101 protein-coding genes, 6 tRNA genes, 1 other RNA gene and 2 pseudogenes (2 of these 110 cut by a window edge) are annotated in these 115343 nt (G+C 58.1%); 60 read left to right on the forward strand and 50 right to left on the reverse strand.

All coding sequences use genetic code 11. The features are described from left to right. Both WG934_RS00515 and WG934_RS00520 read left to right on the forward strand, forming a co-directional pair. Window positions 1–859, forward strand: the 3' end of a protein-coding gene (locus WG934_RS00515; RefSeq protein WP_339988238.1) for a DEAD/DEAH box helicase. It extends 2096 nt beyond the left edge of the window; only the last 859 of its 2955 coding nucleotides appear in the window; its start codon lies beyond the left edge, outside the window; its stop codon occupies window positions 857–859. 107 nt (window positions 860–966) lie between these two features. Continuing rightward, window positions 967–2388, forward strand: a complete 1422-nt coding sequence (locus WG934_RS00520; protein ID WP_339988239.1) for an MFS transporter — start codon at window positions 967–969, stop codon at window positions 2386–2388. Here WG934_RS00520 and mgrA read toward each other — a convergent pair whose 3' ends face one another. After that, window positions 2389–3468, reverse strand: coding sequence for an L-glyceraldehyde 3-phosphate reductase (gene mgrA / locus WG934_RS00525; RefSeq protein WP_339988241.1), 1080 nt, complete (start codon window positions 3466–3468; stop codon window positions 2389–2391). A 187-nt stretch (window positions 3469–3655) separates the two neighbouring features. Between mgrA and WG934_RS00530 the strand changes: the two genes are divergently transcribed. From WG934_RS00530 to WG934_RS00545, 4 genes are read left to right on the forward strand one after another with little or no spacing between them, the layout of a single operon-like run. Continuing rightward, window positions 3656–5086 (forward strand): PepSY-associated TM helix domain-containing protein, encoded by a 1431-nt coding sequence (locus WG934_RS00530; RefSeq protein ID WP_339988243.1) that lies wholly within the window; start codon window positions 3656–3658, stop codon window positions 5084–5086. A 58-nt stretch (window positions 5087–5144) separates the two neighbouring features. Beyond that, window positions 5145–5945, forward strand: a complete 801-nt coding sequence (locus tag WG934_RS00535) for an ABC transporter ATP-binding protein (protein ID WP_339988244.1) — start codon at window positions 5145–5147, stop codon at window positions 5943–5945. After that, the gene (locus tag WG934_RS00540) at window positions 5942–6676 is read left to right on the forward strand and encodes an ABC transporter permease (RefSeq protein WP_339988245.1); all 735 of its coding nucleotides are present in this window, start codon (window positions 5942–5944) and stop codon (window positions 6674–6676) included. The genes WG934_RS00535 and WG934_RS00540 overlap by 4 nt, the downstream gene beginning before the upstream one ends. After that, a complete protein-coding gene (locus WG934_RS00545) occupies window positions 6673–7260 on the forward strand; it encodes a TetR/AcrR family transcriptional regulator (protein ID WP_339988246.1) in 588 nt (195 codons plus the stop codon). The genes WG934_RS00540 and WG934_RS00545 overlap by 4 nt, the downstream gene beginning before the upstream one ends. Before the next feature lie 28 nt (window positions 7261–7288). Here WG934_RS00545 and WG934_RS00550 read toward each other — a convergent pair whose 3' ends face one another. The 4 genes from WG934_RS00550 to WG934_RS00565 form a co-directional block, all read right to left on the reverse strand. After that, window positions 7289–8509 (reverse strand): MFS transporter, encoded by a 1221-nt coding sequence (locus tag WG934_RS00550; RefSeq protein ID WP_339988247.1) that lies wholly within the window; start codon window positions 8507–8509, stop codon window positions 7289–7291. A 63-nt stretch (window positions 8510–8572) separates the two neighbouring features. Continuing rightward, window positions 8573–9256 carry a response regulator transcription factor gene (locus tag WG934_RS00555; RefSeq protein ID WP_339988248.1) on the reverse strand — a complete coding sequence of 228 codons (684 nt, stop codon included), beginning with the start codon at window positions 9254–9256 and terminating at the stop codon, window positions 8573–8575. Window positions 9257–9269: 13 nt separating this feature from the next. Next, window positions 9270–10526, reverse strand: a complete 1257-nt coding sequence (locus WG934_RS00560) for a sensor histidine kinase (protein WP_339988249.1) — start codon at window positions 10524–10526, stop codon at window positions 9270–9272. Between the two features lie 409 nt (window positions 10527–10935). Beyond that, window positions 10936–11097: a hypothetical protein gene (locus WG934_RS00565; RefSeq protein WP_339988250.1), complete on the reverse strand. Its 162-nt coding sequence runs from the start codon at window positions 11095–11097 to the stop codon at window positions 10936–10938. A gap of 570 nt (window positions 11098–11667) precedes the next feature. Between WG934_RS00565 and WG934_RS00570 the strand changes: the two genes are divergently transcribed. After that, complete coding sequence (locus WG934_RS00570; protein ID WP_339976504.1) at window positions 11668–12003, forward strand: YciI family protein; 336 nt, start codon at window positions 11668–11670, stop codon at window positions 12001–12003. On the opposite strand, the gene WG934_RS00575 is transcribed toward WG934_RS00570, so the two are convergent. Further along, window positions 12004–12519 (reverse strand): excalibur calcium-binding domain-containing protein, encoded by a 516-nt coding sequence (locus WG934_RS00575; RefSeq protein ID WP_339988251.1) that lies wholly within the window; start codon window positions 12517–12519, stop codon window positions 12004–12006. A gap of 151 nt (window positions 12520–12670) precedes the next feature. Between WG934_RS00575 and WG934_RS00580 the strand changes: the two genes are divergently transcribed. Beyond that, complete coding sequence (locus tag WG934_RS00580; protein WP_339988252.1) at window positions 12671–13345, forward strand: DedA family protein; 675 nt, start codon at window positions 12671–12673, stop codon at window positions 13343–13345. Here the strand turns inward: WG934_RS00580 and WG934_RS00585 are convergent. Beyond that, entirely contained in the window at window positions 13320–14171 is an 852-nt protein-coding gene (locus tag WG934_RS00585) for an SDR family NAD(P)-dependent oxidoreductase (protein WP_339988253.1), read from the reverse strand. The two genes, WG934_RS00580 and WG934_RS00585, sit on opposite strands and share 26 nt — an antisense overlap. 8 nt (window positions 14172–14179) lie before the next feature. Then, window positions 14180–15499, reverse strand: a complete 1320-nt coding sequence (locus WG934_RS00590; RefSeq protein WP_339988254.1) for a saccharopine dehydrogenase family protein — start codon at window positions 15497–15499, stop codon at window positions 14180–14182. Window positions 15500–15637: 138 nt separating this feature from the next. Between WG934_RS00590 and WG934_RS00595 the strand changes: the two genes are divergently transcribed. Beyond that, window positions 15638–16855, forward strand: a complete 1218-nt coding sequence (locus WG934_RS00595; protein ID WP_339988255.1) for an MFS transporter — start codon at window positions 15638–15640, stop codon at window positions 16853–16855. 38 nt (window positions 16856–16893) lie between these two features. Here the strand turns inward: WG934_RS00595 and WG934_RS00600 are convergent, their stop codons facing one another. Together WG934_RS00600 and WG934_RS00605 are read right to left on the reverse strand one after the other, a co-directional pair. Further along, window positions 16894–17349: a Rieske (2Fe-2S) protein gene (locus WG934_RS00600; protein ID WP_339988256.1), complete on the reverse strand. Its 456-nt coding sequence runs from the start codon at window positions 17347–17349 to the stop codon at window positions 16894–16896. Window positions 17350–17415: 66 nt separating this feature from the next. Further along, window positions 17416–18222, reverse strand: coding sequence for a YggS family pyridoxal phosphate-dependent enzyme (locus WG934_RS00605; protein ID WP_339988257.1), 807 nt, complete (start codon window positions 18220–18222; stop codon window positions 17416–17418). A 44-nt stretch (window positions 18223–18266) separates the two neighbouring features. On the opposite strand from WG934_RS00605, the gene WG934_RS00610 reads away from it, so the two are divergent. Further along, a complete protein-coding gene (locus tag WG934_RS00610; protein ID WP_339988258.1) occupies window positions 18267–19475 on the forward strand; it encodes a glycosyltransferase family 87 protein in 1209 nt (402 codons plus the stop codon). Here the strand turns inward: WG934_RS00610 and hrpB are convergent. Next, window positions 19459–22107: an ATP-dependent helicase HrpB gene (gene hrpB / locus WG934_RS00615; protein ID WP_339988259.1), complete on the reverse strand. Its 2649-nt coding sequence runs from the start codon at window positions 22105–22107 to the stop codon at window positions 19459–19461. The genes WG934_RS00610 and hrpB overlap by 17 nt on opposite strands. Window positions 22108–22167: 60 nt before the next feature. Between hrpB and WG934_RS00620 the strand changes: the two genes are divergently transcribed. Together WG934_RS00620 and WG934_RS00625 are read left to right on the forward strand one after the other, a co-directional pair. Continuing rightward, complete coding sequence (locus WG934_RS00620) at window positions 22168–23061, forward strand: cation diffusion facilitator family transporter (protein WP_339976524.1); 894 nt, start codon at window positions 22168–22170, stop codon at window positions 23059–23061. Window positions 23062–23150: 89 nt separating this feature from the next. Continuing rightward, on the forward strand, window positions 23151–24113 hold the full coding sequence (locus WG934_RS00625; protein WP_339976526.1) for an alpha/beta hydrolase family protein: 963 nt from the start codon (window positions 23151–23153) through the stop codon (window positions 24111–24113). On the opposite strand, the gene WG934_RS00630 is transcribed toward WG934_RS00625, so the two are convergent. After that, entirely contained in the window at window positions 24110–24730 is a 621-nt protein-coding gene (locus WG934_RS00630; protein ID WP_339988260.1) for a DNA-3-methyladenine glycosylase I, read from the reverse strand. The two genes, WG934_RS00625 and WG934_RS00630, sit on opposite strands and share 4 nt — an antisense overlap. Window positions 24731–24765: 35 nt before the next feature. Between WG934_RS00630 and WG934_RS00635 the strand changes: the two genes are divergently transcribed. After that, complete coding sequence (locus WG934_RS00635) at window positions 24766–25290, forward strand: methylated-DNA--[protein]-cysteine S-methyltransferase (RefSeq protein WP_339976530.1); 525 nt, start codon at window positions 24766–24768, stop codon at window positions 25288–25290. A gap of 10 nt (window positions 25291–25300) precedes the next feature. Next, entirely contained in the window at window positions 25301–25978 is a 678-nt protein-coding gene (locus WG934_RS00640; RefSeq protein ID WP_339976532.1) for a nitroreductase family protein, read from the forward strand. Window positions 25979–26008: 30 nt separating this feature from the next. Here the strand turns inward: WG934_RS00640 and WG934_RS00645 are convergent, their stop codons facing one another. Next, complete coding sequence (locus tag WG934_RS00645; protein ID WP_339988261.1) at window positions 26009–28048, reverse strand: oxidoreductase; 2040 nt, start codon at window positions 28046–28048, stop codon at window positions 26009–26011. Between the two features lie 134 nt (window positions 28049–28182). Here WG934_RS00645 and WG934_RS00650 point away from each other — a divergent pair, with 134 nt between their 5' ends. Next, on the forward strand, window positions 28183–28953 hold the full coding sequence (locus WG934_RS00650) for an SDR family oxidoreductase (RefSeq protein ID WP_339976536.1): 771 nt from the start codon (window positions 28183–28185) through the stop codon (window positions 28951–28953). A 30-nt stretch (window positions 28954–28983) separates the two neighbouring features. Then, a complete protein-coding gene (locus WG934_RS00655; protein ID WP_339988262.1) occupies window positions 28984–29685 on the forward strand; it encodes an SDR family oxidoreductase in 702 nt (233 codons plus the stop codon). Between the two features lie 96 nt (window positions 29686–29781). On the opposite strand, the gene WG934_RS00660 is transcribed toward WG934_RS00655, so the two are convergent. The 4 genes from WG934_RS00660 to WG934_RS00675 all read right to left on the reverse strand — a co-directional run bounded on the left by WG934_RS00660 (window position 29782) and on the right by WG934_RS00675 (window position 35504). Further along, window positions 29782–31461: an AMP-binding protein gene (locus WG934_RS00660; protein ID WP_339976542.1), complete on the reverse strand. Its 1680-nt coding sequence runs from the start codon at window positions 31459–31461 to the stop codon at window positions 29782–29784. Between the two features lie 392 nt (window positions 31462–31853). Next, on the reverse strand, window positions 31854–33905 hold the full coding sequence (locus WG934_RS00665) for an acyl-CoA dehydrogenase family protein (protein WP_339988263.1): 2052 nt from the start codon (window positions 33903–33905) through the stop codon (window positions 31854–31856). 93 nt (window positions 33906–33998) lie between these two features. After that, window positions 33999–34940, reverse strand: coding sequence for an HNH endonuclease family protein (locus tag WG934_RS00670; protein ID WP_339988264.1), 942 nt, complete (start codon window positions 34938–34940; stop codon window positions 33999–34001). An 81-nt stretch (window positions 34941–35021) separates the two neighbouring features. After that, window positions 35022–35504 carry an HPP family protein gene (locus WG934_RS00675; protein WP_339988265.1) on the reverse strand — a complete coding sequence of 161 codons (483 nt, stop codon included), beginning with the start codon at window positions 35502–35504 and terminating at the stop codon, window positions 35022–35024. A gap of 177 nt (window positions 35505–35681) precedes the next feature. On the opposite strand from WG934_RS00675, the gene WG934_RS00680 reads away from it, so the two are divergent. Continuing rightward, window positions 35682–35981 carry an RNA-binding S4 domain-containing protein gene (locus WG934_RS00680; protein WP_339976550.1) on the forward strand — a complete coding sequence of 100 codons (300 nt, stop codon included), beginning with the start codon at window positions 35682–35684 and terminating at the stop codon, window positions 35979–35981. Further along, on the forward strand, window positions 35982–36872 hold the full coding sequence (locus WG934_RS00685) for a VOC family protein (protein ID WP_339988266.1): 891 nt from the start codon (window positions 35982–35984) through the stop codon (window positions 36870–36872). Between the two features lies 1 nt (window position 36873). Here the strand turns inward: WG934_RS00685 and WG934_RS00690 are convergent, their stop codons facing one another. From WG934_RS00690 to WG934_RS00705, 4 genes are all read right to left on the reverse strand, one after another. Then, window positions 36874–38019: an isocitrate/isopropylmalate family dehydrogenase gene (locus tag WG934_RS00690; protein WP_339988267.1), complete on the reverse strand. Its 1146-nt coding sequence runs from the start codon at window positions 38017–38019 to the stop codon at window positions 36874–36876. A gap of 5 nt (window positions 38020–38024) precedes the next feature. Further along, complete coding sequence (locus WG934_RS00695) at window positions 38025–39200, reverse strand: YihY/virulence factor BrkB family protein (protein ID WP_339988268.1); 1176 nt, start codon at window positions 39198–39200, stop codon at window positions 38025–38027. Between the two features lie 82 nt (window positions 39201–39282). Then, window positions 39283–40959, reverse strand: coding sequence for an FAD-dependent oxidoreductase (locus WG934_RS00700; protein WP_339988269.1), 1677 nt, complete (start codon window positions 40957–40959; stop codon window positions 39283–39285). A 103-nt stretch (window positions 40960–41062) separates the two neighbouring features. After that, window positions 41063–43045: a M13 family metallopeptidase gene (locus WG934_RS00705; protein ID WP_339988270.1), complete on the reverse strand. Its 1983-nt coding sequence runs from the start codon at window positions 43043–43045 to the stop codon at window positions 41063–41065. A 115-nt stretch (window positions 43046–43160) separates the two neighbouring features. Here WG934_RS00705 and WG934_RS00710 point away from each other — a divergent pair, with 115 nt between their 5' ends. After that, window positions 43161–44258 carry a glycoside hydrolase family 25 protein gene (locus tag WG934_RS00710; RefSeq protein WP_339988271.1) on the forward strand — a complete coding sequence of 366 codons (1098 nt, stop codon included), beginning with the start codon at window positions 43161–43163 and terminating at the stop codon, window positions 44256–44258. Between the two features lie 76 nt (window positions 44259–44334). Here WG934_RS00710 and WG934_RS00715 read toward each other — a convergent pair whose 3' ends face one another. The 6 genes from WG934_RS00715 to WG934_RS00740 form a co-directional block, all read right to left on the reverse strand. Then, window positions 44335–45315: a TIGR00730 family Rossman fold protein gene (locus WG934_RS00715; RefSeq protein WP_339976564.1), complete on the reverse strand. Its 981-nt coding sequence runs from the start codon at window positions 45313–45315 to the stop codon at window positions 44335–44337. A 91-nt stretch (window positions 45316–45406) separates the two neighbouring features. Then, window positions 45407–48811 (reverse strand): arabinosyltransferase domain-containing protein, encoded by a 3405-nt coding sequence (locus tag WG934_RS00720; RefSeq protein ID WP_339988272.1) that lies wholly within the window; start codon window positions 48809–48811, stop codon window positions 45407–45409. Window positions 48812–48911: 100 nt separating this feature from the next. Further along, on the reverse strand, window positions 48912–50912 hold the full coding sequence (locus tag WG934_RS00725; protein WP_339988273.1) for a galactan 5-O-arabinofuranosyltransferase: 2001 nt from the start codon (window positions 50910–50912) through the stop codon (window positions 48912–48914). A 101-nt stretch (window positions 50913–51013) separates the two neighbouring features. Then, on the reverse strand, window positions 51014–51775 hold the full coding sequence (locus WG934_RS00730) for a decaprenylphospho-beta-D-erythro-pentofuranosid-2-ulose 2-reductase (protein ID WP_339988274.1): 762 nt from the start codon (window positions 51773–51775) through the stop codon (window positions 51014–51016). A gap of 40 nt (window positions 51776–51815) precedes the next feature. Next, window positions 51816–53285, reverse strand: a complete 1470-nt coding sequence (locus tag WG934_RS00735; protein WP_339988276.1) for an FAD-binding oxidoreductase — start codon at window positions 53283–53285, stop codon at window positions 51816–51818. Window positions 53286–53349: 64 nt separating this feature from the next. After that, the gene (locus WG934_RS00740; protein ID WP_339976574.1) at window positions 53350–53586 is read right to left on the reverse strand and encodes a hypothetical protein; all 237 of its coding nucleotides are present in this window, start codon (window positions 53584–53586) and stop codon (window positions 53350–53352) included. Between the two features lie 45 nt (window positions 53587–53631). Here WG934_RS00740 and WG934_RS00745 point away from each other — a divergent pair, with 45 nt between their 5' ends. The 5 genes from WG934_RS00745 to WG934_RS00765 all read left to right on the forward strand — a co-directional run bounded on the left by WG934_RS00745 (window position 53632) and on the right by WG934_RS00765 (window position 59075). Continuing rightward, entirely contained in the window at window positions 53632–54243 is a 612-nt protein-coding gene (locus WG934_RS00745) for a hypothetical protein (RefSeq protein ID WP_339988277.1), read from the forward strand. Window positions 54244–54333: 90 nt separating this feature from the next. Continuing rightward, a complete protein-coding gene (locus WG934_RS00750) occupies window positions 54334–55260 on the forward strand; it encodes a hypothetical protein (RefSeq protein WP_339976578.1) in 927 nt (308 codons plus the stop codon). Between the two features lie 11 nt (window positions 55261–55271). After that, window positions 55272–55784 (forward strand): GtrA family protein, encoded by a 513-nt coding sequence (locus WG934_RS00755; RefSeq protein WP_339976580.1) that lies wholly within the window; start codon window positions 55272–55274, stop codon window positions 55782–55784. A 67-nt stretch (window positions 55785–55851) separates the two neighbouring features. Next, window positions 55852–57735, forward strand: coding sequence for a glycosyltransferase (locus tag WG934_RS00760; RefSeq protein WP_339988278.1), 1884 nt, complete (start codon window positions 55852–55854; stop codon window positions 57733–57735). 53 nt (window positions 57736–57788) lie between these two features. After that, the gene (locus tag WG934_RS00765) at window positions 57789–59075 is read left to right on the forward strand and encodes a glycosyltransferase 87 family protein (protein WP_339988280.1); all 1287 of its coding nucleotides are present in this window, start codon (window positions 57789–57791) and stop codon (window positions 59073–59075) included. Here WG934_RS00765 and WG934_RS00770 read toward each other — a convergent pair. Genes WG934_RS00770 through wzm form a run of 4 tightly spaced genes read right to left on the reverse strand, consistent with a single transcriptional unit; the run spans window position 59008 to window position 62574 of the window. Continuing rightward, the gene (locus tag WG934_RS00770) at window positions 59008–59880 is read right to left on the reverse strand and encodes a PPK2 family polyphosphate kinase (protein ID WP_339988282.1); all 873 of its coding nucleotides are present in this window, start codon (window positions 59878–59880) and stop codon (window positions 59008–59010) included. The genes WG934_RS00765 and WG934_RS00770 overlap by 68 nt on opposite strands. Window positions 59881–59889: 9 nt before the next feature. Continuing rightward, window positions 59890–60858 (reverse strand): galactofuranosyltransferase GlfT1, encoded by a 969-nt coding sequence (glfT1, locus tag WG934_RS00775; RefSeq protein ID WP_339988284.1) that lies wholly within the window; start codon window positions 60856–60858, stop codon window positions 59890–59892. A gap of 20 nt (window positions 60859–60878) precedes the next feature. Then, window positions 60879–61676 (reverse strand): galactan export ABC transporter ATP-binding subunit Wzt/RfbE, encoded by a 798-nt coding sequence (gene wzt, locus WG934_RS00780; RefSeq protein WP_339988286.1) that lies wholly within the window; start codon window positions 61674–61676, stop codon window positions 60879–60881. Window positions 61677–61722: 46 nt separating this feature from the next. Further along, on the reverse strand, window positions 61723–62574 hold the full coding sequence (gene wzm, locus WG934_RS00785; RefSeq protein WP_339976746.1) for a galactan export ABC transporter permease subunit Wzm/RfbD: 852 nt from the start codon (window positions 62572–62574) through the stop codon (window positions 61723–61725). Between the two features lie 195 nt (window positions 62575–62769). Here wzm and WG934_RS00790 point away from each other — a divergent pair, with 195 nt between their 5' ends. Next, entirely contained in the window at window positions 62770–64059 is a 1290-nt protein-coding gene (locus WG934_RS00790) for an aminotransferase class V-fold PLP-dependent enzyme (RefSeq protein ID WP_339988287.1), read from the forward strand. A gap of 11 nt (window positions 64060–64070) precedes the next feature. Here the strand turns inward: WG934_RS00790 and WG934_RS00795 are convergent, their stop codons facing one another. After that, window positions 64071–65045 (reverse strand): NAD(P)H-quinone oxidoreductase, encoded by a 975-nt coding sequence (locus tag WG934_RS00795; protein ID WP_339988289.1) that lies wholly within the window; start codon window positions 65043–65045, stop codon window positions 64071–64073. 103 nt (window positions 65046–65148) lie between these two features. Here WG934_RS00795 and WG934_RS00800 point away from each other — a divergent pair. Beyond that, window positions 65149–65235: transfer RNA gene (locus tag WG934_RS00800), tRNA-Ser, on the forward strand. Between the two features lie 4 nt (window positions 65236–65239). Here the strand turns inward: WG934_RS00800 and WG934_RS00805 are convergent. Next, entirely contained in the window at window positions 65240–65563 is a 324-nt protein-coding gene (locus WG934_RS00805; RefSeq protein ID WP_339988291.1) for a hypothetical protein, read from the reverse strand. 385 nt (window positions 65564–65948) lie between these two features. Here WG934_RS00805 and WG934_RS00810 point away from each other — a divergent pair, with 385 nt between their 5' ends. Both WG934_RS00810 and WG934_RS00815 read left to right on the forward strand, forming a co-directional pair. Beyond that, entirely contained in the window at window positions 65949–66185 is a 237-nt protein-coding gene (locus WG934_RS00810) for a hypothetical protein (protein WP_339988293.1), read from the forward strand. A 108-nt stretch (window positions 66186–66293) separates the two neighbouring features. Next, entirely contained in the window at window positions 66294–67001 is a 708-nt protein-coding gene (locus WG934_RS00815) for a hypothetical protein (RefSeq protein ID WP_339976600.1), read from the forward strand. Here the strand turns inward: WG934_RS00815 and hisC are convergent. Next, window positions 66998–68137: a histidinol-phosphate transaminase gene (gene hisC / locus WG934_RS00820; protein WP_339976602.1), complete on the reverse strand. Its 1140-nt coding sequence runs from the start codon at window positions 68135–68137 to the stop codon at window positions 66998–67000. The genes WG934_RS00815 and hisC overlap by 4 nt on opposite strands. A 122-nt stretch (window positions 68138–68259) precedes the next feature. On the opposite strand from hisC, the gene WG934_RS00825 reads away from it, so the two are divergent. From WG934_RS00825 to WG934_RS00855, 7 genes are all read left to right on the forward strand, one after another. Continuing rightward, a tRNA-Ser gene (locus WG934_RS00825) sits at window positions 68260–68349 on the forward strand. A 1-nt stretch (window position 68350) separates the two neighbouring features. Continuing rightward, window positions 68351–68426, forward strand: a tRNA-Arg gene (locus WG934_RS00830). 225 nt (window positions 68427–68651) lie between these two features. Next, the gene (locus WG934_RS00835; protein WP_339988295.1) at window positions 68652–70271 is read left to right on the forward strand and encodes an ABC transporter substrate-binding protein; all 1620 of its coding nucleotides are present in this window, start codon (window positions 68652–68654) and stop codon (window positions 70269–70271) included. Window positions 70272–70322: 51 nt separating this feature from the next. Then, window positions 70323–71273 carry an ABC transporter permease gene (locus tag WG934_RS00840; RefSeq protein WP_339988376.1) on the forward strand — a complete coding sequence of 317 codons (951 nt, stop codon included), beginning with the start codon at window positions 70323–70325 and terminating at the stop codon, window positions 71271–71273. Continuing rightward, on the forward strand, window positions 71266–72912 hold the full coding sequence (locus tag WG934_RS00845) for an ABC transporter permease subunit (RefSeq protein ID WP_339988296.1): 1647 nt from the start codon (window positions 71266–71268) through the stop codon (window positions 72910–72912). The genes WG934_RS00840 and WG934_RS00845 overlap by 8 nt, the downstream gene beginning before the upstream one ends. 2 nt (window positions 72913–72914) lie before the next feature. After that, a complete protein-coding gene (locus tag WG934_RS00850) occupies window positions 72915–73544 on the forward strand; it encodes an ABC transporter ATP-binding protein (RefSeq protein WP_339988298.1) in 630 nt (209 codons plus the stop codon). Between the two features lie 76 nt (window positions 73545–73620). Continuing rightward, window positions 73621–73696 (forward strand) — tRNA-Arg (locus WG934_RS00855). A gap of 88 nt (window positions 73697–73784) precedes the next feature. On the opposite strand, the gene WG934_RS00860 is transcribed toward WG934_RS00855, so the two are convergent. After that, window positions 73785–74744, reverse strand: coding sequence for a diaminopimelate dehydrogenase (locus WG934_RS00860; protein WP_339988300.1), 960 nt, complete (start codon window positions 74742–74744; stop codon window positions 73785–73787). Between the two features lie 87 nt (window positions 74745–74831). Then, a complete protein-coding gene (locus WG934_RS00865; protein ID WP_339988302.1) occupies window positions 74832–75836 on the reverse strand; it encodes a prephenate dehydrogenase in 1005 nt (334 codons plus the stop codon). Between the two features lie 39 nt (window positions 75837–75875). Here WG934_RS00865 and WG934_RS00870 point away from each other — a divergent pair, with 39 nt between their 5' ends. The 6 genes and pseudogenes from WG934_RS00870 to WG934_RS00895 all read left to right on the forward strand — a co-directional run bounded on the left by WG934_RS00870 (window position 75876) and on the right by WG934_RS00895 (window position 81869). Beyond that, window positions 75876–76400 (forward strand): tRNA adenosine deaminase-associated protein, encoded by a 525-nt coding sequence (locus WG934_RS00870; protein ID WP_339988304.1) that lies wholly within the window; start codon window positions 75876–75878, stop codon window positions 76398–76400. Then, window positions 76390–76890, forward strand: coding sequence for a tRNA adenosine(34) deaminase TadA (tadA, locus tag WG934_RS00875; protein WP_339988306.1), 501 nt, complete (start codon window positions 76390–76392; stop codon window positions 76888–76890). The genes WG934_RS00870 and tadA overlap by 11 nt, the downstream gene beginning before the upstream one ends. A 151-nt stretch (window positions 76891–77041) precedes the next feature. Further along, on the forward strand, window positions 77042–77230 hold the full coding sequence (locus WG934_RS00880; RefSeq protein ID WP_339988308.1) for a CsbD family protein: 189 nt from the start codon (window positions 77042–77044) through the stop codon (window positions 77228–77230). A 54-nt stretch (window positions 77231–77284) separates the two neighbouring features. Beyond that, a tRNA-Ser gene (locus WG934_RS00885) sits at window positions 77285–77375 on the forward strand. A 159-nt stretch (window positions 77376–77534) separates the two neighbouring features. Further along, window positions 77535–79922: pseudogene (locus tag WG934_RS00890) on the forward strand (MMPL family transporter); the annotation flags it as partial. Between the two features lie 597 nt (window positions 79923–80519). After that, window positions 80520–81869: a tRNA guanosine(34) transglycosylase Tgt gene (locus WG934_RS00895; protein ID WP_339988312.1), complete on the forward strand. Its 1350-nt coding sequence runs from the start codon at window positions 80520–80522 to the stop codon at window positions 81867–81869. Here the strand turns inward: WG934_RS00895 and WG934_RS00900 are convergent. Continuing rightward, window positions 81853–83109, reverse strand: coding sequence for an HNH endonuclease signature motif containing protein (locus WG934_RS00900; protein WP_339988314.1), 1257 nt, complete (start codon window positions 83107–83109; stop codon window positions 81853–81855). The genes WG934_RS00895 and WG934_RS00900 overlap by 17 nt on opposite strands. A gap of 204 nt (window positions 83110–83313) precedes the next feature. Between WG934_RS00900 and WG934_RS00905 the strand changes: the two genes are divergently transcribed. Together WG934_RS00905 and WG934_RS00910 are read left to right on the forward strand one after the other, a co-directional pair. Next, window positions 83314–84336, forward strand: coding sequence for an ABC transporter ATP-binding protein (locus tag WG934_RS00905; RefSeq protein ID WP_339988316.1), 1023 nt, complete (start codon window positions 83314–83316; stop codon window positions 84334–84336). Beyond that, window positions 84329–85096: an ABC transporter permease gene (locus WG934_RS00910; RefSeq protein WP_339988318.1), complete on the forward strand. Its 768-nt coding sequence runs from the start codon at window positions 84329–84331 to the stop codon at window positions 85094–85096. The genes WG934_RS00905 and WG934_RS00910 overlap by 8 nt, the downstream gene beginning before the upstream one ends. 15 nt (window positions 85097–85111) lie before the next feature. On the opposite strand, the gene WG934_RS00915 is transcribed toward WG934_RS00910, so the two are convergent. Beyond that, window positions 85112–85870, reverse strand: coding sequence for a queuosine precursor transporter (locus WG934_RS00915; protein ID WP_445228159.1), 759 nt, complete (start codon window positions 85868–85870; stop codon window positions 85112–85114). Window positions 85871–85948: 78 nt separating this feature from the next. On the opposite strand from WG934_RS00915, the gene WG934_RS00920 reads away from it, so the two are divergent. From WG934_RS00920 to WG934_RS00935, 4 genes are read left to right on the forward strand one after another with little or no spacing between them, the layout of a single operon-like run. Beyond that, complete coding sequence (locus tag WG934_RS00920; RefSeq protein WP_339988320.1) at window positions 85949–86374, forward strand: hypothetical protein; 426 nt, start codon at window positions 85949–85951, stop codon at window positions 86372–86374. After that, window positions 86352–87236, forward strand: coding sequence for a tRNA glutamyl-Q(34) synthetase GluQRS (gene gluQRS / locus WG934_RS00925; RefSeq protein WP_339976631.1), 885 nt, complete (start codon window positions 86352–86354; stop codon window positions 87234–87236). The genes WG934_RS00920 and gluQRS overlap by 23 nt, the downstream gene beginning before the upstream one ends. A 23-nt stretch (window positions 87237–87259) precedes the next feature. Next, window positions 87260–87709: a flavodoxin family protein gene (locus WG934_RS00930; RefSeq protein ID WP_339988322.1), complete on the forward strand. Its 450-nt coding sequence runs from the start codon at window positions 87260–87262 to the stop codon at window positions 87707–87709. 9 nt (window positions 87710–87718) lie between these two features. Further along, on the forward strand, window positions 87719–89266 hold the full coding sequence (locus WG934_RS00935) for an AMP nucleosidase (RefSeq protein WP_339988324.1): 1548 nt from the start codon (window positions 87719–87721) through the stop codon (window positions 89264–89266). Here the strand turns inward: WG934_RS00935 and WG934_RS00940 are convergent. Continuing rightward, entirely contained in the window at window positions 89263–90729 is a 1467-nt protein-coding gene (locus WG934_RS00940) for a SulP family inorganic anion transporter (protein ID WP_339976637.1), read from the reverse strand. The genes WG934_RS00935 and WG934_RS00940 overlap by 4 nt on opposite strands. 78 nt (window positions 90730–90807) lie before the next feature. Between WG934_RS00940 and WG934_RS00945 the strand changes: the two genes are divergently transcribed. The 4 genes from WG934_RS00945 (at window position 90808) to WG934_RS00960 (ending at window position 93938) form a co-directional block, all read left to right on the forward strand. Further along, entirely contained in the window at window positions 90808–91020 is a 213-nt protein-coding gene (locus WG934_RS00945; protein ID WP_339976639.1) for a heavy-metal-associated domain-containing protein, read from the forward strand. A gap of 10 nt (window positions 91021–91030) precedes the next feature. Then, window positions 91031–93265, forward strand: a complete 2235-nt coding sequence (locus WG934_RS00950) for a heavy metal translocating P-type ATPase (RefSeq protein WP_339988325.1) — start codon at window positions 91031–91033, stop codon at window positions 93263–93265. A gap of 168 nt (window positions 93266–93433) precedes the next feature. After that, entirely contained in the window at window positions 93434–93769 is a 336-nt protein-coding gene (locus tag WG934_RS00955; protein WP_339988378.1) for a metal-sensitive transcriptional regulator, read from the forward strand. Window positions 93770–93849: 80 nt separating this feature from the next. Next, window positions 93850–93938: transfer RNA gene (locus WG934_RS00960), tRNA-Ser, on the forward strand. A gap of 53 nt (window positions 93939–93991) precedes the next feature. On the opposite strand, the gene WG934_RS00965 is transcribed toward WG934_RS00960, so the two are convergent. From WG934_RS00965 to WG934_RS00990, 6 genes are all read right to left on the reverse strand, one after another. Then, on the reverse strand, window positions 93992–95047 hold the full coding sequence (locus WG934_RS00965) for a zinc-binding dehydrogenase (RefSeq protein ID WP_339988327.1): 1056 nt from the start codon (window positions 95045–95047) through the stop codon (window positions 93992–93994). 3 nt (window positions 95048–95050) lie between these two features. Beyond that, window positions 95051–95713, reverse strand: coding sequence for an HAD hydrolase-like protein (locus tag WG934_RS00970; protein WP_339988328.1), 663 nt, complete (start codon window positions 95711–95713; stop codon window positions 95051–95053). 30 nt (window positions 95714–95743) lie between these two features. Further along, window positions 95744–97405 carry a phosphonate ABC transporter, permease protein PhnE gene (gene phnE, locus WG934_RS00975; RefSeq protein WP_339988329.1) on the reverse strand — a complete coding sequence of 554 codons (1662 nt, stop codon included), beginning with the start codon at window positions 97403–97405 and terminating at the stop codon, window positions 95744–95746. Continuing rightward, on the reverse strand, window positions 97406–98221 hold the full coding sequence (phnC, locus tag WG934_RS00980; protein ID WP_339976661.1) for a phosphonate ABC transporter ATP-binding protein: 816 nt from the start codon (window positions 98219–98221) through the stop codon (window positions 97406–97408). A gap of 27 nt (window positions 98222–98248) precedes the next feature. Continuing rightward, the gene (locus WG934_RS00985) at window positions 98249–99175 is read right to left on the reverse strand and encodes a phosphate/phosphite/phosphonate ABC transporter substrate-binding protein (protein ID WP_339976663.1); all 927 of its coding nucleotides are present in this window, start codon (window positions 99173–99175) and stop codon (window positions 98249–98251) included. A gap of 148 nt (window positions 99176–99323) precedes the next feature. Next, window positions 99324–100448 carry a TIGR03364 family FAD-dependent oxidoreductase gene (locus WG934_RS00990; RefSeq protein WP_445228163.1) on the reverse strand — a complete coding sequence of 375 codons (1125 nt, stop codon included), beginning with the start codon at window positions 100446–100448 and terminating at the stop codon, window positions 99324–99326. A 160-nt stretch (window positions 100449–100608) separates the two neighbouring features. On the opposite strand from WG934_RS00990, the pseudogene WG934_RS00995 reads away from it, so the two are divergent. The 8 genes and pseudogenes from WG934_RS00995 to recR all read left to right on the forward strand — a co-directional run. After that, window positions 100609–100803, forward strand: a pseudogene (locus WG934_RS00995) (GntR family transcriptional regulator); the annotation flags it as partial. Window positions 100804–100812: 9 nt separating this feature from the next. Then, window positions 100813–101361, forward strand: a complete 549-nt coding sequence (locus tag WG934_RS01000) for a GntR family transcriptional regulator (RefSeq protein WP_339988379.1) — start codon at window positions 100813–100815, stop codon at window positions 101359–101361. Window positions 101362–101472: 111 nt separating this feature from the next. After that, window positions 101473–101567: signal recognition particle sRNA small type (gene ffs / locus WG934_RS01005), an RNA gene on the forward strand. 215 nt (window positions 101568–101782) lie between these two features. Beyond that, window positions 101783–103054 (forward strand): aminotransferase class I/II-fold pyridoxal phosphate-dependent enzyme, encoded by a 1272-nt coding sequence (locus WG934_RS01010; protein ID WP_339976666.1) that lies wholly within the window; start codon window positions 101783–101785, stop codon window positions 103052–103054. Window positions 103055–103073: 19 nt separating this feature from the next. Further along, a complete protein-coding gene (locus WG934_RS01015; RefSeq protein ID WP_339988333.1) occupies window positions 103074–103901 on the forward strand; it encodes a hypothetical protein in 828 nt (275 codons plus the stop codon). A gap of 51 nt (window positions 103902–103952) precedes the next feature. Further along, complete coding sequence (locus WG934_RS01020) at window positions 103953–106457, forward strand: DNA polymerase III subunit gamma and tau (protein ID WP_339988335.1); 2505 nt, start codon at window positions 103953–103955, stop codon at window positions 106455–106457. A 75-nt stretch (window positions 106458–106532) separates the two neighbouring features. Then, window positions 106533–106862: a YbaB/EbfC family nucleoid-associated protein gene (locus WG934_RS01025; RefSeq protein ID WP_339976670.1), complete on the forward strand. Its 330-nt coding sequence runs from the start codon at window positions 106533–106535 to the stop codon at window positions 106860–106862. Window positions 106863–106866: 4 nt separating this feature from the next. Then, a complete protein-coding gene (recR, locus tag WG934_RS01030; protein WP_339988337.1) occupies window positions 106867–107505 on the forward strand; it encodes a recombination mediator RecR in 639 nt (212 codons plus the stop codon). On the opposite strand, the gene WG934_RS01035 is transcribed toward recR, so the two are convergent. From WG934_RS01035 to leuA, 5 genes are all read right to left on the reverse strand, one after another. Continuing rightward, a complete protein-coding gene (locus WG934_RS01035; protein ID WP_339988339.1) occupies window positions 107498–109039 on the reverse strand; it encodes a DUF418 domain-containing protein in 1542 nt (513 codons plus the stop codon). The genes recR and WG934_RS01035 overlap by 8 nt on opposite strands. 155 nt (window positions 109040–109194) lie before the next feature. After that, window positions 109195–109986, reverse strand: a complete 792-nt coding sequence (locus tag WG934_RS01040; protein WP_339988341.1) for a type 1 glutamine amidotransferase — start codon at window positions 109984–109986, stop codon at window positions 109195–109197. Continuing rightward, a complete protein-coding gene (locus WG934_RS01045; protein ID WP_339988343.1) occupies window positions 109986–111395 on the reverse strand; it encodes a MurT ligase domain-containing protein in 1410 nt (469 codons plus the stop codon). The genes WG934_RS01040 and WG934_RS01045 overlap by 1 nt, the downstream gene beginning before the upstream one ends. A 57-nt stretch (window positions 111396–111452) precedes the next feature. Then, on the reverse strand, window positions 111453–112688 hold the full coding sequence (locus WG934_RS01050) for an exonuclease domain-containing protein (RefSeq protein ID WP_339988345.1): 1236 nt from the start codon (window positions 112686–112688) through the stop codon (window positions 111453–111455). A gap of 335 nt (window positions 112689–113023) precedes the next feature. Then, window positions 113024–114841, reverse strand: coding sequence for a 2-isopropylmalate synthase (gene leuA / locus WG934_RS01055; protein WP_339976684.1), 1818 nt, complete (start codon window positions 114839–114841; stop codon window positions 113024–113026). 443 nt (window positions 114842–115284) lie between these two features. Between leuA and WG934_RS01060 the strand changes: the two genes are divergently transcribed. Next, window positions 115285–115343 carry the 5' end (the start) of a hypothetical protein gene (locus WG934_RS01060; protein ID WP_339988347.1) on the forward strand. 1189 nt of this gene lie beyond the right edge of the window, so 59 of the gene's 1248 nt are visible here — the first part of the coding sequence; the start codon lies at window positions 115285–115287; its stop codon lies off the right edge, out of view.

Below are 115343 nucleotides of genomic sequence, written 5' to 3' on the forward strand. Positions count from 1 at the left end.
GCTGAATGGCAAGCGACCTCATGAGCTTCTCGTGTTGAGAGAGCTCCTGAAGAAGGGGAAGCTCTCCCGCGAAGATGTTAGGGAGCTGTTCATCACGCAGCGCACCCGGGCGGACGCCAGCATCGTGGAGTCAGTAGTGCGGGTGCTGCATTTTGATTTCCATACTGGCCCACAGGTGGCGAAATACGGCGGGATTCCATTGATCGAAGTCGACGGTAATTCCATTGTGCTCGCACCGGAGCTGGCTGAGGCGTATGGAGTTGGTGCTGGGGTTGCGGGCGCTAGTGTCGACGGCCATGGTTTCCCTGACACTTTCCGTTCGCATGTCGACGACCTCATCGAATGCGGACTTTTCCAGTCCAAGCACGTCACCTCGTGGGAGGGCGAGCTGGTGGTGGGTAATCGATACTCGCGTCGGGATGTGTGTAGATTGCTGGGCTGGGAAAACAACAACGAAAGTACCGTGTACGGGTACAAGGTTGAGCGTAAGACGAAGAGCTGCCCGATTTTCGTGACGTATCACAAGTCCCGTGACGTTGAAGCGAGCGTTGCGTATCAGGATCGTTTCCTTAGCCCGCAAGTAATGCAGTGGTTCACGAGGAGCCGTCGCACCTTGAAGAGTCAGGAGGTCCGCGACATCCTAGGGAACGCGATTGACCTGCACCTTTTCGTCAAGAAGGACGATGCGGAGGGCACTGACTTTTTCTACATGGGCAAAGCGCGCTCGTCGGACGCCGTACAAGAGAAGATGCCAGGCGACGACGGCAAGCAACTGGATGTTGTGCGGATGCACCTGAACCTCGATGTGCCAGTACCGAGCAGTCTGTTCGAGTATCTGGAGTCGAAGCTAGAGGTTTAGTTGCGTGGGGTTGCTCGATGGTTGCGACCAACGCGCAACCGCCGAGCCTCGACCGCATCTTCACGTTCCCACCAGCGCAAACCCTTCCCGCGTGCCACACTGGTTTCATGGCACAAACTGATCACAATGACCCCGCCACGAGTGGTTTAGTCGCGGGTGGCACTGCTGGAAGCTCCACAACTACCGGCACCGCCACACCCACTGTCGCCTCGACAACACGCGCGACACAACTCTCACCCCAAACCGACAAACGCACCGTCTTCGCGTGGGGCCTCTGGGACTGGGGGTCCGCGGCCTTCAATGCGGTGCTGGTCACGTTCATTTTCTCGGTGTATCTCACAGACTCCGTCGGCAAGAACATCGACTCAGCCATCCTGCCGTCGAGTTGGTACGGTTACGCGATGGGCGCCGCCGGCATCGGTATCGCGCTGATCGCGCCTGTCGTAGGCCAACGCACGGATGCACGTGGCACGCGCAAACGCAGCGTCATTTTGTGGACGCTGATCACTGTTGCGCTGATGGTGTCGCTGTTTGGGATACGTAACGACGACGCCATCTACTTCTGGGTCGGCATCACCATCATGGCCGTGGCGAGCCTGACGTTTGAGTTCGCGGAGGTCAGTTATTTCGCGATGCTCCGCCAAGTCTCCACACCAGACAACATCGGGCGTGTGTCCGGATTCGGCTGGTCAATGGGCTATTTCGGTGGCATTATCCTGCTGCTGCTGTGCTACTTCGGCTTCGTCGCTGGCGACGGTGGCCTGCTCAACCTCAACACCGATGGTGGTTTTAACCTGCGACTCGTCGCGGTATTTGCGGCCGTGTGGTTCATCGTCTCGTCGATTCCGTTGTTCTTCCGTATCCGCGAGATCGAAGCGAATCCAGCGCTGCAGTCGAGTGGCATCGTCGATTCGTATAGGCAGCTCTTCGGCTCCATCGCGGAATTGTGGCGCACTGACCGAAGCGCAGTGTTCTTCCTCATCGCGTCGGCAATCTTCCGCGACGGTCTCGCCGGCGTGTTCACATTCGGCGCGTTGCTCGCAGTGATGGATTACGGAATCTCAGCATCGGATGTCATTCTGTTCGGCGTCGCCGCGAATGTCGTCAGTGCTCTCGGTGCGCTTGGCAGTGGCTTCCTTGACGACGCCTTCGGCCCGAAACCAGTCATCCTCGGCTCACTCATCCTGATGATTCTCGACGCTGCGATTCTGTACTTCGTCGACGGACCAACGAACTTCTGGATCTTCGGCCTGATCCTGTGCCTGTTTGTTGGGCCAGCTCAGTCGGCATCGCGAACGTTCCTCACTCGCATTTCTCCGGAGGGTCGCGAAGGCCAAATGTTTGGCCTGTACGCGACGACCGGCAGGGCAGTGAGCTGGATGGCACCGATTGCGTTTAGTACGTTCGTTGCCATTATCGGGACGAATCGTGCGGGCATTTGGGGCATCATATTGGTGTTGGCTGTGGGCGCAGCAGTGTTGCTGTTTGTCCGCTCGCCGGAACTGGCGAAGAAGCCAACCACCCGCTAGTTACACCGAATCAGTAGCCTTCTGCCACTGGTTGATGCCCTTATCTACCGCCCACTTATCAATCTCAGCGAGCTCGTCATCGTCGAATTCGAGATTCGACAGCGCACCTAGATTGTCGTCCAACTGCGCCACCGAGCTTGCGCCGATCAGGGCAGATGTCACTTCCGGACGACGTAGCACCCAGGCAATCGCCATTTGTGCCAGCGATTGACCTCGATACGCAGCAATTCGGTTGAGTGCGCGAATTGCCCGGAGGGTGTCGTCGTTAAGGAAATTCGCGCGCATCTTGTGCGTGCCCAGGCGGGAATCGGCAGGAATGCCGTCCAGGTAGCGGTTGGTGAGCAAGCCCTGCGCCAGCGCGGAGAACGCGATGACGCCGAGGCCGTTATCGTGGCAGGTCTCCAGAAGGGAGTCCTCAACCCAGCGGTTGAACATGGAATAGCTTGGCTGATGAATTGCCAGCGGCGTACCCAGCTCCCGCGCAATGTCTTGCGCCTGGGCGGTCAGCGCAGGCGAGTACGAGCTGATGCCAACGTACAGGGCGCGACCGGAGCGGACGATGTGGTCGAGGGCGGTGATGGTCTCCTCGATAGGCGTTTCAGGGTCTGGTCGGTGGTGGTAGAAGATGTCCACGTAGTCCAGTCCCATCCTCTTCAGCGACGCATCGCAGCTGGCCACCAGGTATTTCCGCGAACCGCCGAAACCGTACGGGCCGTCCTGCATATTCCAGCCGGCCTTTGTGCTGATGATCATCTCGTCACGGTACGGACGGAAATCCTTCTCCATGACGCGGCCAAAGTTCTCTTCAGCAGAACCTGGGGGAGGGCCGTAGTTGTTGGCCAAGTCAAAGTGCGTGATGCCACGGTCGAAAGCCGCGCGCAGAATCTCGCGTTGCGTGCCAAAGGCCCGGTCATCGCCGAAGTTGTGCCACAGCCCGAGCGTGATAGCTGGGAGCTTCAGTCCCGTATGGCCGGATCGGTTGTATGGCATAGCCGGGGAGAACACTTTGCCATCGGTGCTGTCCGCGTAGCGAGAGTCGCTGGCTTGGTAAACATCTGGAAAGCGTGCCGAAGTACTCATGTTTCCGACTGTAACCCTGCTTGGGCGTGTGCGAAAGGGGCACTTTTCGACGACCGCCTAACAGGCAATACCCATTGCCGGTGGAGTCGACCGGTGAAGCGGGAGGTCACGCTGCAGGCGCTAAAAACTAAGCAAAAAATTACAATTACGTAGGAACTGTAAACGCGCTTCAGCCGACTACTATTCCATGACATCAATCACTTCTGAACCGGGTGGTCCAGGGTCACATACTGACTCTGCTCAGCCTTCGCAGCGAGCCTCTGACTCAGACGCTCAGTTGGGAACGCAGACCACAACCGGCGCACGACAGGGTGGCCCACGCGCTTTCTTGCACAGGCTCCACGTCGTAGCAGGAATCTTCATTGCTCCATTTCTCATCGTCGCGGCAATCACCGGCCTTGCCTACGCTGTCGCACCCACCTTGGAAAAGGTGGTCTATCACGACGAGCTCACGGCGACATCGCATGCGCCTGCGCAGTCCGTCGAAAAGCAGATCGAAGCAGCTCAAGCCGTACATCCAGATCTGAGCGTGCTGCAGGTACAACTATCGGAGGACCCAGAGCGGACGACGCGAGTGGCATTTGCGGATGACACATTGAAGTCGGAGAGTTACCGCCATGCGGTGTTTGTGGATCCCGGTGATCTGAGCATCAAGGGCGACCTGGTCGAATACGGTTCGTCGGGTGCGCTGCCGCTGCGGTCCTGGTTGTCGGAGGGGCATCGCCGCTTGTGGATGGGCGATCCTGGCCGCATCTACTCGGAGCTGGCTGCATCGTGGATGGGCGCGTTGGCGCTCGGCGGGCTGTGGCTATGGTGGGATCGCAGTCGCCGCCGCAAACAGCGAGAATCGGCGAAGCCGGCTTCGCCTCGTATGAAGCAGATGGCCAAGCATGCGACGCTCGGTACGTGGTTGACCGTTGGCCTCCTATTCCTGACGGCGACCGGTCTGACCTGGTCGATGGTTGCGGGCGAGAACATCTCAACATTGCGAGAGCAGATGAGCTGGACCGCTCCGAAAGCAAACACTGAGCTTGCCGACGCCACCACCAGCGCAGCACCGCTGTATGAAGCAGATTCCGTCGCAGAGGTAGCACGCGCCCAGGGGCTTGCAGGCCCAATGAATGTGTACCTGCCTGAAGAGCCGGGTGCTGCATGGCTGGTGAAGGAAGCCCGCACGGAATGGCGAACGGACATGAATGCGGTGTCTGTTGATGGTGCCACCGGCAGAGTCGTTGACTACGTTCCGTTTTCCGATTGGTCTCTTCCTGCCAAGCTCGCTGAGTGGGGCATCAACGCCCACATGGGCATTCTTTTCGGCATTGTGAACCAGTTGGTGCTAGTTGTGCTGGCAGTCGGCATCATTCTCATTGCAATCCGCGGCTATGTCATGTGGTTCCTGCGTGGCAAGCGCGATTCGCTCAAGCCAGGTCGCCTACCTGGGCCTACGCGCTGGCGCGATGTGAAGCCAACCGTGCTGATTATCCTGTTCGTCGCGATTGCTGCGTATGCCGTTGTTGCACCACTGTTTGGCATTTCGCTTGTTGCATTTGTCGTAGTGGATCTGCTCATTCGAGCAATGAAGTCACGTCAGGCCACGTCGCAGCAGGCCACTAGCTAAGCCCCTCCTGTCCATCTTCCACCTTGCGCTCAACGTCTGTTGAGCGCATACTTGTATCATGACCCCTTCAACAAGTGTTGAACCGCTTCACGACGGCATCGTCGCCACAGGTCTGACTGTGGCGAGGGGGAGTCGTCGTAAAGCAAAGGAAGTCCTCCACCAACTAGATTTCACTATCGCGCCGGGCAAGATTACGGGTCTCATCGGCCCATCCGGTTGCGGTAAAACCACGTTGATGCGCACGATCGTCGGCGTTCAGGAGTTTGCGGGCGAGCTAACCGTCCTTGGCGAAACTGCGGGGAGCGCGAATCTTCGCGGTCGGATTGGATATGTGACGCAGGCACCGGCGGTGTACACGGATCTGACTGTGCGTCAGAATCTTGAGTACTTTTCGGCGCTGATGGGTGCTGACCGTAAGGGCGCCGATCGCACAGGCGCCACGCGCAGTGCCACAACGACTCACGCTGAACTGCTCGACAAAGCCGGATTGGCTAACCTTGCGGATCGTCGCATCGATGACCTCTCCGGCGGTCAGAAGGGCAGGGCCTCCCTGGTGTGCGCTCTCGTCGGCGACCCCGAACTGCTTGTCCTGGATGAACCAACGGTCGGCCTCGACCCAGTTACGCGCCTCGACCTTTGGGACTACTTCCGCGAACTCGCCACGGAGGGACGCACTCTGGTGGTGTCCAGTCACGTGATGGATGAAGCTGCCCGTTGCGATGAAGTCCTCCTCATGCGCCGTGGCAACCTGCTGGCGCAGACCACTCCGCAGTCACTGTTAGAGCACGCGGGCACCGACTCTCTCGATGATGCTTTCCTTACGCTTATCCGTCGTCAAGAACAGCAGGAGCAACGATGAACCTGTCGCTTTCCCTCCACACCGCGAAGCGCGTATTTCTGCAGTTGCGCGCGGATCGTCGCACGATGGCGCTGATCCTTGGCGTGCCGACAATGCTTCTCGTCCTTCTCTACTTCGTCTATGACAACAACTCGATGCTGTTCAACCGTGTCGCCGTGATGATGCTCGGGGTGCTGCCGTTGATGCTGATGTTCATCATCACGTCGGTGACCATGCAGCGCGAACGCGCCGGCGGCACACTGGAGCGACTGTGGACTACCCGACTACACCGAGCGGACCTGCTCACTGGCTACGCCATCGCTTTCGGGTTCATGGCCGTGCTGCAGTCGGTGGTGCTAGTGCTCGTCATGGATCTATTCCTCGGCGTCGAGACCGCCTCCACGTCGTGGATCTTTCTGCTCCTGGCCGCCGTGACTGGCGTGACCGGTGTGGCGCTCGGGCTGCTCGGCTCGGCCTTCGCCCGCACCGAATTTCAAGCAGTCCAGCTCATGCCGGTGGTGATCGGCCCACAAATCTTCCTGTGCGGACTGCTCGCCCCACGCGAACAATTGCCAGATGTACTGCGGTGGTTCTCGAATGTTCTACCGTTGTCATATGCCGTTGATGCTGCCAATGGCTTTTCATTGGAGGGAATCACGTCGAGTTCGCTTGGCGACGTCGCGATCGTCGCCATCTTCGCCCTAGCGTTCCTCGCCGTTGCTTCCGCTACTATGCCCAGGACAACTCGATGACTACTTCACCCGAATCTCTGCCAGGCAAGGACTCCCTGCCAGGTCGTGAGCGCATTCTTGACGCTGCGCGAAAGCTCTTCGCCGAGCGTGGCTTCGACAAGACGACGATGCGAGCAATCGCCGAAGCCGCCAACGTGGATGTTGCGTTGATTCCTCATCACTTCGGCAATAAGCGTGGCATCTATATGGTCGCAACGCGCATGCCAATCAACCCGGCTGTGGTTGCGCACGAGGTCAATCAGGTGCCACTCGACCAGTTGGGTACAGCAATTGTGGGACGTCTCGTGGAGCTGTGGCGAACGCCGGCGGGCATGAGCACGCTGGCAAGCTTCCGCTCGATGTTCGATGAAGGCCCGAATGACTTCTTTAAGGTCATCGACGCGGTGGTCTGGAAGCCAGTGCGCACAAGGCTTCGCGACGCCGGATACGACGATGCCGACGAACGCGTGGATCTTGCAATTTCTGCGATCGTCGGCTTGGCGCTTGGCCGTGAAATTCTGAAGTTCCCGACGTTGTCGACGATGGCTGCGGACGACGTCGTGAAGCGAGTTGGGCCGGTTGTGCAGACCTATCTGACGGCGTAGCGCCCCGCCCAGCTTAATTCGGCACGGCCTAGTGCACTGCTTTCGCTGCGGCACGGGCAACTGGAACCATCGAGACAACACAGACGACGGCTCCGAAAAGTAGGCAGGTAATCATGCCAACAATCGGTGCTACCAGTGACAGCACGAATGGCACGAAGAAGCCGATGTAGGTCAGGGCGTAGAACACGCCAATGAGCGCGCCGAGGTCGTCCTTGCCCGCCAGGATTTCGACTTCGCTGAGGCCGGCGACCATCATCACGCCGTACGACGCACCCAACAGCATCGCGGTTAGAAACGCGAGCGGAATCCACTGCAGATAGACAGTGGCGGCACCGCTCAACATGCCAAGGCATGCCGCACCGAGGCCCAGCAACGACAGTGGCATCCATTGTGGCGTGGTGCGTTCCAGGAACTTCGCGGCGGCTGGCTGAATTGCCACGCCTGTGCCAAGTGCAACGACCGCGATTGCGCCGATGAAAACAATTGGTCGGGAAACCTCGACCTGCGTCGGCATGGTGGCAAACGCTACCGATACCGTGCCGAATACCCATGGCGCCCATGCTGCAACAGCCCACAAGAACTTTGAGGTAAACGCCACGCGAGGGACGAGACGGCGCTTCACGACGGCTCCGTCGTCACGCACCACCTCACGAGGTTGCGTTTCCGGAGTCCGCCACATCCATGGCAGAACTAAAGCGACGAGGGTGAGGTGAACAACGTAGGGCAGGACATGCTCCCACGGTAGGAATTCGGCTACGAGGCCTGCGATGAATGGGCCACCACCGAAGCCGGCGGATACGGAGATGGTGGCGCGTCGAGGTCCCGCGACAGGGCGATGAACGGACAGCTGTTTGATCCACGCCGCACCGGACGCCATGGCCATGCCAACGGCGAAGCCAGCGACGAAGCGGCCGAAGAAGAGAATCATCTCAGATCCGGTGACGCCCATCATGAGGATGAGCGACCCGAGCGCCGACATGAGAATCGCTGGTCGCAGAATCGCGCGACGCCCATAGCGATCCGACAGCGGACCGCACACTAAAAGAGCCGGTACAAGGCCTGCAGCGTACACGCCGTACATAAGAGTGACCGAGGAGTTACTCATGTTGTCGTACTGGCGATAGACCTGGAGCATAGGAGCGAAGAGGTTGGCACCGAACCCGATCACGAACATGGTGAACCCGACGCGGAGCCAGGTGTGGGGGCCGATGTGCCCGGCGCGCTCGTCAATTTTTGTGTTAGCCGTCACAAAAGGCGAGTCTAGCTAGTTATTTGTCGTTAATTAACGGTTTTAGTGGAAAGGCTTCCACCGTTAATTCGCGCCTTCGCTGCGCAAGTAGGTAACCACTGCTGCTACACGACGATCCGTGTGCGGGTCCAATGGCAATTTCGAGAAGATCCCGCCAACATGTTTCCGAACTGTTGCTTCAGAGACGAACAGTTTTTCCGCGATCGCGCCGTTGGTCAGTCCTTCGGCCATCAGCGCGAGGACTTCCTTTTCGCGTTCGGTGAGTTCGGCCAGCGGACCATGCGACGCTCCGAGCAGTGCGCGCACGACTTCCGGGTCAATGACCGTCTGGCCACTGGCGACTTGCGCTACCGCATCCAGGAAGTGCTGCACGTGCGCGACGCGATCTTTCAGCAAGTAGCCCAAGTGAGTGCCGTCATGAGCCACGAGGTCATCCAAGTACGCCACCGATACGTATTGGCTGAGGACGATGATCGGCAGACCTGGGTGCGACTTGCGAATCGTCGCAGCCGCGCGCAGCCCTTCGTCAGTATTCGTCGGCGGCATGCGCACGTCGGTGATGACCAGGTCTGGGTTGGTGGCTTTCACTGCGTCGACAAGCGCGACACCATCGCCGACTGCTGCCACAACGTCGTGTCCACCGTGTGTCAGCACAGCTTCGACTCCGGCACGCAGCAGCGGCGAATCCTCTGCTAGTACGATGCGTAGACCGTTACCAGAGTGGGGATTCGCCGCTGGGGTTGTCATTGTTCAGTTCCTTCTACTGCACGAGCGGGCATACCAGCGTCAGAGTCGTTGGTCCGCCTGCTGGTGACTTCACCTCCACTGTGCCATCGATAGCTGCTGCGCGCTGCTTCAATCCTTCGATTCCGTGGCCGGTCAACTCGGTTGCGCCACCGTTGCCGTTATCGGTGATCGTGAGGGTGAAGATGCCGTTGTTCAGCTCGCCGGTTACTTCAGCCTGCGTGGCACCGGAATGCTTGACGACGTTCGACAGAGCCTCACTCGTCACAAAGAACGCGGTTTCCTCGACGTGCTTGCCAAGCCGAGTGGCGGGGATATTGACCTTCACTGGGATGGGTGAGTTCGCGGTGATATCGGCGACTGCTGCAGCGAGGCCACGCTCCGATAGCGCCTGGGGCTGAATATTGCGGATCACATTGCGCAAGTTGACCAGAATCTCGTCGATTTCCTTTTGCGTCGTGTTCGCTAGCTCCTTCGTTTCATCGTTGTTGGCTGTCGCTTCTGCCAGGCCCAGTTGCATGGAGAGGGCGACGAGGCGGTGTTGGGTGCCGTCGTGAAGCGCGCGTTCGATGCGGGTGCGTTCGGCGGTGGCGGCGTCGAGAAGTCCCGAGCGGGTGTGGGTGAGACGTTGCACCTCGGTCGTGAGCTGAGCTTCGGTGGGCTGGAGCAGGGTATCTGCCAGTTCACCGAGTGCGTATGCCCACAGACCTGCGATATACAGGCCGATTGGGATGGATAGTGCGAATAGTATCCAACTGAGCGGTGCATCCATCTGCCACAGGATGGTGCCGTCTTCGTTAGGAATGCCAGCTGTGAAGAGCAGCTGCAGTGCTGGCAGGCCGAACACAAAGATCGGCGATAGCGGGCCGAGGATGAACAACACCAACGCGATGTGCAGGTATTGGCGTAGCGACGGCGGTGTGCCCGTATCGATCATCTTCTGCAGATGCACATCGAGGCGGTCAGCAGCTGGAGGGTTGATGAGGCGTAATCGGCGAATATCCCAACGCAGGACCATTGGCCACAGCTCCTGGCGAATGGTCTTGGAGATGCTGAGCAGCAACAACACGACGATCACCGTGCTGTTGATGACCATGGACACCAAAGTGCCGATCAGGGTGTAGAAAATGCCGACCCATGGCCACTTCGAGAACAGGTACGTCGGGGAGGCAAGTGCTTCGCCGATGTTCGCGGGCTTGTTGTGGTTGCGGGTTGGGCTGGCTGGGGTGGTTGGGTTGGGTGCGGTTGCGGCTGGGCTGGTTGGCGTGGTCATGTCTGACACCACTTTCAAGGACGGAATGCCGGTGGGTTTCGTTTGCGAGGGGAGGCTGCTGGCTGGCTGCCTATCTCTCGCTAACTTCATTCCACCTTGTGCCACCTGCGAATACAGTGGCTGTTAAGACCGATTCTAGGTAGCGTGCGCGCTACCGTGTGGAAAGTGTTTGGGCGCACCGAGCCAGCATTTTGCGCATAACGAATCGCTCGTGAAACTGGGGGAGAACTCGTTCTGCAGGTAAGGCTCCGAGGGGTGCGGATGAATTGCGATTGAAAGAAAACTCTAGAAAACGCAATGAGTTCGTCCGCGGTGGGGAACAGCACACATGAGCCAGGAAACATCGCGAACCGATCTTTGAACTCTGCAAACCCGCTGACGTCCCAGGATCCCCGTTATATGTCCTGAATTAAGAGTCTTGTTCGCGCGGGAACCCAGTGAGTTCCTTCCAAGTGGCGATTCCAAGTTCGTAGATGAGGGCGGTCGAAAGCATTACCCATAGCCAAGTTGGTGCACCACGGTAAGCCATGTATCCGCCGATGATGGTGAAGAAGATGATGCGGTCGATCATTGGAGTACTCCTCTCGAGTAGACAGTTTGGACGAGGTTGACTCCATCTGTGAAGCAGTTGTCAATTTCACATTCTAGTAAGGCTTGGGCTATCAGTTTTGTAGATGCGGCTCACGCGAGGAAAACCAGCTGTACTGTCCTGCAACTTACGTTAAGCGTTGAACGTCCCCGCCTGAGCGGGGAAAACGGCGCTGGCTCCGGGGAAGCAACCGGCGCTGGCGGAACATCCCCGCCTGAGCGGGGGAAAACCCGATGAGGGTGTAGCTCGGGCAGCGCTGAGAAGGAACATCTCCGCTCAGGCGGGGAGAGCGCACCAAAAGTTAACAACCGTAATTCTAGCCGTTGGGGAAGCACGCAGCTGAGGAAAGGTATCGCACCGGCTGCTCGCACCTCGTAGGAAACTCTCTGAATTCCCTATCACGGGAGTACAGTTCAATGCTAAGTTTTAGGCAGGAAAGTCATGCCGTGCCTCACATCGATTGTTCCTAGGCGCACACCTGGAGCGATTGATGTTTGGTCTGCATTGGTCCACGGCGAGTTCATGCACCGTACTACCTAAGGGAGCTATCGCATGCAGTTCATCCTCACCGTTTTCGGTCGACGCGACATCAACCCCTACGACACTGACGAAGACATGCATGCCGCGTTTGCGCGGGTCGGTCAGTTCAACCAGATGTTGCAGGATGAAGGCCACTGGGTTGTTGCTGGCGGAATGGCATCACCGGACGATGCGAAGACTATCGGCCCAGATGGCTGGATTGTCGACGGACCGTACCTCAACGCCGATACCTTCCCAAGCGGGTTTTGGATCATCGAAGCTAAAGATGAAGATGAAGCCATCGATCTCACCCGCCAAGCCGCTGCAGCCTGCGCCAACCACGTTGAACTCCGCGCTGTAGCAGGCTAATTACTCACACGCGACACCGTCACCGTCATTATCAAGAGCCGGGTGAAACCCCGGCTCTCCCTCTTTCAGCGGCGCCTTTCCAGCCTCGCGCACCTCATCGCAGTTGGCATACATTTCCCCGTCAGGCGTGAGCCGCCCACCCGCGACGTCGGCAGGTGCAGGAACCAACGCAACCCCAGCAGCAGCCAAAGCGATGCACACGGGTGCAACAACCACCCAGCGACGATTAACTGGCTCGACCTCAGTGTCGTGATCCAGCCCCTCTAGAATCAGCCGATCCTGCACTGGATCGAGCAACTGGCGATACGCAGCCTGATCCTCGCGCATCTTCGCCATCATCTTCTGGTTGTACGCATCCTTCTTCTCGCAATGCCGCCACCACAGCGCTGGTGCTGCGCATGCGACCGCCACCAGCAAGTACGCCAGAAATACCTGCCACGTGCCAATGTTGAACACCGCAGTAAACAAGCACAACGACGCAAAGACGATGCCAGCCCAGTACAAGAACTTCTTCATAGCCCTAACGCTAGACGACGACGCGGATTAGGCACCAAGCAAAATCTCAGAAAACTCAACTACGTTGGAGGAATCAACTCTGGGAACACCACTCTCAGACAAGCGCCAGGCCCTCACGTTCAACACCGCCAACCACCAGGAGCAGCACTATATGCAGCAGATCGTCGACTGGATTGTGTCTCTCATGGAGACGCTGGGGCCTCCCGGCGTTGGCATTGCCATTCTCGTAGAGACCATCTTTCCGCCGATCCCCAGCGAAGCCGTCCTCCCCATGGCCGGTTTCACTGCGTCACTTGGCGAGTTCAGTGCACTCTCCGCCCTGATCTGGGCAACCTCCGCGTCACTTCTTGGCGCACTATTGCTGTACTACCTGGGCCACAAAGTGGGATTCCATCGCCTCCGCGCATTCGGCGAGAAGATTCCACTCGTCCGAGGCACCGACGTGGACAAAGCCATGCACTTCTTCGACAAATACGGCGAGGCATCCATCTTCCTCGGCCGCGTTATCCCCGGCGTGCGCAGCCTTATCTCCATTCCAGCGGGAATTCAAGGCATGGGTCTGCTGCGCTTTTCCTTCTATACGACGCTCGGCAGCGCAATCTGGAACGCCGTCCTGATCTACTTCGGCGTGTATCTGGGTTCGCAATGGCACAAGGTCACTGAAGTCATCGACGAATACTCGACCTGGGCATACGTAGCTCTGGCTCTTTTTGTCGTGGTACTCATCGGATTGGGGATTTACCGCAACGTACGGGAACGTCGTCAAGCAGACAGCTCAAACAGCGAGCAATCCGACACCACTACAACCCATGAACCTTCCGCATAAGCGCAAGAGTCGCCTGCGTCGGTAGTAGTCGCGTCAGCGGGACGACGACCTGCGCCTTTGAGCCACGCGCCACCAATGGGACGGGGCGGTCAGCCAGGATTTCGGCGAGCACAGTCTCCGCAATTTCGGAAGCGGGGATACCCGTGGCTTCGTTGCCGTCGAGATTGCGCAGCATCGTCTGCACATCCGCAGTGTACGGAGAATCGGCAGCGCCACCGTACTTCGTGCGCCGCTGGGACAAGCCCGTATTAATACTGCCCGGCTCCATCACGGTGACACCGATGCCGAACTTTGCGACTTCGCCTCGCAACGCCAACGCGAAACCACGGATCGCTGCCTTCGACGCGACATACGACGACCGATGGGGAAGCGGCAACCCACCCAACATCGAACCAATGACAACAATGCGCCCGCGCCCGGCCTCGCGCATCGACGGCAATGCCCGTTGCAGCAGCTCAACCTGACCGAGCACATTAACCTGGAACAGACGTTCTAGAGCATCACGAGGCAACTCCTCGAAAGGCCCCGACTGGCTTTCGCCGGCATTAGCGACGATGACGTCAAGGGGGCCGTCGTGAAGTAGCTCCTCCATGACGGTGGCAATTCCTTGTGGGCCATCCGATGCGCCCATGTCGAGCGCCACCATGTCAATGCCGTCGGGATGAGGCGCAGCCGCGCCTTTGCGGGAAGTACCGATGACGTGGAAACCGGCATCGCGAAGTGCTTCCGCACAGGCCCAGCCAATGCCACTAGACGCGCCGGTGACCAGCGCGCGCCCGCGAGGAACCGCAGGAAGTGCCGGGCCATGAGTGAAACGACTGCGCATGACGCTCCTTACCTCATCTTCTTCGCCGAGAACTTCATTCCGCCAGCTTGCAGACGCTCCAAATATGGTTCGCCAAGTCCCGTCGCCGGAGTCAGCACACCGGTGCGCTTCGGCAAACGATCCCGATCGCACACCAGCGCGAGCGCAGCATTGGAAATCATCATTGCAGTGCCGTCATAACCCGGATCCTGCTCCAGTTCGACCTCGCACTTCCAGGTTTCTTGGGTGTCACCGTCGAGGCGTACGTTCGAGTACAACTCGTAGGTGAAACGGCCCTTGGCGCGCTGCTCGGCGGAAGGACCTTCGCCAGGCTTCGGCAGCTTCGCGTCAACGAACTTCGCCAACTGAGGTGTAGCCATCGCGAACTTCATCGCCGACATTCCGTACTTCAAGCGCTGGGCTTTCAACCACGACTTCGGGCCGTCGCCAACACTCATGACCTCACGGTAGCGGAAGCCCGAACCGTATTCATGGGCTGCTGACGAGGTGGTTTCGTCGGCAAGTAGGGAAGCAGTACGACGCACGATGCGGGTGTTGTGCGGCCCCATGAAGAACGGGCCGAGCCAACCATGAATGGACGGATGCACATCCTTGCCCCGAACCACTGCATTATCCGGCTGATTCGAACCGCCTGGACCCGAACCGAAAGAACTGAGCGCATCCGGGTTCGCCGCGATCTTCGCCAATTCAGGATCGGCCTTGGTCTGCGCGACCTGCGTACGGAAAGAATCAATCGTGCCACCCGACATCCCGCCGCGAAGATGCTTCACGATGAGCGTCGTATCCCACAACTCCACCTTTTCATGCCCCTGGCGGATCAGCTCCGTGAACAGGAAATTCACCGCAAAGTCCGAAGGCACGGAGTCGAATCCGCAGGAGTGAATGATACGCGCGCCACTCTGCTTTGCGACGTCGTGGTACTTCTCCACCGACTCATAGGCAAACAGAACCTCACCCGTGAGATCGACATAGTCAGTACCCGCTTCAGCACATGCCTTCACCAGCTCGCGACCGTACTGCGCGTAAGGGCCAACGAGCGTGAGGACAACATTCGTGGACTCCGCAAGCGCCTTCATTTCGGTTGGGCTTGCGGCGTCGGCGACGACGAGTGGCCAGTCCTTAACTCGCGGATGGCGAGAGGAGATATCGTCACGCAGAGACCGCAGCTTCTCCTGACGACGTCCCGCAAGCGCAACCCGCACATCAGCTGGAGCGTGCTCCGCGAGGTACTCAGTGATGAGAGTTCCGACGAAGCCCGTTGCACCAAAAACAACGATGTCGTGGGAGCGTCCGTGATTTCGAGTGCTGCTGCTGGATTGAGATGTCATGCATACAAAACTAGTGAATGTGTTGCACTGGTGCGTCGCTTTGTCCAAAGAGCAAGGTGGAGCTGCCGTTTGGGTTTCGCAGGAGGCCTAAGGTGGTAAGCAATACGTCGTTGTGGAGATAAGGAGGCGCGGTGGCCGGTGGCATCGTCGCAAAGTGAAGGCCTGATTCCAGGTCAACAGGGGTTCAAACAGGCGCTCATCGCCGTGTTGCTGGCGGGTCTCGCGTCCTTTCAGGCTCTGTATGCAACCCAGGCGCTGCTGCCAGTTTTCACCACTGACCTGCAAATTGACCCTGCGACTGCCGCGCTGACGGTTTCTGCGACGACGGGTGGTCTGGCGTGCGCGATTATTCCGCTGTCGGTTTTGTCAGAGAAGTTCGGCCGACGGAATGTGCTGCGGATCAGTGCACTGGTGGCCACAGTTCTGGGTTTGGCAGTATCGTTCGCGCCGGGCATCGGGGCGTTGATTGCGATTCGCCTGCTGCAGGGTATTGCGCTGGCCGGGGTGCCTGCGGTGGCCATGGCCTATCTGTCGGAAGAGATTCACCCCGACTACGTGCCTCGATTCATGGGGCTCTACATTTCAGGCAACACCATCGGTGGCCTGATGGGCCGTATTATCCCGTCGGCCATTCTCGAGTTTGCTGATTGGCGAGTGGCATCGCTAATTTCTGCGAGCGTTGCTTTCGTGTTTGCCGTCGCCACGTGGTTCTTGCTGCCGAAGCAGCGTCGCTTTGTGCCGAAGTCACTGTCGTTAGGTGGCGAGGCAGCTGCCATTGGGCGCCACCTTCGTGATCCCCGAATCCTCTCCCTCTGCGTCCTATCGTTCCTGTTCATGGGCTCGTTTGTGTCGCTCTACAATTATCTGGGCTTCCGACTGGGCGATCGCTTTGGCCTGTCGCCGGCGCTCGCGGGCTTCGTTTTCGTTCTGTACCTCTCAGGCACGTGGAGTTCGGCTCGCGCAGGTGTCTGGGTGAAGACGTACAGTCGTCGCAAGCTCATTTCTATCGCCACGGTCACCGCCTGCATTGGACTTAGCTTGACGACGACCCCCTGGATCCCCATCGTCATCGCAGGTGCCTTGGTGTTTACGGCGTCATTCTTTGTGGCGCATTCGCTGGCATCGTCTGCGGTGGGGTTGGTGGCGAGACGAGATCGCGCCGAAGCCTCATCGCTGTATTTGGCTAGCTACTATGTGGGATCATCGCTGGTCGGCTGGGTGTCGGGCCATATTTTTGGCGCGTGGGGCTGGGGTGCCTTGATTCCGTGGCTCGCGGCGCTGTCATTTATGGCAGGCGCGACTGCCGTGGTGGGGCTGGGGGTTGGCCGTGGTGGGGCAAGTTCGCGTGGCGCGTGATCGCCTGCGTCCTGCCTGCACTTTCGCCCCACCAGTACCTAAGCCTCGCCGACGAGCAAGTCCTGACCCTCGTTGCCCAACTTCGCCGCCCCAGCAGGGTGGCGCGACGGGCCCGAAACGACAGCACCCGTCTCGATGTCGAACTTCGAGTTGTGCTCAGGGCAGATCATGACCCCGTCGACCACCTTGTCGATCTTTCCGCCCTGGTGAGGGCAGTAATTCGACCATGCCTTAAACACGCCTTCCTTAGGCTGAGTCACCACATAGTCGCCGACGACGACTCCGCCACCAACCGGAATATCGGCCGCCGCGACTCGCTGCTGCTCCGTCTTCGACGCACATGCCGCGAGCAACGCGCCCGCTGCCGTCGCTGCTGTGCCCAGCAAGAATCGACGGCGGCTGCATGCGCCGAGCTTGGACGCTGCATTCTCTGCCGCAGCATTCTCTGGTGACAATCCACACGTTTCAGGAGTGTTCATACCCGCAGTATTCATACCCTCTAGGGTAGTCCGTTCGGCGAGCGAAAGTCGCGCCCCTACGTCCTGCCCCTGGGCAACGCCCTACACAGCCGGAGGTCGCGCCCCGAAAATTGCCTGACCCACCCGCACGGTCGTCGCGCCTTCCGCAATCGCGAGTTCATAGTCACCAGACATTCCCATCGACAGCTCATCCAATGTGACACCGTCAGGACACTTTGCGACGAGTTCGTCGCGAAGCACCCGCACCTTTTCAAAGCACCGGCGCACGGACGCTTCGCCGGCGGGGGTGCCGTCGGATTTCATGGCCATGGTCATGAAGCCACGGAGGCGCAGGTTGGGGTAGTCGCCGGCAGGGCCAAACTGTTCGACGAATCCCTCCACAGCATCAAGTGCCACGCCTGCCTTTTGCGGTTCCTCGGACGAGTTCACCTGAATCAACACGTCGAGGCTGCGTTCCGCTGCCGCCAACCGTCGCTGCAACGCAGCCGCGACCTTTGGCCGGTCGAGTGCTTGAAACTCGCTGGCGAACTCCACGAGTTGGCCGGCCTTGTTGGTCTGCAACGGGCCGATCACCACCCACTGGGGTTGGTGCCCGGTGGCAGCCGTCGCAAAATGCTCGGCAAAGTGCGCGGCCTTCGCCGCTGCCTCCTGGACTCGGTTCTCCGCGAGCCACAGGCACTCGTCCCGACCCGCCGACTCAGAGCGAGCCTGCAACGCCTCCCAATCCGCGACCAATGCCTCAGCGGGGACGGTCTTGCTGACTGGCAGAAGACGCACCTCCTCGGGCGAGCGTCCTGCAGCGCGCGCGGCATCGTCGATGTGGGAACGGACTACCTCGTATCGGTCGACCACGTCATGAGCAGCAAGTGAAGCAGGCATATCGGTCATGTCTTAAAGGTTAGCGTGCCGGTAATTGCGGTAAGTTCAGGTCTATGCTGATGGATCGTCTGAACTCACTGTCGGAATCCCAGCGTCGCGGAATAACGGTGTTCTTCTCCATTGTTTCGGCGGCGGTCGTGGTCATTTTGATGGTGCGTGCCGCAACCTACTACATGATGGACGTCGAAGTCTTCCAGGATGCTGGCTGGGCTTTACGACGTGGCCAGGACCTGTACTCTGAACACTTCCCAACGCGGTCGGGTTATCGCTTTATCTACCCACCGTTTGCTGCGTTGCTGTTTTATCCGTTGACATGGGCCGGGCCGACCACACTGCAAATCATCTGGACAGGTGCGACTATCGCCGCCGTGTGGGCGATGCTGTGGATGGTAGCGACACGGCTGAAGTTGGCGAAACCAACCATCGTGGCAACGGCGCTGCTGGGTCTGGCAATGCTGACCAACCCGCTGTGGGCCAACGTCAATTTCGGTCAGATCAATGTGTTCTTGGCGTTGCTTATCGTGTCGGACGTGCTGGGCTTCTTACCGAAGCAGCTCCGTGGCCTGGGTATTGGTATCGCAGCGGGTATCAAGATCACCCCGGCGGCCTATGCACTAATCTTCCTAGTTCGAAAGGACTACCGCGCAGTGTTGCTGAGCGCAATGTGGTTCTTTGTCACCGCGATTATTGGCTTCCTCCTGCGCTTCGACGAATCCATCTACTACTGGACCGACGAGTTCTTCTCCGGCGACCGGGGCGGTGCCCCAACGTATGAAGCCAACCAGGCAATGTCGGGACTGCTTGCCCGTGCGGGCATTACAGATCCAACGCTCAATATGCTGACGATGGGTTTCTTCCTTCTTGGCGCCATTGCTGCTGCCTACTGCGCGTGGGTGCTGGAACGCCGTGGCCAGTCGGTCGCAGCCTTAGCCATGGTCGCTTTGGCGGCAAGCTTCGCCGGCCCATACGCAGTGAGCCACCACTGGTCCATCACCATCGTGTTCCTGCCAATGCTGCTCGTACTGCGGAAGCCATGGCAGCTGATGATCGGCGCACTGTTCTTCATTGCGCAGTGGTGGGCACCGTACAACGTGTTCATTGGCAACCTAGACGGACTGGCTACCAATCCATTCGAATGGGCGTATGGCGGCATGCAGGGAATCATGGGATTCGTGGTCATGGTGGCGTTTGTGTACTACGCGATGACTCGTCGTAAAGCACAAGCCGTGACCACGAAGGACACCGTTACATCCGACGCTTAGTGTGCCGTGTGGCTTGGAAAGTCCACGGATTTTCAGGCCACGGATGTTTCGGATAACGACCACGCATTTCGGAGCGGACGTGAGCGTAAGCGCCGTTCCAGAAGCTTGCGAGATCCTGCGTCACAGCCAGCGGACGACCCGCAGGCGACAATAAATGCATAAGAACCGGAACGCGCCCACCAGCAATGGTGGGCGTTTCGCTTAGGCCGAAACACTCCTGAAGTTTGACCGCGAGGATCGGTGGTGCGGACTCGTCGCTGGTGAGAATGCCACTGTAATCAACCTTGATTCGCGAGCCGGATGGCACCTCGAGGCGCTCGGGGGCGAGCTCATCGAGGTGGGAGGCTTCCGGCCAGGGGAGTATGCCTTGCAGCGAGGTCACCGTGATCGCGCCGGGCGTGGGGGAATCGAGATCGCTGCCAAGTACAGTGGCTGCAGTTTCTGGGGTGGCAAGTCCTGCATCGGTCACATCGGGCCACGGATCGCCAATTTCACGATGCAGCAGTGCAAGGCGAGCACGCAATGCCGTGGCTTCGGCGGACCAGCTCAGGGCATTGATATGTGACGAATCGCTCGCTAACCAGGCGAGAAGCGCCGAGCGACATTGTTCGGGCGTCGGCCGAGCTGGGTGCGCAGCGAGTTCAATCGCGCCAAGACGTTCACGGGTGCGAGCCGTGACTTTGACAGGGGAGCGGTCGGAAACCTGTATGTCGGTGTCCTTCATCGCCATCGACTGTGCTGCGAAGTGGGCAATATCAGCGCTAATGGGCGCAGCTGAGCGAATGACTGCGCCTGCCCGGCCTGCGGCATTGCCACCAGCACGTGACACGTCGGCAACAGCAAGCCACTCGTGGGACTGCAGACCAGCCGATTGCGGTGGCACCGATGCAGCAGTCCCTGACGTGAACAGGTACTCGGTGCCATGTGCACCTCGTCTGCGGGCAATGCGATCCGGCCAGGCCAACGCCGTCACCGTGCCAAGAATGTCAGTAAAGCCTGCCAACGTCGGTGCATTGGGATCAGGTTGGGCGGGCACGTCCTTGATCAGACGCAGCAACCGGTCGGCGTGGGCTCGATCAGCACCGCGATCGCCAGCACCCTGCCCGCCGGCACGGGTCAGGTCGCCGCGTGGGGGATCGTCGACAAGTGCAACGGCTTCTGCAACTTGGCTGCGCTGCGATGGCTCCACTAGCGACGCGGTCAGCAGCAACGCGCGCCCGAGCCGAGGATCGAGCGGAAGCGTCGACAACTGTCGGCCGAACTCGGTGATCTGCCCGCTGGCTCCCGCCTCGCTGGCCTCCACCGCACCAAGCGCCACCAGAGTCTGATTCGCAGCGTCCGCATGATGAACAGGCGGCGCATCTACCAGCCGCAATCCCGCACCGCCGGGCGTTCCCCACGCAGCCAAATCCAGCATGGCCGACGTTAAATCCGAGACCTCAATCTCCGGCGCTGGCCACTCCGGCGCAGCTTGCCACTGCGACTCCGACACACACCGCACCGCAATGCCAGGCCCAAGTCGCGCCGCGCGACCTGCCCTTTGCTCGCCCGAAGATTTCGCACTTGACGACGTCACCAGCCCCGACATGCCCCTCGCCAGATCCAGGCGTGGACCCCTGGACAAGCAGGCGTCCACAACGGCGCGAACTCCGGGGACGGTGAGTGATGACTCGGCAATGGCCGTCGAGACGATAATCCGCTGAGTGCGTTGTTGATGGCTGCGATGCTGAGCCGGACCCGCGCCCTGGCCAGCTGAGCCACGAATGACACGATCTTGCTCCCGCGCTCCCAATTGCCCATGGAGAGTGAAGACCTCTAAGGAAACGTCGTCAAGCCCCGCCCGCACCGCAGTTGCAACGTGCTCGACCTCACGGACACCAGGGACGAAGACGAGCACGTCACCCTGGTTCGGCGCATCATGTGCAGTGTCGATCGCGACGCGCGCCACGTGATCGAGGAACTCCCGAGTCACTCCGCGAGCATCCAAGCGTGGCGACGGCGCCGGCCGATACCGAATATCCAGCTCATGCAGCACTGCGTCCGCTGCCACGATGGGAGCGGGACGGTGAGCGCCAGCGGAGTCATCGCCCAGCAGGTCTGCAAACCTGGGTGCATCGACTGTCGCCGACATTGCCAGCAAGTGCAGGTCGGGACGAAGCTCCCGTAGATCACGCGCCATTGCCAACAACAGATCCGAATCGAGGTTGCGCTCATGCACCTCATCGAGCACCAGCGCAGCCGTATTCTCCAGATCGCCGTCGCGAAGCAGTCGCCGAATCACCACGCCTGGCGTCGCGAACTCCACCCGTGTGCGCCGACTCACCCGTCGATCGCCGCGCACGGTGTAACCCACCAGATCGCCCAGCTGCGTGCCACTCAATTCCGCTAACCGACGTGCCGCAGCACGCACCGCCACCCTTCGCGGAGCCGTGACGACGACTCGACCTGCCTCAGCAACGCCATCGGACGCAGCAACGACACTCGCCACGATCGGCGGAACAAGTGTCGTCTTACCCGTGCCCGGAGGTGCCTGGATGACCGCAAGGCCACCGTCGGTGACGGCAGCGGTGACTTCGTCGGCAACTGTCAGGAAAGGAAGGGACGAACCGATGGTGGGGACGTCGAAAAGCATGAGTTCAGTGTGCCAGGTGCTCGCCGGGCGCTTGTGAATGTGCAGCGTATATTCACAGGTATGCAGGATTTGTCTCGGTATGGATGGCTCTCGGTAATTGCTGCAGTAGCGACCATCGCACTGAAAGTCGGCGGTTGGTTTGTCACCGGTTCTGTCGGTTTGTTGTCGGATGCAGCGGAATCCTTGGTCAATCTTGTGGCAGCGATTGTCGCGGTGATCGTGCTGAAGGTGATTGCGCAACCGGCTGACAAAGACCATGAGTTCGGGCATTCGAAGGCGGAGTATTTCTCAGCTGGCATTGAAGGCGCGATGATTTTCGTCGCAGCCGTATTCATTATCTATTCCTCGGTGGATCGACTTTTGCACCCCCAGCCCATCGAACAGATCGGGCTTGGTTTGGCACTGACTGTGTTGGCATCGGCAATTAACGGTGCGGTGGCGTTGGTCTTGCTTCGCGCAGGTAAGCAGCACGGTTCGTTGACGTTGACTGCCGACGGCAAGCATTTGATGACGGACGTGTGGACCTCGGTTGGCGTGCTCGTTGGCGTGGCGTTGGTATTCCTGACCAAGTGGTGGTGGCTTGACCCGGTGATCGCCCTCGTGGTCGCCGTGAACATCTTGTGGACCGGCCGTGAGCTGATGCTCGAAGCCGGTGGTGGATTGATGGATAAGGCGATGACTGGCGAGGACCGGGACGACGTGGACCGGATCTTGCAATCACACTGCGATCCCGTCAAGCGCATTGATGTGCACGAAATTCGCACCCGAGTTTCTGGCCGTCAGCACTTCATTGAGTTCCATGTTTTAGTGCCGGGCAAATGGTCGGTGGAACACGGCCACGACATCCTGACGGCGATGGAAGATGACTTGAAAGATCGCTTTCCGGGCGTTCACATTGCCTCTCACTTGGAACCGATCGAAGATGAGCGGGCATATAACGACGTAAAGCTGTAGGTAGCAATTCCTGCAATTCCAAGAAACTGTGTCTGGGGTCACATAAGTTATAGGTGTAGCAGTGAAACGTCACCTTGAAGGAAACCGTCATGATTTCCAAGAACAACACCAGGTTCTCAGCCAATAGCCCGCAGTTGCCAGAGCCACGCGAGCGCCAAGATGTCATCATTCCCGCGAAGGATGGCCTCCTTCTTCGTGGCACGATGTTTCGACCACAGACCAATCCGGCCGATGTCCGGGGTGTGGTTACGGTTCATGGTGGCACCGGCGTCCCCGAAGGTTTTTACCACCGCTTTGCGCAGGCCATGGCAGAAAAGCGCTTTGCTGTCGTGTGCTACGACTACCGCGGTTGTGGCCGTTCGGGCATGAAGATGGACGAACGCAGCGACTTCTACCGCATGTCGGACTGGATTACTCGGGATGTACCAGGTGTTATCGAATGGGCGCGAGATGCATTCGAGGGTTTGCCGCACCTAGCTGTTGGCCATGCTGTGGGTGGCCACGGCATTCTCTATGCCGGCGGCGAAGGCACGTACGATGCAACCGCACTGATCAACTGCCGTGGCATGCGGATGAAGAAGGTGCCATCACTAGCAGGCAAGATTCGCGCATTCACGCTGTTTAACATCGTGGGGCCCATCTCCGCGAAGTTGACCGGTCATATCCCGGCGTCGGCGTGGAAGCTGACCCAGGAACCGCCGATTGGTGTTATGCGCCAGTGGGCAAAGTGGGCTCGCCACAATGATTACTTCTTTGGCGATGACGAGTTCGACTTCGAAACCCGCTTCTCCAAGGTCTCGCAGCCAGTGCTGTCGATCCGCGTTCCAGACGACTACTGGACCGAAGAATCATCCGCCGATCTGATCACGGATCGCCTTACCGCGGCAACCGTCGAAAAGCGTCAAGCTCGACCAGCTCGCGGTGAGGGCGTCGGCTACGGCGGCTACTTCCGTAAGGGCCACGACAAGGAGTGGGCTGAGCTTGTGGAGTGGTTCGACCAGAAGATTGGCGCCCGGGTCGTGGGACAGGCCGAAGTTGAGCCACCGCGCTAATCCCACAGCCCCGAACACCCGCGTCGCCATTCGCCCACGAGATGGATATCGACCATCCCGACTGCCGACATCAGCGCGTAGCACGTAGTTGGGCCCACGAATGAGAACCCGTGGCGCTTCAGCTCCTTCGCCATTGCCACCGATTCCGGTGACGTCGTCGGCAGTTCTGCCAACGTGCGCGGCGCAGGTGTCTCATCTGGTTTGAACGACCACAACAGGTCCGACAGTCCCGGACCTTCTTCGCGGAGTTGCAAGACGGCCCGTGCGTTTCGAATTGTCGCCTCGATCTTTCGTCGATTCCGCACAATATCCGCATTACCCAGTAGCTTTACGACGTCCCCCTCATCCATCTCCGCCACCACATCCGGATCGAAATCGTGAAAAGCAGCGCGAAATGCCGGACGCTTCTGCAGGATCGTTGCCCATGACAAACCGGACTGAAAGGCCTCCAAACTGAGGCGCTCGAATAGACCCTGCTCGGTGTAAATGGGTATGCCCCATTCGGTGTCATAGTAGTCACGGAGAAGCTGGTTTGCAGCAGCCCAGGGTGGTCGGGCGAGCCCATCATCGCCGATGACTAAGTCCGCTACTGAGTCCCGCGAATCTGCTGCGTTCATAGGTGCGAGCTTAGTCGCGTCGGTACTCTCGGAACATGGCAACAATTGCGATGGATTCACCGTTTGGCACCCTCGGGATCGCGGCATCGAGCCGTGGGGTGGTGGAAGTTGATTTGGGGGGAGTCGTCGCAAAGCATGGGCCTGAGGAGGACCCGGCGGCGCGCGAGATCCTCGATCAGGCCGTACAGCAATTCTCGGAGTATTTCGCGGGCGAGCGCAAGGAAATCGAGGTACCTATCGACCCCGATGTCGAGGAGATGTTGGCCGGTGACTCATTCCGGGCGCGGGCGCTGACTGCGCTTCGACAGATTCCGTATGGTGAGGTCGTGTCGTATGGAGAGCTCGCCGAGCGCGCCGGTTCACCACGAGCGGCGCGAGCTGCTGGGACGGCGTGTGCGACGAATCCGCTGGCCATCATTGTCCCATGCCACAGGGTTGTCCCTGCTAGTGGTGGCATTGGTAGCTATGGCGGTGGCGAGGATATGAAGCGTGAATTGTTGGCCCTGGAGGGTTCGCTCGCGGAGCTGTGGCGACCACAGGGGCAGCCAGAAACCAGTTAGGGTTAGATCCATGACTGATTCTGCTTTGAACACTCCGCTTTACGACGACGACTTCCGCCAAGCATTTTCTTCAATGGTGCGCTCGCGACGCGCGACTCGTGCTTACCAGGAAGGGCCGCTGCCTGAGGAAGACGTCAAGGAGTTTCTGGAGTTGGTCCTGGAAGCGCCAAGCGCGTTCAACCTGCAGGATCGATCCATTGTGGTGATTCAGGATGAGGCCGTACGTGCCGAAGTTCTTGCAGCTGCCAATAACCAGAAGCAGGTCGCTACGGCACCACTGTTGCTCGCATTTATCGCAGAGCCTTCCGGCTGGAAGAAGACGTTGCCACAGCTCGCCGAGCAGAATGTTACGTCCGGATACTGGACTGCCGATGTCGCGGAAAGCCGCAGCACCACTATTTCTGGTTTCCAGTCGGCGCGTGAAGAAGCCGGTCTGGCACGTGAGTTCGCAATCCGCAATGCAATGATCGCTGCCTCGTTTGCCATGCTTACCGCTCCTGCATTCGGCTGGTCCTCGTCGCCTATGACCGGCTTCAATGAGGCAGCACTGAAGAAGGCTATCGGTGCCGAGAACACCGATACCGTTGTCGCATTGCTGCTGGCAGTGGGTGTGCCAGCCGAGGAGCCACGCCACCCAGGCCGCTTCCCAGCTGACGGGCGCGTGTACCTCGACCGCTACGAAGGTTAAGAGCGCTGCCCCGAGGGGCAGCGCGCTAGCTTAAACCACCAGCGCGACCTCGACTGCCTGGCGAATTGCTCGCTTGGCATCGAGTTCCGCTGCCACATCGGCACCACCGATGACAGAGACGCGCTGGTCGCCCGCATAGTTGCCGAGTGCGTCTAGGTTCGATTCCTGGCCTGTACAGACGATTATGTTGTCCACGGCAATCGTGACGTCCTGTCGTCCCCCGTCTTCACCCGCGATGGTGATGTGCAGGCCGTCGTCGTCGATACGCTCGTAGGTGACACCGGTGTACTGCTTGACGCCGGCCTTCTTGAGCTCCGCGCGGTGTACCCAACCAGTCGTCTTTCCCAACCCCTTGCCGATTCGCGACTGCTTGCGCTGCAAAAGATGTACTTCGCGTAGCGGTGGTTCATCGACTGGCTCCGTGATGCCACCACGTTGCTTGGCAGGATCGGCTACGCCCCACGACTCCTTCCACTTGTCGACGCTCTGATTCAGTTCCCTTGTCAAGAACTCGGATACATCCACGCCAATGCCACCGGCGCCAATGACCGCAACCTTTGCTCCAGCGGTTCGGCGGCCGGAAAGGAGCTCGTCGTAAGGAATAACCGACGTATGATCAATGCCCGCAATATCTGGGATACGAGGTGTGACACCAGTCGCGAGAATGACATGATCGAATCCCTCGTTCAATAGCTGTTCAACACTCATGCGCTGGCCACAGTGGACGGGCACGCCGAGCACCTCTAAGCGACGCTCGAAATAGGTCAAAGTGTTCGAGTATTCTTCCTTGCCTGGAATCTTCGCCGCAAGCAGAAATTGGCCACCAATCTGATCAGCAGCTTCGAAGACCTGTACTGCGTGACCGCGTTCGGCTGCAGCTTCGGCAGCAGCAAGTCCCGCAACACCGGCGCCCACGACGGCGATGCGCTTGGCCTCGTCGGGAGAAACCGGAGTCGACACCAGTTCCGTTTCATGAGCAGCAAATGGGTTGACCAGGCACGTCGAGGTCTTATTCGCGAACGTGTGGTCCAAGCAGGCTTGGTTGCAGGCGATACAGGTGTTGATCTCGTCAGCGCGACCAGACGCTGCTTTCGCAACGAAATCCGGATCGGCGAGGAAAGGACGTGCCATCGAAATCAGATCTGCATTACCCTCTGCGAGGATCTGCTCAGCAGTATGCGGGTTGTTAATGCGGTTTGATGCGGTGACTGGAACGTCGACACGCTCTTTCAAACGACCAGTCAGATCCGCGAACGCAGCCCGTGGCACCGATGTCACGATCGTTGGAATCCGTGCCTCATGCCATCCAATTCCGGTGTTGAAAACGTCGACACCAGCGTCGACAAGGCGCTGCGCCAGCTCCACTGTTTCGTCCCACGTCTGACTCTTGTCGACGAGGTCAAGCAAGGAAATTCGATACTGGAGGAGGAAATCGTCGCCGACTTCCTCGCGGATCTGGCGGACGACTTCAAGGGGGAGTCGCATCCGAGCCTCGGCACTGCCACCCCAATGGTCGTTGCGGTGATTAGTGCGCTCAGCGAGGAACTGATTGAGCAGGTAACCCTCCGAGCCCATGATCTCGATGCCGTCGTAGCCTGCGTGCTTGGCCAGCTTAGCTGCGCGAACATACGCCTTGATAGTGCGCTTCACATCGAAGCCGGACATGCGACGTGCCTTGAAGGGGCTAATCGGGGACTGGCTTGTATCCGCCGAACGGGCAAGCGGGCTGTAGCTATACCGGCCAGCGTGAAGAACTTGAAGCAGGATATGGCTGCCGTGGGAATGCACCGTGTCGGTGACTTGCTTGTGGCGGTCGGCAACACGCTTGGATGCCATCATGGAACCGTTCGGCGTGAGCCACCCTTCGATATTGGGAGCGTAGCCACCAGTGACAATCATGCTGACATCGCCTTCGGCGCGACGGCCAAGGTAGGTGGCCAACTTTGGGATGTCGCTCAACCGGTCTTCAAGACCCGAATGCATTGAACCCATGATGACGCGATTCTTCAGCGTCAGATGACCTATTGACAGGGGCGAGAGCAGGTGAGGAAACTCAGTCGTTGCTGACATAGTCATAAGTATTGCGCTTAGGAAAGCACCTGTCTGCTGAATGAGCGTACTGCCCCGAAAAAGTGTGATGCTGGCTACTGTAGAAGTCAGAAGCAGGCCAAAAACCGACACAGAATCTGCCAAGGAGTTTGACCATGACGGAATCATCCACAACTTCTGCAAATGCCAGCGCCCCGGTTGCCGTCGTTACCGGTGCCTCGTCTGGCATTGGTGCCGCCACCGCGATTGCGCTTGCAAAGGAAGGCTTCGAGGTTGTGCTGGGAGCGCGTCGTGAAGACAAGCTCAATGAAATTGCCGGGCAGATCCGGGCTAACGGTGGGGTAGCGACCGTCGTCAAGCTGGATGTGACTGAACAGGAAGATGTCAATCGCCTGGCAGACGCGGTCGAGCGCGCGGATGTGCTCGTGAACAACGCCGGTGGTGCGTGGGGTATGGAGAGCGTCGAGGGTGCCATCGAAGAGAAGTGGCGCTGGATGTACGAGGTCAACGTGTTGGGTACCCTCCGCGTGACGCAGGCGATGCTGCCGGCGCTGAAGGCAGCGAAGGGGCTGATTGTCACGATCGGTTCGATTGCGGCGCGTCAGGTATACACCGGCGGTGCTGGCTACAATGCGGCGAAGCATGGCGAACGCGCACTCGTTGAAGTGCTGCGCCAGGAGATCGCGCACGACGATGTTCGTGTCACCGAGATCGATCCAGGTCGCGTGCACACCGATTTCTCGCTCGTGCGTTTCGACGGCGACGCCACCAAGGCAGAGGCTGTCTATGACGGGGTGAAGTCGCTGACTGCCGACGACATCGCGGACATCATCGTTTTCGCGGCAACCCGCCCGCCACACGTGAACATTGACTTCCTGCAGGTCACGCCGATTGACCAGGTGGGTGCGAAGCCGAAGTCGAAGTAGGGTTAGGCGGCGAACAGGTACAAAGTGGGTATGGCACTTAACAATCCGGATAACCGACCCATCGCCCTCGTGACTGGAGGAAGTCGCGGCATCGGCCGGGCTATCGCCGAAGACCTCGGTCGTGACCACCACGTGCTCGTGGGGGCTACGACATACGACGGGGCGCACGCAGTAGCGTCGCTGCTGCCGTCGGCAGGTGAGTTTGTTGTAGATCTGACTGATGTCGAGGCTGTTTCCGCGGAACTGAAGCGCACGCTTGGTGACGCTCCGCTGGATGTCATCGTTCATTCCGCTGGCGTTTTCGTCGGTGGGAATGTTGAAGACATTGCCTATGCGGATTGGGTACGAATCCTCGACGTGAACGTGGCTGCAGTGGCTGAACTAACCCGGCAAACGCTGCCAGCACTGCGGGCTGCGAACGGCATAGTTGTCACGATCAACTCGGGCTCTGGCTTCCGCGCTAGCCCTGGATCGGCGGCGTACGCGGCCTCGAAGTTTGCGCTTCGGGCGTTTACTGATGCTCTGCGTGAAGAAGAACGTGGCAATGTTCGCGTGACTTCTGTGCACCCTGGCCGAGTAGATACGGATATGCAGGTCGCCATCCAAGGTGAAGAGGGCTACGACGGATCGAAGTACGTCACGCCATCGTCGATTGCTAAGGCAGTTCGCTTGGCCGTAGATGCCGGCATGGACTGCAGCGTCGACGAAGTTCAGGTGCGACCACGGAAGTAGCAGACCAGACCTTAACCCAGTAGGAAGAATCAGCAAGAATGCAAAAAGCACCTGGGAAATCCCAGGTGCATTCTCGACGTGATAACTAGACCGTGATTAGTGATCGCCCATCATGGCATCGACCATGCGTGGCACGACCTTGCCGACTGCATTGCGTGGCAACTCATCCACGAAGAAGACCTTGTCAGGAACGCAGTGCGTTGCAAGATTCTCGCGTACGTATTCCTGAAGCATCTCCTCGGACAGATCCTCGCCCTGCTTGTTGTTCTCGCGAACAACGTAGAGGTATAGGTCAGCGATGATCTCGTCGTTGTGGACACCACGACAGTAGACATCTGCGATGCCTGGCACTGGCCCAAGAATCTCTTCGATCTCGCGTGGGAAGATGTTCTCGCCACCCTTGATGACCATGTCGTCGGAACGACCACAGATGTACAGGTAGCCGTCCTCATCCATGCGTGCGAGGTCGCCGATCTGGAACAGTCCGTCAACAGTGACGTACTTGTCCTTCTCGTTCAGGTAGCCGATGAACGACAGCTCCTGGACAGTGTGGAGCAGGCCAACCTCGCCACGAGGAACTTCCTTGCCCTCTTCGTCAAGAATCTTGACTCGTGCGCCAAGCGCAGGGCGGCCAGCAGAGTCTGGGCGCTGCGCCAGATCTGGACCCGAAGCGATCGAACAGACGCCAGCCTCAGTAGAACCGTAGAAGTTACACACAACTGGACCGAAGCGGTGGGTCAGAGCTGATACCAGCCACGCTGGGATTGCGTTACCAGAAGAAACAATGAACTTGAATGGGCCGATCTTACGGGATGGATCGTTGTCCAGTTCATCCTTCAGGGAGCGCAGGAAGAATGCTGCGGAAATGATGCCGTTAACGCCGTACTTCTCGCAGTCAGCGATAACCTTCTTGGCATCGTAGTGGCGCATGGTCACAAGGGTTGCACCCGTTGCCATAGCGATAATGACGTTCGCCCAACCCCACGCGTGGAACATGGAAGCAGCCTGGTGGATGACCATATTGCGTTCCCAAGGAATACGGTCGGCGACGCCACCAACAGTCATAGGAGTCTTTGGCTCGTTACGGAGCACGCCCTTAGGAATACCCGTGGTGCCGGACGACATGATGATGATGCGTCCCTGCTCTGGCTTGAACTCGAGTTCGGCGGTGGAGTTCATGCCCTCAGCGATGAGGTCTTCCATGAAGAGGTAGCCCTCTGGCGCCTTCGCACGAGTTTCTGGATCGCTCACAGTGGTGATAACAACCTGCAGATCAGGACGGTTCTCAGGAACTCGGTCCATGAATTCGTCATCGATGAAGAGGTACTCGACGTCGTTCTGCTCGATAATGCCGTCGACCTGCTGTGCGGACGAACCAATGTTCATCAGCATGATTTCTGCGCCGAGGAAGCCCTTAACCGCCATTGGCATGATGATGCCGCGACCATTACGCGCGATGACACCAAACTTAGACTTGCTGCTCAGGCCACGAGCCATGAGTGCCTTTGACAGTGCGACAGTCTGGTTGTGGAGTTCGGTGTAGGTAAGCTCGCCGAAGTCGTCGACAAGCGCGAGGCGATTAGGGTAACGCTCAGCACCCGATGCAATGAGGCCGGACACTGCAAAGCCCCAGCGACGCAGGTTCTTCAGGAACACTGGTGCCTGCTTTGGGGTCATAGACAGGACACCCGAACGAAGCAGAGGAGGCAATGACTGGGCAAAGCCCTTCAATAGGGTCGCGACAGGTACCTGTGGTGGCTTCATTTCAGCGGTCATGTGTGGGATCCTCCAAGTGCGGACAGCAGGGTAAAGCGTTAATCACTCTAAGTAACAGTAGTCACTGTAACAAACAATATGCTCAGAAAATCAAATTGTTTTGGTTGCCTAATTTGCCTGAGCGTTGTGGTTACTCTAGGGAAGAGTGTTCGTAAAGTCGAATAGCAATGTTACGCCAATGTTACAAAATGGATACAATTGGCCTCCATGTGGGCATGTCTGGCGACCGCAAAGCGTGAGTGAACTCTCGCATTTTCCCTGCGTATTCCGAGTCGCAGCAAAGGGGGGCACCACCCACAGGGTGAACGCTATGCACAAAAGCGTCCGAAAAATTGGGGCGGTTCCGTGTCACCCGATTAGTGAAAGCTCACGAAAGTTACATCAATGTGTTTCTAGCGCTGGGTAACACCTGCATCGTTTAACATGGGTACCCCCAAAATTGTGTCCGGAACCGCAAACGCGTCAACGAGTGCGTCAGACCACGGGCCCATCGAGTCCACGAGGTCGTTGATTGACGCGCGCACGGCTTTCGTGCGAGTACCCGACAAAATATTCTGCTCCTGGTACCAACCGCTGTGCGTATTGATGGTCGTCAACGCAAACAGGTCCCTCAGGTGCACAAAGAGGTTCTTGGCCGGTGAATCGTCGTCAAGCTTTTGTTCTGCTTCTACGAGCGCTTCCAGCAAGAGCGAATCGACGCGAGCCCAAGCGCAGGCAATCAAGTGATCCTGCGCGGCATCGACGGCAGCCACCGCATCCTCAGGCTTCATCTTGCGTGCAGGGCGAAGTCGACGGCCGAGCGACTTGAGCAAGTTGGATTCTCGCTCTTCGAAAAGCTTGACCTGGTAGCCGGCATTAAAGAGGTCAATGACCTCCCGATCGCTGACTCGATCCATGATCGACTGCACCGACGTTGCGACGGGAGTCCTGCGGCGGAAAATGTCGGTGACGTTTTCCACGCCGTACTTCAACATGCCCATGGGGTCGAGTTCAGAAAGGCCACGCGCGTATGCGGTGATCAGTTCCTTGCCGACCATCTGAATGAGAACCGTATTGTCACCTTCGAAAGTAGTGAAGACGTCGGAATCGTCTTTAAAGATGGTGAGCAGGTTCTCGGCCATGTAGCCCGCGCCACCGCAGGCCTCACGAGCTTCCTGAATTGCCGCCGTCGCGTGTTCCGTCGCAGCTACCTTCACTGCTGCGGCTTGGGATTCTAATTCGCGTTGCTTCCATTGTTGTTCTGGATCTGGATTCGCAATGTCCCACGTTCCGGCAGCAACGGCTGCTTCCTGGGCGTCGATACGCTCGACGATCTTGTTCTGCAGCAGCTGGAGCGCATACGAGCGGGCAACGAGCGGAAGGAGACGAAGACGATGGGCGCGATGCTCCATCAGGTGCTTTTCCTGCCCGGGTAGCCCTTCGAACTGACGACGCCGCGTCGCATAGCGCGTAGCGATTGCCAATGACGAGCGCGTTGCAGCACCGGCAGCTGCGCCCACGGAAATACGGCCACGGATGAGCGTGCTGAGCATGGTGAAGAAGCGACGATTAAGTGAGTCAATAGAAGAGGAATACTCGCCGTTTTCATTGACATCGCCGAAGCGGTTCAAAAGCGCCTCACGTGGGACACGGACATTGTCGAATAGGAGAGTGCCATTGTCGACACCTGTCAGCCCACCTTTGTAACCGTGATCCCCAATGGTGACGCCGGACGCTGGGGAACCGTCGTCGTTGCGAATTGGCACCAACAAGCAATGCACGCCGTGGGATTCGGATACGGTGCCGTCCGCGTCGGTGGTGTGCAGTTGCGCAAAAACGGCAGCCATATGTCCGTGTCGTGCAGCATTGCCGATGTAGCACTTCTGCGCAGATGGAGTAGGGGAGTTGACGACGAACTCGCCAGTCTCCCGATCGTAGGTGGCAGTGGTTTCGATATTCATGACATCGGAACCGTGACCGCGCTCGGTCATTGCGAAGCAGCCGAGCAATTCGAGGTTGATGATCTTCGGTATCAGTTCTGCGTGGCGCTCAGTGCCGAGGTTGTCGACAGCGCCACCAAACAGACCCCACTGCACGCCGGCCTTCACCATGACGGATAAGTCGGTGTGGCCGATGCATTCCATTGAGGTCAGGGCCTTGCCGGTTTCACCAGTGCCACCCTTAGCTACGGAAAATGCACCTTGGGGAACCCCTGTGTCGCGTAGAACTTCGAGGCGTTCGATGAGTGCGTCACGGGCTTCATCGAGAGGTAGTCCCACCTGAGGTAAAAACAGTTCACTGGAGAGCTTCTCGCGGACGGCATCGCGGTCGGATGCCCACTTCCCGTCAATGGCTGCGCGCAAGGCTGCGGCTGCCGTGGCGATATCTTCACTGGAAGGTTCGTGGGGAAGGGTTTTCGGGCCAATGCCGGCAGGGTGGGAATCGTGTTCGTGGGGTGCGGACAAGGGATCCTCCTCGGTCGTGTTATCCGCATCGTACAGCGACGTAGGTCACAAAAATCCTCTATGTATATAAAAGTTATAAAAATGTTGCGCGAGTTACTGTGGCGTCGCACCCACCTCGCCTGCTGTACCCGCTAGCTCTGCCAAGGCTGGCTCGTCCTCTACGGTGCACGTATCGAGCCAGCGGCCTAAAGCCTCATGCTCCGCAGGTGTCGCCCACAAGCCGTAACGGTGCTTGACCGCAATCTGGCGCGCTACATACTGGCACCTGAAACCGCTATTCGACGGCACCCACGTCGCAGCATCGCCGTCGCCCTTTTGCAGATTCGCGGGTCCATCGGCAGCTAACAGATTCAACGGATCGTTGGCGAAATTCTGTCGAGTGGCCGGATCCCAGTACTGGGCACCCTTCTGCCAGGCATCGCTCATTGCGACGACATGATCAATCTGCACCGCCTGTGAAGATTCCTGTCCTCGCTGAAACTCGATGATTGCGCCGGTGTACGGATCATGTAGAGAACCGCTCAATACAACACAGTCAAAGGTATTCGGCTTCAAAACCACATTGGCAAGATCGCGTCGCAGAATGTCATTGCGGGTATCGCAGCCGTTATGCCCAAATTCGACCGTCACGTCGTCCGACCAGCGTTGCCCGAATGCATCACGAGAATAGCCAGTTTTCGGAGCGCGACCTTTCTGCTCGATCGTCGCGAGCTGTCCGCGCAGCACATCGACACTGCCAGTCTGAGCTGGCGGTCGTTCTGGCTCCGCAGGAGGGAGCACCTCCGGTACCTGCACACTTTCAGTCGCGGACTGGAGAGTTTCCTTCAACGACTCAATCTCGGCCTGGGCACTCGAAGCGGCATCCTTTGCGGACTCCAACGCTTCATTGGCCTGTTTCTGCGACTCCGCCAAATCCGTGCTGACCTGGTCGACATCAACACCACATGCGCCGAGACCGCAAGCAAGCGCCACCACGGCAACAATCCCTGCTGTTCGCGCCATGCCTCGGCACTGCCGTTGTCTCCTGCCAGTCATGCCTTGCACCATAGAACACTTACCGGATTGCTCCGTTCACATGTTCGATACGCGCGTCACGACGACCTCGTCGTAAAGCTTCTACCACCAATAATGTGGATAGTGCAGCTTCCGAACACGGTTTGCGACCAGCGCTAGCACGACAACTAGACCAGACGCGACGAAAACGAGGCCAATGAAGTGAAGATCGTTGTCAGGTGGGGATAGGACGGCAACGATTGCGGTCGCGACAGCGGGGGAATGTGCGCTGCGAAGAGAGAGCATCAGCCCGAAAGTCACGCCTGACGCAACTGCAGCGGACAATGCGTTTGAGCCGAGGGTGTGCATCGCGAGAACGCCGACTGTCGCACCAACGAGATGTCCAATAATGACATTTCGGGGCTGTGCCAACGGCAAGCTCGGCGCACCCACGATCAGGGCAGCGGCAGCACCAATCGATGGAATGAATAGCAATTCGGTGGTCTGTGTTGCCAGAAGAGCAATGAACAACAGAGGCAAAGTTAGCGCTAAGGACGCGGTAATGATGTGGAGGACTGGTGGCCGTGGTGGTGCGTTTGATTTCAAGGTGGCTCTCCCTCCTAAGGTTCGATCCGTAGTACCCATTCGCCGGCATCTAGTCACAACAATTAATTGATTTAACTAAATAAATTTCTAAGCAGTGATGTATGAGTGTAGCCATTCCCCTCGAGTCGTGCGGTACTAAAGCGAAGGGGATCCGCGAACTGTGACAAACTGACAGGCATGGAACCTTCGAATGTTGCAATCCGCGACGAGTTCATCCGGCTAGGGCAATTTCTGAAGCTCGCCAATCTTATTGACACTGGTGGGCTGGCTAAAGAGGTCATCGCAGACGGGCAGGTGACGGTCAATGGCGAGGTCGATACGCGACGTGGCCGCCGGCTGTATCCGGGCGATGTTGTAGAACTTGGTGGAATGTCGGCGCGTGTGGCAACAAGCGAAGAAGTTGTTGATGACGACGACTTCTTTGACGAAGCAACCGCGGACGACGATTTTGATCCTGAAAAGTGGAGGAACCTCTAAATGCCAGCTTTTGCCGCCGAATTCGGTATGCCAGTGCGAGTGGACCTGGTGTCGTCCGCTCCTCGCAAGACAGAGAAGTTCTACCGTGAGCTCTTGAACTGGAATTACACGAATGCTGATCCTGCCTACGGCACGCAAGCAGCTGCGGATATGCAGGGTCGTCGCGTCGCAACGCTGCAGGGGATGCCGGTGTCGGTGCTGCTCGACGCAAATTCTGCAGATTCCACTGATTTCGTGGACAACCAGTGGCGCGTGAACTTCCACGTCGACAACGTCGCGGCTGTCTGCGAAAAGGCAGCTTCGCTGGGCACAGAGGTGCTACAGGAACCGATCGAACTTATCGACGGCTCGTTGATGGCCGTTATCGCCGACCCAGCCGGTGCCCTCGTTGGCTTGCTGCAGCAGCCGGGTGAGCAAACGTTCTTCGCTGCTGGCGAGCCAGGTGCCCCAGTGTGGTTCGAGCTGATCACCGCAAATCACGATGATTTCCAGAAGGCCATGGATTTCTACCATGAGTTGTTCGGTTGGGGCATGACTGTGCACACGGCATCGGAGGAAGGTTCGTACGCTGTCGCTACCGAGGGCGGTGCGCCATTTGCAGGCATTGTTGGCGGCCGTGGCACCGGAACGACAGTCGTTGAAGGCGACGCGTCGTTCGTTGGTTGGCTGGCCTACCTCGGTGTCGAGAACATTGACACCGCCGTCAACAACGCTGAACAGTACGGTGGAAAGGTGCTGGTGCCAGCACAAATGACCGAGTTCGGTCCGCTGGCGACAATTCAGGATCCATGTGGCGCGACCACAATCCTGTGCGAGGTCCCATTGCCTCCAGAAGAGGATCAGGGCGAAGTCGACATTTTCGACAATCTGGATATCAGTCAGTTCCAGTAATTCAGCTCGTTAATTCAGCACGTACCGTGGCCACGAATTCTGCTGTGGTCGCGGTCCCACCTTGGTCCGGGGTGGGATGCGTGGCGAGGGCTCGTCGTAACGCAGAACGCAGCGACTGAGCAGCCATAACGTGCGTGCCCAGATGCTCCGCGCACATCGCCGCAGACAGCAGGAACGCAGAAGGATTCGCAATTCCCTGCCCAGCGATATCTGGGGCTGAACCGTGGATGGGCTCGAACATGGCAAAATTCTCGCCGATGTTCGCCGATGCTGGCAGGCCGAGCCCACCCATGAGACCTGCACCGAGATCACTCAGCACATCGCCGATGAGATTCTCGGCGGCAATGACATCGAAACGCTCGGGCTGCAAAACCATGTACATGGCGACGGCATCGGCATTCTCCATTTCGAACGTGACCTGCGGAAACTCGGCAGCAACCGTGTCCATCGCCGCTTGCACAATCGCACCGGATTCACGCAACACATTCGGCTTCTCCGCTATAGTCACGGTCAATGTCGCGCCGGGTGCACCCTGGTCGTGACGCTGCACGGCAGTCTCCGCGGCCCGCCGCAGTAACCGTTCCCATCCGAACTTTGTGGTCACGCGCAGAGCGACTGCAGTTTCCGCAGGTGTCGATTCCCGCACGGTCACGTCGTCCGAAATCAGTTTGTGCAGTTCAGGATGCTCATCAAGGCGCATATCGTGCGAATACAACCCCTCCGTATTTTCTCGCATGACGACGAACTCCCATGACTCATCAGCCTCAGCCGGCGCGGAGATGGGACGAACATTGGCAAAAAGATCGAGGCGTTGACGCAGCTGGAGCACCGGAGATCGGTAGACAAATCCCTGGTCGCGTAGCTCAGGTGCAAGTTCTGCTTGCGCTGCAGCAGCTGGCTTTGACGTGATTGCTGCCATCAGCGCGGCATCTGCAGAGTCGAGAATGTCCCACGTGGCTGCGGGAACCGGGTCGCCTTCAGCACACCAGCAGCCCCAGCCAATGTCGGCGTGGGTAAACGTCCACGTTGGAAAGAGCTCACGCAAAAGTGGCAGGGTGGCGGAGACAATCTCAGGGCCGATGCCGTCGCCAGGTAAAAGCGCAATGGACGCAGACTGTGGGGACTGTGAGGACTGAAGGGAAGCCATGCTGCCTATTGTGGCGGAGCAACGTGCATGGCGGGGTCGGTTTCGGCTGCATCGGGCTGCATTGCCTCGAACTCAGCGGTATCGATATCTTCATGCTTCATGCGGATCTCGGTGGCTTTGTTGATGAGATTCTGGTGAATCTTCTGTTCCGCAATTGCTGCCCCGACAGCTTTCGGACGAAGTTGGATATGCCGTTCCGCAGGGATCCCCGCACGCAACTGGCGGACTCGTTCGATCTCAGCATCAAGTTTGAAACCGAACAGCAGCATGGCATTGATGACCCACAGTGCGACCATCATTGCGATCACGGCACCCATCGCACCATACGGATTGAAGCTGGCAAAGCGTGCCAAATACACGGTCAGCAACCATCCAGTGATGGCCACGCCGACAATGGCTACCGCAGAACCCGTGCTTAACCAGCGGAAGCGACGTTGCCTCACGTTGGGTGTCGCGTAGTAGAGGGCGTCGATAAGCACCATCAACACGAGCACGATGATGGGCCAGCGAATCCAATCCCAGACTGGGAAGAAGCCATCCAACAAAAACGTGACAGTATCTTGAATATTGAGCGTGTCCGACAGCGGTTCGAGCAGTCCCGTCACCAAACTGCGGTTGATTGCCACCGACAGAATCAGCCCGAAGGAGCCAACCAACATCACCAACGTTGTGGCCAACATGATCGCATGATATTCAATCAGCGAGCGCCCTTCACTCACGCGATACACAGCGTTGGCGGAGCGCGAAAACGCGCGGACGTACGCGGAGGACGAGATCAGCGACATCAAAATACCGATCGTCAACGCTACGAGGCCACTTTTCGCCGAGCCAATGATGATGTTCACAATCCGAGTCACGTATTTGCCGTATTGATCGGGGATATACGTGGCGACGAAGTCGTCGGTAAGCGCAACGATTGATGCGGAGTAGTCCGCCAAGACCAGCGTTGCAATGGAATAGACCGCGAGCAGCGCTGGCGAGGCCGTGAGCACGGTGAAAAATGTGAGTGTCGCCGCGCGGTCTAGGCCATGTTCAAACCAGAACTCGACGAGTGACCGCTTCAGCGCGTACCGCATACCCGCGAAACCGGGGAAGGGCAGCTTCTTCATGCCGCGAGCATTCACGGTGTCTTCGGACTCCGCCGCATTCAGCGTCTCCGGAATGTGGACCGACGGAGCCACAAAAATCCCTCCGAGCAGGTTTACGATAGATCGACCACCGTCATCGTAAAACGCTCAGAGGGTCTGGCCGGTTAGGCGCGAGCTATGCGCGTGCGTACTGACCAAATTCGTAGGTCATGATGCCGCCAGCAAGGTTCGAAGGCTGGAAGCCATATGGGCGGAACGCGGTTGCAGCGACGTGGCTACGGACCCCCGACCAACAAATGAGCAACAGGTTCTTGCCCTTCAGTGGTTCCAGGTTGCCAGCGGCGATCCACTCGCGCAGCTCATCGACTGGAGCGAGGATGGTGCCGTCAATGCCGTGCTCTGCGTACTCTTCCGCGGTCGAGACATCGATGACGACGTTGTTCTCGTCAGCCATGAAATCTTCGAGCTCGTGCCACTGCACCAAGTTCTCGCCGTTGACAGCGTTGTCGTTGACGAAGCCCAGGAAGTTGATTGGGTCCTTCGCCGAGCCGAACTGTGGCGCGTACGCGAGTTCCAGGTTCTGCAGGTCAGAAGCCTTCAACCCTGCGCGCATGGCGGTAGCGATGACGTCGATACGCTTGTCGACGCCTTCTCCACCAACACCCTGGGCACCCAAGATGGCATCGGTGTCGGCATCGACAACGAGCTTCAGGTGCACGGTCTCGGAACCTGGGTAGTAACCCGCGTGGTTACCTGGGTGGATGTGGACGCAACGAACGTTCTTGCCAGCCTGGCGAGCACGGCGTTCATTCCAACCAACGGAACCGGCAGCCATGCCCAGAACACCAACGATTGCGGTGCCGAGGGTCAGCTGAGCTTCCTCGTCACGACCGGTGATGATGTCCGCAACCATGCGACCGTGGCGGTTCGCGGTCTGCGCCAACGGAACCATCGTATCTTCGCCGGAAATGGCATCAACCTTTTCTGCAGCGTCGCCGAGCGCGAAGACGGCTGGGTCGGAGGTGCGCTGCTGGCGATCAACCTTGATGCCACCGCGCTCGCCGACTGCCAGACCTGCGTCCTTGGCCAGGGAGGATTCTGGGCGGACACCGATTGCAGCGACGAGCAATTCGGCATCGACGGTTGCGTCGCCGACTTTATTGTTGTCGCGGTCGAGCAACTCGACCTCCATGACAGAGTCGGTGATGTTCTTGGTGTCAGCATTGAGGATGACCTCGATACCAGCGTCACGCAGGTGCTTCATGACGATGCCCGCCATCTCCTCGTCCAAAGGCGCAAGGATCTGAGGTGCACGTTCCACAATGGTGGTCTTAATACCGCGGTGGTGCAGGTTCTCTGCGAGCTCGAGTCCAATGAAGCCACCACCGATGATCGCAGCAGACTGTGGCGACTGCTTTGCGACGGCCTCCGCAATGCGGTCCACATCCTCAACAGTGCGCAAGGTCAGTGCGCGGTCGATGCCTGGGATTGGTGGCATGAATGGGGTTGCACCAGGGGAGAGGACCAGGAAGTCGTAGCCCTGGGTCTTCTCTTCGCCAGTGGTCAGGTTCTTGACGGTCACGGTCTTGGCATCGCGATCAATGCTGGTCACGCGGTGCGATACGAAGACATCCAGGTTGAGCCGTGCCTTCAGTGCAGCTGGGGTCTGCAGCAACAGGGAGTCACGCTCTGGGATAATGCCGCCGACATAATAAGGAAGACCGCAGTTAGCGAACGATACGTTTTCGCTAGCTTCATAGACGATAATGTCCGTGTTTTCGTCACGACGACGGAGACGTGCAGCAGTAGACATGCCGCCGGCAACGCCGCCGACGATAACAGTGGTGGTCATAAGAAGAGTGTCCTCCTGTGGACTTGGTGCACTTCGGATTTTCCTCCCACAACTTTATACCCCTGGCGGTATATTCCGTAGGGGGTAAATGTGGGGGAATCCGCTACCAAATGTGAACGCGTTCCGACGGCTCCCGCCACATGCCATCGCCAGGCTTAGTTCCGAAGGCCTCGTGGAACTCGTCGATATCGGTGACGATGACATTGCAACGGAATTCTGCAGGTGAGTGGGGGTCAATAGCCAAGTACTGGCGACTGAGCTCTGGGCGAATAGCTGTGCGCCACACCAGAGCCCAGGACAGGAACATGCCTCGGTACGACTCTGGTGTGTCTTCGATTCCGGCTTCGGCACCGTGGTCGGCGATCCAACGCCGGTAAGCAACAACTGCGATGCCGAGTCCACCGAGGTCGCCGATGTTCTCGCCCAGGGTGAACTTGCCGTTGACCCCAGCGTCCTCTTCGCCGAGCTTCTTCAAGCCGGTTGGCACGAGGCCATCGAACTGGTGAACAAGCTGTGCGGTGAGTTTCTCGAAAGCCTTTCGGTCTTCGTCAGTCCACCACTGGTTGAGGTTGCCGTGGCCGTCGTACTGTGAGCCCTGGTCGTCGAAACCGTGGCCAATCTCGTGGCCGATCACCGCGCCAATGGCACCAAAGTTGGTGGCCATATCCGCTTCTGGGTCGAAGAATGGAGGCTTCAGGATTGCGGCTGGGAACGTGATGTCATTGACCACCGGGTTGTAGAAGGCATTCACCGTTTGTGGAGTCGCAAACCATTCGTCGCGATCAGCCGGCTTACCCAACTTGGCAAGCTCGTACTCATGGCTAAACCTGCTAGTCGCACGCACATTGCCCATGAGGTCAGTTGCTTGCAGATCGCGGCCGACCTGCAGCGCGGAGTAATCGCGCCACGAATTTGGGTAGCCAATTTTCGCCTTGAAGAGGCTCAGCTTTTCCAGTGCACGCTCACGGGTCGCTGGGGTCATCCACGGCAGATTGGTGATGCGTTCCCGGTATGCCTGCAGCAGATAATCCACGAGCTCCAGCATTTGTGCCTTGTATTCAGGTGGGAAGTGCTGAGCGACGTATTCCTTGCCAACTTCGAAGCCAACGGCACCCTCAACGAAGCCCACGCCACGCTTCCATCGGTCGCGTTGCTCCTCCGCGCCGGACAGAGAGCGCCCATAAAAATCGAAGTTTTCCTTCGAAAACACCTCGGGCAAATATGGTGCCCGGCCATGCAGGATGCGCCACAGTGCCCATAGCTGCAGATCCGAAAGGTCAGCGTTGGCCCACACGGTGCCGAAGTCCTCGAGGTAGCTTGGCATCATCACGACGCACTTCTCTACCTCCACGCCCGTGGCTCGCAGCCATTGCGCCCACGGGAATGTCGTTGGCAAATCTGCCGTCGCAGTCAAGTTGTACGTCTTCAGCGCATCGCGTTTCGCCACGACATCCCAATGTCCAGCTGCAATCTTCTTCTCCAACTCGATAATGCGTGCCGCTGCATCCTCGGCGTTGGCATTGGTAGCTGTGAGTAACTGCTTTACGACGTCGTCGACATGTTCGGTTTCTGCAGCCGTAACCAGGAGAGTCAGCATGCGTCCGACATGCTCCTGGTATTTCTGCAGAGTTTCGGCGTGGCTGGGCTCGCGGTAATAGGCCTCGTCCGGCAGTCCCAGCCCAGATTGCAGCAGGTACAACATAGATTCGTTGGACTTGGAGTCCTTCTCGATCCAATAGCCAGCTGCGGCGAGAATGCCGACGCGATCCAGGCGGGCTAAAGCAAGAGCGAGATCCTCCTTGGTGTCAACCGCGATCTCGGCGAAATCGGTGCTCAGGGCAGAAACTCCGGCCTTCTCGATCGCCTCCGTATTCATAAACGAGCTGTACAGCGTGCCAATTCGTGAATCCTCCGGCGCACTTTCGATGATGGTGCGGACATCCTTCTCGGCATCATCTCGGAGGGTGTGGAAAGCACCGTCAATTGCTCGATCTGCGGGAATGGTGTGCGAGTCGATCCATTCGCCATTGACGTGCAGAAACAAATCGTCGGTGGGGGCTGGATAGGTGCGAGCGTCGTTAGTCATGGCTCCAGTGTAGGGATAGGTCCGGATTGATCGGGCGACACCAAAAAGGCTGAAACTAGTGTGACTGATGTTAAAGATGTGACGAATGTGATGTTGTTGTGTAAAGTTCGAAACCATGAAGTTCCGACAGAGCCGACGCACCGCGGGCACCATCGCAGCCCTCGCAGCAGCCCTTCCTCTTACCTTCACCACTCTCACCGTTGTTCCGGCATACGCGCTGGACTCCTCGGCACCAACCGGAGTGGATGTATCGAAGTGGCAGCGTCCTGGCGGATCATCCATCGATTGGAAGCGCGTCGCAGCCAGTGGCGAGAAATTCGCCTTCATTAAGGCAACCGACGGTGTCGAAGGTGAAAGCCCATACTTCCGCGCCGATACCGAAGCGGCAGCTAAGGCTGGTTTGATCATCGGCAGCTACCACAAGGCGCACCCTAATTTGCCAGCAGAAATGCAGGCAGATGCCTACGCTCGCGCTCTGGCAGCGCAGCCTGATGATGCGAAAAAGCTTCCCCCAGTGCTCGACATCGAACTGGACAACGGCCTCACCCCGAACCAGCTGGTGACGTGGACCAAGGAGTTCCTGAACCGCGTTGAAGAAAAGACCGGGCAGCAGCCAATGGTCTACACCTACCGTTGGTTCTGGCAGAACAAGATGGCGAACTCCTCGGACTTCACCAACTACCCACTGTGGCTTGCTGCATACCAGGACACTCCGCCAACGGACATTCCAGGTGGTTGGTCTGACCTGACTTTCTGGCAGTACTCCGAGACTGGTCGCGTACCAGGCATTGGTGTAGTCGTGGACCGTAACCGCTTCAACGGATCAGCCTCTGACCTCGAAGCATTCGCTACCACTGGTGGCGTCACCGAAGGTGAGTCTGTACCGGCACCAGTGATTCCAGAAATCCCTGCACTTCCTGAGATCCCTAACGTCACCGTTCCAGATAGCTCGCTTGAAGAGCCAAATGAGCAGGCATCATCTGAGCTTATCGACGTCATCCTCGACCAGCTTTCCGGCGACGTTAATGCAGGCGAATTCATGAAGGTCGCCGACAGCATCGGCATGAACGCCAATGATGCTGGCGTGCTGCTGACCTACATTCAGCGCGCAAATTCTGATAGTGCCCACGTTCCAACGGAGTTGTTGGAAGAGATGGCTGACGACGCAGCCCTCGCTGACGTTCTCGCACTGCTTGCCGGCGCAACTCGTTAATTACGAGCCGTCGTAAAGCAAGCAGTGTGGGAGCCAGAGGGGAAGCTGGCTCCCACAAATGTCTGATTGACTGTGGTTAGGTCCACTTTGTGCCCGGACTTGTCCATGCGGACAGCGCGGGCAGGAGCTCGTCGACGGATTCGACAACGATGAGCGCGTCCACGAGATCCCTGCGGATGAAACCGTGGTTACTGACGTTGCGCAGCAGATCGACTAATGGTTGCCAAAAACCATTTGGCCCGAGCAATGCAACTGGTTTCGCATGCATGCCGATATGCTGCTGCGTCCACACTTCAAAGAATTCCTCTAGCGTTCCCGCGCCACCCGGCAGGGTAATAAACGCTTGCCCCAGTTCGTACATGCGATGCTTACGTTCTGCCATCGTCTCTACTTCTTCGAGGCGCGTCAGTCCGTGGTGAGTCCGCTCGCGATTTCCGAGCACCCGAGGCATAACCCCAACAACTTCTCCACCCGCGTTCATCGCGGCGGCTGCGACCGTACCCATCAAACCGCACGACGCGCCACCGTACACCAACTCAATGCGCTCTCGTCCCAAAACATGACCCAGCTCAGCGGCTGTCTCTTGCCATAGCGGACTGTCGCCACAGCTGGAACCACAAAAGACCGTGACTGATTCGATAATCCGAGGTCCGCGATCCTTTTCGCCACTCAATTTCGGCAACGTGTACGACACCAGCATCGGTGCCAACCGGCCAGTCGGGTGGTGAGGATCAACCCACCGCACTTCCGCAATCTCGGCGCGGGGAGCGACCTCGGGGGTCGGGCCGTCGTAACGCACATGGAAGCCAACGACTTCCTCGCCTGGTTCGTTCGCTGCGGAATCCCTCGCGATGCCCCACGGCCTGACGAGAGTGGGGGAGAGGGCAACGCCGAGCTCTTCCTCGAACTCGCGGAGGGCAGTGACCTCCGGGTGATCCGTTGATTCGCCGGGTTCGAACTTGCCGCCCGGCAACATGAATCGATCGGTGCCACGCTTGCGGACAGTCAGAACATGCCCATCGTCATTGGTCACGACAATGGCGGCGACGGTAATCATCGATGCACTCCTTCGCGGATGAGGCAGGGCAAACAAAAAATCCGGGGTGCCACATGTTTCCATGTAACACCCCGGACGGGACTCTGGCGACTTATTCAGACTTCACAATCATGTGTCCCGGCTTCCACAAGCCCGAACGTGTGACTTCTTCGTACTGAATCTTTGCGACATCTGGAGTCTTTCCATCATCGTTCTTACGCTGGGAACGCTTTTCGACGGAACCCCAGTCAAGCGCCCAGTTGTCCTTGAGGTAGGTAGGGACAGTGATGGACTCGTTCATAGCGTCAGACCAACCAAGCGGGCCACCACCAGCAATCGACTGCCAAGTGTCAGACCCGGACACCTTGAGTGGACGGTCCGGCATGATGCGGTAGTCCGGAAGTTCAGCCACACCAGCGTAGTGGTCAAACGGACGCTGGCAAGGGAACTGGAACGATACTGGCCAGTCAATGATTGATGGATTGTTTTCCGTAATGACTTCAGTCATTGGCTGCAGCTTCGCAACGCGCGGTGGAGTCACGCTGAGCCATGCGCCTTCAGCCAAGTCGGTGTCTTCAGCTACCAGGCGAACTGCGTTGGCGCCCTCTGGGATGTCCTTCGTTGGGAAACGCAGGTTACGCCAAACTGGGTTCGGGCCAATGTCAGTAGGCTCTGCCTCTGCCATGACCTCGAACTTGTCGCCACTGCCACGACCGTACTGAGCGACGAGCTTCTGACCCTGCTGCTCAACACCGTTGATGTCGTGGTGGTAGATACGACCGGCTGCGGTGACGACGAGGATAGGGGTGTCTTCCGTCAACTCTGGAAGTTCGTACCACGAGGTTTCCATCTTCGATGGCACCTGAATTTCCGACGAGTAGGAGCCGAGGACTGGCACCTTTTCCGGATCCAGACCGAATGGCAGGGCTAGTTTCGACTTGTTGACACCCGTGTTCTTGGTCGTACCACCATCAGTGTCTTCGCCGGTGCCGCCGCCGATGATGTTTGGATTCGCGTCGTCTGCTCCGCCTTCGCTTTCGTCCTTGGCGGTATTGGACTGGCCATCATCGACCCAAATTGCGTCTGCGACCATGTCGTCTGGAACACCATTTGGAGTGAATCCCTTAGCCTGCTTCTGTGGATCCAGGGATTCGCCCAGCAACTTGCCATCGGCAGGCTTCAAGAAGCCAGCGTTGGTATCAGTTTCCATGAGCACGTCAGAGGCAAGGTTGCAGGTATTACCCGTGAGTGTGCGGACGTTGCCCAGGCCAATGCTGTACGCAGGATACTGAGAAACGAAAGCCTTGCCGAGGCTCAGCAGCATGAACAGAACCATCGCGAACGAGATTGCTGCAATTGGCGACGCTGCGATGGTGCCGAGTCGCATGCGTGCCGCCAATGTGGATGGCTTCTGTGGCTTGCCCTTCACATCTTCGATGAAGGCGAATACCGCGCCAGCAAATAGCGTCAGCAGTGCAAGAGCAAGAACGAAAGTACTTGCCTGGTAGCCACGATACTGAATGGTCTTGTCAAACCACGGCACACCGTAAGAACCGACGTACCACCAACCGTTGATGCCGGTCAGCGCATATGCCATGAGGAACAGTGTCAGACCAGCGAACAGCACCTGATTACGGCGAGAGCCCACTGCCCAGTGGCTGATTGCCATCGCTGCCAGAGCAGCCAGCACAGCGGCGATGCCTGCGTACACACCGAAGTGGTGAGTCCACTTGGTAGGCGTGAAGGTAAGGAAGAACATTGTGCCGGCGAACACAAACACGAGACGAGTTGCCGGTCCAGCCAACGCACCAGGCACGGTGCGGTGACGCAGCAGGGCGGCGATTGTGATGACCAATGCGAGGAGAGCCACCAGCATTGCGAAACGACGTGTCAACGAGCCGTCCACAGACTGCAACAGCAGCCAGTAGTAGCGAACAGGCTCTTCGTACCACTTCATCGAAGGGCCGATGGCGCCACGCACACGAATGGACTCCAGCACTGATGCCAGCGTCTGGTCGCCGAAAACGCCCACCAAAATTGCGGTGCCCGCAGACATGAATGGGACCAACTGCATCAGTGGTGCGCGCCAGCCACCACCGAGAGCTTGGTGACGCTCCACAATAATGCGGGCGATCATTGGCAGACCAGCAATCAGAGCTGCGACTGCCATCAGGCCAGTTGGGCCGGAACCCAGTGCCAAGGTCGCCACAATGACACCAATAGCGGCTGGGGTCAGGCGACGGGTGAGAATAGCGCGCTCGATGAATACCCAAGTAAGCAGTGCCATGAGTGCGATAACTGGCTCAGGGCGCAGACCATTGTTGTACGGCAACCAGAAAGCGAGCAGTACACCAGCTGCGGACCAGTAGGCCACGCGACGCTGGCTAATTGCCTTGCCCAAGCGAGGCAAAATCAGTCGGGAAATAACAAACCAGGTAGCCAGACCAGCGACCAGTGCAGGCAGACGCATCCATACGGAGGCAGTCGATACCTTCACCATCAACGCCAGGAGGTCGTAGTACGGGCTGCCGAATGGAGATTCCGGTGCGCCATACCAGCGGTAGTAGTTCGCCATGTATCCGGAATGCTCGGAAACGCGAGCCATCGTAAAGATATAGCCGTCGTCAGATGTGTTTGCACCAATGAAGTGCCACAACACCAGCACTCCGGTGACCAACCAATCCAGCGGACGTGGACGCAGGCCGCCCTTGCGGAACCAAGGGGTGCGCTTCGCACCATCGATCTGATCGATCTTCCACAGGGTCCACAACGATGCGAGCGTCAGCAGCAGACCAAGCCACATGACGATGTACTTCACGATCGTCGGCTTCGACGTATAACGGCTGTCGATCTCCATGGAGACGTTCAGTCCGTCGCCAATAGCTTCGCGCGCCGTGGCATCGTCCTTCAGTGAGGTGTAGATACCAGTGACTTGAGGACGCAGGTCTTCCTGGGAAATACCCTCCAGAGGCTTCCCATCCTTGCCCTTTGCACCCTCGACCTTTGCGACGGTCTGAGTTTCGTCAGAAGTCACCGTCAGCATTTTGTCGCGGTTGGCGCTTACTTCGTCGTCGGTAAGCGAGAGCACAACTTTGTTGCGGAAGATGACATCGACGCTATCGTCGGTCTTACGCACCTGCATGCCCTGTTCAGTTGGGCTCTTCGCAGTAGGGGGCAGAGTGCCGAGAAGTACAGCGCGCTTCTCTGGAAGCTCATCGACGACGCTGAGTGGCAAAGACGCCGACAAGGAGATCGGCGCTTGCGCGACAAGGGGAGCATCGACGGAGTTCACAGAGCCGTTTTGAGGCCAACTCAACGTTGACTGCGTTTGAGTGACTGGCAAGAACGGCAGCGAGACGAAGCAGAGGAAACCAATCAATCCTGCCAGGATCGCTGACAATTGAATGCCTTTGGATGGCATAGGGCCATCCATCGGAGGTCGCTCTACTCGGTCGACGGTCACTACCTGATCGTCAGGATCAGGGCGACGTTTGATTTCGGTAGTTTCGGCACACACATTTACCGATACTACGATACAGGTGCGGGTAATCTAATACTGAAATGTAACAATTGTTGAAAATCGTAACAAGGGTCACATCAGTAACAGCTTGATGTGGTCACCCAACGGACGCAGTACGAACCAAAACAATGAATGGTCCGACCTGGGTAGCATCCCAGTGCTCGTCGAAAAGCTTTGGTGAAAACGCGATGCCGCGGAACAACACGTTCGGATTGTTCGGATAAATATCGTCGGCAATATCGATCGTGTACGGGCTGTCCTTATCTTCTAGGTCGCCTCGCACGATAACGGCATCTGGCCCACGCCACGGATCGGCATCCATCGCTGCGACCAGTTCGTCCGCGTTCTTCAGCTTTGACCAATCCTCGATGGCGACATTTCGCTTGTCAAACTCACCCAGCGGGTTTGCATAGTGGCTCGTCAACGCCTGGAACGAATACCACGGGAAGAATGCTTGGAAGTTGCGTTCGTCGGAAAGTACCACGCTTTGCGACGGCTCCAGCCCAGCATCACGCAAAGTCTGATCAACCTCGCCGTACCAGCGGCCAGCGTTGGGCGCGAACTTGTCAGCGCGCTCGCCAAAGCCATCAGTATCGGTATGGGCGAGATCGATGGGGCCATGCAGACGCTGCGGAATCGACTGCGCGTAATTGATACCCACGAGCACGACGACGACAGCCAACACAGCGCTGACTTTTCGTGCGACCTCAGGGGGTGCTGCTTGGGGCCAGAAACGCTCGACGCCATTCAACTTTGCATCGGCGATTGCGAAGACGCCGGCGGCCGCAAGCAACATCGTGATAGGCGCGCTGAGGCGGAAGCCGAGCAGAGTCTGGCCGCCGAGCGTGGCGATCATTGATGCAACAACCCAGCCATACATAACGAGGAGAGCGACACCGAGCGCCCGAGTGTCAGGTTCCAGCGCGCGGCCAATGAGCCACATCACGCCGAGCAAACACAGCAGGCCAATGGCACTGGCCGCGAACATCGGGAGCGGAATTTGGGAACCAGACTCAGGCAAATAATGCGTTGCCGTCGCGCCAGATCGTGGGTGGCCGGTGAGAACTGCGAGGACGTACGGTGCCCACACGGTGGCAGCTATCAACAGGGATCCAACACCCATGATTGCCAAGCGCAGCAACGGCACCCATGATCGCTGCGTAGCGGTTACTGCCACTGCCATCGCCATGACAATGCACGCACCAATGGCGGTGAACAACGTGTAAAAGGTCGCAGAAACACCAAGGAAAACAATGACTCCGGCCATTGCCGACCAGGCGCCCGCCAGGCCACGACTAGCCAGGACAGCTAGCGCTGGCAGCCCCATTGCGATGACCGCCGCATACGGTTCGTCAGCCGTGATACTCAGCATGACCGCGGTGGTGACCAGCGCGATTGCAGCCGCAACCGGCAGGGAGCCGCTGAGCCGCTGCCAGACTGGAACGAGCAGAGAACCTGCTGTCGCGAGTGTGATCAATGCCCATGGCTGGAACACTTCCCAGCCGGAAATACCCAACAGGTTGGCGAAACGGCCACCCAAGAAGAACCAGCCCGCAGGGTAGAAGTTCGCGACATCAATGTACGACATGTCGTTGAGCCCGAACTCTGCCGTCATCCGGGTCAAGTATTCGGTGCGAAACTCCTGGTCAACGCTAATTCCGTCCAAGTACAGGCGTGTGGAGCCCAGCGGAATTGCGAGCGCAGTCACCACCAGTGCAGCAGGCGCAAGATACGAGACCACATACGTGACCAGTTCAAGCCAGCGAGACCGGTTGCCCTTACCGCGCGTCGCAAAGAAGTACAGCAAGACGGTGGTAGCAACAAGAACCACCACTGAACCTGCCGACGACACCGCCCGAGTCAACAACGACCCACCGAACGCAGGCAATGACAGACGATGCAGTACAAACCACGCCACGAAAGCGAGGACAGCGCCACCGATTGCGGCCGCGACCATGCCAATGGCAGTGTGCTTCAGAGAAAGCTGGTCGTCGGCGAAAATCTCGTCGGTGAAGAACTCTGGAACGCTGGGATCTTTTACGGTGGGATCCTTTACGGCGTGATCTTTCACAGCGCGGGCAGTGACAGGTTCGGTCATACCCTAAGTGTTTCATAAGAGCCGGATTCAGACGCAGCGGGTGAACACACATGAAAAAGCCCCAGCGGTGTGGCTGGGGCTTTTGTTCATTGGATTGCTACTTAGATTGGCAGCTTCTTGAAGATTGGGCGAGGAATGTGCGTCAGCACCATCATCACAGCCTGGAATGCAGGCGGAGCCCATACGAGAGTCTTGCCAGCTTCGACCGACTTCACAGCAAGCTTCGCGACATCTTCCTTATTAACAGTCAGAGGCGCTTCATCAACATCAGCGGACATGCGGGTACGGACCTGACCTGGTCGGATCACCAGAGTCTTGACACCGTACTCTTCCAGAGCCTCGCCGAGGTTCAAGTAGAAGCCGTCGAGACCAGCCTTGGTGGAGCCATAGACGAAGTTCGAACGGCGAACACGCTCGCCAGCAACGGACGACATGGCAATGAACTGGCCATGGCCCTGCGCCTTGAACTTCTGGCCAACCAAAACTCCCATGGACACTGCACCGGTGTAATTGATGTTGCAGGCAAGAACGGCCTTGCGCTGGTCCTGCCACAATTCCTCAGCATCGCCGAGCATGCCGAATGCCACGATGCAGATGTCGACATCGCCCTCCGAGAATGCCTCTTCGACGACAGCCTCGTGAGTATCGAACTTGGTTGCATCAAAGTCGATGAACTTCACTGCGGACGCGCCAGCAGCCTTCATCTTCTCTTCAGCTTCCTCGCGCATTGGGTCATGTGGAAGTGCTGCCAGGATGACCTTGGCTGGGCCCTTCTTCAGAAATTCAGCGGTGATTGCCAGTCCGATTTCGCTGGTGCCACCCAGCACCAGGATCGACTGTGGAACACCTACGGCGTTGATCATAAAAAGTTCCTTACTGTCTTTGCGACGGTGTTCTAAAGGTCTAGCGCAGTTCCAGGCGACGACCCATGTCGGACTGGAAAACGCCGGTTGGGTCGATTGCGTTGCGCGTGGCCAGCCAGCCTTCCATGCCTGGGTACATCTGGTGGAAGTTCTCTGCCGACGTGCGCGACTCCTTGGCCAGGTACAAGCGACCACCGAATTCCATGACGCGCTTATCCAGCTCGTCGAGGAACTGGCCCAGGCCTGGCTTGATTGGGAAGTCAACACAGACATTCCAACCAGGCATTGGGTAGGACAGTGGCGCGCGGTTGCCTTCGCCGAACAGCTTGAACACGTTCAGTGCCGAGTAGTGGCCGGAGCTCTGGATATCGCGGATGATCTGCTTGAATGGCTCGATGGCGTCGGTAGGTACGACGAACTGGTACTGCAGGAAGCCCTTCTTGCCGTAGCCGCGGTTCCACTCACCGATCAGATCGAGTGGCTGGTAGAACTGCGTCAAGTTCTGCACCTGGTTCTTGTACGTACCGGACTTCAGCCACCACAGCTCACCAATAGCGATCATGGACAGCTTGTTCATGGTGAACGATGGGAAGATATCTGGCACCGTCATCAACTGGGGAGCGTTGAACTTCAACGGATCCTTTGCCAGCTTCGGGTTGAGCTCTTCCAACTGCGCCAAGGTAGCCAGGGAACCACGTGAAATAGCTGCACGACCGAGCTTTGGCTCAGGCGAAATGGCATCGAACCATGCCGACGAGTACGTGTAGTTGACCTCGGAACCATCGGAGTGGAACTCGATGGTCTCGTCGAGGTTCTGCGTGAGGTCGCCGTCCGCGATGAAGTAAGCGGTTTCCGTCTTCGTCATGCGGATCTTCGCACGGACGATGATGCCGGTCAGGCCCATACCACCGACAGTTGCCCAGAACAGCGATCCGTCTGGGTCGTCGGCAGAGCCCTCTGGTTCGAGGTGCAGAATACGGCCGTCGGCAACCAGGAGTTCCATGGAAGCAACGTGATCGCCGAAGGACCCAGCGGAGTGGTGGTTCTTGCCGTGAATGTCTGGGCCAATAGCGCCACCGATAGTGACCTGACGGGTACCAGGCAAAACAGGAACCCACAGGCCGTAAGGCAGAGCTGCCTTCATCAACTGGTCGAGGGTGACACCACCATCAACGTCAACGATCGCGGATTCCGGGTCGATGGAGTGGATGTGGTTGAGCGCCTGCATATCGACGACCAAACCACCGGAGTTCTGAGCAGGGTCACCGTAGGAACGGCCCATGCCACGGGCGATGACACCACGGCGCAGGTGAGCTGGCTTGCTGTCGTTCTGTTCAGCAACAGCGCGAACTGCGGCAGCGATTTCTTCCAAGTTAGGGGTCGACAGCACTTCAGCGGTAGATGGCGCGGTGCGGCCCCAGCCGGTCAGGGTCCTAGCTTCTGTGTTGATGGCTCCGAATGCACCGGTCGAAGCGTCGGTGCCGGACGTGCCGTTATTGTTCGTGGACATTGCTTCCGAGGCTACTCCCGCAATGCCGACCCGGCAGGTTGCCTCGCCCACGGACTACCCACGGCTAGTCAATACCAAGCATGACCTTGATCTCTGCAGGCAAATCTTCCTGACGCGTAATTTCCGGACCATCGTATTCCCGCAGAATCTCATGGACACGGATACGGCTTGCGCTGTCGAGAATCGGTAACTCTTGAGCCATCAGGATCGTCATCTCATTCGACAGAGGCGTATCCGTATGCGCTGCTGCCTCATGAAACGTGGAATGTGACTTCTTACTCTTCTTGAAAAGGCCGAACATGTCCATGACGTTACCCAATCCGCGCTGCCAGCTATTGTTTTCAGCATGAGTGAAACGGCTACTGCAACACCATCAACGGCCCCGTCAACGGCACCGTCCATTTTGGCTGTGGTCTCTGGCACGAATCCGGTGGCCATTTGGCATGTGGTTTTGGTCGCTGACTTCGGTAGCGATCGGTTGTCTGGTGCGTGGTTGGTGGATCCCGAAGCGGACGTTGCCGCCGATACTCTTCGCTCAATCCTCACGGGTACGGCGGTGCTGCCGGTATCGGTGGATCTGCTTGCCGACGGCGTCGTGAAGCAAGCCCTAAAGCAACACGGTGTGCCGGTCGTGGATGCGGAAGCGACGGTTGCGGGAATTCGCAGCCACATCGCTGAGTTGAAGCAGCAGGTGAAAGACGAGAAAGCGAAGCCGGGGCGCGAGAAGTTGACCGATCCGCGGTTTCCGAAGGTGTCGGACATCGAACCAATCCCGTTCGAACATGTGGGGGAGCCTGTCGCGGGAGAAGCGTTGGCGTGGGCGCGTGGAGTGGAAAAGCTCGTGGCCGAGTGGGCTGAGGTGGAATCACAGCGTAAGCGCCGTAAATTCCTGATCGAGCCGTGGGGTAAGGACGCTCGGAATGTACCGCTGGTGTACCGGGAGCAGCCTCGAACATAGGGGGAGGTTTGGCGCTGCATTTGTCATAAAAGCGGTGGTAGGGGGTTCGAGTCGACGACGCTAGTGAACTGAGGTCAGTACCCTGGAAGTATGTCGCTGGATACCGACAATGTCATCGCCTTTCCAGGCGTGCGCGTGGCCACCGAACCTGCCACGCTTATTGTCGGTGCCACTTTGACGGAAGAGCCGGTAAGCGTACAGCGCCAGTTTGGTGTGAATGATCAACTGACGTTGGCAGAGTTCGGACGGGACCTCCGTATTCTATTCGGCTGGCGGGGCGAAGATGCCCCGACGAAGTTCACAATTGCCGACGATGTCGTGTTGCCGATGAGCGCGCTGGTCGGCGATATTTTGCAAGACCCGGGCGACCGCGTGACGTGGTACTGGGGACTGTGGCCACATGTGCTGGAAGTTCGGGAAGCATTCGCTCGCGACGAGGCAACACCAGATGCCCTGTGCATCGGTGGTTCTGGCAACGTCACTGCATTGTTCCAGGCAGGCGCTGACCCGACAGTTGACATCGCGGCAATCAATGAAGAGCTCACGGGCGAAGAGTCCATCCAAAAGACTTTGGCATCCGCGCGCAGAGAGGTTGTCGATCTCATTGAACGTTCGGGTGTCTTCGAATTCGTTCCTCTGCTGCAAGCATTAGATCTGCGTCGCGAGTGTTCACTCGAAGACCCGGAATTGCTGGATGCCGCAGCTCATATGTCAGCGCTCCCAGCAGAATCGCCTGACGACGACCCGGCGGGCTTCGACGCGGCTCTCACCACGTTGCTGTGCTTGTCCGCCCTGACCACGGAGGATGTTCGTCATGATGTGTCCGCACACGTCATGGATGCCATCGGTTGGGTGAGGGACGACGGGAAGCCACTCACGGGCGAAGATGTCGATGAGCTGTGCCCTGACACGTTGGCCGTATTAGAGGAGTACGGGCTATGTGGTGAGGAATCATTGGGTCCAGTCGCGAAACTCGATCTGCTGCGCGAAGCGCTTCGTGCTCGCGAGGGCATGTAAACTCCCATTTCGTGCAGGAACCAACGACACCTTCTCATCATTCCCAGGACTCACAGGCAGACGGCTTCTTTGTTGAAGAGTCTGCGAGTGCTCCATTGGCGACGAAGCCAAGGGACGAGCACAGCGCGATTGTGCAGATGGTTCGATTCCTCATCTCCGGCGTGATTGCCGCTGTCGTTGACTTTGGCTTGACGCTGATTCTGAACTATGGGCTTGGGTTGGATAGGAACACCGTCGCAAAGCCGTTGGGTTGGGTGTTCGGAACGATTACTGCCTACATGATCAACCGCAGGTGGACGTTCAAATCGGAACCATCGACGAAGCGGGCGTTGGCGGTGGCAGTGCTGTATATCCTGACGTTCATTATTCAGACGCAGTTGTACAAGTACAGCCCACTTGTATTCGAAGACATGTGGGGTTGGCCGCGATTCTGGGTTGATACTGCATCATTCGTGGTCGCCCAGGGTGTGGCAACGGTGATCAACTTTATTGTTCAGCGAACAGTTATTTTCAGAGTTAAGTAGCCGAAACTATCTGGCTCGCGGGGTTGCCTTTACTGAAAAGACCCCGGTTACCGGATAACCTGGGGCCGTGAATACAGCTGCAACGAGTACCGACGAACTGACCATCCAACGTGTTTTGTTTGCCCCTCCTGCAGAGTGGGTTAATCCTGAGCTTTACTTCAACGCCAAGGGCGCCGGCTCTGACAACGGTTCGTTGAAGTCTTCTCGTTCGAGCCTCACGATGGGTCCTCATACCGTCGTTACCACCGACACGTATTTCGGTCGTTTCCGCGCGTCGCACTGGCAGCGCTGGACCACGGTGGACGAGGTCATCATTCGTGCGCGCGTTGTGGGCGCAGCTCGTGTGCTCGCATTGACGGAAGACATCGGCGGTCACATCCGTATGGAGGACTCGTGGGCTGCTGGTGGCAGCGATGTGGACGGCAACCGAACTGCTGACGAGGACCGCTTGGTCAACGTCAACGAAGATGTCGAATTGCGGGTGCCACTAGACCGTTTCGCAGATGGTGGCGCGATTTTCCTGCAGTTCGATACGCAGGAAGAAGGCGCTCGCATTAGTGATGTTCGCTTCACGGTACCGACCTCGGCGATTCGCAACGACGTTCCTACTGACCTGGTCATTTGCACCTACAACCGCCCGGTTGACTGCGCGCGAACCGTCGCAACGCTGGCGGAAGATCTGCCTGCACTGGAGCGCGTGCGCACTATTCGAGTCGTTGACCAGGGCGACAAGCACCCAGCCGATGAAGCAGATTTCGTCGTGGCGCAGGAAAAGCTCGGTGATCGACTCAATGTTGTAGCCCAGCCGAATCTCGGTGGTGCGGGTGGCTTCTCGCGCGGTATGCGAGATGCGGTTGCTGCTGGTGATTGCATGGTTCTGCTTACCGACGACGACATTCGTCCAGAACCGGAAACCACTTTGCGACTGTCGGCGCTGGCGTGCTGCGCAGAAAAGCCAATGTTGCTTGGCGCGCAGATGTTGTTCCTGTACAACCCAACGAACTTGTTCCGTACGGGTGAAACCTACAACTGGGCGAACCTCACGGTGTGCGAGAACGACCCTGTGTATGGACTGGCAGATAAGGACGTTCGTGAACATCATCAGCTGCGCCGTCTCGGAGTCGAGTACAACGCGTGGTGGACGTGTCTGATTCCGTCGCAGGTCATTAAGGAAATCGGCCTCGCGCTGCCATTGTTCTTCCAGTACGACGACATTGATTTTGGCTTCCGTGCAGCTAAGGCGGGCTACCCAACGGACACCATTCCAGGTGCTGCTGTGTGGCATGCGGACTTCTATTGGAAGGACATCGAGAACCCAGCGCAGTACTTTGGCCTGCGTAATGGCCTGATCGCTGCGGCCATGCATGGAGATGTCTCAGCGAAGGACATGGCAAATGTTGTGTCGCGTCGTATTCTGACCAACCTGGTATCCATGCGCTACGGCTTGGCATGGACGCAGCTGGAAGCGGTCCGCGACATGCTGACCGGCCCATCAGTACTGGATGCTGCGTCGCAGGGCGATTTCGCAAGGATTAGCAAGGGGCGAGGTGACTTCGCAGAGACGAAGCTGCTGCCACTCGCACACATGCCAGGTGGCTTGACCCCAGTACGCCCACCGACGCGGGAAATCGCCAGCGAAAACAAGGTACTGGCCAAGCGTGTAGCCTACACCCAGATGGACAAGAAGCGTCCAGGTCCAGTGGCAATTGCGTACGAAGATGCGTTTTGGTGGCATATCTCGCAGTTCGACGAAGTGTGGGTGACCGATGCTTCCCAATCAGGCGTACATCATTTGGTGCGTGACACCGAGAAGGAAAAGCAGCTGCGCAACGAGATGATTCGCGTGACGCGCCGTCTGACCAATGAGTGGGAGACCATTCGTGAGCAGTGGCGTTCCGCTGCCGACAAGCTGGTGTCGGAGGAAAACTGGGAGCCGTTCTTCAACGCTTAAAGGGGTGCCCGTCGTAGTGGCACGTCACTAGTACGTGCCCTAGACTCGTCCGGGTGCTTTATAGAAGAATCGCGTCGCTCAGTGCCCGATGGAAATATCCGTTGTGGATTCTCGCTGCACTCATTTCCATCGGAATGATCGGCTATCGGCTGCACGAAGCCTATTCTGGGTTCAATCTTGACCTGCATGTTTTCCGCGATGCAGGAATAGCGTTTAAGAACAACGCCACGCTGTATGGTCCAGAATTCCGGACCTTTACGTCGTTCCCGTTTATCTACCCGCCGTTTGCGGCCTTACTGTTTTACCCGTTGGCATTCACGTCGGGACCACCGATGCAGCTGATGTGGGCCGGAGCAACGCTACTATCCATCTTCCTCATCTTGGTGATGGTCGCGAAGCGATTGCAGATGACCCGACCATGGTTGGTCGCATTCCTGCTGATGGGCGTAGCAATGGCCATTGACCCGCTGCGACGCGACTTCATCTACGGACAGATCGATGTATTTCTCGCGCTTTTCGTGGTCGCTGATGTGCTCGGCTTCCTCCCCAAGAAGCTGCGTGGTCTGGGCATTGGCATTGCCGCAGGTATCAAGATCACCCCAGCAGCATTTGCGCTGTTGTTCCTGGTGCGTGGGCAGTGGGGCAACGTCGTAAAGTCCGCTGCTTGGTTCTTTGTGACGGCCCTCCTCGGCCACTTACTCCGACCGAAGGATTCGGTGTATTTCTGGACCAAGCAAGTTCTCGATGAGGATCGCGCTGGACGCCCAACGTTCGAATCGAATCAGGCGATGTCCGGCGTTCTCAGTCGCTTCGGTCTATCCGGCGAACCGTTGGAACTGACCATCAAGGTGCTGTTTGTATTCGGCGTGATCACCGCCATTTACCTAGCGTGGAAGTTCACCCGCGACGGCAATCATGTGACTGCTCTGTTCATGGTGGGCATGGCAGCTATGATTTTTGGCCCGTATTCGGTGGGCAACCACTGGGCAATTATCACTGCTGGTGTGCCACTGCTACTGGTCGCTGAGCTCCGACCATTCCTTGCCGGTCTGGCGGTGTGGCTTGCTCACGCGATCGCGCCATACCGAATTTTCCCAGCCGACGGCTACCAAGACGTGCCCATCCACATTGCTGCGTGGGGCAGCCTCCAGGGCGAAGTGTCATTCCTGTTCTACATGCTGGTGCTATTCACCGCACTGAACGACAAATTGCCGTCCGAGTCGACGCTCCGCCCGCTGGAAGCTCCCGCAGATTCCACCTCGGTGGAACCGCTTAGGCCTGCTCCAGACGCTTCTTCTCAGCCTCAACATCAAACGTTGCCTCAGGCCACGAGAGGTTGAGGCTACGCAGAGCGTCGAGAAGCAGATGCTTGACGACGAGTCGTGCATACGGCTTGTTGTCGCTAGGAATGCAGTACCACGGTGCATCTTCGGTCGAGGTGCGCTGCATAGCAATCTCGTAGGCCTCCTGGTACTCATCCCAGTGGCCACGTTCGTCGATATCACCCGGGTTGTACTTCCAGTGCTTCTCCGGGTTTTCTAGTCTCTCGGTGAGGTTTTCCTTCTGGAACTCCTTGGAAATGTGCAGCATCACCTTGATGACCTTCACATTCCGATCAGTGAGTTCCTTCTCGAAGTCGACGATTGCACCGTAGCGACGTTCAATTTCGTCGGCAGGCGCCATGTCGTGGACACGCTGCACGAGGACGTCCTCGTAGTGCGAGCGGTCAAAAACCTGGATGTATCCCGGCTCTGGAACATGGGGACGGATGCGCCACAGAAAGTCATGCTTGCGCTCTTCTTCCGTTGGCTTGCCGAAGCCGACAGAGTCAATGCCCTGCGGATCGAAGACCTCGAAGACTTTGCGGATCACTCCGCCTTTGCCGGAGGTGTCCATGCCCTGCAGTACCAGGAGGACCGCGCCGGAATTAGCCACGTCTGCGCGACCGTTGGCGAAGAGCTTTTCTTGGAGTTCGGCGAGTTCGTCGTCGTAGTCGTCGAAAAGCTTGTCGATGACCTTGTCTACATCCTTCTTCTTACTGCTGGCTTCGATGCCAGGAGTGGATGCGGGGTCGACGTCGGCCAACGAGAAACCGTCGGTGACGCGGAGCTGGTCGGTGATGTCCTCAAATGTGAACTGTGCCATAGACCAAGTTTACTGGTTTGGCTGGAACCTCTCGAAGTTTTCGTTACGACCGCGACGATGCAGCGACAGCCAGTTGGTGAAACCCTTCACGTCGCGCTTCTGCACGAGGAAGAACCACGCGAAGCGTGCGTACTCCTGTGGAAGTAGCTTGCGCATGCCCGGCTGGCTCATGAGGTAGCCACGGTTGCGGTACGTGAAATACCGCTTGAAATCGTCGCTCGGGTACTGCGTGTGCATCTTGCCACCCAGGATTGGCTTGAACTCCTCGGAGCCGGATGGGTGGAGGTAGGCCGTCGTCAAGCAGGTGCCAAACGGCATCCCGGAACGGACTAGGCGACGGTGGAACTCGACTTCGTCGCCTCGGATGAACAGGCGGTAGTCAGGAACGCCGAGGCGCTCCAGAGCCTTCGCCGCAAACAGCGCGCCGTTAAAGAGGGAAGCGATGCCCGGGAGAATCTCGTTGCTGGCATCGACGGAATCGACACCGTCTGCCAGCAATTCGCTGCGGTTGCGACGCCAGGTCACACCACGGCGCAGCGGGAATGCCAGGCGATCTGGGTTTGCGATGTCACACACAACCGGCGACACCTCCGCCAGCTGGTGGCGGTACGCCGCATCAAGCAGGGTTTCCAGAACCTCAGGACCTTCTGGGCGACCGTCGTCATCCGCACACCAAATCCAGTCCGCACCAAGCGTTAGCGCCGTCAACATGCCCAGTGCAAAACCACCGGCACCGCCCAGGTTCGTCTTGGACCCGATGTAATGAATCTCCGGAGTATTCGGGCCTGCCAGCCCCTCCACATGCGCGCGCACGGCCGGATCGTCGCCATTGTCGACCACAATCAACCATGACGGCAAGTGAGTCTGCCGGTTCACGATGTCCAGCGACCCTTTCAGCTCCTCCGGACGGTTATGCGTGACGACGACCGCCGCCGTTTTCCGACTATCCGCGAAAGGGTGAGAATTCTGTCCTGACATGTGAGTTATCTTTCCACAGCTCAGCTGTTTTCAGCGTGACGACGCTTCTCGAGAGCACGGCGAACATGATCCGCCGCTTCCTTACCTTCGTATGCTTCGACGATCTCTTCAACCGTGCCAGCCTGACGAATCTGGCCGTGGTCCACCCACAGCGCGGTGTCACACAGCTGCGCCAAAAAATCATTCGAGTGAGACGCGAACACCAGCAAACCAGCGCGTTCCACCAAGCTGACGAGCTTCTCCCGGGCCTTTGCCATAAATGCGGCGTCTACTGCGCCGATGCCTTCGTCAAGAAGCAAAATCTCCGGCTCAATGGATGTGACCACGCCGAGAGCCAAACGCACGCGCATACCGGTGGAGTAGGTGCGCAGTGGCATGTGGAGGTAGTCGCCGAGCTCCGTGAAATCGGCGATCTCATCGAGCTTGTCCTTCATTTGCTTGCGCGACTGACCGAGGAACAAACCACGAATGATGATGTTCTCCATGCCCGAAATCTCCGGGTCCATGCCGACGCCCAGATCGAACACAGGCGCCACGCGACCAACGACTTGCGACGATCCCCGCGTCGGTTCATAAATGCCCGACAGCAGGCGCAACAGGGTCGACTTTCCCGCGCCGTTGTGGCCGACGAGGCCGACGCGGTCGCCCTCGCGGAGATGGAGGTTGATGTCTTTCAGCGCCTCGACGACAACAACATTGGAGTCGTTGCGACCAATAGCGCCACCGGCAGCCCCCAGAAACGCCTTCTTCATAGAGCGTGACTTCGCATCAAAAATAGGGAAGTCAACGCATGCGTTGTAGGTATCAATGCTGACCATGAAAATTCCTTTGCGGTAAAGCTTCGGCTAGACCCAAGCAGTTCGGCTAGACCCAGTAGCTGACGCGCGAACGCCACTGACGCATCGCGAGCAGAGCGAGGGCCAACCCGGCGACAGTGCATGCCAACACAATCCACCAGTGGTAGGCAGCAAGTGGTTCGCCGGTCAGGGGAGCGCGGACGATTTCGAGGTAGTGGTACAGCGGATTGAGCTCCGCGATCCGAGCGCGCTCTGCGACAGCGCCACCTTGTTCAGTGAGCGTCTTGGTCGTCCAGACGATAGGCGTCATATAAAACACCAGCTGAATCAACGAGTCGAGCAGTGGCGCGACATCGCGATATCGGGTGGCAATGATGCCGAAGAACATGGTGACCCACACGCCGTTGAGCACGATGAGCATCAGCGCTGGAATGGCCAAAAGGAACTGCCATCCCAGGTTTGGCCGGAAAATCACCACCAGAATGGCCCAAATCACCATGTTGTGGGCGAAGAACAACAATTGACGCCACACCAGGCGATAGACATGCACACTGAGGGCCGACGGCAACTGCTTGATGAGGCCTTCGTTCTCAATGAACACCATCGAGCCATCTTTAATGCAGCCCGAGATGAAGCCCCACACGATCAAGCCCACCGTCAAGTGGGGCAAGAAATATGACAGTTCCTGCTGGAACAGCAGTGAATACAGCAAACCCAAGGCCAGTGCCATCGCGCCCGTCGCAATGGTGATCCACAATGGGCCAAGAGTCGAGCGTCGGTAGCGTTGTTTGATGTCCTGCCAACCGAGCTGCAACCACAACTCGCGCTGGCCGAAACCAACGACGAGATCCTTCCACGCGGCACCGAAGGTACGCGACTTCGAAGGAGGTGCGCTCTGCGCTGGCATGGGGTCAATCATGCGGCCAACCGCGGCCCGTATATCTTCCACCGGGTGACCTGTATGTTCTGGTGTAGTCACGCTCCTAACCTACCCGCCTGGGTGGCTAAGTCCCTACCCGCAGGTGTCCGTGGAGTGTCGAACGGGGCATACTATCCAGTACTGGCATCATTGCCTGCTGGCCCAGTTGGGGTAGCAGATTCGATGCTCTAAGTGATGACAGAAAGGGTGGTCATGGCATTTGATGTGCCCACAACGCGAGGATTCTATTCCTCGTTGTCCGACGGCTGGACGTACCTCAACGGAGGTGAACGTGCTCAGGTTCCAGAGCGCGTCCTGTCGGCAATGACCACCTCTTTCCGTGCCGCTCCCAAGTCGCTTCCCGGTGAAGCAGCATCGGGTTCTCACTCCCGGTCCTTGGAGGCTGGATCCACCGCGGCAGGCCAGTTTGAGGCGATGGCGCGCCGGGCGTTCGCAGATGTTGCGGGCGCTCCATTTAATTGTGTGGTGCTCGGTTCATCGCGCGAGATGTTGGTGCACACTTTCGTGCATTCTTTCGGTCGCCGTATGTCCATTGGTAGAAACATTGTGGTGACGCGCACGGGCGATGTCACCATGCAGTTGCCATTCCGTCGCGGTGCCGACATGTTTGGGGCCGAGCTGCGCATTGCCGAAGCGGATTTGGCTACCGGTGCTGTCCCAGAGTGGCAGTACGGAGATTTGGTCGACGAGCACACGAGCCTCGTCGTTGTGCCCGCTGCGGATCCTTTTGTGGGCACCGTTGCACCGGTCGCTGAGATCTGCCAGCAGGTTCACGAATCCAGCGATGCCTGGGTTCTTGTCGACGCTTCCGCTTACGCAGCTTCCCGCATCATTGATATGGATAAGCTCGGCGCTGACATTGTGCTTCTCGACGCCGCCGCGTGGGGTGGACCCGACGTTTCTGCCCTTGTATTCCGCGATCCCACGATGTTCGAGCGGATGACACCGATGTGGGCGTCGCAAAGTGTGCAGGGGCCACAACGCCTGGAAATTGCGCGGGTATCGCCATCGCTGCTGGGTGGTGTGTCGGAATCGGTGCGACACCTGGCGGACCTGGATCGGTTGGCGAGAGGTACCCGTCGGCATCGGATTGTGCAGTCGATGCCGCAGGTTGAGCGCTATTTGTCGCAGCTGACGGACCGTCTCATTGATTCGCTCGAGCTGCTGCCACGTGTCCACATTATTGGTGTGAACGACAACACTGATGATGATGACCTCGACTACACCGAAGTGCAGCGCATCCCGCGTCTGAGCTTCATTGTTTACGGGGTGCCGGCGAAAACTGTCGTTCGTCGTCTGATGGACAACGGCTTGGTCACTAGCGTCGTGAACTCTGTCGATTCGCCACTGATGGCAGCGATGGGACTCGACGAGTCCGACGGTGCGGTAGCTGTGGGATTACAGCCGTTCAACACGCCTCACGACGTCGACCAGTTGGTCCGCGCCGTCGCCTCGCTGGGTTAAGCCCTGCCTGGCTAGGCAGGTACTGTCAGCACGATCTTGCCGGAGACCGCTCCGGAGTCCAGGAGCTCGTGGGCCTTCGCTACGTCGCGGATATCCATCGTGGTGTGGATGAAGTCCTTAATGGAGCCGTCGGCAAGCAGTGGCCACACGGTGTCTTCTGTGGTGGCGACGATGTGCGCCTTGTCGTCCGCATCGCGGTAGCGGAGGCCAGTCGCGGTGATAGAGCCACGCTTGGAGAGCAGGCGACCAATGTTCAGCTCGCCCTTGACACCACCCTGCATGCCAATGATGATGAGGTGCCCATCCTGAGCCAGCGCCTTGACGTTTCGGTCGAGGTACTTGGCGCCCATGATGTCGAGGATGACGTTCGCGCCACCTTCTGCAGCGATGATCTCTTCGAAGGTGTCTTCCTTGTAGTTGATCAGGATGTCCGCGCCCAGCTCCTTGCACGTCTCCAGCTTTTCAGCGGAACCCGCAGTAACTGCGACGCGGGCACCGAGAGCCTTTGCCATCTGAATGGCAAACGTGCCAATGCCACCGGCACCACCATGGACGAGGAAAAGGTCGCCTTCCTTGAGGCCGGCGATCATCACAACATTTGAGAACACTGTGCACGCGACTTCTGGCATCGCAGCTGCACGCTCGAAGTCATAGCCTTCGGGCAGGGGCAGCAGCTGACCGGCTGGGACGGCAGCGTACTCGGCGAAACCGCCGCCGGAGAGCAGGCAGCACACTTCGTCGCCGACCTGCCAACCACGAACATTGCCCTTGACTTCTTCAATGACGCCAGAGCACTCCAGCCCCAAAATATCGGTGGTGCCCTTTGGGGGTGGGTAGTAGCCACGTGCCTGCAGAATGTCGGCGCGGTTCACGGCCGCCGCACGCACCTTGACGAGGACTTCACCATCCGCCAGTTCAGGGGTTGGCGCGTCGGACCATTCGAGAGAACGAGGGTCTTCCAGATCTTTTTGGATGATAGCCTTCATGCTTCCCTAGCTTAACGACGATTGGTGTCGTGTATCGCCGTTGTGCCAGTTTTTCTTAAACCCCGTTTGCTGGTTATGATGTGCAAGTCGCCTTTAGCGATGAGGAAGTGTGGCAGAGTGGCCGAATGCACTCGCCTTGAAAGCGAGCGTCCCGTGAAACGGACCGGGGGTTCAAATCCCTCCACTTCCGCAATTTATGCAGGAACGCAGCACCGATTCCTGTGTGCCCACATGAGGAAGCTGACCAGAATGTTGGGTCTTGCCGCTAGAAGCGGGTAATGCATCATGAGGGTGCGGCTTTCGTTGGCTGCCTTGGCGATGGTACGTCCTCGTCTGGATCCGTTGTGTTGGACTGCTAGTGGGGCAGTCGCTTCGTCGACAAGCACTAGCTTCGCGCGATACTCGGGAAAGAGGCGCGGGTACTTGATGTGCTCTCGTTGCACGTCAGTAACGTATTCCCATGCGACGTAGATGCCTCCCACTGTGATGCCCTGTCGCGTGACAATCAAGCGATTCATGCGGATATTGCGGGGCAATAGCGTCAGCCACGGTGTGACAAGGCAAACGATTCCACAGGGCAAAATGAATAAGAAAGTCCGCAAAAGTGCAGCCTTTTCGGGGCCCGTGAACCCGTTAATCGGATATTCAGTGAATGCCTCGTACACCTTGTACAAAAGGACTACTCCGAGAAGTAATATCACTGCCACCGCTATAAACCATGAGAGGCCGTAGCCGATCTGCACCTCACCACTGTGCAGAAAGCGACGCTGAAGCTTCTTTAACGAATACACGCGACTTTTCCCCTTTCCTCAGTAATCAGATGCGGGGACGATGGGAAAAGTTCCTTTTCATTCGCACTTTTTATTTGCACTCTAGTTGGGGAAGTAGGTATCGTCCGCGCTCATGGAAAACGCGATTAACGAGAGTCACGTAGGCTTCTGGGCCACTGGCGAGTGGCAGCTTGAGGAGCCTCGCCCACTCGTGCGTGGCATTATCGCGCGCATCGAAAGTGACGCATCGGTCGCATTGTTCTGCCCGGTGGACGGGGTAATCAACGTGTTTTCGCAAGATGAAGTGACACTTATCGACGGCCTCTCCCGTGTATGGGATAACTCGGGAGCGCCAGCCTTTCGAAAGTAAGTTCCCACCTAAAGAAGTTCCCCTCCAGATAGTAATCCGGCTTTGGCATTATCCTGGAGTTGCGCTTGAATGGAGCGTAAGTGCTGGTTGCAAAGGGGAGTTGTCGCTATGTCGGGTAATGAGCAAAACAATGGTTTTGGCGGATATGGCAGTTATGGCGGTGGCTCGAATCCGGAGGAGACTTCTGTAGATAACAACCAGGCATGGTCCAGTGATTCTCGGTGGAATCAGGAACCGCAGAATCCTTTTCGACAGTCGCCACCCCAGCCTCAGCCAATGCCGGCTATGTCACCCATGCAACCAGAGCCACAAAAGCAGAAGCGGGATAACACGAGTCTGCTCATCGTCATCGCTGCAATTTTGGGCGTGATCGTCCTCGCGCTGGGTGGCTACCTGGGATACACAATGATGTCCGATTCCGGTTCGAACGATTCCGGGCAGTTCGCCGAAGGCGCAAACAATGCCAATAAGGGTGCGAACAGCGATAACAACGACGGCGCTGCCGAAGAGACCACCGAAGAAGCCCCAGCACGCGCCCAAAACTGGACACAGCCTGCAGGCTGGACAAAGTGTGGTGGCAGTGGCGACCCTGGAGATCTCAACCTCTACTTCGCTGGAACCAGCACCACAACCTGTGGTTTTGTGTCGAATGTGCGCGACGCGGTCGTCGACAAGTACCTGGACTCAGGTGAGCTGGAAGGCACCGTCAATGCCTACAGTCCAACAACCGGCCTGAATTACACCATGACCTGCACTGATGACGGCGATGTTGTGACGTGCACCGGCGGTCGAAACGCTGTCGTGCACATCGTTTAAACGCCCAACGCAGCCAGCAGCTGGTCAGATTCCTCGGCGGTCGTCACCGTGATGCGCACGCCTTCGCCCGCGAAGCAGCGAACCAGTACTTTCTTGTCTGCCAATGCAGCAGCGAGGTCGACGCTGGTCTGAAGGCGATCGTCGCCAAGCGCAGCGCCCAGGGAAGCCACACGCTCCTCTGGGATCCATACGAAGTTCGCCTGCGAATCCGGCACCACAATTTCTGCACCGGCAGCGACGTTAATCGCAGTGGTGACCCGCACTCGCTGCTCCTGCACGCTCGCGATACGCTCGCGCAACTCGTCGCCCGCGCGCAGCGATTCCGTCGCCGCGACCTGCGCCAACGTGTTCACCGAAAACGGAATACACACCTTATTCAGCGCCTCGATCACCCGCGTATCGCCAAACGCGTACCCCACGCGGAGCCCAGCGAGCCCGTACACCTTCGAAAACGTCCGCAGGCCAACCAGATTCGGATACTTTGCGACGATCTCCTCCGAATGCAGCATCGTGCCTCGGGTGGTGTCGTCGGCAAGCTCGATGTAAGCCTCGTCGAGTGCGACCACGATGTGTGCGGGCACCCTCGCCATGAAGGACTCGAACTCTTCGCGCGTCACCGTGGTGCCGGTCGGGTTGTTCGGGTTGCAGACGAAAATCAGACGAGTGTGTTCGGTGATCGCATCGACCATCGCGTCGAGATCATTGCGGAACTCGCTGTTCAGCGGGATAGCAACCGGGGTGGCGCCAGTGATGCGCGTGAGGATCGGGTACGCCTCGAAACTGCGCCATGGGAAAATCACTTCATCGCCAGGGCCAGCAGTTATCTGCACAAGCTGGAGACACAGCGCTGAGGAACCACAGCCGATGGTGATGTTGTCGGCGGGGAGACCGAGATGGGAAGCAAGCTCATTGCGCAGCGCAACAGTGCCCATGTCTGGGTAGCGATTGATGCTTGTCTCCGGGGTGCTAATGGTCTGCGCGATGGCATCAGTGACCTGGGGAAGCGGCGCGTGGGCCATTTCGTTCGATGCAAGCTTGAGTGCACCAGGAACTGTCTTGCCCGGGACATAGGCCGCGATAGCGTCGAGGTCCGGGCGAATATGCGGTGCAGTGTTCTGGGCATCTGGCGAAGTCATGGAGATAACTTTAGCGCTTGCCTGTTGACCGCGATAGCAGTGGTAGCAGCTGTTTTGCCCTTTCGTCGATTGGTTATGTAAACTTCCGGGAGATGAATTGGTCTTTGTGGACTGGTTCTCGCGGAGGCGTGCCAGAGTGGCCGAATGGGGCTCCCTGCTAAGGAGTTGCTCGCGTTAGCGGGCCGGAGGTTCGAATCCTCTCGCCTCCGCCACGCGCCCGTAGCTCAACGGATAGAGCATCTGACTACGGATCAGAAGGTTAGGGGTTCGAATCCCTTCGGGCGCACCAAATAGGAAAGACCCGCACTTCGGTGCGGGTCTTTTTTTTGCTGGTCGGTTGGTCTGGGGCGACAGTTTCGTGCACAAGCGCTGACTTGCCAGCTCTGACCTGCCTATATGCGTACATTCGCAGAAGCTAACACTGTTGGGGCTACCCCATTAAAGTGATAACTTTGAGGGGTATTTGGTGTTCGCAATAAGGTCGTCACAGGTCCTGGGAAGCAGGGTATTTTCAATGAATCGGCTGTCGGCTCGGCATCTGGCTATGGCAGGGACAGCGATCCTTGCCGGCGTGGCCTTGGCAGCTTGTGGAACAGGAAACGCTACATCCGCGCACAATGGTGGCGACTACCCAACCCGGCTCACTCTGTCGGGTGGCTATTCAGACGAGAATTACCACCCAGCTTTCGGTCACAGTGAATCCGGGGTCAGCATGGTCTATGACGGGCTGCTCCGTCCGGAACCGACCAACGGTCCAGGTAGCATCCCCAATCTGGTACCAGCACTCGCTGACACAGCGCCGAAACCCAGCGAGAATGGCAAGACGTGGACCGTCACCCTTCGCGACAATGTGACCTTTTCTGATGGCTCCGAATTCGATGCCGCCGACGTAAAAGCCACCTACGATGTCGCCCGGGACGCTTCCACTGGCTCGGCAATTTCCCACATGTATTCGGTGATTGAAGATGTCGAGGTCGCCGATAAGCAAACTGTGGCGTTCCATCTGAACCTCCCGTATGGCAATTTTCCGGCGCGACTAACACTCGGAATTGCGCCATCCGAGCTGGTCGGGGAGGGGACGGTCGATAGTGGGCCGCTTGCTCAGCGCCCGGTGGGAACGGGACCGTATGTGTTGAAGGAGCACACGGGGAACGAGGCTCGGTTTACGGCCCGCGAGGATTACTGGGCCGGCACTCCCGCTATCAAGGACGTGGTTGTTGCCGTGATCGCGGACGATGCGGCGCGTGCGCAGCGTGTTGCTACCGGCGAGCTCAGTGGCGCGATCATCGCTCCGTCGATGGCGAAGAATTACGAGAATAAGCCGGGGTTGCGGGTGGTCTCAACGCCGTCGGCTGATTGGCGCTCCATTTCGCTGCCGGACACGCCATTTTTGCGGGCTCCGGAGGTGCGTCGTGCGCTGAACCTTGCGGTGGATCGTGACGCAATGGTCGCAGGCCCGATGGCAGGGCACGGCACGCCGATTTCACATCCTATCTCGGAGTTCTATGGCGACGCGCACAATCCGGACGCAGTGTTTGCGCACGATGTTGCTCAGGCTGAAAAGCTTCTCGACGACGCCGGCTGGCACAAAGGCCCCGATGGGGTCCGTGCGAAGGACGGGGTAAAGGCCGAGATTCCACTGCTGTATGTGGGGGATGACACGATGCGTCGCGATATGGCCGTGGAATTCGCAGCTCAAATGGAGAAAACCGGTGTGAAGTTCACACCTCAGGCATCCAATTGGGATGAGATCACGCCACAGATGGACAAGGTCGCGGTCGTGTTAGCGGGCGGTACGTCTCCGTACGATGTGGATTTGTTGGTCTACGACTTGTTGCATTCTCGTCAGAAAGACACGTCAGAGTACGACAACCCTGGCGATCACGGTTCACCGGAACTAGATGCAGCGTTGGACAAGGCTCGTGCTGCACAAGATCCGCAAGAGCGTGCGCAGGCCTACCGAGACGTTCAAGAGCTGTACCTGGACAACCCATCGTCGGTGTTCCTTGCCTACGCTGATCATGTGTATCTCGAACAGGAAAACACGTGGGACCAGGGCTCAGCGGTGCTGGAGCCTCATCTGCATAGCGCCACCTGGGGCCCGTGGTGGAACCTTGGGCAGTGGAAGCAGTAGCGCGTGAAAGCGGCCCTTCGCGATCGCGATAACCTGCGCGGCCTCGCGCCCATGATCGCGTGGCGACTCGTCGCCATTGCCCTCATCAGCATCGTGGTGTCATTTGTCATCTTTGCACTGGCAGCATTGTCGCCGTTTAACCCGTTACAGAGTTACGCAGGTGCACACACGACTGCCATGTCTACTGCCGAGCGTGACAGCCTAGAAGCTGCTCTTGGACTCGATAAGGCGTGGTATCAGCACTGGTGGGACTGGTGCGCAGGTGTGTTGACTGGCGACCTCGGCTACTCCCGTTCCTATACTCGTCCGGTTACACAGGTATTGGCCGAGCGTTTGCCTTGGACCCTGCTGCTGTCTGCCACCGGCATTGCAATCACTGTTGTTCTAGCGATCGCCCTTGGTGTGTTTGCGGGACGACGACCGGGCGGGGTCGTCGATAAGTTGTGCATCGGGCTGTCGGTATTCCTAAGTGCGACTCCATCGTTTGTGTATTCACTCGCCGTGCTCATGGTTTTTGCAGTGATTATGCAGGTTATTCCGGCGGGTGGCGCTGCGCCGATTGGGTATGACCCAACGATGTCCACGATCGGGCCGTACCTGGTGGGTCCAGCGGTTGTGTTGGCGCTTACGCAATTGCCGTGGCCGTTGCTGGCGGTTCGTCAAGCGACGGCGGAGGCTATGCACTCGCCGGCTGTGGAAGCGGCGTATGCGCGCGGGCTGTCGTCCCGCCGTGTGGTAGCGATGCACATTGCACCTATGTCCCTGATGCCGTTGGTGACTCTCATTGGTGGCCGGCTGTCAGAACTTGTCGTCGGCGCGGTCATTGTCGAGGCTGTTTTCGCCTGGCCTGGCATCGCAGAAGCGACCATCGACGCTGCGCGTACCGTCGACTTTCCGTTGCTTGCCGTCACCACGGTGCTGACAACTGTACTGGTCATGGTCGGTTCACTCCTCGCCGATGTCGCGTATAAGTTCGTGGATCCGAGGGTGACCGATGTCTGATTCCACCCGAGCCCCGTCCTCCCACCAAAAACCCCGCTGGTGGCGTTTCGTCCCATTGCTGATCGTGGTCGCATTTGCTCTGGTGGTGCCATTGATCTGGCCAGCTCCGACGGCAGATTTCTCGCGCGCCCTACAAGCCCCAAGTAGTGAGTTCATCGCTGGCACCGACCACTACGGCTTCGACTTGTGGACTCGCACTGCCCTCGGCCTGCGCGTGTCCCTTCTTATTGGAGTGGTATCAGCGCTGGCTGCAACGGCAATCGGAGTCATTGTTGGCCTTCTCGCCGCGGCATTCGGCGGCACAGTCGATCGCATTTTGATGCGCCTCACCGATGCCGTCAATTCCATCCCGCATCTCATTCTCTCCGTCGTCATCGTCGCGCTGTTCCGTGGCTCAATCACTGCGCTGATCATCTCGATCGCCATCACACACTGGACTCAAGTTGCTCGCGTTGTTCGCTCGACGGTGCTGACTGCACGCGAGTCTGAATATGTCGCTGCGTCGTATGGCGCGGGAGCTTCACGACGATGGGTCCTAACCAATCACCTCCTCCCATCCGCGATGGGACAGGCGGTTATTGCCGTTCTTATGCTGGTACCTCATGCGGTGTGGCATGAATCCGCACTGTCGTTCCTGGGTTTGGGCTTGCAACCAGATTTTCCATCTTTGGGCACGTTGCTGGATCAGGCTCGCGCGGACATCATGCTCGGTGCTTGGTGGGTGCTGGTCGTGCCGGGAATCGCACTTCTAGCTGCGTCGTTGTCTTTGGTGGCGGTAGTGCCGAAGGAGGTACTACTAGGTAGTTCGCGCCCCGACATGCCGGCACCGAGAGCCAGCGCCGACCTTCCCACAGTCTCATTTACTGACCGCGATTCTGGCGTCACTAATCTGTCGATCACCATTACGTCCGACAAGCACCGCACCATTCCTGCCGTCGTCAATGCGACACTCAACATCACTCCCGGCACTGTCCACGGTCTCATCGGTGGCTCCGGCTCCGGTAAGTCCACACTGGGTCGGGTGTTGTGTGGTCTGGTACCACCGCAGGCCAAGGTCAGTGGCGACATTATCGTCGCAGGCCAGCGAAACCCCGCTGCACGATCTGCCGCTCTCATCCCCCAGGCTCCGGCGTTGTCCTTCACTCCGGTACGTCGCCTAGGTCCGCAGCTTGCCGAGATTCTCCGAGCTGCAGGGCGGAACGGGACGGATGGTGACGTCGTAAAGCTATTGGAACAGGTGCGCCTGGAGCCAAGTGCGGCGACGATGTTCCCGCACCAGCTTTCCGGCGGGATGGCGCAGCGAGCGGCGATTGCTGCGGCACTGGCAACTGGGCGCACGACGCTAGTTGCGGACGAGCCGACATCTGCGCTGGATCCGCAGCTCACCAGGGAAATCCTGGGTCTGCTCCGCGAGCTAGCCGACGACGGATACGCCGTGCTTCTCATCACTCATGATGTCGAAGATGTGCGAGAGGCAGGTGTGTGCGATGAGCTGAGCGTCATGAGGCAGGGGCACATCCTGGAACATGGTCCCGCTGGGGATGTACTGCATCACCCTCAGGCGCCATACACACAGGCGTTGCTGGCTGCGCTGCCGAGCGGTGGCATGCGCATCACAGATGGATTCGAGAGGGGATAAACATGGGACTGCGTGCTCGCAATATTGCCCACTCGTTTGCTGGTCGAGAGGTGCTCCGCGACATCATGCTGCGCGTCGCGCCGGGCGAAATCGTCGGTCTCGTAGGCCCGTCGGGTTCGGGCAAGACCACTCTTGGGCGCATTCTCACTGGTCGAATCACGCCTCGCGCCGGTGCGGTGACGGTGGACGGTGTGGCTTTGGGGGAGGCTCGTCGTGATGTGGCTTTTATCGGCCAATCGCCCCGCGAAGCGTGCAATCCGCGCTGGACTTTGCGACGAATCATCGCCGAGCCAGCGCTCATCGCATCGGATCAAGGGCGAGCACAGTCGGAAGCACAGTCGGCAGCGGAATCAGTCCTGTTGACGGAAGATCTGCTCGATCGGGTGCCGAGTGACGTCTCAGACGGTCAATTGCAGCGGGCCGTGATCGCGAGAGCGTTAGTGCAGAAGCCGAAGTACCTTGTGTGCGACGAGCCAACGTCGATGTTGGATCCCATCACGACGGCAACAGTTGTCGCGGCATTGCGCACCGAGGCGGGGGTTCTTTTCATTTCGCATGACCGGCGATTGCTGGCAGCCGTAGCGGACCGGGTGTTCGAGTTGCGGGATGGCGAGTTGCTTTTAGGTAACTGACCAGGGGATTTGTTGGTTCTAGCAGGTTGAGTGTAGAGTTCTATTTCGTTGCAAGGGCGAGAGCCCAGTACAACATGCGCCCGTAGCTCAACGGATAGAGCATCTGACTACGGATCAGAAGGTTAGGGGTTCGAATCCCTTCGGGCGCACCACATGAAAAAGACCCGCACTTCGGTGCGGGTCTTTTTGTATTGGTTGGCTGGGCTGTCTGCGCGCAGTGCGCGCTCAGCCGACGGACAATTACAGCTTGCCCGCGATTAAATCGTCGAGAGGCTCAGCGGACAGCAGGTAAGGGGCGACCTCGAAGACGGTGCGTGCACCAACTTCGCCAGCTTCCTTCATGCGGTATGCAGCACGACCATATGCGACCTGCACAGCAGCAGTGAAGTCCGGGTTGCGCTCCAGGGTCAGGCCGAATTCGATGACGTGGCCGGAGGTACCAGCATTGCCACGAGTGATGACCTGGCCGCCGTGTGGCATGCCCTGGTGGTCACGGTCGAACTCCTCTTCCGAGATGAAGTCGACGACCGTTTCGTAAGGTGCGAAGTAGTCAGGCATGTTCACGATGGTTTCGCGGATGGAGTCTTCCATCGCTGGATCCTCGGCAACCACGTAGCAGTGACGCAGGTGGCACTCGTTGCCCTTTAGATCTGCGCCCTCGCCTCGCTTGACGGCTTCCATTGCCTCCGGGTTTGGCTTCGTGTACTGAACGCCCTTCTTGACTCCCGGCACGCGACGTACCGCATCCGAGTGCCCCTGCGACAAACCTGGTCCCCAGAAGGTCATCTGATCTGCACCTGGCAGCACAGCGGTGCCAAGTACACGGTTGAGGGAGAAGAATCCTGGATCCCAACCGGTCGAGATCATGGCCAGGTTGCCACCCTCGCGCGCTGCAGCGTCCATTGCTGCGCGATGGGCTGGGATTTCGTGGTGATTGTCGTAGGTATCAACTGTGGTGTAATGCTTCGCCAGTTCCGGCGCCTGCTCTGGCACGTCCGTTGCAGAGCCCAGGCATACAAAGAGAATGTCTACTTCTTCCTTGTACTTCTCGACGTCCGCGGCTGGCAATACACGCGCATCGGTATCGAGTGAGTCGCGGCGGGAAAAAATGCCGACGAGCTCCATGTCCGGCTGGTCTGCGATGACCTTCTCGACGCTCTTGCCGAGGTTGCCGTATCCGATAATTGCGGAACGAATCATAAAGAAGAGTCCTTTCTCTCGGTTCTTTTTCTACTGCCTAGAACCGTTGAATATCAATAGTGCAGCACCAAATAGGTCGGTTTAGCGCTATGTATTTTCAAACACATCAATGCGCCCGCCGATGCTCTCTGCGTGACGGAGCTGGTCAAGCCAGTTGTCGTCGTTAAGCGAAACTCTAATGACTGGGCGCATTCCGGTGCGTGCTTCGAAGCGAGTGCGGGCATCAAAGCCGGCCTGCGACAGTCGCGTGGCAGTGCCGTCTGTGGTGAGTTCAGTTCGAGCATCGGTCAGCAGCTCGATGACTTCGTCGAGTGCGCCGAGTACCGGCTCGACATTGTTGTCACACCACGACAGCACCATGTCAGGCTCAGCCGCCGCTACCCGCGTGCCGTCGCGGAATGATCCCGCGGCCAGCGACATCGGCAGTTGACCTCCCGCATCTCCAGTCACCGCTACTGCGTATGCCACGAGGTGTGGCATGTGTGAGATCTTTGCGACGGCCTGATCATGCGCAAGCGACCGCGCAGGCACAATTTCGCTGCCGAGCCGAGTGCCGAGGGACACCACGTCGCGGAACGTCTGCAGCCATGACTCGGGGAGTTCGGCTTCGGGGTCGGTGTCTGCCATTTCTTCGGCGAGATCGTAGGTGATAACCCAGGGGGCGCCGTCGAAAAGACCAGTCACAGTCGCATCCCAGCCGGACTTCGCGCTGCCAGCCATGGGATGAGCGCCGACATAGCGGTATTGCATGTTGTGTTCGCGGACGGCATCGAGGACGGCAGTCTTGACGCTGACCACATCAGTAATGCCACAATCCGGCGCGTGCTCCGCGATAGCGTCGAGCATTCGACCGACGACGGTCATCGGCGTACCAATGACGATCAGCGCCTTTTCGTCCTGGGCGCGCTGCAATGTGGCATCCAAATCAGCGGAAGCATCGTAGCCTTCGGACACTGCGGCATCGACAGTTTCCGACGAGCGATTCCAGCCGAATGCCGGGTGACCCGCGTCTTTAAGATCACGTAGCATCGACCCACCAATGAGCCCGAGGCCCAAGATGCAAATAGGGGTGGAGGTAAGTTGCGTAGTCACAGTGACAAGTGTGTCACATGCCGACTACCGTTGGGGGCTATGAGCACCAGCTATTCCGGGTCGAATGACCCCAACGATGATCGTTCTTTTGCCGTCGCGCTCATCCTCGGCGATGACGGTTGGGCGGTCCGCGACTTGGGCGACGATGCCCTGGATTCTCTGGCGGATGCTGTTTCTGCTTTGCGACGACTCCGCAGCGAGCATGCTTCCTTCGGCATGTTGAATATCGACGATGACTACTTCATTCTTGTTCGTCCCGTCCCCGGAGCATCGCGTGTGTTGCTGTCGGACGCGACGGCGGCGGTGACTGATGACATTGCTGCAGATGTTTTCGATGAGTTGGACGAGGACATTCCAGACATTGATGAAGATGATCTGGACGATGTGGACTCGTGGGCCGAAGGTGACTTGGAAATCCTCGCTGACTTGGGAGTTCCCGAGGACGTGCTGTCAGTTATCTGTGACGATCAGTCTCTGTGGGCCTCCGAGCAGCTGTACTCGATCGCTGAGGAACTTGGCTGCGCGGACCAGTTGGCCGAGGTGACGGGTATGGATGTCTACTGATCCGACGGTAGAGACAGTCCTGCCACGGCCACTCGCCGATATCCGCGATGAAGAGTGGATGCGCCTCGCCATCGACGTAGCTAACCGCACGCCAGCTGGTGATGTTCCGGTCGGAGCAATCGTTGTTGGTCCTGATGGGGAGATTATTGCTGAGGCAACGAATCGTCGTGAAGCAGATGCCGACCCGATGGCGCACGCAGAAGTTCTCGCGTTGCAGAGGGCGGCGAAAGCTCTCGGGGACGGGTGGCGGTTAGAGGATTGCACGCTGGTGGTGACCCTCGAGCCGTGCGTGATGTGTGCGGGTGCGGCTGTGATGTCGCGGGTCGGACGCGTGGTGTTTGGCGCATGGTCGGCGAAGACGGGCGCGTGTGGGTCGCTCGTGGATGTGATTCGCGAACCAGCGCATGTATTTGCTCCGCAAGTGCGCGGGGGAGTGCTTGCCGATGAATGTGCCGGATTGCTGCCTGCCTTCTTTCAGGGCAAACGGTAGGTATTGCTGGGGTATGTGCGAGATTGGCAGTCACCGCTTGGTTACGGTCTGATGAAAGTCGTTTAACAACTCGTGCTTTTTGTGGATTGTGTGGGGTCGATGCGTTTACCGTGGATAGCACCACTACGAAAGCCATGGAAGGTGATCGACAATGAGTAACTTCGGTAACAAGGCAGAAGAGTTCGCCGGCAAGGCGAAGGAACAGGCTGGCGCAGCTACTGGCAACAAGAACCTCGAGAACGAGGGCAAGGGCGACCAGGCCAAGGCTGATATGAAGCAGGGCGTCGAAGACGCAAAGGACAAGGCAACCGAGACCCTGGGCAAGTTCAGCGACAAGTAGTTCCTGACCTGCTGATTTGTTAGTTAGTACATAGCTTCGGTAACGTTTCTCGGCGGTGGCGTGTCCGAGCGGCCGAAGGTGAAGCACTCGAAATGCTTTGTGCGGTAACCCCGTACCGAGGGTTCAAATCCCTCCGCCACCGCCATTAACCTCTCATTCGCATTCGTGCGGGTGGGAGGTTTTTTGTATGCGTAGACTAATCACACTAGTCCCAATATTCACATTGGGTAGCCCGTGTTACTGTTGGAATGTTTAGTATGCGAAAAATCGCGGGATTGTAATCGCTTGAAGGGAATTCCAGAAGATGGCTAAGGCCCTGTTCAACCTTGGCAGGTGGTCCTACCTGCATAAATGGACGGTGATCGTAGCGTGGGTTCTTATTGTTGCTGGCATTGGTGGCTCGGCCGCCACGCTGCAAAAGGGCTTCATGGATCAGTTCTCCATTCCTGGCATGCCGTCAGCGATTGCGTCGAAAATGATCGAGAAGAAGTTCCCCGACGAGCCAAACCCCATTCGTCAGCAAATGGTTTATGTGGTGTTCGAGGCTCCGGAGGGGCAGAAGCTTGAAGAGCCACAGAATATGGAGGCGATGGATGCCGTCGTCTCCTCCATTAAAGAGGACGTCGGCCAGAAAGATGATGTTCTCCAGCTCGTGAATCCGGTGACCCTCAACAAGGGTCTCCAGGAGAAAGTCATTGAAGCAGGTACGAGTTCCGGCTTGCCAGAGGACGTCGCAAAGCAAGACGCTTACGCTCTGAGAACGCTTTCCGACGACGGTCGCTACGGCATCTCAACGTTTACCTTCGATGTGTTAGTGCCGGCAGATATTGAGCCGGAAAATCATGCTGCCCTCGAAGCAGCGATGCAAAAGGGCCGCGATGCCGGTCTGAAAGTCGAAGCCATGGGTCCGGGCATGCAGGCTCCGGTGGCGGTGCAGGCGACGTCTGAGGTTATCGGCCTGTCGGTGGCGTTTATTGTTCTGATTATTACATTCGGTTCGATCGCTGCCGCTGGTTTGCCGTTGTTGACGGCTGTAGTGGGCATCATCATTGGTTCGCTCGCAGTGGTCTTGTCGACGCGGTTCACCGATGTCAACTCCATTACTCCGGTGCTTGCCGTCATGATTGGCCTGGCCGTGGGCATCGACTACGCGCTATTTATTCTGTCGCGCTATAGAGCCGAACGAGCTCGAGGTATGACCAGGGCTGATGCCGTGGGCATGGCGACGGGCACGGCGGGTTCGTCAGTTGTGTTCGCTGGTCTGACGGTAATTGTGGCGCTGGCGGCGCTGGTTATTGCGAAAATTCCATTCCTGTCGTTGATGGGTATTTCTGCGGCGTTCACTGTGTTCGTGGCAGTGCTGGTGTCGCTGACGCTGCTGCCTGCATTGATGGCGTTGTTTGGTGACAAGATTTTCGCTCTCAAAGTGCCTGGCATCGCGGGTAATCCATTCAAGGGTGGTCGTCGTCCGCTGTTTGCTGGCAAGACGATGGGGCGTCGTTGGGTTGAGCTGATTCACAAGGTTCCTGGACTGTTCTTGGTCGGGTCGGTTGGCTTGTTGTTGGCTTTGGCTGTGCCCGCAATGAATCTGTCATTGGCGTTGCCATCGGACTCGACGGCTGAGTTTGATTCGACGAACCGCAAGGCCATCACTATGGCCGAGGAGGGCTTCGGGCCTGGTCGAAATTCGCAGCTGATTATTGTCGCAGATGCCGACAACGTGAATCCGGAAGCCCCGGCTCTTCAGCCACTGATCGACACGATCATGGCGGCGGATCCGCAGATGCCGAAGGAAGATGCTGCACGGAAGGCGTCGTATAGCTACGCGTTGGATCAGCTGAAGGCAAATGTCGGTGTGGAGCATGTGCAGCTCGTCGGCATGAATAAGGACGGCACGGGGGTGAAGATGGTGATGACACCATCGTCCGGCCCTCTCGATCCCGCGACGAAGCAGCTGATGAACGCCGTGCGTGCGCAGCAGAATCAGCTGAAGTCGAGCACCGGTCTGGAGACGGGCGTGACCGGTCTGGTGCCGATTGAAATCGACATTACGGACCGCCTCGGTCAGGCCATGCCGATCTATTTGTCGGTAGTGGTTGGTCTGGCGATCGTACTGTTGCTGCTCGTTTTCCGATCCTTCATGGTGCCGTTGACTGCTGGACTGGGCTTCTTGCTGTCGGTGGCTGCGGCGTTCGGCGTGACGGTGCTGGTGTTCCAGGAAGGCCTGTGGGGAATGGTGGCGACTCCGGGTCCACTGGTGTCGTTCATCCCAATCTTCATGATTGGCGTGACGTTCGGCCTCGCCATGGACTACCAGGTATTCCTCGTGTCGCGTATGCGCGAGCACTTTACGCACAACAAGGGCAAGCCAACTCCGGGTTCGCGCTACACCGCGGTCGAAGAGTCGGTTGTCGAGGGATTCTCACTGGGCGCGCGCGTGGTGACGGCCGCCGCGATCATCATGATCTCCGTCTTCATTGCGTTCATCGGTCAGCCCTTGGCGTTCGTGAAGGTCTTCGGTTTTGCACTGGGTGCGGCTGTGCTTTTCGACGCTTTCGTCGTCCGCATGACCCTCATCCCTGCGTCGATGTTCTTGCTTGGCCGTTCCGTCTGGTGGTTGCCAAAGTGGTTTGACCGCATCTTGCCGACGGTCGATGTCGAAGGTGCTGCCCTCGAGGGGCGTATCGACGAACTCGTTAAGGCTGGGCGCGCCGAACAGGAACACGAGGCTGCGGGTGCTGGTGCCGGCGCTGCGGCGATTGGTACTGCTCGGAAGATGAAGAAGCCGAAGAAGCCGAAGAAGCAAAAGCTGTCGAAGCGGGAGAAGAAGGCTCAGGAGCAGATTGGCGTCGATGAGCTGATTGCTTCGAAGACCGGCGCTCCGCTTCCAGAACCTGAAGTAAACGCGACTGGTGTCGCGGGTGCTGGCGGCATTGCCGCGTTGCTGGCGAAGAAGAAGGCTGACGCGGAAAAGGCTGTCGAGCCAGAAGAGCCAGAGCCAGAAGAGCCAGAGGCAGAAGAGCCGGTGAAGCTTGATGCTGCGGCATATGCATCCGGCAAACTGCCTAAGGGCATGAAGAAGCGTTCTTCGCTGGTGTCCGGTGTAGCCGGTGCGTCGGGAACGATTTCGAAGCCACAAGATCCACCACGCAAGCGAATTTCCGTTGCTGAGCTGGCTCGTCGTGAAGGCACTGAGTTGAAGGGTCCGCGACGTCGTCGGGCCGTGTGGGATCCAAGCGACGACGCGGAATAAGCTTCACTGAGTTTTACCAACTATCGAAGGGACGAGATGTCTGCAGGGTTTGACGTCGTAAAGCAGATCGAGGGTGCGCGAGGGCGTGCGGGTGTCATCACTACTCCGCATGGTGAGGTGCAGACCCCGGCGTTCATTCCCGTGGGCACGAAGGCGACGGTAAAGACGCTGACGCCGGAGCAGATTCGTGGCACGCGCGCGCAGGCGATTCTGTCGAATGCGTATCACTTGTATTTGCAGCCCGGCGATGAAATTGTCGACGCCGCCGGTGGTCTGACCGCATTCTCGAATTGGCGCGGGCCGACGTACACCGATTCGGGTGGCTTCCAGGTCATGAGCTTGGGAGCTGGTTTCAAGAAGACCCTCGCCATGGACGTGACCGGCCTGCAGAACGATGACGTTGTCGCGCCGGGCAAGGAGCGCAATGCGTTCGTTGATGAAGATGGCGTGAATTTTCGTTCTTTCATTGATGGCTCGATGCACCGGTTCACTCCCGAAGTGTCGATGCGCATTCAGCACAATCTGGGCGCCGACATCATGTTCGCGTTCGATGAGCTCACCACTCTGATGAACACTCGTTCCTACCAGGAGTCGTCGGTCGAGCGTACGCATCGTTGGGCTCGTCGCTGCTTGGAGGCTCATAATGCGCTGACCGAGGAGCGCAACCAGGTTCCCGGTTTTGTTCCGAATGCTTCCATGTGGGTGTCGCGGGAGCGTTACGACGACTTCGTCGCCAAGGCTTCCTACTTGGGCGCGGGGGAGAAGCCGCTGCAGCAGCTGTTCGGTGTGGTGCAGGGCGCTCAGTATGAGGATTTGCGTAGGCAGGCGGCGCGCGGTTTGGTGTCGCTGTCTGAGGAGTTCGAGGCTGAGGGCAAGCTTGGTTTTCATGGTTATGGCATTGGTGGTGCCATTGAGAAGCAGCGCTTGGGTGAGATTTGTGGTTGGGTGACGGACGAGTTGCCAGACGATCACCCTCGCCACATGCTGGGCATTTCCGAGCCTGACGATATTTTCGCTGCCGTGGAAAATGGTGCGGACACGTTTGACTGTGTGGCGCCGACCCGTCTTGCTCGCCGTGGTGGCGTGTACACGCTTGATGGGCGTATGACTTTGACGAATGCTCGTTTCAAGACGGATTTCCGCCCGATCGACGCTGAGGTCGCGTCGTACACAACGCTGAACTTCTCGCGTGCGTATTTGCACCATTTGCTGAAGGCGAAGGAGTACCTGGCGGGCACGTTGTGCACGATTCACAACGTGTACTTCATGGTGTCGCTGGTGGACAACATTCGTCAGTCGATCATGGAAGACCGCTTCCACGAGTACCGAGATGAATTCCTCGGTCGCTATTACGCCAATGGTGGGCGAGCTACGGCGGAGAAGTAGCTGGTTGGGGCGCTGCGTCGGAGAACTCGGAGATTATCCATTCGACGAATCTTCGGCGGATTGTCGCGGTCTTTCTAGTGGCTCGCTGGTCGAAGGTTTGCCTCCCGATGCCCGCGAGCGGACCTGATGGGATGCTTCGGGCGGTGATTCCGTCATGTGATGCCCACGTTTCTGTGTGATCCGCGTGGCTGGTGACATCCCATAACTTGTGGGTCTTCAGATTGTGGTGCTTTCTGCAGAGGCAGTGCAGATTGCCTGTGTCAGTCGGGCCACCTTTGGCAGGATCGTCGTGGTTGTATGGCGCGATATGGTCTATGTCGCACTGTTGAGCAGGTACGTCGCATCCTGGAAACCTGCAGGTGCCATCACGGCCACGCACCCGTGCTACCTGCGCGGCTGTTGGGCTGTATGACTGTGAACAACTGTCTCCGGACAGTCGGATATGAGTTGCGCGGTCAATCCATTCCTGCGTCGCGACATCGTTGAGCCAACCAGCACCATCTAGGTAAGCAGGCCCACCGTTTTCGTGTCGGTACACGTTGATAACGACTTGAGCATCGACATTTCCGCGAACGATATGCATTAACGCGTCTGGGATCGTGCATTCACGGCCTTGGGCAATCTCCTGAGCTTTTACGACTTTGATTGCGGCGAAAAGCTCTGTCGCGCGGTCGCGTTCTAGGAGACCGCTAAGGAAACAATGCTGGCCATCTCCAGCATCTTCGCATGTCAGTGCCTCGGACGAAGGCGGCGGAACGGTGGTGCCATCGTTGCGTGCGCGATTGTCGTACTCAACGACGATGTCTCCGACTTTTCGAGCGAGAGTGCGAGGACCGATGAAACCTTGTTGATGACGACGAGGCTTGAGTAGATCGAGAATATGGCGTTCGATTCCAGGCATTTGGCCGTCCTCGATAGCAGCTGTGCCATTCGCAATAATGGACAAATAACGCAGCGGAACGACCTCAGAAGATTCCGCAAAGGCGGCGAGCTTTGGCATGCGGTTGAGCATCAACCCGACGTCGCAAAGCATGAGGCACTGACCGCGACTTAGACCCAGTCGAACCGAAAGCCGCGCTGCGTGATTCTCGACATCCGCGTGCAGCGCAGGTGTGCATGCGAGTGCAAGCTTGAAATCAGCGATGTTGGCAGCACGCGAAAGTGCAGATAGTGGATCGTCCGGGCGTTGATGTGACCAAGACGGTGAATCGTCGTAGCCGGTTGAGTTGAGCGGTGACATGGTTACTTCCCCCTAGAAACCAATGCATCCTTACACGTTTTATCGTACATGCTTTCGATAAGGTATGCAAATGTTTGTTCGAAACAGATGTGTCCACAGCCTTATGCGTCTGCACCCAGTGAACCGCAAACCCCCGCCCGCGATACCCAAAAGGTAGCCCCGGCGCTACTGTCACATCGCGAGCGCTGCTTTAACGTTGGATACATGATCACAGTTGACCGGCTGACGAAGAAGTACAGCGCCAAAACTGCCGTCGAGGACCTGAGTTTCACCGTTCCCGATGGCCTGGTGACCGGCTTCCTCGGGCCCAACGGTTCCGGCAAATCCACGACGATGCGCTGCATGCTGGGGTTGGATGCTCCGACCTCGGGGCAGGTGCTCTTTTCTGGAAGCTTTACGACGGGTACCTACGCCAAGCAGCCGTTTGCTGCGCTGCCTCACAAGATGAACGTCGCCGGGGCGATTTTGGATGCAAGCTGGTTTGCGCCGTCGAGAAGCGGTCGTAACCATCTGCGCGCGATCGCCCGGGGTGCCGGGATTTCCGACGCGCGAGTGGAGGAATGCCTGGATCTGGTCGGCATGACAGATGCCGGGAAGTACAAGGTCGGCGGGTATTCGTTGGGGATGAAGCAACGTCTGGGCGTTGCGACGGCACTGCTCGGGCGTCCTCAGCACCTCATTTTCGACGAACCCATTAACGGTCTTGATCCCGAGGGGGTGACGTGGATGCGTGACACGATTCGTCGGCAAGCTGCGGAGGGGCGCAGCGTGCTGGTGTCGTCACATCTGCTGTCGGAGATGCAGCTGACAGCGGACCGGGTCGTGGTGATTGGTCGCGGAAAATTGATCGGCGAGTACAGCATGGATGAGTTCCTAGCTGGGGGAATGGCCGTGGAGGTCGAAACTCCTCAGGTAGAAGAGTTTGCAGAGCTGGTTCGAGCGCTCGGCATGGGTATCCAAGAAGCAGCCACGCAGCCCACAAATGACTCGGCAAATACCTTCAGAGTTCCGGTGCCAACCGATGCCAATGAGGCTGAAATCCGTCGTCGTATCGCAGAAACCGCGATGGAACGAGGAATTGTGCTCACGCGGCTGACCACGAAGCGCGACAACTTGGAGCAGCGATTCCTAGCTGCAACAGCGGATGCACAGGAGTACTCGACCACGGCCATCAACACGGCCATCAATACGGTCAACACCAACGAGAACGGAAAGTACCATGTCTAGTCTTGTCAATGCGTTGAAGGCGGAGTCGACGAAGATGGTGAGCCTGCGTAGCACGTGGGTGTGGATGATCTTGCTGACCGGTTCTCTGTACGGTCCGCTGATTCTCGTTGGCCTGCTGGGCAAGAGTGGCACCCAAGTGGATTGGGAAATGCTTCTCGTCGGAGCGATGATTTTCTCGCTGATGGCGGTATCGTATGCGGGCTCGTCGATCGCCGCCGAATATTCGGAGAAGATGTACGCGCACGCCTTTCTTAGCCAAGACCGCAGGTCGTACTGGCTGATCGCACGAAGTCTATTGATCATCGTGTTCCTTGCAGCCAATGCGATCGTCGGCGGCTTTATGGCCTGGGTAGTGGTCGCGACGCTGCCGAAGACAGAGTTCGTCGGTGGCGATATCACCCAAGTGTGGGCGCTGTCGATGATGACCTTGATGTTCTCCATCATTGCCATGTGGTGCGCGGTGTTGACGCGTAGTCGCGTTGTTGCCGTCGCGGTGCCATTGGTCTGGATGATTGTGGTGGAACAACTACTGTCCGCTGCAGCCGGGTCCGATATCGGACGCATGTTTTGGCTGGTGGGGCCAGGCACCCGCACTACTCAGATTGCTGGTGTGCTGGGTGGCCACGGCAACGACATGGAAATTGGTTGGCACGCAATGCAGATCCAACCATTGTGGTTCAACGTGGCCGTAGTGCTGGCCTGGATTGGTGTCGCAATCGCGACGAGTTTCTTAGTGAATGCTCGCCGCGACGTGCGCTAACGACGTGCGCTCGCTCTACGCGTAATATCCTTCGCGACGCTTAACCCAGCCAATAACCTGGTACGTCACGGGCATCATCAATACCTCGACCGCTGTCTTCCAGAGGAAACCAACGATCACGTAGTTCACGAACGTGCCCCACGAGTCGATGCCAATCGCCGTCGCAGCGATGGAGCAGAAGATTACGGTATCTACAAGTTCACCAACGATTGTCGAGCCAAGCAGTCGAGCCCATAGCGCGCGCTCACCAGTCTTGCGTTTGATGGCCGTCAGCGACCAGGCATTCAACAGCTGGCCCACCACATAACCGGCCAGACCAGCCAAAACTAGCTGTGGCACCGTACCCAGTACGGCCTCAAATGCGGCCTGATTCTCGTAGAATTCTGCTGCCGGCAGCTTAATGGCGATGAAGAAGCACAGCATCGCAAACGCGAGCACCGCGAAACCGGTCCATACAGCGCGTTGCGTTGCTTTGTATCCGTAGCATTCGGACAGTACGTCACCGATGACGTAGCTCAGCGGAAAGAGGAAAAATGCACCGTCTGTAACCAGGCTGCCAATCTCGACGCCCTTGGTCGCGGTGATATTCGAAACAATCAATACGCCGATGAAGATTGCAATGAATGTTGGGTACATCGTGCGTTGCACGTGAATGTGGCGCACGCTTGACGACGTCGCTGCATTATCACTGTTGTGTGCGGGCGCGTGCGAAGCTGTTGCAGCATCAGCTCCGGCGACACCCGGCCCAGACTTGGGCAAGTTTTCGTTAGTCACGGCTGGGAATGTTACCTGCCAATCTGCTAGTTGCTAATTCCGCGGATAGCCTGGAACTACGTGCACCAAGGAGCAGCAATGAAGATATATAGACGCATCGTCGTAACGTTGTTTTCTGCGATCTTCATACTTGGTGGAATCGCGCATTTCGTTCTCGGTCGGACAAACCCGGAGGGGTACTCGGTGTTTGCGGACACCGCGTTGATCCCGGCGCTTGCGGACTTGTGGCGCAACTTCGCGATGCCCAACATCAGCTGGCTCACCATCGTCCTCGGTTGCTACGAATTCGCTGCCGGCGTTGGCCTTATTCTCCCGCGCACGCGACGCTTCGCGGCCATCGCCATGCTTCTGTTTCTCGTGTTCATCACCGTTGTTGGCTATGGCTTTCCGACGACGACCATCCTCGACGACATCCTCAAGAACCGATTGTTCACTACCGTGATGGCAGTTCTGATCCTTCCGTTGCTTTACGGTAAGAAGCATGACCGCACGAGGCACGTCTGATCTACCAACCGGCCGTTACGCACCATCGCCGACGGGGCGGCTCCACCTCGGCAATCTGCGCACGGCGGTCATTGCGTGGGCGCATGCCCGCGCACACGGAGGGAAGTTTCTCATTCGGATTGAGGACATCGACAGGCAGCGCTCAAAGCCCGAGCATGAGGCGCAGCAGCTCAAAGACCTAGAAGCAATAGGCATCGATTGGGATGGCACGCCGGTACGCCAGTCGGAGAGGACGGAGCTGTATGAGGAGGCCGTCGCAAAGCTCAGCGCACAGGGGCTGACGTACCCGTGTTACTGCACGCGGCGGGAGATCCTGGCGGCGTCGTCTGCTCCGCATGGGGCGCCGGGGGCGTATCCGGGCACGTGTCGGAATCGGGCGGAGGCGGTGCCGGGACGGGAGCCGTCGACGCGGTTGAAGTCGCAGGTCGAGGCCTGGGAGGCGGTCGACGAGCTGCACGGGCGCATCACCGGCACGGTCGATGACTTTATCTTGCGACGCTCCGACCACATGTGGGCCTACAATCTGGCGGTTGTCGTCGATGATGCAGACCAAGGCGTGACGGAAGTCGTACGTGGGGATGACTTATTGGCATCGGCTGCTCGGCAGGCGTACCTTGCGCACCTACTTGGGGAGTCAGCGCCAATGTTCGTACACGTACCGCTGGTGCTGAACAGCGAAGGGCGACGATTGTCGAAGCGAGACGGGGACGTGACACTCGGCGAACTGTCCGTGGAACAGGCACAGCGGTGGATCGTGGGGTCGCTGGGCGCGCCGGGCAGTACTGTGCCGGACTCAATCGCCGACCTGCCCGAAGCATTCCGCAAGGGCCTCGCTATTCCGCGAGAACCAGTTATTTTCTAAGTCCAAGCGCTAGCCTCGACCACATGGCAACTCTCCTCATCGTTCATCATTCGCCGACCCCGTTAACCAGCGAAATTCTCGACGAGGTCCTGAAGGGCGCACGCGACCCCGAACTCGCAGCCGTCGATGTCCGGGTTGTTGAGGCCCTCGACGCGACCAGCGACGATATCCTCGCGGCCGATGCTGTCCTGCTTGGCACGACCGCCAACTTTGGCTATATCTCCGGTGCGCTCAAGCATTTCTTCGACACTACATTTATGGACTGTGCCGACCGCACCCATGGCCTGCCGTTTTCATACTGGATTCGCGGCGGTAAAGACACGACTGGCGCTGAAAAAGCCATGCAATCCATCACCACTGGATACTCGTGGGAGTTGGCGACGGAGCCTGTGGTTTTTGTTGGAGAACTTGACGACGACCGTCGCCAGCAACTCACCAATCTTGGTGGGACGTTGGCAGCTCAATTGCTTTAGTCTGGCAGCATGAGCGACGCACGCACGACACATACTGACCTGTTCGAGCTGGCACCGTTTCAGCCGACCGAAGGTGAGGGGCATTTCTTCTCGGATCCCGCTGCTGCGGTAGCGCGGCTACAGGAAATCCATAAGGCGAACATGGCGTTTTTGGTGCGCCAGTACGAAAGTGCATGTCAGGCAAAGGCTCGGAATGAGAGCATTCCTTCCTCGATTCGCGCGTGCTACCCCGAGCTGCGATTCACCGTCGACGAAGTCGGTGAAGTAGATGCGTCGTTGTCGCATGGTTTCGTCGATAGGCCGGGCATTTATGCGGCGACCATTACGCGGCCAAAAATGTACGAACGCTACCTGATGGAGCAGATCGAGAGTCTGCTGGCCAATCATGGTGGCGAGGTTGAGGTGCGGGTGTCGGAGCAGCCGATTCCGTTGCGGATGTGTCGTGGCTTCAACGAGGCGGCCGAGCGTGCGACTGAGTTGATTGGCGAGTCTTTCACTGCAGCAGATATTTCTGCAGTCGAGCGTTGTTTTACGCCTATTGACTCCGCATTTATCGACGACACCGTCGCCGATGGTGAGGCAGACTTCTTGAACCTGCCCATCAAGCCACTCAGCCTCTTTAGTGCCCCGCGCGTGGATCTAGCGCTGCAGCGTCTTGAGCATTATGCAGGGTCGAATGCGAGCCACATCCAGCGGTTCATTCTCTTCACCAACTACCAACTGCACACCGACGTCTTTCTGACGTACGCTGCCGAGCTCGCCCCGGACAATAAGCACGGGTACACGGAACTCGTATGCCCTGGTGACATGCGTTTCCCAATTGGGGAAGTGCCGAGTGCGGAGGTGTGTCGTCGTCACGCGCATGCGTCGCAAATGCCTGCGTACCACTTGGTTCGTGAAGATGATTGCGGTGTCAGCATCATCGATATTGGCGTCGGTCCAAGTAATGCGAAGACCATTACGGACTGCCTCGCTGTGCTGCGTCCGCACTGTTGGATGATGGTCGGCCACTGCGCCGGCCTCGATGGCCGCATGCGCATTGGTGACATGATTCTCGCGAATGGCTATGACCGCGCCGACGGCATTCTCGATGAGATTGTGCCGTTGGAGAAGCCAATTCCGCCGATCGCAGAGGTGCAGATGGCGGTGACGGATGCTTTGCGACGAGTGTCGGGTCTCGACCGCGATTCCCTCAAGAAACGACTTCGGACAGGCACTGTGCTGTCTACGTCGGACCGGAACTGGGAATGGCGGGCGCAGTCGGATATTTATCGTGACTTGCAGAAGTCCACGGCGATTGGCGTAGAGATGGAGTCAGCAACCATCGCTGCGAATGGCTACCGATTCCGGGTGCCATATGGCGCGTTGCTGAGCGTCTCTGACATGCCACTGCATGACCAGCCGAAACTGCCACGTTCGGCACGCCGGTTCTACCAGGCGTCGAAGATGGAGCACCTGATGTCGGCGGTGCAGGCCTGCGAGCTGATGGCCGAGAACCCAGATCAGTTGCATTCACGTAAGTTGCGCAGGCCGGTTGGGGAAGTGGCGTTTCGCTAGTTCAGCTGCCCGGTCAGCTTCTGTAGGCGAGCCAGGCTCGGCCCGTCAAGGCCGATGATCTCGACGCTCGTGCCACGTTCTTCGAACTTTCGGGTCACGGAGTCGAGCGTCGCAACGGTCGAGGCGTCCCAAATCTCAGCGCCGGTGAGGTCGATGACCACATGCTTTGCAGCATGTGCGTAGTCGAAGCTGTACACCAGGTCGTTGCTGGATGCGAAGAACAGCTGGCCCTTGATCGAATAGGTATCTACGCCGTCAGCTTCATGCTTTTCGACGTCCGCCAAGTGCGCAACCCGTCGCGCAAACATCACCATGGCCGTGATGACACCCAGGATGACACCCACCGCGAGGTTAGTGAACAAGGTCGCAATCACCGTGGTCAGCATGACAGCGGTTTCGCTCCACGGCATCAGTCGAAGCGTGCGTGGGTGAATCGAATGCCAGTCCATGGTGCCGACGGACACCATGATCATGATTGCGACCAGTGCTGCCATCGGGATGAGTCCGACGATGTCGCCCAATGACACAGATAGCAACAGGATAAAGATGCCTGCGAGCAGCGTCGACAAGCGAGTGCGCGCTCCGGATTCGCGGACGTTGATCATCGTTTGGCCGATCATCGCGCAGCCACCCATACCTCCGAAGAGGCTGGTCACGATGTTTGCGACACCCTGACCCCAGCCTTCGCGGGTTTTGTCGGAGTGGACGTCAGTGATGTCGTCGACGAGCTTCGCGGTCAGCAGCGATTCGAGCAAACCCACTAGCGCCATTGCCAGTGCGTACGGGAAGATAATGCGCAGTGTGTCCACATTGAGTGGAACGTTCGGCAGCAGGAGCTCGGGGAAGCTCTGTGGCAATTCACCCTGATCTGCGACGTTTGGCACTGACCAACCGGTCACTAGCACCACGGCGCTGATGGCAAGAATGGTGACAAGCGGTGCGGGGATGACCGTCGTGAAGCGCGGGAAGAACACCATGATCGCAATTCCGGCCGCGACCAGCGGATACACGAGCCACGGCACGCCAATGAGGTGCGGCAGCTGCGCCATGAAAACGATGATGGATAGTGCGTTGACGAAGCCGATCATGACGGAGCGTGGGATGAATCGCATCAGCTTTGCGACGCCGAACACCGCCATGATGATCTGCAGAACTCCGGCAAGCAGAACTGTCGCGAGGAAATAGTCGATGCCGTATTCACGGGCAACGGGTGCAATGACGACGGCGACTGCGCCAGTGGCAGCCGAGATCATGGCTGGGCGGCCACCGGTGAACGCGATGGTAACGGCCATCGTGCAGGACGCGAAAAGGCCGAGGCGCGGGTCGACACCGGCGAGGATAGAAAATGAAATTGCCTCGGGGACGAGTGCGAGTGCCACGACAAGTCCTGCGAGAACTTCCGTGCGGAGCCGCTTTGGCGATGAGAAAGCGAACTTAAAAGACTCGATGATGCTAGTACTCACGCAGTCTCCTGTCTTGGGTCGTAAATGGACAAAGATAAAGATTGAAAACTATACCCAGTGGGGGTATGAATGGGAACTATGAAGACTCAAGAATTTACCGTTCCCGGAATGACCTGTGGCCACTGCGAAGCATCGGTGCGCGAGGAAGTCAGCGAGATCGCTGGCGTTACCGGCGTTGAGGCGGATCGCACGCGTGATTATGTTGCAGTGACCTCGGACGAAGGAATCGACGAAGCTGCCATTATTGCAGCAATCGATGAAGCCGGATACTCAGCGACCCCAGTGAAGTAGGACCGGATCCATGAGTGCACCGAATATTCTCTCCCTCGATATACCCGTGGGTGGTATGACGTGTGCGTCATGTGCGAACCGGGTAGAGCGAAAGCTCAACAAACTCGACGGCGTGACGGCAGTCGTTAATTACGCGACCGAAGCCGCCCACGTCGAAGCCCCTGAGGGGTATGACCCAGAGAAGTTCATCGAGGTCATCGAAGCTGCCGGGTATACCGCTGAGCTGCCGGGGCCGGAGCCTGAATCAGAGCCTGAGTCGGACGCCGAACCAGACGCAGCTGACCCTGAGCTCACCTCTCTCCGGCAACGCGTCATCGGAGCTGCGTGGCTGGCCATCCCGGTAATCATCATTTCGATGATTCCCGCTCTTCAGTTCACCAACTGGCAGTGGTTGTGCTTGGTACTCACCGCGCCTGTGTACGTGTGGGCGGGCTGGCCATTCCATCGTGCGACGTGGAATAACTTGCGTCATGGCGAGACCACGATGGACACTCTCATCACCTTGGGTACCTCCGCTGCGTTCTTCTGGAGTGTTTGGGCCCTCTTCTTCGGCACCGCCGGTACCCCAGGGCTCAAGCATGAGTTCGCGTTGACGGTGTCACACGGACACGATGCCAGCGCAAACATTTACCTCGAAGCTGTCGCTGGCATCATCCTGTTCGTTCTCGCCGGTCGCTACTACGAAAAGCGGGCGAAGCGTCGCGCCGGGCAGGCCTTGCGTGCCATGCTCGATCTTGGTGCCAAGGACGTCTCTATACTTCGCGACGGTCGCGAACACCGCATCCCCGTTTCCCAATTGGAGGTGGGCCAAGAATTTGTAGTTCGCCCTGGTGAGAAGATCGCGACCGACGGTGTCGTGGTGTCCGGTGCCTCCGCTGTTGACGAGTCGATGCTGACCGGCGAATCCGTACCTGTCGAAGTTGCTCCTGGAGATTCCGTCACGGGTGCGACGGTGAACATGTCGGGTCAGATCGTCGTTAAGGCGCAGCGTGTAGGGGCGGAGACTCAGCTCGCGCAGATGGCGAAGATGGTGGAGGACGCGCAGTCGGGCAAGGCTCCTGTGCAGCGTCTCGCGGATCGCATTTCGGGCGTGTTTGTGCCGGTTGTGCTGGTCATTACAATGCTGACGCTGGTGGGCTGGATAGTTGTGAGCGGCGACGTGTCCATGGCCGTCACCGCCGCTGTCGCAGTGCTCATCGTCGCGTGCCCGTGTGCATTGGGCTTGGCGACGCCGACCGCGTTGCTGGTTGGCACCGGTCGGGGCGCGCAAATGGGCGTGCTGTTGAAGGGGCCGGAAGTGCTGGAGCAGACACGGCGGATCGACACGATTGTGCTGGATAAGACAGGCACGGTTACCACCGGCGAAATGCAAGTCACTGGCGTGTACCCCGTGGTGGGAACAGAATCCGATCTGATCGCTCTTGCTGGTGCAGTGGAGTCGGCATCGCAGCATCCAATCGCGCAGGCGATTGCCAAGGCAGCGGGCGATGTTTCCCCAGTCACGGACTTCACCGATCTGCCCGGTCGTGGTGTTCGTGGAACAGTACAAGGCCAGGCTGTTGAAGTATTGCGGGGTGGTGCTGAGGTGGCGGAGTTCGTCGTTAAGCACAGCCTTGACAGTGCACAGACCTGGGCAACTGTGACTGCGGACGGGCGCGTGGTTGGGCACATTGCTGTGGCGGATGCGGTGAAGGAGTCGTCGGCGCGGGCGATTGCACAGCTCAAGGAGCTGGGACTGCGACCTGTGCTGCTGACTGGCGACAATGAGCAGGTTGCACAGCGCGTGGCTGAAGCTGTTGGGATTGGTGCTGGTACGCGCGACGTGATTGCGGGCGTGCTGCCGGAGGAGAAGGTTGCGGAGATTGAACGTCTGCAAGCAGAGGGGCGCGTCGTGGCGATGGTTGGCGACGGTGTCAATGATGCGGCGGCGTTGGCGCAAGCGGACCTCGGCATGGCGATGGGCACTGGCACCGACGTGGCAATGCAGGCTGCCGATGTGACTCTCGTGCGTGGCGACCTGATGGCAGCGGTTGATGCCGTGCGTCTGTCGCGAAAGACCTTGTCGACGATTCGCGGCAACCTGTTCTGGGCGTTTGCGTACAACGTAGCGGCTATTCCGGTGGCAGCACTCGGATTATTGAATCCGATGCTTGCGGGTGCGGCCATGGCGTTCTCGTCGGTATTCGTCGTGGGCAATAGCCTGCGGTTGGGCCGGTTCCGTAGCGTGCATGGTGACGTCGGGTGAATCTGGAGACATTGAGAAATAGCGAGCGGATTGAGGGATAGAGAAGTGGCAAGCGAAGAAATGAACAAGAAGCACAACGACGTCGCCCATGAGAAAGGCGGGTGTTGTGGTGGCAGCTCAGGTGGGGGGATTCAGAAGGTGGACCTCGTAGCGCCGAAGCCATCGGACATGATCGGAGCTGATGCGGCGCGCAATTGTTGTCACTCTGACGATGACGAGCACCCGGATCATGGGTATCTCAGCCAGAAGAAGCGCTATCTGGCCAGGTTGCGTCGTATTGAAGGTCAGGTTCGCGGAATTCATCGCATGGTTGACGAAGAGCAGTACTGCATCGATGTGCTGACGCAGATCTCGGCGGCCAACTCGGCATTGAAGGCGCTTGCGCTGGCTCTTCTTGATGATCACTTGCACCACTGCGTCCTTAACGCAGGCAAGGAAGGCGAAGAACAGCTCGACGAAAAGCTGGCTGAAGCATTCCGGGCTATTTCTCGATTGGCTAAATAGCGACGTCGAGGAGCGCTCCTTTCCCCTTTTTACCTGCTGTTTTGGGTTTCTCCGCCGCTTTAGGTACTCTTTTCTTCGTTGGAGGATTCGACTAGCGGCCTATGTCACACGCCTGGAACGCGTGCGGGAGTCACATCCCTCGTGGGTTCAAATCCCACATCCTCCGCCACATACGCAAAACCCCCGCCAAGGCGGGGGTTTTGTTATTTTTCAGAAAGGCCGTCAGCTGTCGATTCGTATGGCTGTCCGCATCGTTTCGTTAGGTGGCGTGCTGAATGCGCCTGGAACGTCGCTAAGCGCGATCGGCTCGCCGATAACTTCGTCCCAGGGAATCGAGCTTGAAGCGAGAAAATCGACTGCTTGTTGAAGATGACGGGGCTCGTAGTTGTGGACGCCCGTAACTGTGCGCCAGCCACGCACAAGCCACTCCGGGTTGATCTGTGTATTCGGCGAGTCCGCAACGCTTCCCGCCAATACGGCGGTTCCTCCGATATCCAGTGGAGCGAGACACGCTTTCACACCAGCCGGCGTCCCCGAAAATTCTAGTGAGATATCGACCGATTCCGGTAGAGCAGTGGTGGCATACTCGTCCGGAGTCAGCGTTTCAGTAGCACCAACGTCGCGTGCCCAGCGAAGTCGCTCTTCGCTGAGATCGACGGCGATCACTGATGCTGCGCCATCTCGAACAGCGGCCTCAACTGCAATGAGCCCAAGCATGCCAACACCCATGACGACAACACGCTTGTTCTCAAACGTCTGCGCGGAAGTACACGCTGCTTCGCGCACAGCCATGACCGTTGCTCCGGCACAAGCAGAAACGGAAGCAGGAGCGTCAGCTAAGGCATCGGGCACGTCCACAACGAGTTGGTTTTTACGCAGCAGAATGTGGGTGGAATAGGTTCCCGAAAGTGGCCATTTACCGTGAATCGGTTCATGTCCCGTTTTGAGAACCTCCCTGCATTTTGCAGTGCGTCCAGACATGCAGCGATCGCACTGTAAGCACGGTGCGATCACCGAGAATGTCACACGCTGACCTACCACTAGATCGGGATTGCGAGTATCTTGTACGATTCCCACCCCCTCATGCCCCAAGATGCTCGGGCATGGTTGTGAACGGCGACCTGACACCGTGTGGCGGTCTGAACCGCACAGCGTCGACGTCGTTAAGCGAACAAGTGACTCGCCTTCGCCGAGAAGAGGCAAGGGAAGCGCGACAAATTCAAAGTTCGACCCGCCAGCCCAGACTAAGGCGTTGACGGGCTCTGCAGGGAGGGTCATCTCTTAATCCAGGAGGGTGGTGATTTCGGCGGCAGAGGACAGGACATGATCTGCCCCGTATTCCGTGAACTGCGCTGAAGTAAGGTGCCCAGTTAGGACACCGACGCTGGTAACACCGGCACGCTGCGCAGAGAGGACATCTGCCTGGGTGTCACCGGAGCTAATGACCTCGGAAGTGTCAGTGATGTCGAGTTCATTCATCACTCGCTGAATCAACAGGGGCTCTGGGCGGCCGGCGGAAACTTCGTCACCAGCTGCGGAGGCATCGATCATGCCCTTGTCCCAGCCCATGGCAGAGAAAATGAGATCAGTGATCTCGCGGGAGAAGCCGGTGGTCAACGCGACCTTAACCCCACGGCTGCGGAGCTGTTTGAACATCTCCTCAATGCCTGGAATCGGCTCTGGTGGCTGCTCAGTGTACGTACGGGCGAGTTCTTCCCGGAACCACTGCCACGCACGTTCGTGAATCTCGTCTGTGACATCGATGCCACCAACCGAAAGCAGACGACCGATAGCCCAGTGCTTTTCGGTGCCCATGTATTCCTGGAAAGTCTCATCGGAAAAAGCTGCGCCTTCGCGTTCGACCGATGCGCGGAGGACTCGATAGACCTCATCGCGATCGTTCACAGTTGTTCCGGCCATGTCGAAAATGGCGAGTTTGTACATTGAGTTTCCTTCTTTAGAGGTTGGGGATGGCTATCGGACAGCTTTGCGAAGCCACATAGAAAGCGCTTCGACCAGCAGAACCACGATGACCATCAAGATGAGGATGTACGTGACTACATCAAACTGGTTGACACGAGAGGCGTTGAGCAGCTGGAAGCCGATGCCACCGGCTCCGACAACACCCAGCAAGGTGGCAGAGCGAATATTGGTGTCCAACAGGTACAGGGTGTGCGCGACGAACGCGGGCGCCGCCTGGCGGATAGTTGAAGCAAAGAAGATCTGAACTTCGCTGGCACCTGTAGTTCGTACTGCTTCCTGCACATCAACGTTGGTTTCTTCAAGCGAATCTGCAACGAGCTTCGACAACAGGCCGACTGCGCCGAGTGCAAGTGCAAGCGTTCCCGCTACCGCACCCAGACCGGAGATGACAACGAAGATGATCGCCAGAATCAGCTCAGGAATGCCTCGAATCACCACGATCAAGACGCGGAAAAAATTGTGTACCCACTTATTGGCCACAACATTCCGAGCAGCAAGAATGCCGATTGGTAGGGCAAGAATGGCACCGAGGAATGTCGCAGCGAAAGCAATCTGCAGGGTATCGAGCAGAAGCATGAAGATGTCCTCAGCGATACCGCCTGACGACGGTGGCAAGAACAGCCCCAACGTCGAGGGAAGTTCAGCTAGTCCCGTGAAGAATTGAGAAGCCGAAAGGTTTGTTTTCCCGAGGGCCGCGATAGTCAGGACGACGACTACCACGATGGTGAACAAGCGCTGGATACGCGCGAGGTTCCAGGGCGGATTCACAGAGGTAGTGGACGGGGCTGCGTTGTTGAAGAGCTTGTCTGCCCACGAGGATGTCTTTGACGTGGCACCTGACTTGCGCATGATGGCTGCTCGCAGCGCACCTGAGAGAAGCTCAACAGCAATACACAACACCAGCACGACAAATGCGAGCGCCATGCCTTGTCGGTAGTTCATCACTCGCAGGCTGTCCGCGATGGCCATACCAATGCCACCAACACCTACATAACCAAGCAGAACTGAGGTGCGAAGGTTGATGTCAAAGCGGTGCAGAGCAGTTGCGATGAGCTGCGGCAACAGAGCTTGCGGAATCGCTGACCAAATCTGCTGGCCACGGGTGCCACCGATTGACTCAATTGATTCACGCGGGCCGTCGTCAAGCTCTTCGATTGCATCGGAGTAGAGCTTCGCGACCATGCCAACAGAGTGAATACCCATTGCCAAGATGCCGCCGAGTGCCCCGAGACCAAACATGCGCATAAAGATGATTGCGAGTACGAGGTCGGGAATTGCTCGGGCCAGCACGATGACAGCGCGCGATGTCCATTGCACGCCACGACCAGTAGTTGTTGGCCGGGCAGCCCAGAGCGCTACGGGGATGGAAAGGATTACGGACAGGAGCGTCGCCAAGAAGACGATGGCAAGAGTCTCGAAAATCATGCTTGCGAGTTCCGCCGCTGGCGGAAACTCGAGAGGGAACATTCGCGCTACGAAATTGGACGCATTGTCAGCGGATTCGGCCAGCGTAGCGATGTTGATGCCAATTGACTGAACCGACCAGGCACCAACCACCACAAGAAGCAGCAGCACAAGCGAAGCTGCCATGCCGTTGACATTCTTTTTTGGCTTTGGTGGTGCCTGAACAGGAACCCGAGTCAGAGTGCTCATTTATGCCTCCGCAGTAATTGATTCAGCGGGGACAACTGCAACGGACTCATAGATCTCCGTTGCGGTTTCGGCAGACATTCCTTCGGTCGAGCGATCAAAACCAACGCGACCGGACTGGAGTCCGACGATACGGTCAGCGAAATCGATGGCCAACTGAACCTGGTGGAGCGACGCAATGACCGTCAGATTATCTTCGCGACAGATTTGCTCGAGAAGCGTAATGACAGAGTTGGATGACACCGGGTCGAGTGCGGCGACGGGTTCGTCGGCAAGCAGGATCTTTGGATGCTGCATCAAAGCGCGAGCAATGGCAGCACGCTGCTGCTGACCGCCAGACAAAGTATCTGCACGTTGATGAGCGCGATCTGCAAGTCCCACGCGATCGAGGACTTCGAGTGCCTCCTGCTTGATTGCCTTTGGGTACATCATCAAAGACAGACGAGGGCCCTTGAGCGAGCCAAGTGCGCCGGTGCAGACGTTTTCCAGCACAGACATAGGTCCAACGAGGTTGAAAGACTGGAAGATGACTCCGATATCTTTACGGAGGTCACGGAGTTCACGCTTGTTGAGCGTGTCAACGTCCTGACCCAGGACTCGGATCGTGCCCTGTGACGGGGTGTGCAAGCCATTGATGTGGCGCAAAAGGGTGGACTTGCCGGAACCGGACAAACCGAGAAGAACAGTGATTTCTCCAGTGCGGAAACCCAGCTTCACGTTGTCGAGGCCGAGAACACCGCCACCAAAGTCCTTGGTGACATTCTGAATCTGGACGGCATACTGTGCATCGACTTCGCGCTGCAGCTCAGGAGTCAACATGAGGAAAATCCTTCGACTAGATGGTGGCTACGAAACCGCTTCGCAAGCGTCTGCCTTGGTGACCTTGCAGATTTCACGAATGGAATCGAAGTCAGAGTCGTTGACCTCGAGGTATCCCCACTCGATCTCTTCTGGCAGGGTGCAGTCTTCCTCAGACGTGCAGATTCCAGCTTCAACCAGCGCAGGCTTGTTTGCCTTTTCACGGAGCGCCTTGGTGATGATGTCTGCAGTTTCAGCATCGACAGTGTCGGTGTTGACAGCGATCGGGTCTTCGGTGATCGGGTCAGATTCCCAAATCGACTTCAGCGAGCCCTTGTCGACCTGGCCGGACTTCTCAAGCGTAGAGAGCATGGTGTCATGAGCGAATGCAACGTCACAGCCACCGTCGTTCAAGGTGATCAGCGAAGCATCGTGGCCACCGGCCATGATGGCATCCAGGTCGGAATCCATATTGATCTTCTCGTCCATCAGCCCCTTCATTGGCACGAGGTAGCCCGACGTCGAACCTGGGTCGACGAAGCAAACCTTCTTGCCCTTGAGGTCCTTCAGGGACTTGATGTCAGAATCCTTCTTGACGTAGGCGAGAGAGGTGTAAGCAGGAGCCTTAGATTCGTCGCTGGTCGGAGCCGCAATTGGACTAATTGGAACTCCGGAGTCCTTTGCGATGACGTACGAGAATGGGCCATACGAGGCGAGATCGATCTTGCCTGCGCGCTGTCCCTCGATGACCGCTGCGTAGTCAGAGGCGTTCTGGAACTCAACCTTCTTGCCAGTTTCCTTCTCAATCAGCTTGGCAAGGTTCTCGAAGTCAGACTGGAGGGACTGGGAGGATTCAGCGGGAACTGCAGCGAATGTGATGGTGTCATCTCCTGCAGCGTCATTGGAGCCGGAGCCACATGCAACGAGAAGTGGCGCGGTGATTGCGAGTGCGGCGAAAAACTTGGTGAACTTCATGATGGACCCTTCGTGGAGGCGGGGAGGGGGGAGCGGAACAGCGAATAGTCGGTCGGTGGGCGTTCCATACAACAGTGATTCTTGCCTGGAACTTTTAACTTGTCTAGTCGAGTGGCGAGAATTCATATACAAGTAATCCGGTGTTCATTTAGGCTCTGGTTGGGATCTGCCCATTGAGGGCGAGATCGGCTACGCCAAACGACATCGTCATACCAATTCCAGACGTAACTACGAGGACAGTTGTCTGGGGGTCGGGTTGCTCTAGCACCAGGTTTGTTGAGCGGGAATCTGAATAGCGACCCTGCCAGCGCTGAATCACACGTGGATTCTTAATGCCGAAATATTCGGTGGCTTTATCAATGAGAAGTTGAGATTGCTCCTGGTCAATGAAAGGTTCGGGCGAAAGATCGTACTCGTGTGAGTCTCCGATAAAGAGGCCTTCTGTAATGCCCGTTGCCATCAAATTTGCGATGCAGCCGACCAGCTCGGGTTCCCGCTGGGCGAGCTCAGATTTGAGTGCGTCGATGCTGGTCATCGTGGAGAAACCGTCATAGCGGGCAAGGGATGTGCCCGTGAAGAGGGCAATGTCTGAGCGAATGCGTTCAGGTCGCTCAATGAGAGCCATTGTCAGGGTGCAGATGCGAACTTCATGCTCATCAGCTAGTTCAGGGAAGAGTTGAGTGAGGAAGTAATTTGGGCAGCAAATGACGCGCTCAGCTTCGAAGTCGCCGCGGTTTGTGTGTGCGATTCCGTGGGCGGTGCTGCGCACCTCGTGTCGCCAATTGAAGCTGACACCTTGCTCTTCGAGCCAGTTGGCGATACGTGGCGCTGCTTCGCGGGGGTTGACGCGCATGTCGAGCGGCAAATGGGCGCCACCTAGGCAGTTCAGGTCTGGGTTGCCGATTGCGTCAGCAACTGTGGCGGAGTCGATGAGGGTTACCTGTTCGGAACCACGGTGATCTGCGAATTCCTCAAGTACTTGCATTTCGGTTTGGGTCATTGCCGGGATGTAGGTTCCGGATTGGGCGGCCCACAGTCCAGTTTTCTCTGCCGCCTGGAGCCAGCCATTGCGGGAGGTCAGAGCGATATCCTGAACGTCATCAGCCTGACCCGTAAAGCAGGCGTGGCCAAAATTCATGATGGAGGAGCCGACAGGGCGTTCGGATCGGTCAATCACGCGCACTGAAAGACCTTGATTGTGGGCTAGGAAGGCGGTTGCAAGTCCAATGATTCCGCCACCAATGACGATGAGATCTGTTTTCACATCTTCTATTGTGGCTACTTGTATACCCGCATGTCTATACCTGACTAGACAAGTTGGTCAACTGTTAACCAAAATGTAACCTAGTTTGTCTGAGGTTTGATTAAGATAGTAGCGAGATAGACCAGTTTGGCAAACAAATTCTTGGCCCCGGAAAGGCTTGTACAGAGTAGTGTCTAGACGTCAACAGCATCAGGAGATCGCCGCGCATCTGCGGAAACAGATACGTGCCGGTGAATTGGCTCCAGGCTCTGCCATTCCATCGGAGTCAGAGCTGTGCAGACAATTTGATTGTGCGCGGGGCACTATTCGGCAAGCGATCTCGACGTTAAGAAACGAAGGACTTGTTTCATCAGGGCAGGGCCGGCGCACCCGTGTGTTAGACACCGTCCCCACGCAGTCGTTCGATGGTGTTATCTCGTTTTCTCAATGGTGTCAGAATTCCGGTGTTGAGCCTGGTCAGCATACGCAATGGGTAACTCGACGGCGAGCTGGAGCTGAGCTCGCTGCACATCTCGAGATTTCGGATTCAGACCAGATCGTGTCGGTTTTTAGACTGCGATTGATGGATGGCGAGCCAGCAATGGTGGAGCGCCTTAATTACCCGCTCGAAGTTGGCCAACATGTTTTGACGTTTGATACCGATTCCGGTTCTATTTACCGTCACCTCACGGAGTCGGGAGTGGATATCTCATACGCCACGCGAACTATTGACGCTGTGGCTGCGAATACGGAGGACGCAGAGCTTCTTGGAGTGCAAGAGGGAACTCCTTTACTGCGAGTACGTCGTCGAGCGTTTGCTCTCGATGGCACTCCGGTCGAAGCATCTGACGATCGATACCTTTCTCATATGGCCAGCTTCACGGTCACGACAGTGCGAGGTAACCCATCTCCCATTTCGATGGTGACCGCTGGAGAAGAGTAGGGAGGCGGAACTTCGCGCCCCACTTTTCATATGCCTTTTGCTTTACGACGCCCGTCGCCCAAGCTGCCCGCCGAGACTTGGTAGGCCGTCTGCGATGTAGTAGCATCGGAGTCCGGATCCCATGTGGCGTCCATCTCGTGAACTCCCCCAGGGCAGGAATGCAGCAAGGGTCAGCGGGCTCTGGCGGGTACGTGGGGTCCCCTTTTTTGTTTGGGTCCCGTTTCCTCGGTTTCCGGCTTTCTTGGCCTGCTGTGTCAATAATGTGTCATTTGCTCTATCTTTTAGGGTGCAGTGGTTTTTATTTGACGCAGTTCATTCGCGCAGCTCGTCTAGCTACGAGCTCATCCAACTCGCGTCTTACTTTGAACCTCGCAGCCACGTACATGGCAATCCCGATTGTTAGAAGTTAAGGAAGCGTGACATGAAGCTCGATTCGTTTGATTCGCACGAACTCGCTGCTCAGAAGGATGAGCTGCTCAAGCAGTACGAGGACCTGAAAGCTCGAAATCTGAAGCTGAATCTCACGCGCGGTAAGCCTTCCGCAGAGCAGCTCGATTTCGCTAACGACGTGTTGTCCCTGCCTGGGGCGGACTTCACCACTGCTGCAGGCGAAGATGCCCGCAATTACGGCAACGCCGAGGGCATTATCGACATCCGTCAGATCTGGGCAGACCTCATGGGTCTTCCAGTCGAGAACGTGCTGGCAGGCGACGCTTCCAGCCTTAACATTCAGTTCGACCTGATTTCCTGGGCAATGCAGTTCGGCACCCAGGACTCGGAGCGCCCATGGGGCGAGGAACCAGTTCTGAAGTGGATTTGCCCGGTTCCTGGTTACGATCGTCACTTCTCCATTACTCAGCACTTCGGTTTCGAAATGATCACCGTGCCTTTGCTTGAGGATGGACCTGACATGGACATCGTCGAAAAGCTTGTTGCTGCGGACCCGCAGATCAAGGGCATGTGGAACGTTCCTGTGTTCTCGAACCCAACGGGTGTGACGTACTCGGAGGAGACCTGCCGCCGTCTCGCGGAGATGCCAACGGCTGCGCCTGATTTCCGCCTGATCTGGGACAATGCGTATGCGGTGCACACGCTTACCGACGAGTTCCCGGAGAACTACAACGTCATCAAGATGGCGGAGGAAGCCGGTAATCCGAATCGTTTCTGGGTGTTTACGTCGACGTCGAAGATTACGTTGGCGGGCGCGGGCGTGGCGTTTTACATGTCCTCGCGCGAGAACTTGGACGATTACCTGAAGCACTCGAATATTCGTGGCATTGGTCCGAACAAGATCAATCAGCTGGCTCATGCGAAGTTCTTTGGCGATGTGGAGGGTGTGAAGGCGCAGATGCGTCGTCATGCTGGGTCGCTGGCTCCGAAGTTCGAGAAGGTGTTGAGCATTCTGGATGAGCGCCTGTCTGCGTACGGAGTTGCCGAGTGGACGAAGCCTGCTGGTGGCTACTTCATTTCGTTGGATGTCGTTGATGGCACGGCTGCTCGTGTCGTTGAGTTGGCGAAGGAAGCGGGCATTGCGCTGACGGGCTCGGGTTCGTCGTTCCCATTGAAGGACGATCCGAACGATCGCAATATCCGCTTGGCTCCATCGCTGCCTCCGATGGAGGAGTTGGAGGCTGCTATGGATGGCGTCGCTACCTGTGTGTTGTTGGCGGCTGCAGAAAAGCTGTCGGAATAGCGATTAGACTCGGCTCACAATGAATTTCGAAGAGACGAAGTACTGGTACGGTCAGATTTTCCCGGGTGACATGCAGCTTTCAGAGCATGCCGGGCGCGTTTTCGGCGTGGGTCGTTTCGATGTGTGGGGCGACGCGGCTCCAGTGCAGATCGCCGAGTTTTCGGTGAGCGACACTGATTCCGCCGTTGCTACCGCGAATTTGAGTCGAGTTGATTACGAGTTGCGCACGCCTGATCAGCAGGATGTGCGTGTGGAACTCGTGATGGTGGGGTCGAAGGAACTGCCGTTACACGAGATTCTTGCGACCGCTGCGGGCATGATTTCGGAAGCTCCGACGCAGTGGTATCCGCAGCCTGGTCGTGTTCTCACGCATGCGATCACTACGGCGGTGAGCGCGTTGCTCCATGCTGATGATGAAGTTCGTGGCAAGCATGGTTCTGGTGCCAGCGATGATGACGCGGTTGCACCTCTTACTCCCATGGCAGCTCCAGATGCTGCGCAGACTGGTGTTACCACACCACATTTGCTCTGCATCGTGCCGTCGCTGTGGAGCCAGGGTGCCCCGCAGGTGACTGAAGTTCCCGGCCAGGTGTCGATGAGCGTGGGTGATTCGAAGTCACCAGGTGGTCGCATTACGACGATGTCGCAGCTCATCCCCATCACCAACGATGAGGCTGAGTTCTTGGCTCACCATCCATCGGTGACAGCTGCGGAGGGTAGTGCGGAGGCTGATCCGTTAGCGAAAGCTGGCGTGTACTCGATGGCTGCGCAGGATTTGATGCACAAGTTTGTCGCTGCGGGCACTGACCTGCGCGACCTTACGCGTGAGAGTGTCACTGGCCTATAACTGTTCGAACAGTCTCGGTTGGCGTTCCACGCTAACCGGTAGGCTGGGCACGTGGCTCTGTACAGGAAGTATCGTCCGTCGACGTTTGCCGAGGTAGTAGGCCAGCAGCACGTTACCGAACCGCTGTCGCTGGCCCTGGAATCCCGTGATTCTCAAGGTCGGCCTGACCGTATCAATCATGCGTATCTGTTTTCAGGCCCGCGGGGTTGCGGTAAGACGTCGTCGGCACGCATTTTGGCTCGTAGTTTGAATTGCGAGCATGGCCCTACACCCACGCCTTGTGGCAAGTGTGTTTCTTGTCTTGCGTTGGCTGCTGGTGGCCCTGGCAATTTGGATGTCACGGAGCTGGATGCTGCGTCGCACAATGGCGTGGAAGATATGCGCGATTTGCGGGATACGGCGATCATTCAGCCGGCCGAATCACGGTATCGCATTTTCGTGATCGACGAGGCCCACATGATTTCGCCACAAGGTTTTAATGCCTTGCTGAAGATTGTGGAGGAGCCGCCAGAGCATTTGATCTTTATCTTTGCGACGACTGAGCCGGAAAGGGTGCTTCCTACGATTCGGTCGCGTACGCATCATTACCCGTTCCGTTTGTTAACCCCGAATGATATGCGTGGCTTGTTGCAGAGCGTAGTCGCGCACGAGGGCGTGCATGTGGCGGATGATGTGTATCCGCTGGTGATTAGCGCGGGTGGTGGTTCGCCACGTGATTCGTTGTCCGTGTTGGATCAGCTGGTGGCGGGTGCCGGCCCGGATGGCGTGACGTATGAGGTGGCGGCGCCACTCCTGGGCGTGACAGAGGAAACGTTGCTGTCGGAGTCGGTCGATGCGTTGGCGTCGGGCGATCGTGCTGCCATTTTCGATGTCATTGATCGGGTTGTTCAGTCTGGTCAGGATCCAAAGCGGTATGCAGAGGACATGCTGAAGCGCGTGCGCGATCTGCTTGTATTGTCGGCGCTTCCGTCTGCGCAGGAACAGGGGCTGGTGGACGTTCCGGCTGATCTGGTGCCTGTCCTTATCGAGCAGACGAAGGCAGTGCCTGTTGGCACGCTGACTCGATTCGCCCAAGTACTGAACGATGGTTTGTCTCGTTTCCGGGGCGCTACCTCGCCGCGGCTGCTGCTTGAAGTGATGTGCGCACGCATGTTGCTACCTGCTGCCGAGGATTCGGTAGAGGCGCTATGGCAGCGTGTCGAGGCTCTGGAACGGGGAATTCCCGCCGGTGGTGGGGCAAGTGCGGGTGCATCTCCGGCTGCTTCACAGGCTGCAGGATTCGGCGCCAAGGAAGAGCCAGAATCTTCAATGCCATCGATGGATGATGTGCCGACTGTCGACGAAAACGGTCGACCATTGTCGGCGTTGCAGCGTGCTCGGTTAGCTCGTCAGCGTCAGCAAGGCGGTGCAGCGGAGACTCCTAAGCCAGCTGCCCAGCCAGCTCCTGAGCCGGTGCCAACTCCTGAGCCAAAGCCAGCGCAACCAGCCCAGACCGCTCAATCAGAGCAGCTGCGAAAGTTGGCGGAGGCTCGGGAAGCAACCAAGCGGATGCAAGAGTTGGCGCGCGAACAGGAGCGTGCCGAGCGCGAACGCATGGCAATGGAGCGCGAAGCCGCAACTCGTCGTGCCGATGCGGGCGAGGCTGCTGAAATTGTCACGGAAGCAGCAGCAGAACCAACAGAAGCACCAGAAGAATCAGCAGCAGAAGTAGAGGCCGTCGCTCCAGTTCAGCCCGCGCTGACTATTGACGATATTCAGGCAACCTGGTCTGACATTCTGGCCGCAACGGATGGTGAACATGCCATGCCTGTTCGTGTTCTTGCAGCTCAGGCACGCCCCCTATCATTGGATGAAGCCAATAATCTGTTGGTCATCGCGCATCACACGGGAGCGTTGGCGAATCGCCTCAACGCCCCCGAGTATGCAGCGACCTTGGCTCGCGCGATCCAGCAGCACCACCACATCGATGTCCGCGTGCAGTGCCAAGTTGGTACGCGAGCCCGCGATCATCAGGCACCATCGACGACTCCTCCTGACGACGAACCTTCAAGAACTCAACCCGCCGCCACGCGGGAAGTGATGCCGGAAGGACTGCGTCGTCAAGTAGAGGCAGTGCGGAAGCAAGCGGCGGCTGCTGAGGCGCAACCCGAGCAGAACCCGATGCCGGCGCAGTCGGCAACTCCAGCGCAGTCGGCGGAGAAAATGCCGCGGTATAAGCAGATTCTGGAGCGTCGGCGTCAGCAGGCGGAGGCAGAGCGGGCTCAGCAGGAGCAGAGTCATGAGGCGAGGTTGCGCAAGATCGCTGAGGCGAAGGCGCGCGCTGGGCAGCCAGCGGACGATGGAGTGCCGCTGCCACCAGAACCTGTCGATGACGTGCCACCTGATGACTACGGCTACGAGCAGCCCGTCGCTGAGCCACCGGTAGAAACATCAGCTGGCGATGAGGAAGCCGAGATGATCGCAGCGGCTCAGAACCCTGGCCAGTTGGACCACCGCGACATGAAGGAAGTTGTCATGGAGCTGTTGGAGCGGGAGCTCGGCGCGAAACCGATGTAGCAAGCGCGCCCTCGCACCAAATCCGCGAGGGTCGCTAGAATCAGCAGTTAAAAGCAGCGAAAGTTAGGAATTACAGTGACTCAGCCAGATATGAACGCAATCCTTCAGCAGGCTCAGCAGATGCAGGCGCAGTTGCAGGCAGCTCAGCAGGAAATCGTTGCCACCACCATCGAGGGTGAAGCAGGCAATGGCTTGGTCAAGCTGGCTATGAAGGGCTCGGGCGAGGTTACCAACATCGCTATCGATCCGAAGATCGTTGATCCAGAAGATGTCGAGACCCTGCAGGATCTCGTACTCGCAGCGTTCCAGGACGCAACCTCGAAGGTGCAGTCTCTGGCTGACGAGAAGATGGGTCCACTGTCTCAGGGCTTCGGCGGCCTGGGCGACATGGGCGGCATGTTCTAAAAAATTGTTTGAAGGACCATTACAGGACCTCATCGACGAGTTTTCTCGCCTGCCCGGAATTGGACCTAAAAGCGCCCAGCGCATCGCATTTCACCTGCTGAAAGCAGATCCCGAGGACATTTCGCGCCTCCAGTCTGCGCTCGGCCGGGTCCGCGAGGGCGTCCAGTTCTGTCGCATTTGTGGGAATATTTCCGAGGATGAGGTGTGTCGCTATTGTGGCGACCATCGTCGTGACGCTGGTTTGGTGTGCGTCGTCGAAGAAGCCCGCGATATCCAAGCTATCGAGCGCACCGGTGAGTTCCACGGCCGCTACCACGTGCTCGGTGGCGCGCTTGATCCGCTCGGCGGCATCGGCCCCAATGAGCTCAACGTGCGCACACTTCTGCAGCGCATCGGCGGGGTACTTGACGACGTCGCGGTCGACGGCGAACCCGCGAAGGGGCCCGAGATTCATGAGGTCATCATCGCGACCGACCCGAACACTGAAGGCGAAGCAACTGCGACGTATCTTGCTCGTTTGTTGAAGGACTTTCCGGGTTTGAAGGTCACTCGGTTGGCATCTGGCATGCCACTTGGTGGCGACTTGGAGTTCGTCGACGAGCTGACATTGTCTCGCGCGTTAACCGGGCGATTGACTATTTAACGACGGGGCTTCCCGGGTCAGGGCTTTCAGGGGCAGTACCGTCAGTGCCCCCGCCATTCATGATGCCTTCTTCGCCGTACAAACCCAGCCGGATGGCTTCTTCGTCGGCGGCTGCGGCCTCTGCCTTCGACCGTGCAGGCGGGCGCAATTCGGCGATGGAGTATTGCCCACGCACAGCGTCAATATCGAGAAGATGCTCGAGTGCGCCCCGTCGAATAGCTGCCGAGGAGAGCTGCGAAGCTTCGGGCAGTCGCTCCATCCGGAACCAGTGAATCGCCTGCATCAGCATTTCAGCGGGGCCGAACTGGAAGTGCGTGAAGCGGAACCACAGCGCGGTAATAATCCAGTCGGCGACGGCAATCAGGGCAATGAGGTACATTGCTTGGCCCCACGCCTGGGTAGATGATCCGGAAATATCCAAGTGATCAATGATGGTGTAGCCACTGGTGCCGAGTGGCATGCGGACGAGGTTGACCGCGATGAGCGCTGCCAAGTAGTTGGTCATGGGTGCTTTACCAAGCACACCGACGGTAGCTATCAGTATCTTTTTCAATGGGGTCGACATTGCCACCATGACGATGGATAGATAGGTGATGCACATGATAACGCCAGCAACTGTGTTCGCTGATAGTGCAGAGGCCGTGACTGACTGTTGTACACCTAGTTCGTAATTCGACACGATTTGCCAGTACAGCGCGGCCAATGTCATCGGGATGAGCACCAGCAGCCCCATCGCTGGAATCCATGGCCTTGTTCGCACGAACCAGGGGATTCGGAGTAGCGCCAGGCCGAAACCAACCATTAAGAATCCGGCCATCGACAGTTCCACACTGCCGAATAGGGCTGCTGTAACTGCGAGGGGTGCGCCGATGATCGTAATGGCACGTCGTTGCCATTTCATTGGCAGTAGCAGAAGTGGAATCACAAAAAAGAGCCCGGAGATTGCGAAGCCGATCATGACATTGTCAGGCACTGCGACGGCTAGCGGAATTCCCAATGTAATCAGCATCAAGATGCCTCGGTAAAGCATTTGCTCAGGGAATTTTGCCGCTCGTCGAATTTGCATCCAGACGAAAGCTAATCCGGTTCCAAGAATGAGACCCAGGAGTGGGAAAACGCGATTGAAGACAAACAAGTCTAGAAAGCGAATGACAACGTTTCCGTCGATATCGAAACTCAAGACATCCATGATGGTGCTCATTGCGATGCCAAAGCGCTCCAACGAGCTGGCACTTGCCTGAATCCATCCATCAGCATCTGATACATGTCCAACAACTCGGTCAACTTCAAGTCCCCATAGAGCTGGGAAGGTGCCAAAGAACAGCCCGAGGATGAGGAATCCCCGAAGTACCCATGCTTCTTCGAGCTGGTACGAGGAGTCGATCAGTGCTTTACCGTCGGAGTCGAGGAATGCACGACGATCCATCATCTCGACGAAAGCGGCCTTGAACCGGGCCCACCTGCCATGCAGGAGCCGCCCTGACGACTTTTCGTCGCCAGGGGAGGTAGAACCACCTGGTACATTCCGGTCCATGACTGCGCTCTTTAAGAGTGGTTGTCGTGTCACGACAACCAGGGGGTGAACAATGCCCCTCAATTATCGCACCTGGAATGCGCAAAAGGGTAACGGAAGTAAATAAGTGTCCGGGCGGGCAACCCCGAATGTACTTCGATGTGTCTACATCGTGCTTAGCGCTCGCTCTTTGGACGTGGCTTGGAGTGGATGCGTTCGTCGCGAAGCTTGTCCACGACAGCGAACTCAGGCAGATCGATCGCAGCGAGCTCAGTCAATTCAACGCCCATCGCACGCGCCAATAGAACATCCGCGAGTTCAGGATTGCGCGCGAGCACCGGCCCGTGCAGGTACGTGCAGATAATCGAATCCTGCACCGCGCCTTCCGCGCCACCGGCAGCCTTCAGCTTGGCAATATCCTCGCCCGGCTGCACCTCCGGCCCCTCATTGCCCACACCACGCACAACGGTGCCCAGCGGACGCGCGTCCTTACCTAGGACAGTGCGCCCCATGTGGTTTTCAAAGCCAGTCAGTGGTTGCTTTACGACGTCCCCAAAAGGCACCGTGCAAATCTCACCAATTGCGCGAGTAGCTAGGGAATCGGTCTTGCAGTCAACGAGGCCTAGTCCCTCGATCTTTTTGTCACCGGCGCGGAATGATTCGCCCAGAATTTGGAAACCGGCGCAGATGGCGAGGATGGGACGTCGTGAAGCAGCTGCCCGAGCAAGGCCACCGTCTGCTAAAAGGTGCTCGGCCGCAATGGACTGAGCGACGTCTTCGCCACCGCCGATGGCGTAAATGTCGAGGCTATCTGGCACGGCTTCGCCGAGGCGGATTGGCACGATTTCTGCGTCGATATTGCGGGCTCGGGCGCGCTGGCGGAGGACGAGTGCGTTGCCGTCGTCGCCGTAGGTGCCCAGGACATCCGGGAGGATAAGGCCAATGCGGAGAGTGCTATCGGTGCTCATTACTTGGTCTCCTCGGAGTCGGCGCGAACAGTGTCGACGCGGTCAGAATTCAGGCGTTCGATGTCCTTCTTCAGATCGCGGAAGGCGGTGTAGTTGGCCAGAACTTCGACGCGGGTTGGGCGGGAAGGATCGACATCGGTGCAGGTACGAATGGCATCGAGTGGATCGGCGACCAACGTGTGCTTGATGCCCGCGTAGAGGAGACGAACGGAAAGATCCGTGCCGCGCTCACCGGAGGCAAGGACCGTAATATCGCCGAAGTCTTCAAACTTGACATCCCAGAGCCAGGAGAGGTCTTCGCCATCGGCTACGTGGCCGTTGACGGCGATGACGACTGCGTCGGAGGTGCGATCCACCATCGACAGAGCTTCCTGCCAACCTGCGGGATTTTTAGCTAGCAGCATTCGAACTTCCTTGTCGCCAGCTGCGCCAATTACTTCAGCGCCACCACGGGTCTGCGTTGCGCCCGGCACGGTAACAGTGGAGTAGCGGCCAGCAACGTTTTCTACCTGCTCAGTTGCATTCAGCGCCGTCAGCGCTTCCGCACCCATTTCCACAGCGCCAGCAATGGCGAGGGTGGCGTTGCCACGGTTCGCATTACCCGGCAGCGTGAGATTCAGTGGCATGACGTTGCCGTATGGGGACTTCACGCCTTCATCGGTAATTGACCAGGTTGGGGCGGGGCGGGAGAAGGTGGAGCCGTCGTCAAGCTTCTTAACGGCGTACCAGTTGTCGCCGTCGCGAATGATTGGACCGCCGGTGCGTGGGCACGAGGTGGCATCGTTGGTCCAGCCGCCACCGGCAGATACCCAGACGACGTTTGCGGCATCCCACGCAGCTGAGGCAATCAGTGGATCGTCGCAGTTAGCGATGATCGTTGCCTGCGGGCTCTCATTCACTGCCTTGCGCAGCGTTGCCTCAATCTTGTTGATCTCGCCAACACGATCCAGCTGGTCACGCGACAAGTTGAGCAGGACGATGACCTGTGGCTTCAAGTCCTGCGCAATGTGCGCGACGTGCAGTTCGTCGACCTCAAGCACAATGCTGTCGGCCTTTGGCTCGGCCAGGAGCGCGGAAATGACACCGGCATCCATGTTGTCGCCGCCCTCATTCGTTGCGACGACCTGCCCTGCATCGCGCAGCGCCGCAGCAAACATGCGGGTCGTGGTGGACTTGCCGTTGGTACCGGTGATGATCGCAGCTGGGCGACCCTTGCCAAGAGAAGCCATGATGCGCGGATCGATCTTCTGGGCGATCAGACCGCCGATCATGCCGCCGGCGCCACGGCCGGACTTACGGGAGGCCCACGTTGCAGCGTCGGCTGCTGACGTGGCCAGGCGAGAGCGAACCTTGGACCCGAGCCCAGAGGTTAGTCCCGAAAGGAAGTTGGGCTTACTGCCATTACTCATGGCAGCAAATTTTACGCCCACACACCCACAAATCGGTGAATTACCTGTTGTGGGTGTTTATGCCTCGCGTGCCAGACGCAGAAACGCTTCATCGCTGACCAGCGGAATGTCCTTGCGGTGCGCGTGCATTGCCTTGCCAGTCAGATCTTCCGGCTTGATATTCGCGGGGTGGTTGCAAACCAGAATTGACGTTTCCCGAGTGACCTTCTCCGAATACGTCAGCCCAACCGCCAGCCCCGCTTCAATGAGCTCGTCTGGATTAATGACAACCTCTGGCGCCACCGCAAACTCCATGCCCACCTTCAGCTTGCCACCAGGCGTGTACTTGCCCGGATTATCTGCCTGAGCTGGCGATTCAATCGCATCAACCCGGACAGTACTGCGCTGCAGTCCGACTCGGTCGGCACGAAGTTGGTCAGTGGGGTAGGCGGCGAGCGTGGCGTCGTCGTCAAGTCCGCCTTGTGCTTTGAATAGCGCGATGGTGGTCTGAATATCGTCCAACGTTCGGTCGCGCTCCGCCACCTCGTTATTGGAGGTACTGGCCATCGGTGACGCGCACTCGATGCCGTAGGTGCTCGCGACACCGCGCAGGCGCGTATCCGGCAGCTCGACTCCCTGCCTGCGCCCAGTTTCGAGCGTATCCACGATGCGCACCGGCGTCGGAATCTTGCCCACGCGACCACGGCTGCGCCGTCCACGTCCCCGTCGGTTGCGGTTTGCTCGGTTTGCTTGACGACGGGCTTTTCGTGCCTCAGCAACCACAAAACCCCAGGTCATCGGCGCATTATGCGTAATGAGGGTACGGTCGTCGAGAAGATCGTTGATTTTGGGCAGGACGGTGCCGAACTTCGGGGACCCCTGCAGGTCTTCCGGGGTGAGTCCGTGCAGATGAACTGGGCCGGGATCCTCGCCAGTGGTGAGAGAGGTGTGCCAGGTGTCGACAGTATTGCCGGCCGCGTCGAGCGTCGCGATGGCGATGCTGACCATTCGCCCCGTCTTCGGATGGATGCCGTTGGCTTGAATTGCCAGAACTGCGTAGGGGGCGCGTTCTGTGGCACGGGCAGCCCGACGTTGTTCCTGCTGATCAGTCTTTTCCGGTTGTGTTGCGGTTGGGGCAGTTGTCTGTGTTGCTTGCTCCTGTGAGGCCTTCTGCGAGGCTCGAGCTGGGGCCTTAGTGGCGACAGTCTGCCGAGGCGAGCCACCTTTGGTGGTGGCGCGGCGGCGGGAGCGGCGTCGTCGTGAAGAACGGGCCTCCGCTTCCTTGCGCGCAGGGTTGGGAGCATCCGAGGTCATGAGTCCAAGCGTAACTGTTGAGGTGAGTGGTGAAAATGTCAGGTTGCGAATGTGTGTGGAGCGACCGGCGATGCCAAAATCGGCCTGCTGATCGATCTGCGCTTTCAAATCGGTCCGGTAGCTCCACTGCAGCCCGCTGGCAAGTTGCAAAACCCCAGGTCGTGTCCGCCAGCTCGGGGCTGCACAAGAGACACTGAGCCAATTGGAAAGCGCAGACTGCGGTGTAGTGCAGAGGACAGGGCGTTAGCGAGCACTGCCGTGGAAGCAGTCACCATACGACAAAACCGGCGCTTACCCGGTGAGAGGGGCGAGGGCGCCGGTGGGATTGTTCGTCGTTAAGCCAGAGCGCGGTTGATTGCCGACGTCACGGCCTTCAGCGATGCGTAAGTAATGGAACCAGCGATGCCGCAGCCCCAAACCTTCTGGCCATTGACCTCGGCGAGGACGTAGGCAGCGGCCTCGGCGTCATCGCCAGCGGTGCGAGCGTGCTGGACGTACTCCATGACCTCGACGTCCACGTTCAGAGACTCGAGAGCATTCGCGTATGCGGCCAGTGGGCCGTTGCCAATACCATCGATGACCTGCTCCTGACCGTTGTAAACGACGCGAGCCTTGACGCGGGTGTCGTCGGTCTCGACCTGTGGTGCGTCAACAGTGATTGCGATCTGCTCCAGTGGGTTCTCGCGGTCGAGGAACTCGCCCGAGAAGATATCCCACATTGCCTTGGAGTTGACCTCGCCACCCTCTGCGTCAGTGACAGCCTGAACAACGGAGGAGAACTCGACCTGCATTGCGCGAGGCATGTTCAGACCGTGATCGGTCTTCATGATGTACGCAACGCCACCCTTGCCGGACTGCGAGTTCACGCGAATGACGGCTTCGTAGGAACGGCCGACATCCTTTGGATCGATAGGCAGGTACGGAACCTCCCAGACGACCTTCTTGAATTCTTCGTCGGTGATGTCCTTCGTGTGGGCACCTGGGCGAACCTTCTCGGCCATTGCGTCGAGGCCCTTGTTCACAGCATCCTGGTGCGACCCCGAGAATGCGGTGAATACCAGGTCGCCACCGTATGGGTGGCGCTCAGGGACGCGCAGCTGGTTGCAGTATTCAACCGTGCGACGAATCTGGTCGATGTCCGAGAAGTCGATTTGTGGGTCGATGCCCTGGGTCAGCAGGTTCAGGCCGAGCGTGACCAGGCAAACATTTCCGGTGCGCTCGCCGTTGCCAAACAGACAACCCTCGATGCGGTCGGCGCCAGCCAGGAAGCCCAGCTCAGCGGTAGCGACGCCGGTGCCGCGGTCGTTGTGAGGGTGCAGCGACAGGATGATGGAATCGCGACGCTCCAGGTTGCGGTCCATCCACTCGATGGAGTCTGCGTAGACGTTCGGGGTGATCATCTCGACCGTCGATGGCAGGTTAATAATGATCGGGTTCTCTGGAGTTGGCTCCATCACGGCGGTGACGGCGTCGACAACTTCCTTGGCGTACTCGACCTCGGTTCCGGTGTAGGACTCAGGGGAGTACTCCCAGCGCCAGTTGGTGCCGGTGTAATCGGCGGCGATGGACTTGATCAGCTCGGCTGCGTCCGTAGCAATCTTCTTAATCGCGTCCTTGTCCTTACGGAACACAACCTCACGCTGCAGAATCGACGTGGAGTTGTAAAAGTGCACGATAACGTTCTTCGCGCCTTCGCAAGCCTCGAAAGTACGGCGAATCAGGTGCTCACGAGCCTGCACCAGAACCTGGATGGTGACGTCATCCGGGATCATGTTCTTCTCGATGATCTCACGCACAAAGTCGAAGTCCGTCTGCGACGCCGATGGGAAACCGACCTCGATCTCCTTGTAACCCATCTGAACCAGCAGCTCGAACATACGGCGCTTGCGCTCCGGGCTCATTGGGTCAATCAGCGCCTGGTTACCATCACGCAGGTCGACAGCACACCACTGTGGAGCCTTGGTAAAACGCTTGTTTGGCCACGTGCGGTCAGGCAGGTTGAAGTCCTGAACCTCGACGTCGTAAGCCTGGTAGCGGTTCGCGGGCATCTGCGAGTTGCGCTGCTTATTCCATGCAGGCTGATCCGCTGGAATCTCGCCAGCTGGAGTCTGAATCTGCGATGGTGCGGAGATGAATGCGTCTGAAGGGGTCATTGGGTGCGTACCTTTCAATGTCAACTACTTCACGACGATAGTTGCTCGGACCTAGAAAGTCGTTTCTCTAGGAGCTGAGATTTATGGCCGGAAAACCGGATGTCGCGAGAAGTTGGGCGGGCTATGTATGGATGCTCTTTATGAGTAGGCCGGCACACCAAACTCCGCGACGGGGAGCCAGCCTTGAGCATTTAGCATCGAGCCCCGCCGCGGCACAGAAGAAGGAGTGCACGCTGCATGTGATGGAGGATACACGATTACCCGGGGTGTTTGTCCACTTAGTGAGATTACGTTTCCATTTCTGGGGGTGTGGAGTAGTGAAATCGACGTGGGAGGGTGGGTGACCGGGTGCTTTCTAATGTGTGGTGTCACACTGGTTTGGTGAATTGTCGCGGTGCTGGTGAAACATCGTGATGGCGAAAAATAGAGGGAAGCAGGGGCGTGTGGCACAGACAGAAAGCGCGATGCTGAAAAAGAGAGCGCAGACCGTTCGAGCCGTTCC

Origin of the sequence: Corynebacterium sp. H78, assembly GCF_037572275.1 — a bacterium.
GTDB lineage: Bacteria > Actinomycetota > Actinomycetes > Mycobacteriales > Mycobacteriaceae > Corynebacterium.

Coding starts and splice junctions, on each gene's coding strand:
- WG934_RS00660 (WP_339976542.1), bottom strand. CDS start 31,461: ATGACCGCTGAAATGAAGCCACCACAGGTACCTGTCGCGACCCTATTG.
- WG934_RS01040 (WP_339988341.1), bottom strand. CDS start 109,986: ATGAGCACCGATAGCACTCTCCGCATTGGCCTTATCCTCCCGGATGTC.
- phnE (WP_339988329.1), bottom strand. CDS start 97,405: ATGAGCACTCTGACTCGGGTTCCTGTTCAGGCACCACCAAAGCCAAAA.
- WG934_RS00845 (WP_339988296.1), top strand. CDS start 71,266: ATGTCTGATTCCACCCGAGCCCCGTCCTCCCACCAAAAACCCCGCTGG.
- WG934_RS00735 (WP_339988276.1), bottom strand. CDS start 53,285: ATGTCCACGAACAATAACGGCACGTCCGGCACCGACGCTTCGACCGGT.
- WG934_RS00910 (WP_339988318.1), top strand. CDS start 84,329: ATGTCTAGTCTTGTCAATGCGTTGAAGGCGGAGTCGACGAAGATGGTG.
- WG934_RS00770 (WP_339988282.1), bottom strand. CDS start 59,880: ATGGCACAGTTCACATTTGAGGACATCACCGACCAGCTCCGCGTCACC.
- WG934_RS00530 (WP_339988243.1), top strand. CDS start 3,656: ATGACATCAATCACTTCTGAACCGGGTGGTCCAGGGTCACATACTGAC.
- WG934_RS00835 (WP_339988295.1), top strand. CDS start 68,652: ATGAATCGGCTGTCGGCTCGGCATCTGGCTATGGCAGGGACAGCGATC.
- WG934_RS00740 (WP_339976574.1), bottom strand. CDS start 53,586: ATGTTCGGCCTTTTCAAGAAGAGTAAGAAGTCACATTCCACGTTTCAT.
- WG934_RS00950 (WP_339988325.1), top strand. CDS start 91,031: ATGAGTGCACCGAATATTCTCTCCCTCGATATACCCGTGGGTGGTATG.
- WG934_RS00965 (WP_339988327.1), bottom strand. CDS start 95,047: ATGACCCTCCCTGCAGAGCCCGTCAACGCCTTAGTCTGGGCTGGCGGG.
- WG934_RS01035 (WP_339988339.1), bottom strand. CDS start 109,039: ATGGACCGGAATGTACCAGGTGGTTCTACCTCCCCTGGCGACGAAAAG.
- WG934_RS00880 (WP_339988308.1), top strand. CDS start 77,042: ATGAGTAACTTCGGTAACAAGGCAGAAGAGTTCGCCGGCAAGGCGAAG.
- WG934_RS00955 (WP_339988378.1), top strand. CDS start 93,434: ATGATCGGAGCTGATGCGGCGCGCAATTGTTGTCACTCTGACGATGAC.
- WG934_RS00655 (WP_339988262.1), top strand. CDS start 28,984: ATGGCACTTAACAATCCGGATAACCGACCCATCGCCCTCGTGACTGGA.
- WG934_RS00795 (WP_339988289.1), bottom strand. CDS start 65,045: ATGAAGGCTATCATCCAAAAAGATCTGGAAGACCCTCGTTCTCTCGAA.
- WG934_RS00815 (WP_339976600.1), top strand. CDS start 66,294: ATGTCGGGTAATGAGCAAAACAATGGTTTTGGCGGATATGGCAGTTAT.
- WG934_RS00810 (WP_339988293.1), top strand. CDS start 65,949: ATGGAAAACGCGATTAACGAGAGTCACGTAGGCTTCTGGGCCACTGGC.
- leuA (WP_339976684.1), bottom strand. CDS start 114,841: ATGACCCCTTCAGACGCATTCATCTCCGCACCATCGCAGATTCAGACT.
- WG934_RS00620 (WP_339976524.1), top strand. CDS start 22,168: ATGCAGGATTTGTCTCGGTATGGATGGCTCTCGGTAATTGCTGCAGTA.
- WG934_RS00560 (WP_339988249.1), bottom strand. CDS start 10,526: ATGACCACGCCAACCAGCCCAGCCGCAACCGCACCCAACCCAACCACC.
- hisC (WP_339976602.1), bottom strand. CDS start 68,137: ATGACTTCGCCAGATGCCCAGAACACTGCACCGCATATTCGCCCGGAC.
- WG934_RS01050 (WP_339988345.1), bottom strand. CDS start 112,688: ATGACCTCGGATGCTCCCAACCCTGCGCGCAAGGAAGCGGAGGCCCGT.
- WG934_RS00790 (WP_339988287.1), top strand. CDS start 62,770: ATGACAGAAAGGGTGGTCATGGCATTTGATGTGCCCACAACGCGAGGA.
- WG934_RS00750 (WP_339976578.1), top strand. CDS start 54,334: ATGTCGCTGGATACCGACAATGTCATCGCCTTTCCAGGCGTGCGCGTG.
- WG934_RS00640 (WP_339976532.1), top strand. CDS start 25,301: ATGACTGATTCTGCTTTGAACACTCCGCTTTACGACGACGACTTCCGC.
- wzt (WP_339988286.1), bottom strand. CDS start 61,676: ATGGTCAGCATTGATACCTACAACGCATGCGTTGACTTCCCTATTTTT.
- WG934_RS00860 (WP_339988300.1), bottom strand. CDS start 74,744: ATGATTCGTTCCGCAATTATCGGATACGGCAACCTCGGCAAGAGCGTC.
- WG934_RS00520 (WP_339988239.1), top strand. CDS start 967: ATGGCACAAACTGATCACAATGACCCCGCCACGAGTGGTTTAGTCGCG.
- mgrA (WP_339988241.1), bottom strand. CDS start 3,468: ATGAGTACTTCGGCACGCTTTCCAGATGTTTACCAAGCCAGCGACTCT.
- WG934_RS00900 (WP_339988314.1), bottom strand. CDS start 83,109: ATGTCACCGCTCAACTCAACCGGCTACGACGATTCACCGTCTTGGTCA.
- WG934_RS00610 (WP_339988258.1), top strand. CDS start 18,267: ATGCTGATGGATCGTCTGAACTCACTGTCGGAATCCCAGCGTCGCGGA.
- WG934_RS00555 (WP_339988248.1), bottom strand. CDS start 9,256: ATGACAACCCCAGCGGCGAATCCCCACTCTGGTAACGGTCTACGCATC.
- WG934_RS00715 (WP_339976564.1), bottom strand. CDS start 45,315: ATGATTACCGTCGCCGCCATTGTCGTGACCAATGACGATGGGCATGTT.
- WG934_RS01010 (WP_339976666.1), top strand. CDS start 101,783: ATGAAGCTCGATTCGTTTGATTCGCACGAACTCGCTGCTCAGAAGGAT.
- WG934_RS00635 (WP_339976530.1), top strand. CDS start 24,766: ATGGCAACAATTGCGATGGATTCACCGTTTGGCACCCTCGGGATCGCG.
- WG934_RS00905 (WP_339988316.1), top strand. CDS start 83,314: ATGATCACAGTTGACCGGCTGACGAAGAAGTACAGCGCCAAAACTGCC.
- WG934_RS01045 (WP_339988343.1), bottom strand. CDS start 111,395: ATGAGTAATGGCAGTAAGCCCAACTTCCTTTCGGGACTAACCTCTGGG.
- WG934_RS00540 (WP_339988245.1), top strand. CDS start 5,942: ATGAACCTGTCGCTTTCCCTCCACACCGCGAAGCGCGTATTTCTGCAG.
- phnC (WP_339976661.1), bottom strand. CDS start 98,221: ATGTTGACTCCTGAGCTGCAGCGCGAAGTCGATGCACAGTATGCCGTC.
- WG934_RS00840 (WP_339988376.1), top strand. CDS start 70,323: ATGATCGCGTGGCGACTCGTCGCCATTGCCCTCATCAGCATCGTGGTG.
- WG934_RS00730 (WP_339988274.1), bottom strand. CDS start 51,775: ATGATCAACGCCGTAGGTGTTCCACAGTCGATCCTGGTGCTGGGTGGC.
- WG934_RS00895 (WP_339988312.1), top strand. CDS start 80,520: ATGTCTGCAGGGTTTGACGTCGTAAAGCAGATCGAGGGTGCGCGAGGG.
- WG934_RS00590 (WP_339988254.1), bottom strand. CDS start 15,499: ATGACATCTCAATCCAGCAGCAGCACTCGAAATCACGGACGCTCCCAC.
- WG934_RS00705 (WP_339988270.1), bottom strand. CDS start 43,045: ATGACTAACGACGCTCGCACCTATCCAGCCCCCACCGACGATTTGTTT.
- WG934_RS00935 (WP_339988324.1), top strand. CDS start 87,719: ATGAGCGACGCACGCACGACACATACTGACCTGTTCGAGCTGGCACCG.
- WG934_RS00670 (WP_339988264.1), bottom strand. CDS start 34,940: ATGACTGGCAGGAGACAACGGCAGTGCCGAGGCATGGCGCGAACAGCA.
- WG934_RS00570 (WP_339976504.1), top strand. CDS start 11,668: ATGCAGTTCATCCTCACCGTTTTCGGTCGACGCGACATCAACCCCTAC.
- WG934_RS00535 (WP_339988244.1), top strand. CDS start 5,145: ATGACCCCTTCAACAAGTGTTGAACCGCTTCACGACGGCATCGTCGCC.
- WG934_RS00700 (WP_339988269.1), bottom strand. CDS start 40,959: ATGACCACCACTGTTATCGTCGGCGGCGTTGCCGGCGGCATGTCTACT.
- WG934_RS00625 (WP_339976526.1), top strand. CDS start 23,151: ATGATTTCCAAGAACAACACCAGGTTCTCAGCCAATAGCCCGCAGTTG.
- WG934_RS00645 (WP_339988261.1), bottom strand. CDS start 28,048: ATGTCAGCAACGACTGAGTTTCCTCACCTGCTCTCGCCCCTGTCAATA.
- WG934_RS00930 (WP_339988322.1), top strand. CDS start 87,260: ATGGCAACTCTCCTCATCGTTCATCATTCGCCGACCCCGTTAACCAGC.
- tadA (WP_339988306.1), top strand. CDS start 76,390: ATGTCTACTGATCCGACGGTAGAGACAGTCCTGCCACGGCCACTCGCC.
- WG934_RS00680 (WP_339976550.1), top strand. CDS start 35,682: ATGGAACCTTCGAATGTTGCAATCCGCGACGAGTTCATCCGGCTAGGG.
- hrpB (WP_339988259.1), bottom strand. CDS start 22,107: ATGCTTTTCGACGTCCCCACCATCGGTTCGTCCCTTCCTTTCCTGACA.
- WG934_RS00725 (WP_339988273.1), bottom strand. CDS start 50,912: ATGACCGAACCTGTCACTGCCCGCGCTGTGAAAGATCACGCCGTAAAG.
- WG934_RS00565 (WP_339988250.1), bottom strand. CDS start 11,097: ATGATCGACCGCATCATCTTCTTCACCATCATCGGCGGATACATGGCT.
- WG934_RS00585 (WP_339988253.1), bottom strand. CDS start 14,171: ATGCGCAGTCGTTTCACTCATGGCCCGGCACTTCCTGCGGTTCCTCGC.
- WG934_RS00710 (WP_339988271.1), top strand. CDS start 43,161: ATGAAGTTCCGACAGAGCCGACGCACCGCGGGCACCATCGCAGCCCTC.
- WG934_RS00575 (WP_339988251.1), bottom strand. CDS start 12,519: ATGAAGAAGTTCTTGTACTGGGCTGGCATCGTCTTTGCGTCGTTGTGC.
- WG934_RS00605 (WP_339988257.1), bottom strand. CDS start 18,222: ATGACCGATATGCCTGCTTCACTTGCTGCTCATGACGTGGTCGACCGA.
- WG934_RS00945 (WP_339976639.1), top strand. CDS start 90,808: ATGAAGACTCAAGAATTTACCGTTCCCGGAATGACCTGTGGCCACTGC.
- WG934_RS00545 (WP_339988246.1), top strand. CDS start 6,673: ATGACTACTTCACCCGAATCTCTGCCAGGCAAGGACTCCCTGCCAGGT.
- WG934_RS00985 (WP_339976663.1), bottom strand. CDS start 99,175: ATGAAGTTCACCAAGTTTTTCGCCGCACTCGCAATCACCGCGCCACTT.
- WG934_RS00970 (WP_339988328.1), bottom strand. CDS start 95,713: ATGTACAAACTCGCCATTTTCGACATGGCCGGAACAACTGTGAACGAT.
- WG934_RS00920 (WP_339988320.1), top strand. CDS start 85,949: ATGAAGATATATAGACGCATCGTCGTAACGTTGTTTTCTGCGATCTTC.
- glfT1 (WP_339988284.1), bottom strand. CDS start 60,858: ATGTCAGGACAGAATTCTCACCCTTTCGCGGATAGTCGGAAAACGGCG.
- WG934_RS00630 (WP_339988260.1), bottom strand. CDS start 24,730: ATGAACGCAGCAGATTCGCGGGACTCAGTAGCGGACTTAGTCATCGGC.
- WG934_RS01015 (WP_339988333.1), top strand. CDS start 103,074: ATGAATTTCGAAGAGACGAAGTACTGGTACGGTCAGATTTTCCCGGGT.
- WG934_RS00805 (WP_339988291.1), bottom strand. CDS start 65,563: ATGAATCGCTTGATTGTCACGCGACAGGGCATCACAGTGGGAGGCATC.
- WG934_RS00685 (WP_339988266.1), top strand. CDS start 35,982: ATGCCAGCTTTTGCCGCCGAATTCGGTATGCCAGTGCGAGTGGACCTG.
- wzm (WP_339976746.1), bottom strand. CDS start 62,574: ATGATTGACCCCATGCCAGCGCAGAGCGCACCTCCTTCGAAGTCGCGT.
- WG934_RS00600 (WP_339988256.1), bottom strand. CDS start 17,349: ATGAATACTGCGGGTATGAACACTCCTGAAACGTGTGGATTGTCACCA.
- WG934_RS00850 (WP_339988298.1), top strand. CDS start 72,915: ATGGGACTGCGTGCTCGCAATATTGCCCACTCGTTTGCTGGTCGAGAG.
- gluQRS (WP_339976631.1), top strand. CDS start 86,352: ATGACCGCACGAGGCACGTCTGATCTACCAACCGGCCGTTACGCACCA.
- WG934_RS00580 (WP_339988252.1), top strand. CDS start 12,671: ATGCAGCAGATCGTCGACTGGATTGTGTCTCTCATGGAGACGCTGGGG.
- WG934_RS00870 (WP_339988304.1), top strand. CDS start 75,876: ATGAGCACCAGCTATTCCGGGTCGAATGACCCCAACGATGATCGTTCT.
- WG934_RS00650 (WP_339976536.1), top strand. CDS start 28,183: ATGACGGAATCATCCACAACTTCTGCAAATGCCAGCGCCCCGGTTGCC.
- WG934_RS00690 (WP_339988267.1), bottom strand. CDS start 38,019: ATGGCTTCCCTTCAGTCCTCACAGTCCCCACAGTCTGCGTCCATTGCG.
- WG934_RS00745 (WP_339988277.1), top strand. CDS start 53,632: ATGAGTGAAACGGCTACTGCAACACCATCAACGGCCCCGTCAACGGCA.